A 113,698-nucleotide genomic window follows, 5' to 3' on the forward strand; every position below is an offset into this window, starting at 1 on the left:
CGTCGTCCTGGAGAACGGCAAGGTCATCGAGCACGGAGTGCACCAAGACCTCCTGAGGGCCGACGGCGTGTACGCCCGGCTCTTCCGTATCCAGGCTTCGGGCTACCTGACCGAAGCCGCGTCCCCCTGAAGGCCGAGTGATGCGCGTATCCGTCCTGTATCCCGCCATGCCGACGGACCCCCGGCACGTCGCCCCCTTCGCCGCGCTCGTCCGCGACGAAGGAGCGGCCCGCCTCTGGCAGGGCCAGTCCCTCTGCGCCGACACCCAGCAGGTCTTCGCCTACCTGGCCGGAATGGGCTACCGCGTCCCGGTCGGGACCAGTGTCGCCCTCATGCCGCTGCGGCATCCGCTGGACGCAGCGATCCAGGCCCGCTCCCTGTCCGTCCTCACCGGACACCGCACGACCCTCGGACTCGGTCCCGCGACCCCCGACGTCGTCGCCGGACTGCACGGAAAGCCGTACGACAGCCCACGCGACGCCTGTGTGGAATACCTGACCGAGGTGCGGCGCCTGATCGGGACCGAGGACGGAGTCGCCGGACCCGGCATCGGCGCCTCCATCGGTCTGCCGGGCCTGCCGCACCCGGGAGTGGAGACCGGGCTCGGTGTGCTCCGGCCGACGCTCGCGCGGGCCGCGGGCCGGGCGGCGGACGCGGCGATCAGCTGGATGACCCCGCCCGGCTACGTCCGCGACACCCTGCTGCCCGCCATGGCGAAGGGCGCGGCCGAGTCGGGCCGCCCGGTGCCCCGCATGGTCACCGTTGTGCATGCCGCCGTCGACCGCCCGGGACGCCACGCCTACCGGCTCGCCTTCGCAGCGGCCCACGTCCACCTCGCCGGGCCGCACTACTGCGACATGCTGCGCCGCGCCGGACTGCGCGTCCACCACAGCCGCCCGGGCCTCGGCGCCCGCGCCCTCGTCGACTCCGGAGTCTTCCTCTACGGCACGCCCGGGAACATCGCCGCACAGCTGGCCGAATTCGATCGGGCGGGGGTGGACGAAGTTGTCGTCAACGTCGCGGGAGTGTATTCCGAGCATGGCCGACCGGACGCCGTACAGGACCTCCAGGAGATCCTCGCGGCCTGCCGGGAGGCGACGAACTGACCCAGGAACGGGTGCGGAAGGCCGGGGCACGCCCGCGTGCCGCCCTCCCGCACCCGGTGAGGAGAGGCAAGACGGTGCCCGACGACATCGCCCGATGGCTGAACGAGCACGCCAACCCCTTGAGCACCCTGACCCCCGGCGCGCCGGTGGAGGACCTGAAACCCCTGGGCGAGGCACTGCGGGGAACACGGATCGTCGGTCTGGGGGAATCCACCCACGGCACGGGCGAGTTCTTCCGGCTGAAGCACCGCATCGTGGAGTTCCTGGTCCGTGAGGAGGGGTTCACCACCCTCGCCATGGAGGCCAGCCAGTCCGCGGCCCGCGCGCTCGACGCGTACGTCCGGTACGGCACGGGCGCCCCCGAACGGCTCGTCGCCCGGCTGGGCTTCTGGACCTGGCGCACCCGCGAGATGGTCGACCTCGTCGAGTGGCTGCGCGCCCACAACCGCGACCTGCCCGAAGGGCGCCGGGTCCGCTTCGTGGGAACCGACCCCCAACTCTGCGCCGACTCCGTCGAGGCCGTCGCCGCCCTTCTGAGCCGGGCGGCACCCGATCAGGCCGGACGCGTGGGCGCCTTGGACGTACTGGCCCTGGCCCGCCCGGGCTCGCGTCCGGACCCGGAGAAGGCCTTGATGCGGCAGGCCGAGGAGATCGTCCGCCTCGTCGCGGACCACGCCGGGCGGCCGGGTTCCGGCGACGACGCCGGCGAGGCGCTGGAACACGCGCGGATCCTGGTCCGCGCCGCCGACCTGGTGACGCGGCCCTTCGCAGCCTCGGCCGGCGAGGACGGCGTGCTCGCCGCGCGTGACCGCTACATGGCCGAGGCCGTCGCACGGCTCGTGGACGACGACCCCGGTGCGCGCGTCATGGTCTGGGCACACAACGGGCACATCGCGAAGGGCACGTACGGGGACCAGGTGCCGGCCCTCGGCAGCAGGCTCCGCGAACGGTACGGCCACGCCTACTACGCGCTGGCCCTCCTCTTCGGCAAGGGGTCCTTCCTGGCCCGCTGCGGCAACGACCTCCAGCGCCCGCCGGCCCGCCACCGCATCGGCACCGGCCTCCGCTCCCTGGAGGCCAGACTCACGCACGCCCTGCCCGGCGACTACTACGCGGACTTCCGCGCCGCGGGTTCCTCCTCCGACGCCGCGCCCTGGCTGCACGCCCCGCACGCGCAGCGCAGCTTCGGCGCCAACGTCCAACGGTTCCTCTACCGCTTGAACACCGCCCCGCTCGTCCCGGCCGAGGACTATGACGGCATCGCGTTCGTAGCCCGCTCGACCTGCTCCCACTTGCTACCCCTGGCGGAGGACTGAGATTCCCTCACGGCCACAGGTCGAGCGCGGCGTTCAGAGTGAGCTGCCACATCGGTTCGGCACCGGTGCCGAATGCCGCGGCGAGCCCGTACCCCACGGACGTGTCGTACGGGTCCCTGGCGCGCTCGGACTCGCCCGCCGCCTCCCAGTCGGCCGACACGCGCCCGTCGCCGCTCGAAGTGAAGACGCCGAGCAGCCGCTCGTCCCGCAGCAGCCGGCTGGTGCCGAGGGAGTCCGGAACCAGCAGATAGCTGCACTCGCGCGCCCCTGAGACGACCTCGACCCGGTACGAGCGCCGGGTCAGGAATCCCTTGGACGGCCGCAGGGTCTCCTCCGCGCCGTCGACGAGCAGAGTGAGGTGCTCGGGGTCGCGCGTCCCGATCGGCACATGGCTCTCCGGCACCGTGTGGGGGGCCCGCCGGATGTCGACCGGCGGCAGACCGTCCCCGCTCACGCCCAGCGTCCCGGCCTCGTGGTCGAGTTCGATCCGGACCGCGCCGAAGAGCGGATCGTCGTCGGGCACGTACGCGTACGGATTCATCGGGACCCTTGCCTCCTGTTCATCCTGGTGATCGTCTTCCCCCAGTCTCGTCCGGACGCGGTGGGCCGGTTCCCTTTCCAGCCAGAGGCGGGCCGGTGGGCGACGGCCACCGGCTCCCGCCTCGCTGCCACTACGTCGCGTAGCCGGTCACGCCAGGCGCTTCGCGGTCCCGACCAGCGGCGATCCGTCTTCAGAGGCAGCCGCGGCTGGGGAGAATCCGGGGAGAACGAAGCCTCGTTGGGGACCGGCTGGGGAGGATCGGCCGTACAAACGGGCAGCACGACGAAAGGGTCGGAAAGGCCGATCGTCGCAGGTCGGACCGTCTGTTCGGGCGATTTCCGCAGGTCAGCGGCGTGAGGGTGACGACTTCAAGAAGATCTCCTCGTGGGCGGCCATCCTCTTCGCACCCACACTCGTGGGAACCATCTACGGCATGAACTTCGAGTCCATGCCCGAGTTGGGCTGGACCTTCGGATACCCCCTTGCGATCTGCCTCATGGGGATGGTCTGCGTCAGTTTGTACGTAATTTTCAAGCGGCGGGACTGGCTCTAAGCCCCTCGCGTGACGCTCAGTCATCCTTCGCGCTTCGCTTTCGCATCACTCACAGGTCGGCCCAGGAGCGGCCGGGGGGGGGCTGCCCCTGACCAGGTCTTTTGTGGCATCGGCAGGCTCTGGGGGAATCTGGGGAGAAACGAACGGCAGTCGGCGCCGTCCCCGATGGGCCCCAGGGGCAGAAGGCCCTGACCTGTCGCAAGTATCATCCGTGCGAGCGACGCCAATCGCGAGGCTTCAGCGACTCGCCATACGCCGCACCGCGCCCACAGGTCGCGTCCTCTCAGCACACCCATGCCGCCCGGGAAGCCGGCGAGATGCGGAGGGGCACCGTCCACGAGGGCGAGCGTGCCCCGCCCTGCCCGCCTCGGCGGGTTCCCGAGAGCGCAGCCGTCGCGGGTACGCATACCGCGGGGCCCTGGTTTCGGGCATGCCGGTGAGCATGAGCAGCAGGTACGCACGGCTTCGGCCGTACACCCTGCCGGGCTGGCACGACCATGGGTGCTCCAAGGTCCGGACCACTCTTCCAGGGGCCCAACAGAAAGCGCCTGACACGGACGCCATCCGATCACCCACGCGCAAGGCAATCGCGTCAAGACCGGTGATGGTCCGGCCAGATGCCCGAAGGATGCGCCGTTTGACCGCACGCGCTCCGGCTCCTCTGTGCACGCCGTGCCGGGTGGTCGGCCGCCGCCTCCTCGTGGGAGACCACGGGATCTCCCACCAATGTCCGCTCCCCGTCGTACGCCGGCCCGTCGCGCGACAGGGTGTCCAGCAGCCGCTCGCGGGCGTACACCCGGGTCAGTTCGGGGAACGCGTAGTGGGCCCCGTCGTCCTCCCACTCAACGATGTTGATCAGGTGGCTGTCGACGAAGAGCTGGAGCAGGCGCTCCACGCTCCGGCTGTCGCTGCCGAGGAGTTCGACGACGGACTCGGCGGTGAACCGCCTCGGCGGGAGGATGCTCAGCAGCCGGAAGACGCTCTGCTCCACGCGTCCGAGCCCCTCGTAGCTGAGGTCGTACCGGGACCGTACGTCGAGTTCCCCCAGACTGAGCTCGTCCAGCAGCTTCTCGGAACAGGTCAGTTGCAGGGCTAAGCCTGATAAGGAAAGCCCCGGACTGCCGCCGAGGCGACCCCCGATGCACCGCACGGCCAGGGGATGACCACCGACCGTCTCCATCAGCTGGTTGGCGGCGCGCCCCTCCCGCTTGACCCGGGCGGATCCGATGATGCGCGAGAGCAGCTCCCTGCCCTCCGCGGTGTCCATGGCATCGAGGTTGACGTTCCAGGCACCGCCCAGGCCGTGCAGGCGCCTGCGGCTCGTGATGATGACGGAGCACTGCGGATCGCCGGGGAGCAGCAAGCGTACGTCGGCCAGCGACGACACGTCGTCCAGCAGTATCAGCAGGCGCCGGCCGACCGTGGTGGACCGGAACAGCTTGGACCGCTCCTCCAGGTCGGCGGGGATCTCCGATTCCGCGATCCCCAGGGCACGCAGGAATCCGTGGAGCGCTTCCGCCGGGTCCGGGCCCGTGCCGGCGGAGCCGCGCAGATCCGCGTAGAGCTGGCCGTCCTCGAAGAACGACCGGATGGTATGGGACATGTGCACCGCGAGCGCGCTCTTCCCCACCCCCGGCATGCCGCTGATGACCGCGACGGCGGTGGCGGTGCGGGGTGGCATGCCTTCCCCGCCGCCGGCCAGGGCCGCCAGGGCCTGGCCGGCGATGGACTCCCGTCCGGTGAAGTCGGCTATGTCCGGAGGGAGCTGCGCAGGAACAGGAATGCTCGAGGGAGCGGGGCGGGGCACAGCGGTCACCATCGCCACCGCCGTCTCCTCGACTTCGGGAGGCGTGGCCGCGGCCTGCCGGTGCTCGATCAGGACGGGCTGCCGGTGGCGCTCGTACGGCGCACCCACCGTGGCCTCCGACAACAGGGCCTGATGGAGCGCACGGAGCTCCTTGCCCGGTTCGAGACCGAGGTTGTCGATCATGCTGCGCCGCAGCACTTGATAGACCTCCAACGCCTCGTGCCGCCGCCCGGAGCGGTGGAGCGCGATCATCAGCGAGGCGTGCACGTTCTCGTGCAGCGGACGGCTGAGCACGAGCGACTTCAGCTCGCTGATCAGCTCCTGATGGCGCCCCAGTTGGAGATCGGCCTCGATCCGCAGGTCGAGGGTGCGCTCCCGGGACTCCTCCAGTCGCGTCACGTAGGAGGACAGCAGGCCACCCGGCACGACGTCGACCAGTGCGGAGCCCCGCCAGAGCGCCAGGGACCGCCGAAGCGCCTCGGCCGCCCCCGCCGGGTCTCCGTTCTTCAGTTGCAACTTACCCTCGTCGGCTTCCGCTTCGAATCGGTGGAGGTCGACACTCTGGTCGGGTATGGCCAGCGTGTATCCGCCGGGCCTGGTGAAGAGGATTTCCTCCGAATTGCGCGCGGTCAAGATCTTTCGGAGTTTGTAGATGTACGTCTGAAGCGTGGTCATCGCACTCGTAGGAGGATCGCTCTCCCACAGTTCGTCGATCAGTTCCGAGGTTTGCACCAGGGTATTCCTCCGCATCAGCAGAAGGGCAATGACCTGGCGAGGTTTGGGTGCGGTGGGCACGACATTTTGTGCCCCATCAAGAATTTCTAATGGGCCAAGCATCCGGAAGTCCATGTCAACGTCCCCCGTTCAACGATGCTGCGTCTTTGCAAGAGATTCTGCCGCCGCCGAACTGGAGTCAGGTCACGGAGCGACTTCTCCCGAAATTTTGCACTACGTTAACCCTTTCGTTACGACTAGACAAGGCCATATTTGCCCGTAGCAGTACGGGAAGGCGGAGGGAGTCCACGGGGCGTCCGCCCGAAGGCACCGCGGAGCTGTCCGGGATTCCGCTGCGAATTTCACGTCGACCACCCACGAAAATGAGCCGGTTCTTTTCGGCGCGCCGCCACACGCAGGCGCCCCCGCGCCCGCTTGAGCTCGGCACGATCCTGGCTCGACCGTGAGGGGCGGGGCGCTCTCCCTGCCGCCACCTCGGTCGGACCAGGCGTACGGTCCCGTCACTCTTTGCTCCGCCGTCGCATGACTGTGACCGCGCACGACGGGGCACCTGCGCGTGGGGGGCGTCATGAGGCAACCATCGGATCCCACCCTCGAAGAACGATCGAACGCATCTCCAGGTTCCACTGGGACGACATGCATTCCGTCACGCAGCACCGAGGGCGGCCCCAGCGGTGCGTGCACCGCGGCAACCCGGGCCGCCGAGGTACGGATCGACAACCTGGCCTCCTGCTACGGAGGTTCAGGGAGATTCGAGGTCCTTGCTGGCAGCCCGCACTGTACTGGGCCCTGCGCGCCGTCGAAGGCCCCGTCTCCACCGGAGTATCCGAGGACTCCGGTACGGCCACCCTTCTCGACGCCGCGGACGCGGAAGACCGCTGAGTACGCAGCACGGCCCTGTCCTTCCGGCGCAAAGGAGTCCCTGGTGAATCGAATCGCCCCTCCGCCCCCGTTCCCGCCCGCTCTCCGTACGCTCCAGGACCGGCTCGCGAGGTCGGCCCTCACGGAGGAGAGCAGGGTCCATCAACCGGGCTCGTTCGCCTCGTGGTTCGCCGATGCCCGCGAACGGTCCGACCTCCGGGTCGACCGTGTGGGCCTCGACGACCTGCGGGGCTGGGACCGGAACCCCCGCACGGGAGCGCTGCGGCACAGCAGCGGCGGCTTCTTCGCCATCGATGGGCTGGACGTCCGCTCCCCCTCCGGTCCGGTGACCCACTGGCAGCAGCCGATCATTCATCAACCGGAGGTCGGCGTCCTCGGCCTGCTGGCCAAGGAGTTCGACGGAGTGCTGCACTTCCTCATGCAGGCCAAGGTCGAACCGGGAAACAGGAACCATCTGCAGCTCTCCCCCACCGTGCAGGCCACCCGCAGCAACTACCTGCGGCTGCACAAGGGGCGCGCGGTGCCCTATTTGCAGTACTTCCAGGAAAGGACCCGGCACCATGTCATCGCCGACGTCCTCCAATCGGAACAGGGCGCGTGGTTCTTCCGCAAGCGCAACCGGAACATCGTCATCGAGGTCACCGAGGACATCACCGTCCAGGAGGACTTCCGCTGGCTGACGCTCGGTCAGATCTACCGGCTGCTGGCGGTAGAGGACGTCGTCAACATGGACACGCGCACCACACTGTCCTGTCTCCCCCTGGCCGGCGGCGGCCTCGACGGCCTATTGGACACCGGCGACGGCTTCCGGGAGGCCCTGGCCCGCTCGTGCGCCGGGGATCCGGGCGGCGTTCACAGCATCGACGAGCTCCAGAGCTGGATCACCGAGCACCGCGCCCAGGGCGACCTCACCACCCGCCCGGTGCCGTTGCAAGAACTGCGCGACTGGCACAGCTCGCCGGAGCGGATCTCCCACGCCAGCGGCCGCTTCTTCTCCGTGATCGGGGTGCGCGTCTCGGCCGGCACGCGCGAGGTCGGCGGCTGGTCCCAGCCCATGCTCGAACCGCACGGCACCGGGGTGATCGCCGTGCTGGTCAAGGAGATCGACGGCGTGCTCCACGTCCTGCTGCGAGCCAGCGTGGAGCCCGGCTACCTGGACGGGGTCGAGCTCTCCCCCACCGTCCAGTTCACCCCCGAGAGCGTTCCGCCCGGCGCGGCCTGGCCCCGCTTCGTCGACGACGTGCTGTCCGCGCCGCCGGAACGCATCAGGTTCGCCTGCCTGCTGTCCGAGGAGGGCGGCCGTTTCCACCACGCCCTGAACCGCTACCTCGTCGTCGAGGCCGACGGCGAGGCCGGCCTCATGGAGGACCGGGACTACCGCTGGCTGACACTGCACCAGCTCAGCACCCTCCTCCGGCACAGCCACTACCTCAACGTCCAGGCCCGTAGCCTGGTGGCCTGCCTGCACAGTCTGCTGGCACCGCAGCCCGGTGAGACGCCGAGACTGTGAGCCGGTGAGACGGTCGGACACGGACGAGTGGTGGCGGCCCACCGGATTCCCCGGTGGGCCGCCACCACTCGTCGCACCGCCGTGGATCAGGCGGACCGCAGGGCTCGATCGATCGCCAGGCACTCGGCGTAGTCGGGCAGCAGGCCGTCCGACGCCGCCTTCTCCAAGGTGGGTGCCGCGAGGTCGCGCTCGGACAGGATCGGCTCGATGTCAGCGGGAATGGGCAGGGCCAGTTCCGGGTCGAGAATCGATAGCGCCAGTTCGTTCTCCGGAACGTACTCCCCGGAGAGCAGATAGGAAACGACGGTGTCGTCCTCGAGCGCGACGAAGCCATGGGCCACGCCGACCGGGAAGTACACGGCGCGAAATGCCTCGGTGTCCAGCAGCACGGCATCCCAGCGACCGAAGGTCGGCGACCCGACCCGGATGTCCACCGCGATGTCGAGCGTCTTCCCGCGCGCGCAGTACACGTACTTGCCACAGCCCGGCGGTGTCAGGGTGTAGTGCAGTCCGCGCACCACACCCCGCCGTGACCTGCTGTGATTGGTCTGGGCAACCCGGAACAGCGAATGCCCGGTGACTTCCGAGAACGCTGACTCCTGGTAAGGCGACACGAAGATGCCACGTCCATCGTCGAAAACCCGTGGGGTGAATTCAAGTGCGCCCTCGACGGTCAGTTCCCGCGACTGCATGGAGGAAACCATGACGGACTCCCATTCAAAGCCGTATTTTTCGGTCTGCGGCCCGTGAGCGCCTGGGTCCCGTGTCCGGCGTACCAGGATTCGGTATTCTCCACTGGGCCCGCGTGCTGCTGCCGATGATGGTGGCCCCGGGCTCTCGCACGAGCCTCAACAACGGCTGGACGGTGCCTAGGCGTCGGGCTTGGCGACGTACTCGCGCAGGTGCCGGGCGGTGAGGGTGTCGCCGTGGGCCACGAGATCGGCCGGAGTGCCGGTGAACACGATCCGGCCGCCGTCGTGGCCAGCGCCCGGTCCGAGGTCGATGAGCCAGTCGGCGTGGGCCATCACGGCCTGGTGGTGCTCGATGGCGATGACCGTGTTGCCGGCGTCCACGAGCCGGTCGAGCAGGCTCAGCAGCTGGTCCACGTCGGCGAGATGCAGTCCGCTCGTCGGCTCGTCCAGGACGTAGACGGCGGCCTTCTCCGCCATGTGGATGGCCAGCTTCAGGCGCTGGCGCTCGCCGCCGGACAGAGTGGTGAGGGGCTGGCCCAGGCCCACGTATCCGAGGCCGACGTCGGCGAGCCGGTCGAGGATGACCCGGGCCCGGCCGGTGGTGAAGAAGTCGCGGGCCTCGTTCACCGTCATGGCGAGCACCCCGCTGATGTCCTTGCCCCGCAGCGTGTAGGTGAGCACCTTGGGGATGAACCGCTTGCCCCCGCACTCCTCGCAGACCGTGGCGACCCCCGCCATCATGGCGAGGTCCGTGTAGACCAGGCCGATCCCCTTGCAGTTCCGGCAGGCGCCTTCGGAGTTCGGGCTGAACAGGGCCGACTTGACGCCGTTGGCCTTGGCGAAGGCGGTTCGGATCGGGTCGAGCAGACCGGTGTACGTGGCCGTGTTGCTGCGCCGGGATCCGCGGATCGCGGACTGGTCGACCACGATCACACCGTCCCGGCCGGACAGCGATCCGTGGACCAGTGAACTCTTGCCCGATCCGGCGACACCGGTGACGACGGTCAGTACGCCGAGGGGCACCTCGACGCTGACGTCCTTGAGGTTGTGCAGCGCGGCGCCGGTGATGCGGAGGTGTCCGGCGGGCTGCCGCGTCTGTTCCCTCGTCCGTACGCGGTGGTCCAGGTACCGTCCCGTCAGCGTGCCGGAACGGCGCAGCCCGGCGACGTCGCCGGTGAAACAGACTTCGCCGCCGGACGGTCCCGCGCCCGGGCCCAGGTCGACCACGTGGTCGGCGATCTGGATCGTCTCCGGTTTGTGTTCCACGACGAGGACCGTGTTCCCCTTGTCGCGCAGCCGGAGCAGGACGGAGTTCATGCGCTGGATGTCGTGGGGGTGCAGTCCGACGGTGGGCTCGTCGAAGACGTAGGTGACGTCGGTGAGGCTCGATCCGAGGTGGCGCACCATCTTGACCCGCTGGGCCTCGCCCCCGGACAGGGTGCCCGACTCCCGGTCCAGGCTCAGATAGCCGAGGCCGATCTCCGCCAGGGATTCGAGCAGTTCACACAGGCTCGCCAGCAGCGGCGCCACCGATGGAGCGTCGATGCCCCGGACGAACCGGGCCAGTTCGGTGATCTGCAGGGCGCAGCACTCGGCGATGTTGAGGCCGTTGATCCGACAGGACAGTGCGGCGGGGTTCAGCCTGGCGCCGCCGCACGCCCCACAGCGGGTGAAGGCCACCGCCCGGTCGACGAAGGCCCGGATGTGGGGCTGCATGGCTTCCCGGTCCTTGCCCAGGTAGAGGCGGCGCACCTTGACCATGAGGCCCTCGTACGTGGTGCCGGTGCCACTGTGCAGGAGCTTGACCTTGGTGGCGGTCCTGTGCAGCAGGTCGTCCCACTCAGTGGGGCTGTAGTCCTTCACCTTGACGTCGGGGTCGAAGTAGCCGGCGTGGGCGATCGACTTCCAGTACCAGGAGTCGACGTTGAAGTTCGGCACGGTGATCGCGCCCTCGTTGAGGGAGCGTTCGACGTCCAGCAGTTCGCCGACGTCGAGCGTGGAGACCCGGCCGATGCCCTGGCAGTCGGGGCACATGCCCTCGGGCACGTTGAAGCTGAACGCTCCCGAGGTGCCGATGTGCGGGGTCCCCAACTGGCTGAAGACGATCCGCAGCATCGTGTGCGCGTCGGTGGCGGTGCCGACGGTGGAGCGGGAGTTGACGCCCATGCGTTCCTGGTCGAGGACGATGGCCGCGCTCAGATTGCGCAGGGCGTCGACATCGGGCCGGCCGAAGTTCGGCATGAACGACTGGATGAACGCCGTATAGGTCTCGTTGATCAGGCGCCGGGACTCGGCGGCGATCGTGCCGAAGACCAGCGACGACTTACCGGAGCCGGAAACACCGGTGAAGACGGTGAGGCGGCGTTTGGGGATGTCGAGGGAAACATCGGCCAGGTTGTTCTCCCTGGCGCCCCGGACCTCGATCACGTCATGGCTGTCAGCCGCGGGCCGTTGAGTGTCGGTCTGACCTAAGGAAGTCATCGGATCACCCTATTTTACTTGCTCAAGACGTGTAAACACGGTGGGAAACCCCCACAGGGTCGACGAGATACCCGTCTGGCCTGGTGAAACCGGGGATACCGAATCGACAGCCGGCCTTCGTCCAGTCGCGCTCCATCTGTTCTCGAGCGCTTTCGAAGGTGACGGCCGGACGATGGCGGGCCGGACACCGGTTCCCTTCGCCCCTGCGGCGTCGGGCACCCGTCCGTCTCGTCAGTCTTTCTCGGTCCGTAGGACTTCCTGGGAGCACACGTGGACAAGACAACGTACAAGGCCCATGTCACGGCCGCCTTCGACCGCGCCGCCGGGTCCTACGACCGGCTGGGGGTCACCTTCTTCACCCCCATGGGGCAACGCCTCGTCGAACGAGCCGCCCCGCAACCCGGGGAACGCGTGCTGGACGTGGGCTGCGGACGGGGGGCGTGCCTCTTCCACGCCGCGTCGCTCGTCGGCGACTCGGGCCACGTCCTCGGCATCGACATCGCACCGGCCATGATCGAGGAGGCGCGCAAGGAGGCGGCCTCCACGGGTGTGGGCAATGTCGAACTCCGGGTGATGGACGGAGAGTTCCCCGATCTGCCGGCCCGCTCCTTCGACGTCGTGACCGGCAGCTACAGCCTCATCTTCTTCCCGGACGCACGCGCCGCCCTGCCGCGCTACGCGGAACTGCTCGCCGACGGCGGGCGCATCGCCTTCACCAGTCCGGTGTTCGACGACGACACCTTCCCGTTCCTCCCCCCGGTCTTCACCGAGCTCATCCCGCGCTCGCTGCTGGAGAACCTGCCGCCGCAGTGGCGGCCGGAGGAGCTCCAGCAGCGCTTCAACAGCTGGCTGGCGAAGGAGGCGGACCTGCGCCGGACCCTGGAGTCCGCAGGGTTCCGCGAGGTGGAGATCACCGACGAACCGGTCGACCTCGTGGCCCCGTCCGGCGAGGCGTGGGTGACGTGGTCCCACACCCAGGGCATGCGTCTGCTGTGGGAGCACCTGCCCGACGACGACCGGGAGCGGCTGCGGATCCGGCTCACCGAGGCGCTGAACGAGATGCGTACGGACGGCGGGCCCCTGTCGATCGAGACACCCGTGCGCTACGTCACGGCGAGCGTGGCCCGTTGACCTCCCGTACGTTGACCTCCCGTACGTTGGCCTCCCGTCGGACGGCCCGACGGGTCGCCTTGCGCAGCAGCGCTTCGGCGGGCCCTTCCCTGTCCCTTCGGCGCAGCAGTTCGGCGATCAGCACACCACCGCACCAGGTACCCAGGGCGACGAGCGCCGATCCGAGGACGCCGACGCGGTCACCGAACCCGAAGGCGTACGGGGCGAACAGCACCAGCCAGACGACCGACTGCCCCACGTAGCAGCTCATCGACCGCCGGCCGCACGCGGCGACCGCGGTCACGGTCCTGCTCCGCCGGCCCTCCAGGCGCAGCGCGAGCAGGGCGACCGCCGCGGCCAGTCCGCAGCCGCCCGCGTACCCCGTCAGGACGTGCAGGGCGCTGATCCCGAACGTCACGTCCGAGGGGGCGGTGGTCCACAGCCCGGAGGTGATCAGCGCCAGGGGAAGACCACCGACGACGCTGATGGCGGTGCCCGTCACCGCCACCCGCCGCAGCAGGGCCCGGTGGCGGCCCGGCTCCTCCAGGATCCGGAGCCGGGCCGCACGCTCACCGATCAGGAACGGGCCGAGCGATATGAGGGCGAACAGCGGCGTGGTGAACACCCAGGTGCCGACCCGGTACGCGGCGTCGGACGCCGGGTCGGCGGCCAGGAACATCGCCGCCGCGGTGTCGCCCGGGTCGCCGGAGGCGCTCGCGGACAGCACCCTCCCGTACAGCACCGCCCCCATGACGACACCGGCGCCCACCACCGTGAACAGCGTGCGGTCACGGGCGCTGGTCAGGCCGACCGCGACCAGCCCGAGCAGCCCGTAGGCGCCGAGCACGTCCCCGGCGAACAGCAGCAGCGCATGGACGAACCCGAACAGCAACAGCCATCGGGCGCGCCGCCGCAGCACCGCGCGGGCCCCGGGTTCGTCCCGCCCGCGCTCCCTCTCGCGGGCGAGGATCCGGCCCGTGCCGTAGCCGAACAGCAGGGCGAACATGGGAAAGCTGCGGCTGTCGGCCAGTACGGTGAGCAGCCCCGCCGTCAGCGCGTCCGGTGGCGAGCCGGCGACCGGCGGATACCCGCGGATCACGGCGGCGCTCCCCTTGACGAACATGTGGGCGTGGACCAGGGCGACGATCAGCAGCATGAGGCCCCGGGCGAGATCCGGGGCGAGAGCACGGTGCGGCGTGGCCCCGGATCCGGACGGACCCCAAGCGCCCTCGCTCATCGGTCCTCCCTCCCGAGGTGTCAGTCCCGCTCCGCGAGCACCAGGTGGACGCTGCCTCCGACGTAGACCCCCCACTGGGAGACCGTGGCCCGGAAGCCGAGGCCGGTCAGCCTCGACACGACCTGGCCGAGCCTGCCGTCGATGTCGTGGACTTCGAGGAGGACCCTGCGGATACGGGGCCAGCAGGCGGGATCGATGCCGTCGAGGACGGAGAGTTCACCACGTTCGACATCGATCTTGAGGAGGCCCACGCGGTCCACGGCGTGCTCCGCCATGACGGCGGTCAGCGTGGTCACCTCGACCGTCACCCGCTGGGTCACGTTGAAGGTCCGCCGCACGACCTCTCGGGTCTGTTCGTCCGCTCCGATGTTGTCGAGATGCGCTTCGAGGTTGCGGGCATCGTCCTCGGCGTCGTCGTACAGGGTCGAGGCCGAGGCCACGTAGGGGCGGTAGGTCAGCTCGGACTTCCCGGGCGCGGCTCCGAGCGCCTGCCGGACCGCGGTCGCACCGGGAAGGTGACGGGCGAGGTTCTCGTCGAGACAGGTGTAGGCCTTGGGGGCGGGCTCGAAGGCGATCAGGCGGCTTTCGGGTGCCAGCCGGGCGAAGAGCAGGGACGCCAGCCCGACGTGCGCGCCGACGTCGATGACGGCCTCGTCGGGGCGCAGGCCCTCGGCGGCCCTGCGGTAGGGGGCGGCGTTGCTGATCTCCTCCCAGAGGGTGTGCGCTTCCGCTTCCTGAACCACCGACACCGTCCGGCCGTCGGGCAGTTCGCAGTGGGTGACCGGAAGGTCGGTGGGCAGTGCGTCGGGGAGATCCCAGGGATTCGGCATGGCGACGAATGTGCGGCACCGGTCTCGAAGAGCGCACGAAGAGCTCTGGTTCACCGGTGACCGGGCCGATGGGCCCGGTCACCGGCCCGGTCACGTGCCGTGCCGGTGCTCCCTGGTCATTCTCTCGAGGACCGGCACGACCTCGTTGGGCGTCGGCATGGCGCGGATCTCCTCCCGGAGATCCCTGGCCCGCTCGGCGTACGAAGGCTCGTCGAGCAATTGGAGGATCTTCTCCCGCAGCACCTCGGCGGTCAGGTCACGGGCGGAGACGGCCAGGGTGGTGCCGGACTTCTCGTACTCCTCCCCCATGTCCTCGCTCACCCACTCGTAGCCGACGATGACGACCTGGGGCACGCCGTGCAGGTCCGCGGTGGCCTTCGTCTGGTAGCCGGCGTGGTGCACGATCACCGAGCACGACGGGGCCAGTTCGTTGAGCGGGACGAAGTCGGTGGTGCGGATGTTCTCCGGCAAGTCGGGCAGGGCGCCGCGCTGTGCCGGGTCGAGGGCGGCGATGATCTCGACGTCCAGTCCGGCCAGGCTCTGGAAGAGGGCAGCGAGGGTGTCATTGAGCCGGAACCGCTCGGACTCCTCGCTGGTGATGGACGTGCCGAGGGTGACGCACACGCGCCGGCGCTCCGCCGGTTGGTAGAGCCACTTGGGCACCGCACAGCGCCCGTTGTACGGGACGTAGCGCATCGGGACCGTGGGCAGATCGAGCTCCTGGCGCAGGCTCCCGGGCCGGGTATCGACGACCCACTGACCCGTCAGCATCGTTTCGTCGAACCGCCGCTCGCTGCCGAGGCGTTCGAGCGTCCAGTTGAGCCACTCGGCCGTCGGGTCCTCGCGCAGCGGTTCGGGCTGCTGGTCGCGGTGGCGTACGAAGTGTCCGCGGGTGACCATCTGGAGGGCCAGCTCGGGACCGGACACCAGGCGCGCGTGGGCGGCGCCGGTCACCGCGGCGACGACCGCCCCCGCGATCGAGAAGCTCTCCCAGATCACCAGGTCCGGCTGCCAGCTGCGGGCCACCTCCACGAGCTGGTCGATCTGCGCGTCGTTGTTGAGCGGCTGGTAGAGCGCGGGGACCACCATGTTCTCGTAGGCGAGATGGTCCTCCCAGGTCGCCTTGGAGGGGTCCTGCTTGCTGGTGCCGATCTCGTTGAAGAGGGAGATCGCCTCCTTCTGGAAGCCGTCGAGCTGCTCCCAAAGGGTCGGCGACTCGATCGGCACCGCGGTCAGGCCCGTCTGGGTGACGGTGTCGACGAGCCGTTCGTTGCAGGCCGCCTGCACTTCGTGGCCCGCGGTACGCAGGGCCCAGGCCAACGGGACCATCTGGTGGAAGTGATTGCCCTCGATCGATGTGAACAGGACTCGCATCGCCGGATTCCTTTCTGTGGGAGCCGGTCAGCCGGTGGCGAGCGGGCAGCTGAGCAGGTACCTGGTCACCGGCGATCGACGGCTGCGCAGGTGCGGGGCCGACCTTCGGGGCCGCGGGCCCGCGGCCACCAGTGCGCGGACGACCGCTTCGGCCTGGGCGCGGGCGAACGGCAGCGTCACCCGGTGGTACAGCGCGGGGACCAGCGTGCCGCTCTGGCGGCCGGTGACGAACCGGTCGGGGTCGGGAAAGACGTCGGGATCGCGGTTCGCCGCCGCGACGAGCACCACCACCCGCTCCCCCGCCGACACGCGCTGCCCGGCGAACTCGACGTCGGCGCGGGCGACCATCGGATGGAGCTGCACCGGGGAGTCGTACCGCATGACCTCGCTCACGACCAGAGCCGCGTGCTCGGGGTCATCGGCCACGCGCGCCCACTCCTCGGGGTGGTCCACCACCGCCAGCACGGCGCCGGCGACGAGCCGCGCCGCGGTGCGTACCCCGGCGGTGGCCAGCAGCACCGCCGCCTCCCGCGGGTCGGCGGCCGGATCGTCGTCCGGCCCCACGAGGAGCGCGCGCAGCCGGCCGACGGCGGCCACCGCATGCCGGGTGGCGTCCAGGCGCTGGGGGCACATCAGGCCGTCGAGGACGACCCCGGCGGCGGCGCAGGCCCCCGCGAAGTCCCGGTGGCCGCGCGCGGACAGCCCGAAGGCCTCGGCGAGCAGGTCCACGGGAACCCGCTCCGCGAGGTCCGTGACGAGGTCGAAGTTCCCCTCCAGGCCGCCGACCACCCGCTCGCACACCGCCGTAACGGCGGAGGCGGTGACGACGCTGCGCGCGGACTCGCGCAGCCGCTCGTAGTACGCGCTGTCGCCACCGAGCCCCGCATCCTGCGCCGGCACGTGGGCGTCCTCGTCCTTCACGGGGCCGTGCGGCCACGTCTCGCCCAGCAGCATCCCGGCGAGGCCGTGATCCGCCGTCACCCAGGCGCCGGTGGTGCTGCGCCACAGCGGACCGAGCGCGCGGATCCGTTCGTAGCCCGGATGGGGGTCCTCTGCGTGGCCGCGGAGCACATCGGCGTACGGATCGCCCTTGACCTGGTGCAGCCACACCTCCCCGTGCGCCCTCTGCAGCCGCCTGCCCAGCTCGCCGATCTCCATGCGGTTCCATGTCCCGTGAATGACGCTCACCTTTGACGGTCTCCTCTAGACGAGGGGGAACTTCTCGTTGTTCAACGGATCTCCGGGCGCCATGTGAGAGATGTGGGCGTCCTCGGTCCCGGGCCAGTAAGTGGTGTCGGCGTCCATGTAGACGATGCCGTGGCCCATCCGGGGGCTGTCAGTCAGGTTCGCCCCGGCCATGTGCACGGTGCGGCAGTGGTGGAAGGCGACGTCACCGGCCCTCAGCGGGACGGTGATCCGGGGCTGCCAGTCGTAGTCCGGCCAGATGTCTGAGATGGCCCGGTGCTCCGCGAAGCTGGTCATGTGGACCTGCCGGTGGGCGGCGTCGCGCAGATGGGAACCGGGCACGTAGCTGAGGCAGCCGCTCTCGACCGGTACGTCGACCAGTGCGACCCACGCGGTGAGCGTCCGGTCGAGCCCGTGGAGCGGGAGGCCCGTCTCGTCGTCGTGCACGAGCGTGGGCAGCGTGGTCAAGGTCTTCTGGCCGGCTTTGAGGAGGATGTCGGTGCTGTAGAGGCGCAGCGGGGCGGCGGCGAGCCGCTTGGCGATCGCGGTGATCGCCGGGTGCAGCGCCAGGTCGCGCAGCGCCTCGTGCTTGAGCCAGGCCTGGGCGACGAAGTGCACCTGCACCTCGTCCTCGCCCGCGCCCCAGATCTCCGGGCCTTGCTGGGCGACCACGTCCTCGGAGGCGGCCCTGAACCGCTCCACCTCGGAGCCGGAGAGGACCTGGGGGATGCGGACGAAGCCGTTCTCCTGGTAGTAGCGGTGGGCCTCGTCGTCAAGGACGTCAGCCGTGATCGGGTCGGTCGTTCGGGCCGTCATGGCGGATCCACTCCTTCGTCGTGGTGGTACGGACGTGGGACGGGCCGGAGCCGGGTGGGCCCCGGCCAGGGCCGCGTTCAGCGGGACAGCACCTGGGCCAGAACCGCGCGCAGGGTCGCGGCGGGGTCGTCCGGCCGGGTGGCGGTGCGCCAGGCGACGATGCCGTCGGGCCGGATCAGGCTGGCGCCGCCCGTACCGATGCCGAAGCGGCAGGCCAGTTCGCCGTCGGGGTCGCTCAGATCGGTGGCCAGGCCGTGGACCGCGATGGGCACGCCGAGTTCCTTGCTCGCGGCGAGGGCCCACTCGGTCCAGCCGGCGCCGTCCGTACCGGTCATCAGTAGCCAGCCGGAGCCGAAGAGGTCCACGGTGGAGATCCGCTCACCCGCCCGCCGCACCCACACGTGCGGCATCCGGAATCCGGGCCGGCCGGTGGGCCGGGACGGGGACTCGAACCGGGAGGTGTCGTCGTCGATGACGACGGCGTCGGAGCGGTACCGGAACCCGAGGATCACCTCGGCGTAGCCGACGGGCTCCGCCGTCCGGTCCTGGAGGTGCGGGGCGAGCCGGGAGGCGTAGAGGTGCATGGACTCGTCCATGACGAGCTGGGCCACGAGCCTGCGCTCGGGTTCGTAGCTGTCCAGCAGCCGCGGACCGGCCTGGCCGGTCAGTACCGAGAACAGCTTCCAGGCCAGGTCGTATCCGTCGCCGATGGCCGTGTTGCCGCCGAGGCCGCCGGTGGGCGGTACGACCTTGGCCGAGTCGCCGACCAGGAACACCCGGTCGGCGCGCCATCGTTCGGCGATGCGGGCCGCCATCTCCCAGCGCTGGATGTCCAGCACCTCGGGGTCCAGGTCGGGTGCGTCCAGGCCGATGCGGATCAGCTCGACGCAACGGGCGGGGGTGAAGTCGTCGGCGGATTCGCCGCGTTCGGGGTGGTACTCGACCAGGAAGGTGTGCCGCTCGGGCCGGTCGCTGCCGATGAAGATGCCGCTGAACTGAGGGTTGCGCAGGTAGTACAGCCCGGACGCGTCCGACGTGAGCACCCCGGACAGATCGGCTTCGAAGATCATGCCGACCACGTGGGACAGCGAGCCGTGGCCGTGGCGGGCGATGCCGAGCCCTTCCCTGATGGGGCTGCGGTCGCCGTCGGCGGCTACGAGGTAGCGCGCCCGTACGGTGGTCTCCACGTCGCTCTCGCGGTCGCGGAGCAGCGCGGTGACCCCGTCGGCGTCCTGTGCGTAGGAGACCAGCTCGGTGCCGAACCGAATCAGCGCTCCGTCCTCGAGCGCCCGGGCCAGCATCAGGGGCTCCAGCTGGTCCTGCCAGGCCAGCGCCCACGGCATCGGGGAACAGGACGCGGTGGTGGCGACCAAGTGGTCGAAGTCCTCCTCAAAGGTACCGAGCACCTCGCCCCGCACGGTCTCGGCGACCCGGGTCGTGAAATGGCCCTTGGCGCCGCGGTGGTCGGTGGCCTGCTGCACCTGCTCGGCGATCCCACCGATCCGCAGCAGTTCCATGGTGCGCGGGTTCTGGCCGATCGCCCTGGGGTGGATCGATGTCGTCGGATGCTTCTCGGCCATGAGCACCCGTACACCGAGCCGGGCGAGGAACATCGTCGTGGCGAGCCCGCCCAGGCCCGCGCCCACGACCAGGACGTCGACTTCCGTGTCAGCTGTGGCCATTGTCATCTCCCCGATTCGTGCGGCGCCCGGTCGGACATCCGTTGACCGAGGCCGAGACTCGCCCGTGGGCTTCGAAGTTCGCTGGAGGCCCGACGACGGAGCCTCGTGCGGCGCTGCGGGATTCCTCGAGCGCCGTGCGAAGGCGCACCGGCAGGGTGAGGTCCATGCGAGTGCTGTTCACGCCGTTCCCGGCGAGCACCCACGTCCACACCCAGGTACCTCTGGCGTGGGCGATGCGGGCCGCGGGACACGAGGTCCGTGTCGCCACCCGGCCGGACGTGCTCGAGGACATCAACAACGCCGGCCTGACCGCGGTCGCGGTCGGCGGGATCCTCGACGTTCCGGCCACGATGAACCCGGAGTACACAGACGAGCCCGACGAGATCCGTGACGAAGCCTGGCTGGACGTCCTCGACATCACCGAGACCCGGCCGGAGAAGCTGACCTATCCCTATGTGCACGGGGTGCTCACCGCGTGGACGTCGTTCGTCTACCAGAACACCCTGCCGGACGATACGACCGAGGAGCTGATCGACTTCGCCCGCTCCTGGCGGCCCGACCTGGTCGTCTGGGACACCATGTACTACCCCGGCGCGCTCGCGGCGCGGATCAGCGGCGCGGCGCACGCCCGGCTGATGTTCGGGCTGGACCTGGTCGGGCTGATGCGCCGGCACTACCTGCGCGGGATGGCCGAACTGCCACCCGCGCTGCGGGAGGATCCGCTGGAGGAGTGGATGAGCCGGATCCTGCGGCGGCACGGCCGGACGTTCACCGAGGACCTGGCCGTGGGTCAGTGGACCATCGATCCCGTTCCGCCGTCGCTGCGGCTGCCCGTCGACCTGCCGTCCGTGCCGGTGCGTTACGTGCCGTACAACGGCGAGGCGAAGGTCCCCGGATGGCTGCGAGAGCCTCCTCTGCGGCCCCGCGTGTGTCTGACCCTCGGCAGGTCGTTCCGCGAGGTGGTCGGCGCCGACCGGACGTCCGTCGGCGATCTGCTGGCCGCGGTGGCGGAGCTGGACGTGGACGTCGTCGCCACCTTCACCACGGACCAGCTCGATCCGGGCCAGGCCGTACCGGACAATGTGCGGGTCGTCGACTTCGCCCCGCTGGACGCGCTGCTGCCCACCTGTGCGGCGATCGTCCACCACGGCGGTTCGGGGACGCTCCAGACCGCGCTGGCGCACGGCGTCCCCCAGGTGATGGTGCCGGCCAAGATGTGGTGCAACGTCCCCAAGGCGCAGCGGGTACGCGACGCGGGCGCCGGGCTGTGCATCGATCCGCGGGAATTGACGCCGGACGGACTGCGTGCCGCGCTGGTCCGGGTACTGGAGGAGCCGTCGTTCCGCACGAGCGCGGACCGGCTTCGCCGGGAGATCGTCGGCACTCCGGCGCCCGCCGACATCGTCCCGTTGCTGGAGAAGCTCACAGCCGAACACCGGGCGCGATAGAGAGCCCGGTGTGTCGGTACGCCGCGGCCGTGGGGGAAACGACGTCCCCACGGCCGCGGCGTCTTCATGCGGATGCGGGCGGACTGCTCCCGATCCGGGGGAACGGGGTGGTCGAGAAGATCACCTCGACCGGGACCTCGAAGTACTCCGCGATCCGCAGGGCCAGGTGCAGGCTGGGGCTGTACTCGCCGCGCTCCAGATAGCCCACCGTCTGGTAGTGCACTCCGAGGGCATCGGCGAGCTGCCTGCGGGTGATGGCGCGCTCGACCCGGAGCACGGCGATGCGGTTGTGGACCGTCTCGGTCCCGGCACCACCCCGGGAACGCCCTTGCTCACCGGTTGCCCGCCAGCCCGCCGCGGACGCGTCGGTGCCGGCGGCGGGCCGGGGGGCCGCCGTCCCGGTCTCCGGCTCCGACGTGCCCCGGCGCGTCATTCCACGCTTACTGCCGGATTCCTTGTCACCCAACTCGCTTCAATGCCTCCTGCTGCCGTGCCTCGACCTTCGATCCCGTCTCGCCTCGCACCGTACGGCTCAGGACCTTCGGCGCGATCACCAGAGCGAAGACGGCCCAGGCGAGCAGCACGACCGCGGTCATGGGCCTGCGCCAGGAGTCGCCGAGCTCGACCGCGACCGCCGCGTCGGGCAGCAGCGCGGCGCGGGTGCCCAGCCCGACCCAGTACACGGGGAAGACCTGCGCGATGCCCTGGAGCCATCCCGCCAGCGAGGTGATCGGGTAGAAAATACCCGAGATCGCCATCAGACCCATCGTCGGGAAGATGCCCCACGTGTTCGCGCCACGCGGGTTCTTCACCATCGCGCCGATGATCAGGCCGATCGGCAGCGTGGCGAGCAGTCCGAGGGCCAGCACCCACAGCAGGTTCAGCCACTTGGCGAGGTCCCCGGTCATCAGGTCGTCGAAGAGGAACACGCTGGGCACCAGGATGATGACCAGCGTGAGCAGGGTGCTCAGCGCGATTCCCAGCACCCGGCCGGCGATGTAGCCGACGAGGCCCTGCGGTACGGTCCTGGCCCGCAGCAGCGTGCCGTCCTCCCGCTCGGCCGCCAGCGCGAACGCCGCACCGCCCAGGGCCTGGAAGGCCAGCAGTCCGCCGATCATGCTCGGCATGGACAGCGTCGCCAGCGAGAGCTCGGTGCCCTCCACGGTCGAGTTCCGCATGAAGAACAGCACCCCGAGGAAGACGCCCCCGAGGAAGAGGTAGTAGATGATGTCGCCGGGCGTGGTCAGGCTCTGCCTGAACTCGGTCCAGCCGCGGCGCAGACCGAGCCGTACGGCGTACAGGGTGGGATTCACCGGCCTGCCTCCCGGAACGCGGCGATCGCCTCTTCGGACCGGCCGGCCTCGTACTGCCGGACCATGGCCATATAGGTGTCCTCCAGGCTGGCCCGGCGCACTTCGAGGTCACGGACCCGGTCCCCGTGCTGCTTGAACAGCTCGTGGACGAACATGCTGGCGTCGGGGGTGGCGTGGACGAACTGCTCGCCGTTCAGGCTCCAGCGGACCTCGGCCTTGCCCGAGGTCTGCCTGGCGAGTTGGTCGGCGCTGCCGTCCGCGACGATTTGGCCCCCGGCCAGAATCAGAATGCGGTCGGACAGTTTCTCGGCCTCGTCCAAGTCGTGCGTGGTGAGCAGGATCGTGGTGTCCTCCAGGTCGGAGAGCCGGTGCACCACGTCGTGGAAGTCCCGGCGCGCCTTGGGGTCGAACCCGACCGTGGGCTCGTCCAGGAACAGCACCTCCGGCCGTCCCACGATGCCGATCGCGACGTCGAGGCGACGGCGCTGCCCGCCGGACAGGGACCCGATCTTCTGGTCCGCCTGCTCCTCCAGGCTGACCATGGAGATCAGCTCGTCCACGTTCCGCGGACGGATCCGCTCGGCCGTGGAGTAGGGCCGGTAGAAGTCGCCCAGCTGGGCCAGCAGCTCCCGGACCTTCCACTTCCCGTGGTCGCGCCATGACTGGAGCACGATGCCCAGCCTGGCGCGCCACTGCTCGTCGCCCTTGGCCGGATCGACTCCGAGCACACTGACCTCACCCGCCGAACGGGTGCGGAACCCCTCCATGATCTCGATGGTCGTGGTCTTTCCGGCGCCGTTCGGCCCCAGCAGAGCGAGGACCTCACCCCGGCGGACGCTGAAGTCAACTCCGTTCAGCACGTCCTTGGACCCGTACCGCATGCGCAGTCCGCGGATGTCGATCACCCGTTCACCTGCCGAGCCGTCCGACGGTCCCTCTGCCTGACTCGACTCGCGCAGATCGCTTAACCCTGCCATAGGCCCCTACCTTTCGATCAGACCTCTTAGATCAAAGATAGTATCTCTACTATGACCTGTACAAGTCGCACGGCTTGAGAGCCGCATGGCTTGAGGGACACCTGGCACCGCAAGGAAGTCGGCTCAGAGGGTGAGGGGCAGCTCGAGGACGGCTCCGGTGACCCCGGACCGCAAGCGCCGCAGCACGGGTCCGTCGCGCCGCACTGCCGGCACGTCCGCCGCCAGGACGCGGAGCCCGGCCTCGGCCTGGAACCGCACCAGCGGGGCGAGCAGCGACGTGGGCAGGCCCTCGGGGAGCGCCAGCTGCTCGCCGCTCCGCTCCCTGGCCGGGTCGAAGGCGGACGGATCCGCATGGACCGCGGAGTCCCGGTTGGCCGCCTCGACCGCCACCACGACCTGGCTGCCGGCCGCGACGGCCGTCCCGGCAAGTTCGAGGTCCTCGTGCGCGTACAGGGGCACGAGCCGGACGGGCGGGGCGTACCGCAGCGTCTCCTCGACCACCGCCGGTGCGAGATCCAGGTCCTCGCACAACGACCGCCACAGTGCGGGGTGGTCGAGCAGGGCCGCCACCGCGTCGCAGAGCAAGGTCGCGGACAGCTCGGACCCGACGAGGGCCAGCAGCATGCACACCGACCGCACTTCCTCCTCGTGCGTCACCGAAAGCAAGGCGGTGACGAGATCGTCCCCGGGCTTCTCGCGCCGCCGCGCGATCAGGTCGTTGAGCAGGGACCGCATGCCCTCGACGGAGGCGATCAGCTCGTGTGCCGTGCGCAGGTGCGGCGAGCACACCGTGGCGTCCAAGGCGCCCGCCGCACCCCGGCACAACGCGGCGAAACGGTCGCGGTCCTCCTCCGGTACGCCGAGGATCTCGCGCACGACGTCGGCGGCGAACGGGTCCGCGATGTCCGCCCGGAGATCGAACCCGGTGCCCGCGGCCGCGAGGGCACGGCGCAGCGCCCGCTCCGCCGCGGGCCGCCACCGCTCCAGGGCCTTCGCGCCGAGCAGCGGCTCCAGCAGCTCGCGCACGCGCTCACAGTCGGCCCGGCCGGCCGTCAGGAAGACCTCGCCGAAGGGGAGGATCTCACGCAGCGCGGGCACTTCCCACGGCATGGGCTCACGCTGCTCGCCCTCGTCGTCCGCGGCGGGTGCGTCCGCGTCGGGGTGCCGGACGCTCAGCCGCCGGTCACCGAGCGCGGCCGCGGCGACTTCGTGACGGGCCGTCACCCACGCCTCGGCGCTGCTCCAGTACAGCGGACCCCGTTCCCGGATCAGTTCGCCGAGCCGGTGCGGATCGTCGTCGGCCGCCCGCACCAGCAGGGCGTACGGGTCGTCCTTCGTGCCGATGATCCACTGGACGCCGCGGTGCGTGAGCAGCACACGGCCCAGTTCGCTCTCGGTCATGCTCACCATGTGCGCAACTCCGCTTCTCCGGGGGCCTGCTGTGGTCGGACCCGATGTCGGGTCATGTCAGGGAGAGCCCGCCGTCGACCGGCAGTACGGCGCCGGTCAGGTAGCGCGCTTCCGGCCGGGTGAGGTGCGTGACCCACCAGGCGATCTCCTCGGGGGTGCCGACGCGGCCCTGGGGTGTCAGGGCGCCGACGTGGTGGAGCATGCCGTCGTACTGCTCCGGCGACATGCCCGCCCGTTGCGCGAACCCGGAGTCGACCAGCCCGGGGGCGACGCCGACGACCCGGATGCCGCGCGGTGCGAGTTCGACCGCCCAGCTCCGGGTGAGGAAGTCGAGCGCGGCCTTGGCGGCGCCGTACACGCTGTTGCCCGGCCAGGCCCGGGACCCGCGCGCACCGGACGAGCTGATGTTCAGCACGGTGCCGCCGCCGTCGGCGGCGAGGGCGTCGAGCGCGCACCGGGTGAGGAGCACGGGCACCGCGAGGTTCGTGGCGAGCTGGCTGGTCACCTGCTGCGGGTCGACGTCGGCGAGGGCGCGGTGGCCCAGGGCCGCCGCGTTGTTCACCAGGATGTCGATGCCACCCAGTTCGCGCACCGCGGTGTCCACGACCTTCTGGGGCGCGTCGGCCTCGGTGAGGTCGACGGCGAGCGTCCTGATCGTGTCGTACCCCTTCGCGGTGTCGGCGAGGTCGGCGGCCGTGCGGCCGACGACGAGTACGGCCACGCCCTCGTCGGCGAAGGCGTGCGCGGTGGCCCTGCCTATGCCGGAGCCGCCTCCGGTCACCACGACCGACCGCGGGGCGGGGGGCAGGGGGGCTGTGTCAGACATCGTTCCTCGCAGGGTCGTCGTGTCGCGTGGCTCCGTGGCGCCGGTGTTCGGCGGTGAGCGACTCCAGTACCGGGACGATGTCCCGGGGAGAGGGAGTTGCCAGCGTCTCCCGGCGCAGCCGGCCGGCCGCTGCCGCGAACGACGGCTCCGTCAGTACGCGGGTGAGCGCGTCGCGCAGGGCGTCGGCGGTCAGGGTCTGCGCGTCCAGGCGCAGACCGGCGCCCGACCGTTCCACGAGGTCCGCGCGGATTCCGTTGTCCCACATGGTGCCGGGCACCAGGATCTGCGGGACGCCGTACAGGAACGCCGTGTGGACCGTGCCGGACCCGCCGTGACTGATGATGGCCGAGCAGCTCGGCAGCAGCGCGTCCATCGGGACGAAGTCGACGGTGCGGACATTGGCGGGAAGGCTGGTGACCTCCCGCAGCTGGCGGGCGTTCAGGGTGGCGACCACTTCGACGTCCAGTCCGGCGACCGCCTCGATCAGCTCGCCGATGGACGCCTGGTCGCCGCCCATCACCTCACGGTGCGACACCCCGAGCGTCAGGCACACCCGGGGGCGCCGGGGCGCCTCGTGCAGCCAGGGCGGGATGCCTCCCCTGCCGTTGTAGGCGACGCAGCGGACGGGGACGTACGGCAGATCCACCGGGAGCCGCAGGGAGGTCGGCACCGGGTCGACGGTCCACTGGCCGGTCACCAGGTCCTCGGAGAACGCGCCGCCGTATCGCTCCATCACCCAGCCCAGCCACTCCCGCATGGGGTCCTCGCGCAGCGCGGCGGGCCGCCCGCCCACCTCCGCCAGATAGCTCTCGCGCATACGGCCGACCAGGTCCAGGCCGAACATCAGCCGGGCGTGCGCCGCGCCGGTGACCCGGGCGGCGACGGCTCCGGCGAAGGTCAGCGGGTCCCAGATCACCAGGTCGGGCCGCCAGCCGCGGGCGAAGTCCACCAGGTCGTCGATCATCTCGGTCGACGAGTAGTTCTGGAACACCGCCGAAGTCATCGCGGTGAACACGCCGTGCATGTGGTCGTAGCTCAACTTCTCCGGGCGCAGTTCGTCCATGGCCAGCAGCAGCTGGGCGTCCGGTGCATCCTCGTCGTACGTGTCGCGGGAGGCGTCCTCGCGTTCCCGCAACTCCTCCATCACCTGGTCCTCATTGAGTTCCCGGCCGACCGGGACCGCGGTCAGGCCGGTGCGGGCGATCACGTCCCCGAGGTCGGGATGGCTGGCCACGCAGACCTCGTGCCCGGCGGCCCGTAGCGCCCAGGCCAGCGCCACCTGGGCGTGGACGTGGTTACGGGCGCCGAAGGTGGTGAACAGGACCCGCATCAGCGCTCACGTACCGCTCGCTCGGCGTACTCCTTGGCGAGCAGCATCGTCGCCGTGCTGTTGCGGCCGAGCGCGTCGCGGACGAAGGAGCGCGCGTCCTCGACCGTGGCGCCCTCGCCGAGGACCGGGACGACCGCGTCGGGGTTGAGCACGACGGTGTGCGTCGAGGTGACGGTGCACCCGGACGGACTCTTCTCGATCCGCCAGCGGCCGTTGTGGACGGTCATCAGCGCGGGTGTCTTCAGCTGCTTGTAGACGATGGTGTCGGCGGGGAAGCAGACCCGTACCGACTTCGTCGTGTGGACGGCGCCGTTCGGGGTGAGCGTGTCCATCTCCAGCAGCTGCAGATTCGGGGTGCTCTCTTCCAGCTCGACCCGCTTGACGTGTGGCAGCCGCTCCTCCCACTGCCGCGCGTCGTAGAGGAAGTCGTAGACCTCGGCAGGGTCGCCGGCCACCTCCACCACGTCGTCGAACCGCAACGACAGATCGCCGGCACCGGCCCCGGGGACCTGTTCCGCGGCCCGCCGGAGCGCGCCCAGTTCCGCGTCGCTGTTGCGGTCGATGGCCCGGGTGATCCACTCCACGCCCTCCGGGTCGTCGTCAACGGCCCGGAACTCGTGGGTCAGGCGGACCAGGGTCCGGGAATCCGACAGCGGCTCGACGATCCATTCGCCGCCCATGGCGGCGACCGGCGGCTGGGACACCTCCTGGCGGAAGCTCACGCGCAGCCCCCCGGAGTCGAGGACGCGGCGCGAGGTCCACGTCTTGACGGAGTCGTTGGCGGTCGCCCAGATCCGGATGCGCTCCTCGCCGGCGGTCCGCTCGAGGACGTCCACGTGCACGGTCGGGGGAAAGACCCGCGGCCACGCGTCGACGTCCGCGATCAGGCCGAAGACGGTGCGCGCGGGTGCCTCCACGATGATGCTGTGCTCGGCTCGGTGGTTGTTCGTCATGGTGCGGGTCTCCTGGTCCTCGGACGGGCCGTCAGTAGTTGCCCAGTCCGCCGCAGACGTTGATCGCCTGCGCCGTGACCGGGGCGGCCTGGTCGGTGATGAGGTAGCCGACGAGCCCGGCGACCTCCTCCGGGGTGGTGTACCTGCCGAGCGGGATCTTCGCCTCGAACCGTTCCAGCACGTCCTCTTCCGTGATGTCCCAGGCCGCGGCGTACCCCTGCCGCACCCGCTGCGCCATCGGCGTCTCCACGTAGCCCGGGCAGACCGCGTTCACGGTGATGCCGGTCTTCGCCAGCTCCAGGCCCAGCGCCTTGGTGAATCCGACGACGCCGTGCTTCGACGCCGAGTACGGGGCACCCAACACCACGCCCTGCTTGCCGCCGGTCGACGCGATGTTGATGACCCGGCCCGTGCTCCGGTCGAGCATGCCGCCCGTGGTGAGCGCCTCACGGGTCATCCTGAGAACGCTGTTGAGGTTGGTGTCGATGACGTCGAGCCACAGCTCGTCGGTGATCTGCGCGGTCGGACCTCCCCCGCTGCGGCCGGCGTTGTTCACCAGCACGTCCACCGGGCCGTACCGGTCGACGGCGGCCCGGACGAAGGCGCCGACCTGTTCGGTGGAGCGGACGTCGCACGCCTGGCCCGAGACGTCGTACCCCTTGTCGCGCAGCCGCTCGACGGTGAGTTCTACGTTCTCGGGGTCACGGGCGCAGATGAACACGCGCTGCCCGAGTTGGCACAGCATCGTCGTGACGGCGAGCCCGATGCCGCTGGTGGCACCGGTGACCACCGCGTGGCGGTCGTCTGGAGTGGACATGTCTCTCCTCATCGTTGTCGGGTCACGACCGCGGCCGCGTTGAAGCCTCCGTGGCCCCTGGCCAGCACGAGCGCGGCGGACACCGGTACGGTGCGGGGGACCCGGACGAGGTCGATCCCGTACTCGGTCACCGGCTGCCGTACGTTCGCCGTCGGCGGGATCACCCCGTCACGGATGGACAGCACGGCCGTCGCCAGGTCCAGTGCCGCGCCGCCGGCGCCGAGCCGTCCGGTCATCGTCTTGGGCGCCGTCACCGGTACGCCGTGCGGGCCGAAGACCTCGCGGATGGCCTCCGCTTCGGCGCGGTCGAGTTCAGGGGTGCCCGCGGCGTCGGCGAACACCACGTCGATGTCGCCGGGTTCCAGTCCGGCCTCGTCGAGGGCGAGTTCGGCGGCGCGCCGCAGGTTGGAGGGCCGGCCCGTCCCGGGCGCCGGGTCGAACGTGGACGCCTGTCCGGCGATCTCCGCGTACCAGGACCGTACGCCCCGGGCGCGTGCCGACTCCGGAGACTCGAGGACGAACAGCGCACCGCCCTCACCCGGTACGTAGCCGGAGGCGTCCACGTCGAAGGGCAGGTACGCCCGCCCCGGGTCGTTCACGGTGCTGATCCGGCCACTCGCCAGCTGCGCGACCCAGCCCCAGGGCGACGGTGAGCCGTCAACGCCGCCCGCGATCACCATCTGGACGCCGTCGCGCAGCTGTCGCCGGGCCTTGTCCAGTGCGTCCAGCCCGCCGGCCTGCTCGGTGACGACCACGCCGCCCGGTCCGCGCAGTCCGTGCCGGATGGAGATCTGCCCGGTGTTGACCGCGTAGAACCAGGCGAACGACTGGTAGGCGCTGACGTGCTCCGGGCCTTTGCTCCAGAGGTTGTGCAGTTCCCGGTGGCCGAAGGCGAATCCGCCGGCCGAGCTGGCGGTGACGACGCCGATGCCGTACTCCGGCAGTGCGCCGGGCTCCACCCCGGCGTCCTTGATCGCCCATTCGGCGGCCACCAGCGCCAGCCGGGTCATGTGGTCGGTCTGTGGGAGCAGCCGGTTCGCGATGCCGTGTTCCTGCGGATCGAAGTCCGCGATCTCACCGGCCAGCCGGCTGGGGTAGCGCTCCGGGTCGAAGCGAGTGATCGGGCCGATCGCGGCCCGCCCGGCCAGGGTGCTGCTCCAGTGGGAGGAGATGCCCAGGCCGGTCGGCGCGATCACGCCCATGCCCGTGATCACAGCGGTGGGTGTCATGACGCCGCCCTCTCCGGGCTCCGCAGCACCATCGCGCTCTGGAAGCCCCCGAACCCGCTGCCCACGGTGAGCACGGTGTCCACGCGCTGCTCACGCGCCGTCAACGGCACGTAGTCCAGGTCGCACTCGGGGTCGGGCTCGTGCAGATTGGCGGTGGGCGCGATGGTGTCGTGCTCGATGGTGAGCGCGCAGGCCGCGATCTCCAGCGAGCCGATCGCGCCCAGGGAGTGCCCGATCATCGATTTGATGCCGCTGACGGGCACCCGGTAGGCGTGCTCGCCCAGAGCACTCTTGAAGGCCGCCGTCTCGTGCCGGTCGTTCTGGAGGGTGCCCGAGCCGTGTGCGTTGACGTAGTCGATGTCGTGCGGCGAGACCGCGGCCCGCCGCATCGCCACGCGGATGGCCTCGGCCATCTCCCGGCCGTCCGGGCGCAGTCCGGTCATGTGGAAGGCGTTGGAGCGGGAGGCGAACCCGCTGATCTCCGCGTACACGTGCGCACCGCGGCGGCGGGCCTTCTCGAGCTCCTCGAGGACGAGGACCGCCGCGCCCTCGCCGAGGACGAACCCGTTCCTGGTGCGGTCGAAGGGCCGCGACGCGTGACCGGGGTCGTCGTTGCGCGGCGTGGTCGCCTTGATCGCGTCGAAGCAGGCCACGGTGATCGGCGAGATCGGGGCGTCGGTGGCGCCGGCCACCATCACGTCCACCGAGCCGTCCCGTATCAGCTCCACCGCGTGTCCGACCGAGTCCAGTCCGGAGGTGCAGCCGGTCGAGATCAGCGACACGGGGCCCTCGGCACCGACGTCGCGGGCGACCTCAGCGGCGATCGAGCTCGGAACGAAGTAGTCGAAGAGGTGCCGCCCGGCATAGGAGCCGTCCACGTGCCAGTGCTGACCGCCGTCGCTGACGACGGAGTACTCGTCCTCGAGGCTCATGGTGCAGCCCACGGCGCTGCCGACGGCGACGCCGGTCCGAGCGGGGTCCAGTTCCGCGAGGTCCAGCCCGCTGTCGGCGACGCTCTCCCGGGCGCTGACCACGGCGAACTGCGCGGCGCGGTCCATCCGCCGGATCTGCTGCGGAGTCAACCCCTCGCCCAGCGGGTCGAAGTCGACCTCGGCAGCGATCTGCGAGCGGTACGGGCTGGGGTCGAAGAAGCTGATTCTCCTGGTGGCCGTGCGCCCGGCGGTCAGGGCGTCCCAGAAGGGCTTGCGCCCCACGGCGTTGGGAGCGACGACACCGATGCCTGTGATGACGACTCGGCGGCCCGCGGGCATGGCCATCAGCGGGCCTCCGTCGCTGCCCGCTCCGCCGACACGTACTGCCGCGGAACGTACAGGCCGGGCTCACTGGTGCTCATTTCCCGCAACCGCGCGACGTGCTGCGGGAAGGACGCGGCGCCCACCGCCGCGCGGAAGGCGTGCGCGTCGCGCCAATGAGCGATGTTGACCCAGCGGGTCGGGTCCTCGGCGTGCTGGTGCAGGGTGTACCGCAGGAACCCGTCCCGGTCGGCCAGGTGCCGTCCCGCCTCGGCGAAGGCCTTCTCGAACTCCTCCGGCGACGCGCGCACAGTAAATCTGTTGATGAAGGCGACCACCCCGCTTCCAGTGGGATCAAGGTCGTTCGGCTGCATCTCACGCCTCTTTTCAGGTCCGCCGTCGGGCTCTGACGATGTGGCGTCGTCCAACGTGGGCGTCGGCTCTCGCAGCGCGCTCAACAGCCTCTGAACCCCGCGCCGTTCACGGCCCGGCGGGGGATCGAGCGGCCCTGGAGCAGGGGGTCGAGCGATCGTCGATCCGCTGCCGATCGTGGTGTTGGGATGCTCGTCGGCAACGAGCACACCGAGAGCCGGAGGCACACCGTGAGTCAGAACCTCGAAGCCGTGCGGCGGATGATCAAGGCGTACAACACGGGCAGGACAGACGACGTCCACGAGTTCATCCACCCGGAGTATCTGAATCCGGCCACGATCGAGCACGGGATCGGTGAGGGCCCCCAGGCGTTCGCGATGGCGGTAGCCTGGGTGCGGATGACCTTCTCCGAAGACGCACACCTGGAGGAGGTCAAGATCGAGGAGCGGGGCGACTGGGTGCGTGCGTACCTGGTCCTCTACGGCCGGCAGGTCGGTCCGATGGTGGGCTTCGCGCCGACCGGGCGCCGCTTCTCCGGGGAGCAGATCCACTTGCTGCGCATCGTCGACGGCAAGATCAGGGACCATCGGGACTGGCCGGAGTACCAGAGCACGTACCGCCAGCTCGGCGAGCCGTGGCCCGAGCCGGACGGCTGGCGCCGCTAGAGCGAGACCGTATGAGGAGCCGATCAGATGACCGAACAGCGGACCGTCGACTTCTGGTTCGACCCCGTCTGCCCGTACACGTGGATCACCTCGCGGTGGATGGTGGAGGTCACCAAGGTGCGGCCGGTGACCGTCCACTGGCGGGTGATGAGTCTGTCGGTGCTCAACGAGCACCGGGACGACAACCCCGAGGGCGAGTGGGAGGACTACATGTGGGCGCCGGTGCGCGTGTGTGCCGCGGTGGAGGAGCGGTTCGGTCAGCAGGCGCTCGGTGACCTGTTCACGGCCATGGGCAACCGCTTCCACCTCCAGGGCGACTGGGGGAACCTGACGGCGGCCCTCGCGGATGCCGGGCTGCCGGAGGAGATCGCGGAGGTCGCCGAGTCCACCGCGTACGACGAGGCCATCCGCTCCTCGCACGCGCAGGCCGTCGCCCTGGCCGGCGGCGACATCGGCACCCCGGTGGTGTCGGTCGGCCGGCCCGGTGGCGAACGGGTCGGCTTCTTCGGGCCCGTCGTCTCCCCCGCACCCACCGGGGAGACGGCCGGGCAACTGTGGGACGGTCTTCTGCTGGTGGCCGCTGTTCCGGGCTTCTACGAGATCAAGCGCACCCGGACCGACGAGCCCCGGTTCGATCTGGCCGACTGACGCGGCACATCGGGCCGGGGCTCGCGCCGGTCACCGGCGCCCGTGCACGTGCTGGAGCACGGCTTCGGCGAGCGGCCGGTGCACCGAGCTCGGCAGCGCGTGTCCCATGCCCTCGATCTCCACCAGATCCGCGCCCGGGATCAGATCGGCGAGGTGGCGTCCGTGCGGCGGCGGGGCGATCGGGTCCCGCATCGCCTGGATCACCCGGGTGGGGACACGGACGTCTCCCAGCTCGGGGGCGCGCTCGCGCGGCGGCGGCTGCACCGCGTAGTGCACGTGCGGCTCGGTGAGGGAGCCCGCGTGGTCGATGGCCTGCCGTTCCCACCGCCGGAAGTCGGCCTCGTCGAAGGCGACCTCGTCCCCGGAGAACAGCTTCCACCGGCGCACCCGCCGCTCCAGTTCCGCCTCCAGGCCGTCCACGTCCTCGTTCATGACGGCGAGCGCCTTCAGGAATCGTTCCTGCGGCAGCGGGAGGCCGTCGGCGGACGGCTCCCCTGCGAGGGCGCGGCGGATGCTGCCGGGGAAGTCCACGTCGAGTGCTCCGCCGAGCATCATCGACATGCTCAGCATCCGCTGCGGGTGGTCGAGCGCGACCAGCTGGCACAGGACCGTGCCCATCGACATGCCGACGAAGTGGGCCCGTTCGACGTCCCAGCCGTCGAGCACCGCGACGGCGTCGGCGGCCAGCCGGAGATAGCCGTACGGACGCTCTGCCGGGTCCCAGACCGAGGAGCGGCCCACCCCCCAGTGGTCGTAGCGGATCACGTGCAGCCCGCCGGCGACCAGCCGTTCGACGAACTCGGCGGGCCAGCTCATCGCGGTCAGGTTCCCGCCGGCGACCAGCAGCAGGGCGGGGTCGGCGGGATCGCCGAAGTCCTCGCTCCACAGCTCCGCTTCCCTCGACGTGACGATACGTTGTGCCACTTCGGCATTCCTCTCGGCTCGGGGAGCCCCGGGAACCCTGGTCCCGTGGCTCGACGGTTGTGGGAGACGGGCGGGCTCAGCGCACGGCGAGCTCCCAGAGACAGGAGTCCAGCGGCACGCTGGGCGACACCAGGGGCCCGGTCCTGGAGACGATGTCGAGACCGGCGGCGTCGGCCAGATCGGCCCATTCGCGGTCGGTGCGGACCCGGCCGCCGAGGAACACCAGCATGCGCATGTCGAGCACGCTGAAGTACAGGTCCGATGTCCGCGTCCCACCGGACGGTGCCTCGGCCCTCTCGAGCAGAACGATCCGGCCTCCCGGCCGCAGGGCGTCACGGCAGCGCCCCAGGATCCGCAGCGCGTCCGTGTCCGACCAGTTGAGGAGGACGAACGACAGGACGACGACATCGGCGGACACCGGCAGTTCGTCGAAGAAGTCGCCGACGACGACGTCGATGCGGCCGTCCAGTCCGGCCGCCGCAATGCGCTCGCGCGCCCTCCGGGCTGCTCCCGGCAGGTCCAGCAGCGTGCCGCGCGCCTTGGGCGCGGCCCGCACGATCGCGCTGAGGAGGCCGCCGGGCGCGCCGCCGACGTCGAGCACGTGCCGTGCCCGGCTCCAGTCGTACGCGGCGACGGGCACGGCGAACGCCGCGTCCTCCCGTGTCGTCATCAGGGTGTCGAACGACGCCCCGAGCTCTTCGTGCTCGGACAGGTCCGTCCAGAACGGCTTGCCGTACTGGTTCTCGTACTGCGGCCGCCCGGTACGGACCGCCTCGCGCAGATCGAGGAACGTCAGGTCCGCGCGCCCGACGGCCAGGTCCAGGTCGAGCCAGGAACGCTGCCGTGACGGATCGTCGTCGGCGAGCAGGTCACCGATGCGGGTCGGCGCGTAGCGGCCGGGTCCGGTCTCCTCCAGCACCCCGGCGGCGGCCAGGTGCCGCATCAGCCGCGACAGCGCGTCCGCGTCCGCTCCGGTGACCTCGGCGAGGGCCTCGGGGCTCGTGGCGCCCCCGCGCATGTGGTCGACCAGCCGCAGGGTGGCCGCGACCCGCAGCGCCATGGGGGTCACCAGGTTCGACATCCGCACCAAGGTGTCGACGGGCCGTTCGTCCTCACCGGCGCCGCCGTCGGCTCCGCCGTTCGCACCGCTCACGACGCGTTGCCTTCCAGGTCGGTGCCGAGCGCGCGTGCGCTCAGGTGGTCGACGGCATCGGCGTAGGTGAAGGGCTGCATGAACCAGCCCGCGCGGACGTCGCGGTAGTGGCGGGACAGGGGGTGGTTCGTGGTGAACGACGCCCCGCCCACCAGGGTCATGCAGTCCTCGACGATGCTCGACGCGGTGCGGTTGACGATGAGCTTCGCGTACTGGAAGGGGGCCATCATCAGCCGGCCGCGCTCCTGGGGGTCGACCGTCGCCCGGTGCGCGTAGTGGTCGGCGTTGGTCAGTGCCGCGGCGAGTGCCGTGCGGAGCGCGTACAGCTTCACATCCAGCTCGGCCACCAGGGTGCGGACCGCGGCCGCCGGCTGTCCGCCGCGCCGGGTGATGTCCGCGACGGTGAAGTCGCGTGCCGCCTGCGCGATCCCCGCGTACACCCCGAGCAGTCCGATCGAGCTGACGGTCTGGCCCGCCATCGCGGCGTCGTTGCGGACGCCGACCGGTCCGCGCAGGAAGACGTCGGTCTCGGGAACGGGACAGTCCTGGAAGACGACCTCGGTGCTGGCGGAGGCCCGCATGCCCATGCCGTTCCAGTTGTCCGGCGCCTTCAGGCCGGGGGTGTCGGCGGGGAGGAAGGCGGAAGCCAGCAGCGGGGGCCCGGAGGCGGGGCGGGTCTGCGCCGCGACGACGACGTGCGTGGCGAACGGGGCCATGCTGACCAGGATCTTCCGGCCGGTCAGCCGCCAGCCGCCGTCGGCCGCGGGCACCAGCTCGGTGGTGACGCCGGCGTCCTTGAGGGCGCCGCTGATCAGCGCCCCGTCCGTGCCCATCAGCCGCAGCAGCCGCTCGGCCAGGGCGCGCCCGGTGCCGTTGCCGTGCTCCCGCTCGTACGACATGGTGATCCCGCGGCTGAACTGCATGTGCAGCGACAGCGCGACGGACGCGTCGGCCTCGGCGATCCGTTTCACGGCGAGGCACACGTCGTGGACGCTGCTCACGCCCAGTCCGCCGAACTCACGCGGCACGGTCGCGCCGAGTACGCCGTCGGCGCCCATGCGGTGGACGGCGTCCAGCGGGAACGCGCCGTCGCGGTCGTGCTCGCTCGCACTGGCCGCCAAGCGCGGCAGATGTCTGCTCAGTATCTCCAGCAGTGCGTGGCCCTCGGGTGTGAGCGGCTCGGTGAGGTCCCCCGCCTTCGCCGCGGCCGTGCCGGTGGCGTGCTCCGTCATGACCTTTCCGTCCTTTCCTTCCGGATGACGTCCGCGGGATGCGTCGCCGCCAGATATCGGTCGATGGCGGACCGGTGATAGCCCGGTCCGAATCCCAGCCGGTCGACCTCGGGCACCAGCCGCCGCAGTTTCCGTACCGACGGGCAGTGTTCGATGCTGTCGTCGGTGACCTGCCAGTGGGCCGTGACGCCGAGCCGCTGTTCGAGGTACCGCACGACCGTGGCCACCTCCACGCAGTCTCCGGAGGCGACGTTCACCGTCTCGTCGCACACCCCGGTACGGAGCAGGCCGTCGACGACGGCGGTGAAGTCCGCCACGTGGATCATGTCCCGGCGCGCCCCGCGCTGGACGCGCACCCGGCCGTCCAGCACCTGGGTGATCAGCGCCGCGAGAAGGCGGAAGCCGGGTTCGTCCGGGCCCAGCACATAGCCGAGCCGCAGGATGAGGTGGCGTACCCCGGAGGCTTTGATCACCTGCTCTAGGTCCAGCTTGTGCTGGCCGTAGCGGGTGGAGGCGACCTGCGGGCCGTCCTCGTCGCCCCGGCCGCCGGGCCCGCCGTACATGCTGACGGTGGAGAAGAACACGAGCATCCGGTCGCGCCGCAGGCACCCCCGGATCGTGTCGCCGACGAGCCTGGTCTCACGCTGGTGTTCCGCGTCGGACAGCGGGTGCGTGGGAACGCCCGCGGCCAGCACCGTCACTCCGGGGTGCTCGGCCGAGAGCGGTGCGAGATGCCGTGCGAGGAACCCGTTTCCGATGATCTCCATCTGACAGGACAGCCCTTCGACTCGCTGGGGGCACCGACCCTGGCAGCCGTATGTCGCAAGATGCTCGAAAGGTCTCGGACGGCGGACCGAGGCCCGGTCCGCACGTCCGTTCAACAAGGCTCCGTGCGCCTTCAAGGACACCGGTCGAAGGTGACACCACCACCCCATCCCTCTCATGAGGCGAGGAGTCCCCATGCGCGTACTGTTCGTCAACTCCCCAGGGCTGGGGCACATCTTCCCCTGCGTGCCCCTGGCGCACGCGCTGACCGCAGCGGGTCACGATGTGCTGTATGCCCAGGGCGGTGACGTCGGCGCGGTGGCTGCCGCGGGCGTCAACGTCGTCGATGTGACCCCCGGGCTCGACTACGCGACGGTGTTCCGGCCCGAGGAGATCGACTTCAGCGTCGACGGCGGGGACGAGTTCGTCGCCGCGCTCTTCGCCAGGGTCTCGGGCGTCACCGTCGACCGGGTGGTGGAGGTCGCCCGTGGCTGGTCCCCGGATCTGATCGTCCACTCACCGCTCCAGGGCGCCGGCCCGCTGGTGGCGCGAGCGATCGGCGTGCCCGCCGTGTCCGTGGTCACCGGGCCGGCCGACAGCGCGCCCCGCATCGCCGGTCTGATGCGCGATCACATGAAGGAGGACTATCTGCGGCACGGCGTCACGCCGGCGCCGGCGCCCGGCCTCCGGCTCAACTCCATGCCGCCGAGCCTGCTGAAGCTGCTTCCGGAACGGGTGCGCGCGGACGACGACGTACCGGTCCGCTACGTGCCCTTCAACGGCAACGGCGAGCTGCCCGGCTGGCTGCTGGAGGCGCCGAGGCGGCCGAGGATCGCCGTCACGCTCGGGTCGATCGCCGGTCTGTGGGGTGGCCTCGCCGTGCTGGCGCCGCTCATCGCCGCGGCGGCGGACACCGACGCGGAGTTCGTCGTCACGCTCGGCGGCGGCGATCCGGCGCTGCTGGGTGAACTGCCGCCCAACGTGAGGACGGTGGACTGGCTGTCCCTCGGGCCACTGCTGAGAACCTGTCACGGGCTGATCCACCACGGCGGGTCGGGCACCTCGGCGGTCGCGATGGCCGCGGGCGTGCCCCAGTGCGTGATGCCGCTCAGCCCGGACCAGAAGGACAACGAGCGGGCGGTCGTCGAGCGGGGCATCGCCATCGGGGCATCGGCCGAGACGATCGGTGCGGCGGAGTTCCAGGCCCTGCTGCAGGACGAGGGGCTACGGACGGCCGCGGCCGAAGTGCGCGACGAGGCGGCGGCGATGCCGTCTCCCGCCGCGCTCGTCGGGCGCCTGGAGTCCCTGGTGTGAGGGGTCGGCCGGTGGGTCGCGGGCGCCGGTGGCGCGTCAGCGGCCCGGCGGCCGGACGGACATCGCGTGGCGGAACACGTTCCCCGGGTCCCACCGCGCCTTGACCTGCTGGAGCCTGGGGTAGTTGTCCCGGTAGTAGAAGGTGTGCCAGGGGACCCCGGAGGTGTTCCACTGAGGGTCGGCGAGGTCGGCGTCCGGGTAGTTGATGTAGGCGCCGCCGTTGGCCGCGTCGGGTACGGGGACGCCGCCGGTGTCCGCGTACACGTCCCGGTACAGACCGCGCACCCAGGCCAGTTGCGCGTCGCCGGGAACGCCGGGCCACCAGGAGGTCTCGTACGAAGCGCTGAAGAGGGAGTCGCGGTGCGGGATCGCCGTCGCGGCCGCGGGCACCGAATTGATCCTGCCACCGAGGGTGGAGAGGTACACGGCCGATGCCTGGTGCTCGCCATCGGCCTGGGTCAGATAGCGGTGGAGGGTCCGGACCTGCGCCTCCGTCCAGGCCTTACGCAGGAGCGCGGCCTTGGACTTGAACGGGTACCTGCCGCCGGCGTAGGGGTCGACGGTCAGCGTGGACTTCATCCACAACGCGGTCGACTCTTCGGTCTCGTGGCGCACCCCGGTGTTCGCCGTGATCGCCTTGACGTACTCGTCGAGCAGCTTCGTGCCGTGCGGCAAGGAGCCGTCCACGTTGGCCACGAGGGTGAAGCGTCCGGACGCCTGGTGGTTGAGGATGAGCCAGCTGCTGAGCGGTGCGTAGCGGGAGCCGGTGCCGGACTCCTTCTCGTGCCAGGTGCCGTGGTTGCGGAGGATCCGTACGAACGCGGACTCGGTCATGTCCGCCCACGACCAGCCGATGGTGACGGAACGTATCGTCGCCGGGGGTTTGGGCAGCAGGGTCGTGGGATCGCCGCCCGGGCGCGCGCCGGGCGAGCGCATCAGATAGCGGGTGACGATGCCGAAGTTCCCGCCTCCTCCGCCGGTGTGAGCCCACCAGAGGTCGTGGTGGGGGTCGGCTGGGTCACGGGTGGCCAGCACCAGGCGGGCCCGGCCGCCGCGGTCGGCGACGGCCACCTCGACGCCGTAGAGGTGGTCCGCGACGAAGCCGTGGTGGCGCGACAGCCCGCCGTATCCGCCGCCCACGATGTGCCCGCCGGCGCCGACCGAGGGGCAAGCACCCGCCGGTATCGTCACCCCCCAGCCCAGGTAGAGGGTGCGGTACACCTCGCCGAGCGTCGCGCCGGACTCGATGGCGAAGGCGTTGTGCTTGGAGTCGAAGTAGACGGACTTCATCTCGGAGACGTCGACGACGACCTGGACGGCCGGGTCGTCGACGAAGTTCTCGAAGCAGTGTCCGCCGCTGCGGACGACGATCCGCCTGCCGGTCCGCAGGGCGTCGTCCACCGCGGCGACCACCTGGTCGGCGCGGTGGACGAGGCGTACGGACTCCGGCCGGGCGGAGAAGCGCCCGTTGTATCCCCTGGCGATCAGCTCCTCGTACCGAGGATCGCCCGGGCCTATGGTCTTGGCCGGGGGCGGCGGAAAGCAGCCACCGGCCCCGGTGTCCGCCGCCGCCGCGACCCCCGTACCGGCCCCTGTCAGTACGGCGGCACCGCCCGCCACGACGCTGCCCGCGATGAAACCACGGCGCGAGAAATCCTTCACTGCCACTCCCCGTTTTCGTTGCGGCCACTCGGTCACTCGTCACTCGGTCACTTGGTCTGTTCGGGTCGTCAGGGCCGTACGGGCTCCGCTCCGGCGCCGCGCCGGTTCGCCTCGGCAAGCTGTTCGAGGACGGGTACGACGGCGCTGGGCGCAGGCATGTCCCTCGACTCCTGGCGCAGCCGGGCGGCGGCACGCGCGAAGGAGGGTTCCTCCAGCAGCCGGCTGAGGAGGCCGCGCAGCATGGCGGCATCGGCCCGCTCCGGTTCCGCGACCCGGATCCCGGCTCCGCTCTCCTCCAGCAGGCGCGCCTTGTGATCGGTGTCCCACACCCCGTCGGGCAGGATCAGCTGCGGCACCCCGCAGCTGAGCGCGGTGTTGAACGTGCCCGCACCGCCGTGGTGGATCACTGCGGAGCAGCTGGGGAGCAGGGCTTCCAGTGGGACGAAGTCCACGACGCGGACGTTGTCCGGCACCTCGGTGACGGACGCGAGCTGGGCCTTGTTCAGGGTGGCCACCACCTCGACGTCCGCTCCGGCCACGGCCGCGAGCACCTCCCCGAGCGGCACCCGGTCGGCGCCGAGCAGCTCACGGTGCGAGACCCCGAGTGTCAGGCAGATCCGCCTGCGCTTCGGCGGCTCACGCAGCCAGTCCGGGAGGACGGAGCTGCCGTTGTGGGTCACGAGCCGCATCGGTACGCGGTCCGGCCCGTCCAGGAAGCGCAACGAGGGCGGCAGCGGATCGATGGTGCGCTGCCCGACGACCAGGTCCTCGCCGAACTCCCCGCCGTACCGTCGCATCGTCCAGCCCAGCCACTCCTCCATCGGGTCCTCCCGCTGCCCCGGGGGCAGCCGGCGCACCGCGTCGAGGTAGGACTCGCGCATCCGGCCGATGAGGTCCAGGCCGAACAGCAGCCGGACGTGGGCCGCGCCGCTGGCCCGGGCGGCGATGGGGCCCGCGAAGGTGAGCGGGTCCCAGACGACCAGGTCAGGCCGCCACCACCGGGCGTGGCGCACCAGGTCGTCGACCATCGCCGGCGCGGAGTACTGCTGGAAGACCTGGGTGGTCACGGCGGTGAAGACCCCGTGCATGTACTCGTACGACAGCTTCTCGGGACGGATCTCGGTCATGTCCGTCCAGTACTCGAACCGCTCGGCCATCGCACGGTAGTCGTCCGCGCCCCCGGTCTCGTCCCAGGTTCCCGGGTCCTGTGCCGCAGGCTCTCCGGACGCGGTCCCACCGGACCCGCCTGAGCCGTCGTGCTGTTCGTACGACTCCATGTGTGCCGCCAGGTCGAGCGCGGCACCGGCCGATACGGCGATCAGGCCGGTGCCCGTGATGTCGTCGGCGAGATCGGGCTGGCCGGCCACATGGACCTCGTGGCCGGCGGCCCGCAGTGCCCATGCCAGCGAGACCTGCGCGTACAGATGGGACTTCGCTGTGTGTGTGGTGAACAGGACCCGCATCGGGCACCCTTCCTCGGCTGGCGTGATCGAAGCGGGAGCGCGGGCGCTCAGACCACACGGACGTCCGGGACGTAGAGGATCCATTTGCCGCCCGAGGCGCGGAACTGCTGTTCCTTGGCGATGATCTCCTCGGCGTGGTTCCAGGCGAACAGCACGGCGTAGTCGGGGTACGGGTTCTCGAAGTCCGCCCGCGACCGCACCGGGATGTGCGAGCCCGGCGTCAGCCGTCCCTGCTTGTTCGGGGTGGTGTCGGAGATGAACGAGATGAGTTCGGGCCCGATGCCGCAGTAGTTGGCGACAGTGGCGCTCTTGGCCGTGGCCCCGTACCCGACGACCGTACGGCCCTCGTCCCGCAGCCCGCGGAGCAGCGCGACCAGATCGTCCCGGGCCCGCTCCACACGGCCTACGAAGCCCTGGAGGGTCTTGAGCTCCGACAGGCCGCGCTGCCGCTCCTCCTCCAGCAGCTCGGCGACCGCGGGCGCGGGGGTCCGCCGCCCCGCGCGGGCAATGGTGTAGCGGACCTCGCCGCCGTGCACGGAGAGCCGTTCCACGTCGACCAGTTCAAAGCCGAACCGCTCGACCATGGCGCTCACGGAGGAGACAGAGAAGAAGTAGTAGTGCTCGTCGTAGATCTGGTCGAAGGAGGCGAGGTCGACGATGTCGGCGAGGTACGGGTCCTCGAAGACGAACACCCCGTCCGGCGCGAGCAGCGCGTCCACTCCGCGGAAGATCGAGTCCAGGTAGGGGATGTGGCAGATCGTGTTGGCCGCGAAGATGACCTGCGCGTGCCCCTCCGCCTTGCGGATGTCGGCCGCCGTCGACTCCTGGAAGAACTCGGTGGACACCCGGATGCCCTGGCGCCGCGCGATGTCGGCCACGCTCTGCGACGGTTCGACGCCCAGGTGCCGGACTCCGGCCTCGGCCAGGACGCGGAGCATGACGCCGTCGTTGCAGCCCAGCTCGACCAGGAAGGCGTCCTTTCCGGTGAGTTCGGTCTCCAGGAAGTGCTGCGCGGTCGCCTCGAAGTGCCCGCGCATGACGGAGGATCCGGACGACAGGTACGGATAGTGGCTGTTGAACATCAGATGGCGCGGTACTTCGTCGGTGAGCTGGACCATGGAGCACTCACCGCAGACGCCGACGGCCAGCCGGAAGAAGAACTCGTCGCCGAGGTACTCGGGCTCGAGGAGCCCGCTGGAGAGCGGTTGCTGTCCGAAGTCCATGAACTCGTGCAGCCGACCGCCGCAGATCCGACAACTGGGCACGGTGATGTCCTCTTCCTTGAGTAGCGGATGAGCGAAGTGGCGATCGTCATGGCGTGCGAGGGCGGATGGGCCCGGCCCGGGTGCTCACAGCCCTCCCGGCCAGTCGCCGTCGCCGCGCAGCAGGGCCCTGGCCAGGTTCTGGTAGAAGGCCACGACGCCCGGTTCCTTGGGGCTGAGATGGCCGCGCGCGGCGAAGCGGGACCCCACCGCGCGCTGGACGGCCTCCAGTCCGTTGCGGTCCTCGCTGTTGATCATGCCCGCGTACGACTCGGCTTGTCGGCGCATCTCGTCGAGGTCGGCGCCCTCCAGCGCCGCGCGCGGCACGAGGATCCCGCCGCGGACCAGCGTCCGGTCGATCGTCTGCGGGATGAGGCTGAGCCAGATGACCATCTCGCCGGCCGCGGCCAGGCTCGCCGCGGGGAAGACGAAGATGCCGTACAGATGGGCCTTCTCCTCGTCGGTCAGCGGCAGGGCGTAGGTCTCCTGCGGCTCCGTGAACGGGACGAGCAGGCGCAGCGCCCATGGAGAGTCGACCCGTACGTCCGTGGGGGACCCGCCGGGCGTCGACGATTGGAGGGTCTCCGGGTGGAAGCCCATCACGTGATAGTTCTCGTGGGCGTTCTCGACGGCGACCTTCCAGTTGCAGGCCCATTCCTCGCTCCAGGACCCGAGCTGCGCCATGCCGTCGAATTGATAGTTGGTCAGGTCATTCGAGATCCGCCTCAGTTCGGGGGCCAGGGGCGCTGCGGCCGCGTCGAGGTTCACGTACACGAAGCCGTGCCACTCCTCCACCGCGAAGGCGGGCAGCCGGCAGTTCTCGGGGTCGAAGTCCGGGTTCTTGCGCATGTGGGTCGCGCCGATGAGCCGGCCGTCGACTCCGTACCTCCACAGGTGGTACGGACAGGTGAAGGAGTCGGCTCGGCCGGCGGCGCCGGGTTCGACGAGCGGCATCATCCGGTGCCGGCAGATCGGTGACATGCCGTGGAGCACACCGTCCGCGTCGCGGGTGACCAACACCTGCTCGCCGGCGATGTCGACCGAGACGTAGCTGTTCGGCTCGGCGAGTTCGTCGCGGTGGGAGATGAGCACCCAGGAGCGCCCGAAGACGCGGGTGCGTTCCAGCTCGTACAGCTCGGGCGAGGTGAACGCGCGCGGCGGCAGGCTGAGCTGGGGCGCCAGGTCCAGGTAGCGGCGTAGTTCCTCCAGTAGCGCGGCGACCTCACTCGTCGGCGACCAAGCGCCCTCGCCAGTGCCGTTGACCGCGCCACCGTGACCGGCGCGCGCCGTGCCCGGGTGTTTCTCGCCGGGGGTCCGGCCTGTGCTCACTCCTGTGCTCACGGTGGGACTCCAACCTGTGCCGCGGGTCCGTGGTGCTCTCACCGTGGCAGGACGGATTCGAACCCTGCTCGACAGCACGGCCCGTGGCCACGAAGGCCCCCGGGGCCCCACGCGTCCAGCCGCTCTCCGCTGTTCTTCTAGCACCCCGCCCGACGATCGGTGCTCCCGGACCCATGTCCCCTTCAGGTGCGCAACGAATGAGGTCGCCGTGTACGGAGCCGAACTCGCCGAGATCTACGAGCTGATCCACTGCAGCCGTGGCAAGGACTATCTCCAGGAGGCGGCCGCGGTGGAGCGGCAGGTGCGGAAGCGAAAGCCGGATGCCGCCACCCTGCTCGACGTGGCCTGCGGCACCGGGGCTCATCTGCGCCGCTTCGACGAGCTGTTCGACGAGGTGGCCGGGCTGGAGCTGTCCGAGCCGATGGCCCGGTTCGCGCGGGCGGCGCTGCCGCACGTCCCCGTACACGTGGGCGACATGCGGGACTTCGACCTCGGCCGCACCTACGACGTCATCACGTGCATGTTCGGCTCGATCGGCTATCTGTTGACGGAGTCCGCGCTGGTCGACGCGCTGCGCCGGTTCGCCCGGCATCTGACGCCCGGCGGAGTGCTGGCCGTCGACCCGTGGTGGTTCCCCGAGACGTACCGGCACGGTCATGTCACCGGCAGCACGGCGACCGTCGGGGAACGGACCGTGTCCCGGGTCTCCCACTCCGCACGGGAGGGGGCCGCGTCCCGGATGAACGTGCACTATCTGGTCGCCGACGGTGCGTCGGGCGTACGGCACTTCGATGAGACGCACCTGATCGGCCTGTTCTCCCGGGAGCAGTACGAGGCTGCGTTCAAGGCCGCCGGTTTCGGCGTCGACTACATCCCCGTCGAGCCCGCCGGCCGGGGCCTCTTCGTCGGCGTGCCGTCCGCCGGCTGACCGGCGAACGGGTGCGCGCGACGGTTCAGGACCTCCGGATCAGCTGCTCGTTGGCCTGATCGAGGAACTCGTTCAGCGTCCGTATCCGGGTCTCCGCGTCCGGCATGCCGATCGAGTACCTCCGCTCGACCTGGCTGATCGCCTCCAGCAGGGCGAGGGAGTCGTACCCGAGGACCTTCAGCTCGACCTCACCGACATCCTCGGCGTTCAGGTCGACTTCCTCCGCCTCGCCGGCGCACTCCCGGAAGATCTCGACCAGCACCGGCAGCGTCAGTTCACTCATCACACATACCTCTCTGCTTGTGGGGAAGGATGCGCTCGCCGCCGAGCGGTGGGGGCGGCCGGGCCATCAGCCCGCCGCCTCCCACATGTCACGCAGGGAATCGCGCAGCGCGATGACCGGCCGCCAGCCCAGCACCCGTTCCGCGTGCCGGGTGTCGGCCTTGGTCCAGCCACCGCCCTTGCTCTCCACCGGCCCGCCGGTCTCCTTGATCGTCTCGGGCGGGAATCCGGCGACCTCGATCAGGGTCGTCACCAGCTCGCGCATCGTCGGCGCCTGGCCGCGCCCGATGTTGAACACCGTGCCGGGGGCCGCCGCGTCGGCGGCCCGCAGGACCGCCGAGGCGACGTCGCGTACGTCGATGTAGTCGCGTGCGGCATCCGCGATCATCAGTTCCAGCCGCTCCCCCGGCGTCACGGCGCGCAGCCGGTGCAGCACGGTGCCCAGGAAGCTCGCCTCCGACGGGTGGGGCCCGCACACATTGACCGCGCGCAGCACGACCCCGTCGACGTCCCCGGCGCGGGCCGCCTCCAGCACGGCCTGCGAGCCGGCCAGTTTCGTACGGGCGTACGGGGTGCTCGGATCCGGCGCCACCGACTCGTCGATGCTGGTACCGGGCGGTACGAAACCGTACTCGTGGATGCTGCCGACCTGGACGAAGCGCGGGCGCGTGGGCAGCGCGGCGACGCCCGCGAGCACGCGGTCCACCAGCCGCACATGGGCGTGGTGCATCGCCTCCTCGGTCACCGCCCATCCGCCCGTGGCGTTGACCACGACCTCCACCTTCCGCGAGGCGAGGAGTTCGGCGATCTCCCGAGGAGCCGCCGATGCGAGGTCCAGCGGGACGAAGGGGTGGTCGGAGGTGTGCGGCGCGGGCCGCCGGGCCACACCCAGCACCTCGTGTCCCGCGCGCGAGAACACCGCGCTCACCTGTCGTCCGATGCTGCCGGTCGCGCCCAGCACGGCCACCGTGCCGGGCCGGCTCGCGTCACGCGAGGTCACCACACCGTCCACCCTTCCTCGCTGTCCTCGATCGCCGTGGCTCTTGCCCGCGCCGGTGTCACGGGTGCCGGTCGTCACGTGTGACCCGGCGTTCGCGCACCTTCAGCTCGCCGTCCACCCGCACCAGCACGTCGTCGCACACGCACATCAGATGGAGCCTGGGGCTGCCGCCCTGGGGCGTGGCGATGATCTGCGCGTACGAACGGACGCTCAGCTCGCCGTCCTCGCGCGGCTGGACCGACACCATGCCGAGCAGATGCCTGTGCACCTCGCCGGCCTCGGCCAGCGCGGCGGCGGCCTTGTTGACCCCCGCGGCCAGGGCGACCCGGCCGACGACGGGTTCCGGCAGCGAGGGCGGCGCGAACGATCCGCCCTCGGTGAAGGTGAGCGCCCAGCCCTCGCCGTCCCCGGCGTCCAGCAGATGCATGTGGTGGGCGTAGAACTGTTGCACTTCGGCATAGAGGGACTCGACCGACGACGAGGTTCCCATCGGTACTGCCACCGCGTCCTCCTCACGCTAGCCCCGTTCGGGTCCGAACGGGCGGTACCTGCGAACGATTCCCGACGCCCTTCGACATCGGCTCGAACGCGACGTGCGGGAGCCGAGTGAGGCTTGAGCGCTTCTCCGTTCGGGCGGAGCACGATCTGGCTCGTCGGCGCGAGCGGTTCGGTACGGAGGAGGTCCGTGTGCGGTTGATCGACCTGTCATCGGCGGTGGATGCCACGGCATACGAGCCGGATCCCGTGGTGCACGAGGTACTGACCCCTCGCCAGGGGGCGGAGCACATGAGCGCGGAGATGCGGACGCACTTCGGGCTCGGGTTCGATCCGGACGAGCTGCCCGACGGGGAGTTCCTCTCGCTCGATCGGATCACCCTGACCTCGCACACCGGCACGCACGTCGACGCGCCGTCGCACTACGGCTCCCGGGCCGGGTACGGCGACGGCGTGCCGAAGCACATCGACCGGATGCCGCTGGAGTGGTTCTGCAACCCGGGGATCGTGCTCGACCTCACCGACGCGCCGACCGGTGTCGTCGGCGCGGAGCGGCTGGAGAAGGAGTTCGAGCGGATCGGCCGCACCCCGGCTCCGATGGACATCGTCCTGCTGCACACCGGTGCTTCGGCGCGGGCGGGCACCCCGGAGTACTTCACCGAGTTCGCCGGGCTGGACGGGCCGGCCGTGCATCTGCTGCTGGACCTGGGGGTGCGGGTGGTCGGGACGGACGCGTTCAGCCTGGACGCCCCGTTCACCGACATCATCGAACGGTACCGGCGCACGGGTGACCGTTCGGTGCTGTGGCCGGCCCACTTCGCCGGCCGCGACCGGGAGTACTGCCAGATCGAGCGCCTGGCGAACCTCGACGCCCTGCCCGCGCCGTACGGGTTCACCGTCGTGTGCTTCCCCGTGAAGATCGCGGGCGCGGGCGCGGGCTGGACCAGGGCGGTCGCCATGGTCGACGAGTGACCGGGCCTGACCGGGCCTGACCGGGCCCCCTTCGACCGACACCGACAGGAGAGCAGATGTACGGACAGGAGCTGGCGGAGGTCTACGAGATCTTCTACCGCAGCCGGGGCAAGGACTGGCCGTCGGAGGCCACCGCCGTCGCGGAACTGGTGCGGTCGCGGTGTCCGGAGGCGGATTCCCTGCTCGACGTGGCGTGCGGCACCGGGGCGCATCTGGAGACCTTCGGGAGGCTGTTCAAGCACACCGAGGGCCTGGAGATCGCAGAGCCCATGCGGGAGCTGGCACATCAGCGGCTGCCGGAGGTGACGGTGCACCCCGGCGACATGCGCGCCTTCGACCTCGGCCGCACCTTCGACGCGGTCGTGTGCATGTTCTGCGCCATCGGCTACCTGGGCACCGTGTCCGACATGCGGGACGCGGTGCGGTCGATGGCCCGGCACCTGCGCCCCGGTGGTGTGCTCGTCATCGAGCCGTGGTGGTTCCCCGAGGACCACGTCGAGGGCTACGTCGCGGGTGACCTCGGCCGGGAGAACGGCCGTACCGTGGCCCGGATCTCGCACTCCACCCTCCAGGGCCGCGCGACCAGGATGGAGGTGCGTTTCCTGGTCGGCGACCGCGACGGCATCAGGGAGTTCACCGAGGTCGACGTCCTCACCCTCTTCACCAAGGACGAGTACCTCGCGGCGTTCACCGACACGGGATGCACCGTCGAGTTCCTCCCCGGCGACCCGACCGGCCGCGGTCTGTTCGTCGGTGTACGGCAGTAGGACCCAGCCAGGCGCGTGCCGGAGACGAGCGGAGAGAAGTGACTCAGCCATGACCACTTACGTATGGGACTACCTGCGCGAGTACGAGAACGAGCGGGACGACATCCACGACGCGATCGAGACCGTGCTTCGGTCCGGACAGCTCGTGCTCGGCGCCAGCGGACGCGGCTTCGAGGAAGAGTTCGCCGCCTACCACGGGGTCGGGCACGCGGTGGGCGTCGACAACGGCACCAACGCGATCAAGCTCGGGCTCCAGGCGCTCGGCGTGGGCCCCGGCGACGAGGTGATCACCGTCTCGAACACCGCGGCACCGACCGTGGTGGCCATCGACTCCGTGGGGGCGACGCCCGTCTTCGTCGACGTCCACCCGGACACGTACCTCATGGACATCGAGCAGGTGGCCGCAGCCGTCACTCCGCGCACCAAGTGCCTGCTCCCGGTGCACCTGTACGGCCAGTGCGTCGACATGACGGCGTTGCAGGCCGTGGCGGACGAGCACGGCCTGCTGGTCTTCGAGGACTGCGCGCAGGCCCACGGCTCCCGCCGGGGCGGACGGCTCGCCGGTACGTGGGGGGCCGCGGCGGGGTTCTCCTTCTACCCCACCAAGGTGCTCGGGGCCTACGGCGACGGTGGTGCCGTCATCACCTCGGACCCGAAGGTGGACGCCGGTCTTCGGCGGCTCCGGTACTACGGCATGGAGGAGCGCTACTACGTCGTCCAGACGCCGGGGCACAACAGCCGCTTGGACGAGCTGCACGCGGAGATCCTGCGCCGCAAGCTGCGCAGGCTCGACGCGTACGTCGAGGGCCGGCGTGCGGTGGCGCGCAGGTACGCCGAGGGACTCGCCGACACCGATCTGGTGCTGCCGTCGCTCGCGCCGGGCAACGACCACGTCTACTACGTCTACGTCGTGCGCCATCCGCGACGCGACGCCATCATCGAGGCGCTGAAGAGCTACGACATCTTGCTGAACATCAGCTACCCGTGGCCGGTCCACACCATGACGGGCTTCTCCCACCTCGGATACGCCAAGGGGTCCCTGCCGGTCACCGAGTCGGTGGCCGACGAGATCTTCTCTCTGCCCATGTACCCCTCGCTGGACCCGGCGGTGCAGGACAAGGTGATCGGCGCACTCCACGACGTCCTGGCGACGCTGTGATTTCTGTCCCCACCGGACGGGACGGCGCCGGGGGCCGCCGGGTCCGCATGGGCGTGCTCGGCTGCGCGGACATCGCGCTGCGCCGGATGCTCCCGGCCATCGCGGCGGCCGATTCGGCCGAGCTGGTCGCGGTGGCCAGCCGGGACGCCGCGAAGGCGGAGCGGGCGGCGGCCCGGTTCGGATGCGTCGGCGTCAAGGGCTACCGGACGCTGCTGGAGCGGGACGACATCGACGCGGTGTACGTCCCCCTCCCGCCTGCGCTCCACTTCGAGCTGGTGGCCGAGGCGCTGCGGGCGGGCAAGCACGTGCTGTGCGAGAAGCCCCTGTGCACGACCCACGCGGAGGCCGCCGAGCTGATGGAGCTGGCGCGGCGGCACCGCAGGATCCTCGCCGAGAACTTCATGTTCCTGCACCACTCCCAGCACGCCGGGGTCCGGTCGCTCATCGACGCGGGTGCCATCGGCGAGCTGGAGGTGCTGTCCGGTTCGTTCGGCGTACCGCCGCTGGATCCCACGGGATTCCGGTACGCCTCCTCGCTCGGCGGCGGCGCGCTGCTGGACGTCGGTGTCTACCCACTGCGGACGGCGCAGATGTACCTGTCCGGCGAGCCGGAAGTGCTGGCGGCCACCCTCCGGGTGGACGCCGCGACCGGCGTGGACGTGGCAGGTACGGCCCTGCTGTGCGCCCCCGACGGCGTCGCGGCGCAGCTCGACTTCGGCTTCCGGCACTCGTACCGGTCGCGCTACGCGCTGTGGGGCCGTGAGGGTCGGATCTCGGTGGAGCGGGCGTACACCCCGCCGGAGGTGCTGAGGCCTGTGGTCCGGCTCCAGCAGCAGGACCGGCTGACCGAGCTGGCGATGCCCCCGGACGACCAGGTGCGCAATGCGCTGGCCGCGTTCACCGCCGCCGTCCTCTCCGGCGGGGACGGTCCGGTCGGCGAAGCCGCATCGCTTCTCCAGGCACGGCTGGTCGAGGACGTCCGGAAGGCGGCCCGGATCGTCACCGTCTGATCAGCCCCCCCCGGCCCCTGCGCGAGGGAGAGGCGTCGTACGTAATTTTCAAGCGGCGGGACTGGCTCGGCGCCTTGCGCCTCTGTACGAGCGGGTGATCCGGGAGGCGTAGATGCCCGAGGACCTGCACGCTCCTCAATACCGACGTGCTGCGGAGCCACCGGCCGGCCCTCTGCCTGCCCGGCCCGGCGAGGGCCGCCCGGGAGTCCCGCTTCCCCTGGCTCGCCAGCGCTTCGGCTAGCGACTCCCGGGCGGATACGCCGTCCAGGCCCGGCACCCCCGGCCGAGGCCGCTTCGCCTCAGCCGTGGGAGATCGTCGTTGTCGGTGGTTGCGCATGGAACGCCGTCCGTACGACGCGGGCTGCGACGAAGCCGGTCAGGGCTGTGGCTGCCGCCAGGCCGATGCCGGTCGCATCGAGCGGTTCGGTCTCCAGGATCGACCGGAGCGCGGGGAGGTAGAGCGCGGCGGCCGCGAGGAGTGCCGAGGCGAGGACCGCCAGGGGGAGGAAGAGGTTCTCCTTGGTCAGCAGGCGGGCTCGCAGGCCCAGTACCACTCCGAGCTGGCCGGCGAGCAGGGCGAGGAAGAGCACGCTCTGCCAGGGCAGGTCCCAGGCGCGTGCGGTGAGGGCGGCCGCGAGGCAGGAGGCGGTGACGACGACGGCGAGCAGGAGGAGTCGCTGCCAGGCGCCGGCGCCGAGGATGTGCTGTCCGGGCGGGCGGGGCGGCCTGTTCATGGCGCCTGGTGAGACGGGTTCGGCGCCCATGGCGACACCGGTGAGCCCGTGGGTGAGGAGGTTGATCCAGAGGATCTGTCCGGCCCGCAGGGGCAGGGGGAGGCCGATGAGGGGGCCGGTGAGCATGACGAGGATCTCGGCCGCTCCGCCGGCCAGGCCGTATACGAGGAAGCGCCGGATGTTGTCGTAGACGCGACGGCCTTCCTCGACCGCCGCGACGACGGTCGACAGTTCGTCGTTGGTGAGCACGAGGTCGGCGGCCTGCCGTGCGACCTCCGTACCGCGTGCGCCCATCGCGACGCCGATGTCGGCCTGGCGCAGGGCGGGTCCGTCGTTCACGCCGTCGCCGGTCATCGCGGTGACGGCGCCGTGGGAGCGCCAGGCTTCCACGATGTCCAGCTTCTGCTGCGGAGTCGTACGCGCGAATACGCGGACGGTGGTGAGGTCCGCGACCCGACCGGCGGCGAGGTCCGTACCCGTGACCACGTTCTCGTGCGAGCCGTCGGCGGACAGCAGGCCGACCTCGGTTGCCACGGCGCGCGCGGTGGCGGGGTGGTCTCCGGTGATGAGGATGGGGGTGATACCGGCGGCCCGGCAGGCGGCGATCGTGGCCGCGGCCTCCGTTTTGGGCGGGTCGCTGATGGCGACCAGGCCGAGCAGGTGGAGGCCGGACTCGGCGTCGGCCGGGTGGTGGGGGACGTCGTCCCGCGTACCGGAAGCGACGGCGAGGACGCGGAAGCCATGGGCGGCCAGCAGCGCGGCCTGCTGTTCCGCTGTGTGGAGCAGGTCCGTGGGGTCGGCGAGGACGGCGGGGTCGAGGATCGCTTCGGGCGCGCCCTTCAGGCACACGAGCACCCGGTCCTCGGGCGTGGTGTGCAGGGTGGTCATGCGTTTGCGCAGGCTGTCGAAAGGGGCTTCGTCCGCGCGCGGATGGCTCTCGTGGAGGTCGGCCTGATCGGCACAGCCCGCTTTGGCCGCGGCCGTCAGGAGGGCCGCCTCGGTGGGATCGCCCATGGGGGTCCAGCGGTCGTCGGGCGGGGTGAGTCCCGTCGGTGGCCGGATCGAGGCGTCGTTGCAGAGCGCTGCCGCGGTCAGCAGTTCGCGTAGAGGATCCACCTCCACCGGCGTCGGGCGTCGGCCGGCGATCAGGACGTCACCTTCCGGCTCGTAGCCGACGCCGGAGAAGTCGGCCGTGGCATGGGGCATCCAGACCTGCTGGACCACCATGCGGCCTTCGGTGAGGGTGCCGGTCTTGTCCGTGGCGAGGACCGATACGGAGCCGAGGGTCTCGACGGCGGGAAGGCGGCGTACGAGCGCGTGCCGGGTGGCCATGCGGCGGGCGCCGAGGGCGAGGGCGAGGGTGACGACGGCGGGCAGGGATTCCGGTACCGCGGCGACCGCGAGGCTGATGGCGGTCACTGCCATGATCCCGACGGGTAGGCCTTGCAGGAGGCCCAGTACGAAGACGACCAGGCAGAGTCCGAGTGTGGCGGCGGCCAGGATCCGTCCGAGGGAGGCGAGGCGGTGCTGCAGCGGGGTCGGTTCCCGCCCGCCTTCGAGGAGGGCGGCGATCCGGCCGAGTGCGCTGGCCGCGCCGGTAGCCGCCACGGTGGCCACGCCCCTCCCCCGAACGACGACGGTTCCGGCGCTCAAGGTCGTACCCGGTTCCTTGTCCACCGCGACGGACTCGCCGGTGAGCATGGACTCGTCGACGAGGAGGGCCGATGCTTCGGTGAGTTCGGCGTCGGCGGCGACGATGTCGCCTTCGCCGAGGAGGAGCACGTCACCGGGTACGACGGCGGTGGCGGGGACTTCGCGCGGTGTGCCTTCCCTCAGTACGCGTGCTCCCGGGGCCGACATGGCCGAGAGGGCGGCCACCGCGTTGTCGGCGCGGATCTCCTGGGTCACGCCGACGGTGGTGTTGAAGAGGATCACCAGACCGATGACGATGGAGTCGGCGTGGTCGCCGATGGCGATCGTGAGCAGGACCGCGCCGATCAGGACCATGACCAGGGGGTCTCGGAGCTGTGCCAGCACCCGCGCGTACAGGGGTGTCGGCGACTGGGCGGCGATTTCGTTGCGGCCGTGCTCGACGAGGCGGCGCTCGGCCTCCCGTTCGGTGAGTCCGCGGGGCTTCCGTGGGGCGGCGGGTGCCTGGCTGGCCGCGGGCGCGGACATCAGGTCCCTTGCGCGACGGGGACCGTGATGACGGGGCAGTGGGCCCGGTGCAGCAGTCCGTGGACGACGGAGCCGAGCCGCATGCCCGTGTAGCCCCCGTTACCGCGGCGGCCCAGCACCAGGGCCAGGGCGTGTTCGGCTGCCTTCGCCAGCTCCTCGACCGGGTGGCCTGCGAGCACTTCGTGGGTGAGCGCGACGTCCGGGTACTTCTCCGACCAGCCGGCGACGGTCTCGGACAGCATGCGGCGCTGCGCCTGAAGACCGGCGTTCTTGTCCTGGAACGAGAGCAGGGGTTGGTGCCACACCGAGATCGCCCGCAGGGTGCATCCGCGTACGCTCGCTTCCTCGAAGGCCACTGCCAGCGCCGCCTTCGACGATTCGCTGCCGTCGACCGCGACGACCATGTACGGCGACTGTTGGCTGACGTGCTCCGCATCACCGACGACCACGACCGGACAGTGCGCCTGCGCGACGACGGGCACCACCAGCGAACCGGCGCTGAGGAATTCCTCGGTGCGGCTGAGGTGTCGCGAGCCGAGCACGAGCATGGGGGCCTTCAGGGAAAGCCGGCCGAGTACGGGGGCCGGAAGCCCGTCGAGCAGGTGGGCGGACGGTTCGAGATCCGGGTGACGCGAGCGCGTCCACACGGCGGCCGCTTCGAGGGTTTCCGATCCGGTCCGGCGCAGGTCGATGCGGTGCGTGCTCCCGTCGGCGTGCTGGGTGTCGTGTTGCGGTGGCACCACCAGTGCGAGACCCAGTCCGAGCGCCCGGCGGTGCGCCTCGTCGGCTGCCCAGGCCAGGGCCATGTGCCAGTCCCTGACCGGGTCGATGCCGACGACGATCTCTCGGCCTGTCATGTTCTCCCTCACGACTCGCTCCCCTGATCGTTGCCGTGCCGCGGGATGAGCAGAACGGGACAGCGCGCGTGGTGCAGGAGGCTGTGGGTCACGTGCCCCAGCGTCCGGCCGATGTAGCCTGGCGAGCGCCTCCCGCCGACGACCAGCAGGTCCGCGTCCTGCGAGGCCTCGGCCAGTACACCGGCCGCCGAGAAGCTCTTCTCCAGGTCGGCGTGCACGGTCAGATCCGGGAATTCCTCGCGGATCAGGCCTGCCATTGCCGTCAGACGCTCCGCGTGCCGGCCGCTGATCTCCTCGACGTCGTCGAGCATGCTCACGACGTTGCCGACGGATCCCAGCAAGTTCCATACGTGCAGCAGCCTCAGCGACGACTTGCGCAGCCCGGCTTCGCACGCGGCGTACCGGACGCAGTCGAGGTCGTGTTCGTCACGGACACCGGCCAGCACGCTGCCCGTCTCGACACGCGGGTCCGTCCCCCGCACCACCGCCAAGGGGGTGGTGGCACTCGCGGCGGCCTTGAGTCCGACGGAGCCGAGCATCAGCGAGGTGAACCCGCCGAGACCGCGGTTGCCGACGACGATCGTGTCGTGGACGCCGGCGGCCCGGTGGAGGCTGGGTACGGGTGCGTTCCGGCTGAACTCCGTGGTGACGTGCAGATCGGGATGGAGTTCCGCGACGGCCGCGGCGGTGTCATCGAGTAGTTCGCGGCCCGCTGCGCGGACCCGTTCAAGGGTTTCCACCGATGCGTATACGGCTCTGCTGTCCGTGTCGGCGGCGTGGAGGACGTGCAGGGTGCTCCCCCGCCGTGCGGCTTCGGCCGCGGCCCACAGGACTGCCCCGCGTGCGGGATCCGACCCGTCGACGCCGACGATGACCGTCCCGAGTTGCGGACCGGCAGTGATGCCTTCCATGGTTTCTCCTGATCGAGGGCCATCGTGCTGTGCCGTCTCACGCTGGCATCACGGGAGCGTCGCCGGCGAGGGCCATAGGGGCCAGAGCAAGGGCCGACTGGTCCCTCCCCGGCTCCGGGAACCTGCACAAGCCTCCGCGGACGGACCCGGTCGGCCCTCGTACAGGACCGTTCGGCCCTCGATACGGGCGTCGGCCGGGCGGATGGTGGCCCTGTACGGGCGTTGCACACCAACCCTCAGCTCCCCTGCATGACGACGTACTGGAGGCCCGCTCGTGAAGCACACCCAGGTCGGCGAGGTGATGACGGCAGATGTCGTCTCGGTGGACCGTTCGGCGACGTTCAGGGAGATCGCCAAGCTCCTCGCCGACTACGACATCACCGGACTGCCCGTCGTGGACGAGGACGACCGGGTGGTCGGCGTCGTCTCCGAGAGCGATCTGCTCGCCCGCAAGGCCCTGACGGCCGCGGACATCATGTCGGCTCCCGCTGTCACGGTCCACGCTCAGGAGAGCGTCTCGGAGGCCGGGCAGCTCATGACGCGCCTGGGCCTGCACCGCCTTCCGGTCACCGACGAGGAAGAACGTCTCGTCGGCATCGTCACCCGGCGTGACCTCCTGCGCGTCTTCCTTCGCCCCGATGCCGAGATACGGCGGCAGGTGAGCGAGGACGTATTGTCCGGCAGCATCGGGGCGCCCACCGGGGCGGTGGACATCCACGTCCTGGACGGTGTCGTGACCCTCGCGGGCCGGCTGGAACGGCAGAGCCAGGTCCCCCTCGCCCTGCGGCTCACCGCACGACTGGACGGTGTCGTCGCCGTGGTGGACGAGCTCACCGCCCGCACGGACGACTCCCGTCTGATCCCGCCGGAGCGCGGAGCGCAACCCATCACCTGGTGACCGCGAAACACCCCGCGCAGCCTGAGGAGGCCACCGTCATGAACCACCACGTGACCGTCGGCGTCGACGGCACCCCCCAGAGCCTCTCGGCAGCCCGGTTGGCAGCCCGTCCTCAATCCCTCGGTCGCACGCGAGGTCGTCCGCACCGTCGCCCAGATGCTCGACGACGTGCTCGTGCCGTGGCGGCTGAAGTTCCCGGACGTGCGACTCGAGGAGAGGACGCTCATCGGATCGGCGGGACGGGAGCTCGTCCAGGCCACCACGGGCACGGACCTCGTCGTCATCGGACGCCGCATCCGCCGCTCCCCCATGGGCACGCACCTCGGCCCGATCGCCCACGCCGTGCTCCACCACACGCCGCGCCGGTCGCCGTACTCGCTCACCACTGACCGCGGGCCCCTCGGCCCCGGCGACGGCTGCCGAGGGCGGCGGTACCGACGGCCCGATCGTGGCGGGAGTGGACATCGGGCGATCCAGCTCGTGGACGCCTCCAGAACCGCCTAGTCCACGGGAAGCCGGAACCAATGCTCGTCTCCGGCCGCCACCACGACGGCCTGTTCGCCGGGCAGCATGAGGGCCAGAGGACCGTGGCGGGATTCCGGCACGGTGATGCCGAACCTGCCGTGGAGCAGTCGGACGCGGACACCGCGGTGCCCCCGGTGGCAGAGCGTGAAGGAGACGGGCTCGATCTTCCGTAGGGGGACGGGATCGATGTACAGGCCTTCGGGGCCGGTCTCCAGGCCCGTGACTCCCCGCTCCGCGAGGTCGAGGGTGCCGGCCATGGCGCCCAGGTGGATCCCCTCCCCGGTGGTCCCGCCCTGGATGTCCGTGACGTCGCCGAGGAGTGCCTCCTCGCAGTACTTCCAGGCGTCCGGATCCTTCTGGCGGGCCAGCACCCACCCGTGGACGAGGCTGCTGAGCGTCGATCCGTGGCTGGTGCGCGGCAGGTAGTACGAGACGGTCTCCCGCCACACCGCATCGTCGAGCCGGTAACCGAGCCGGGCGAACAGGCCGTACAGCTCGGCGGGCCGGAAGAGGTAACCGAGCATGATCACATCGGCCTGTTTCGACGCCTGATAGCGGTTGACCGTATCCCCTTCGGCTTCCAGGATCCGGTCGAGCCGGCGCACGTCGCCGTAGCGGGCGCGGTAGGCCGCCCAGTCCAGCTCGGCCAGGTCTCCGTATCCCTCGAACTGGCTGATGACGCCCCGGTGGAACGGGACGTACAGGCGGCGGGACACCTCTTCCCAGTGCTCCAGCGCGCCGCGGTCCAGGGCGAGCCTCTCGGTCAGTTCCGTCCGTCGAGCGGGGGGCAGTTCGTCGAGCAGTTCGAGCCCCTGGTGGATCACCCAGGCGGCCATCACGTTGGTGTAGGCGTTGTCGTCGATTCCGGGTTCCGCGGCCGCGGGATAGGCGTCGTGGTACTCGTCCGGGCCCAGCACACCGCGGATGCGGTAGCGCCCCCGTTCCGTGTCGTAGACGGCGGCGCCGGCCCAGAAGCGGGCGATCTCGAGGAGGAGTTCCGCGCCGGGGCCGTGCAGGAAGCCGGTGTCCCCCGTGGCCCGCCCGTAACGGCAGACGTTCAGGGCTATGGCGGAGCCGACATGACGCTGCAGGTGCGAGTGGTCGGGCAGCCAGCGGCCCGAGCGGGGATTGAGGTGCAGGGCCTGGCTCTCCTCCTGTCCCGAACTTCCGCTCTGCCAGGGGAACATCGCTCCGCTCTGCCCTGCCAGCCGGGCAGCCTCGCGGGCGGCCGGCAGCCGTCGGTGGCGGTACATGAGCAGGGCCCGCGCCACTTCCGGGAAGTGCAGCGTGATGTAGGGCAGGACGAAGAGTTCGTCCCAGAAGACGTGGCCCCGGTAGGCCTCACCGTGCAGGCCCCGCGCGGGGACACCCACGTCCAGCTCGGCGGTGTGCGGGGAGAGCGTCTGGAGCACGTGGAAGAGGTGGAGGCGCAGGATCCGGCCCGTCTCCCCCGACACGGTCAACTCACCTTGCTCCCATAGCCGTTCCCAGGCCGAGCGCTGGGCCGTGAGCAGTGCCGGGAATCCGGGTGCCCGCGAAGCGTGTTCGATCGCGCGCGGCAGGAGATCTCCGGCCGGCCTGTCGAGGGAGGTGTACAGGGCTGCGGTCTTCACCACCGTCGCGGACCGTCTGGGAGCCACGGGCAGTCGATACGTCTGCACCGTCCCGACTGCGGTGTGGCTCGTCATCATGGGTGCGCGAGGTCGGGTGACCGTCCTGACGGCGAGTCCGATTTCGGTGCGGGAAGTGGTGGTGCGGCAGGCGATCCATGCGACGCCGTGCGGCGCGAAGCCCGTCCGGTGGTCCGTGAGGTGGTGGCCGTCGAGCCCGCCGTAGCGTTCCACTCCCGCGTTGGCCACGTCCCCGTCCAGCCCTGATTCCACTTCGATCAGGCCGCTCCATCCGTACGCGTGGAAGGTGGTCCGCTGGGCCGCGAGGTAGGGGTCTCCCATGTGCACGACGCGGACGTGCGTGACACCGAGGCGGCGGCCGCGGCCGTCCTGGAAGAGCATGTGCCGGGTGAGCGTCCCTCGGCGCAGGTCGAGCACCACCTCGTAGTGCAGCATCCCGGGATCGTCGGGGGTCAGCCAGTCTCCCGGGAGTCCGCCGTCGGCGATGCAGCGGTACCGCAGCGCCGTCCAGTTCGGCAGGTTGACCATGTCCTCGTTGTCGACCTGCTGTCCGGCCACCTGCGAGGTGAGCCGGTTGGAGCAGCCGGCGGCGTACGTGGCGGGATAGTGCACGGGGCCCGCCGGGGTCTCGGGGGCCGCGCCGCGCGTGGCGAACCTTCCGTTGCCCAGTGTGCACAGGGCTTCGACCAGACGCTCCGTTCGGGGGTCGTAGTGGTCGTACTCCCAGGTCCACGAGGCGGTCACGGTCGTGCCCCGCAGACGAGGTCGGCGACCGTGAGGAGTTCTGCGGTGACCAGGTCCGCGCCGCGTTCCCGTAGTGCCCGTGCCGTGTCGGGGTTCTTCGTCCGGTCGAGGCCGATGACGAGGCCGAAGTGGCCGCGTCGGCCTGCTTCGACACCTGCGAGGGCGTCTTCCACCACCGCGCAGCGGGCGGGGTCCATCCCGAGCCGTACGGCCGCTTCGAGGAACAGAGCGGGGTCCGGCTTGCCCGCGAGCCCCAGGTCGGCAGCGTCCGTACCGTCCACCACGGCGTCGAAGCAGCCCAGAAGCGAGGCTGATCCGAGAAGCGGCCGGGCATGCCGGGAGGCCGATACGGCGGCACAGCACACGCCGTGCGCCCGCAGCCGGGCGAGCGCCGGAGCGACGTCGGTGAAGGCATGGACGGCCCCGGACCGCAGGGTGCTTACGAACGCCGCCTCCTTGCGCGCGGCCACCGCCCAGACCGTGTCGTCGCCCGGTGCGCCGTCGGGGCTGCCGGTCGGCAGATCGATCCCACGGGAGTCCAGGAAGGAACTCGCCCCGTCCAGCCGGGGCTTGCCGTCGACCCACTGGCGGTATTCACGGTCCGCGTCGAAGGGAGGCTGCCGCCCGTTCCCGGACGCGGCCCAGGCATCCAGACAGCTGTCGAAGGCAGTCTTCCAGGCCGCGGCGTGCAGCCGCGCCGAGTCGAGCAGTACCCCGTCCGTGTCGAACACGACGGCGTGCGGGGCGCTCACCCGGATCCCACACGACGGCCGGTCATCCTGGTGGGGGTAATGGACATCCAGTGCGTACGGGGTCCGCCGGCCCAGGGCAGCGAGCGGGCGACCGAGAACAGGTGGCTGACCCGCGCCCCGTCCGTGATACCGGACACCTCGCCGACGGCCATGACGCTCCAGCCCTCTCGCATCACGTCGTCGATGTGGTCCACCTCGAAGGCGACCTCGGTCCCGGATGCCTCGGCGAGCCGCGAGTCGGCCGCCGTGCGGAACGCGATCTCGTCTCCCACAACGACGTAGTTGACGGGGAAGACGGCAAGTCCTTCCATGCCGGAGAACCCGACCCGGCCGATGCCGTGGGTGGAGAGCAGGCGGAGGCACTCGGTCTCGCTCAGCACCCTCGACTCGGAATCGCGCATCGCGGTCCCCATGCCCGGGGGACTGTCGGTCGTTCTCCCGGTCAGCTCGGCAACTGTGGTCCCCAGCCCGTCCGCGAGACCCACGAGCATGCCCATGCTGGGCGCCGCCGCCCGCTCCTCCACGTAGGCGATGTACGACGCGGCGGCCCCGCAGCGCTCCCCGAGTTCCTCACGCGTGAGTCCCAGCTCTTCGCGGCGGGCGCTCACGCGTCGTCCGAGGTCACCACGGGCAGCCGGAACCTTGATCGGGGACGCGTCTGCTGTGGTCTCTCCCATGATCGTCACACCCTTGCGGTTCGTAGCCGGTACAGGAACTTGGCGACGCGCTGGGCGTCAACCTCAGGCTGCACCCGCTACAGGTGCACGGACAGGGGCCGGACGGTCCCCTACCGGGGCCTGTCGGGCCCATGCGGCCCTCTCCTCGGGGTGTGACGGTGGAGGCCGGTTTCCCCTGCCGGAGGAAGGCCTGTCATGTCCGAGGCAGCTTCGATTCCGCCCCGCACACCGCTGTCCGATTCCGGAACCAGCCGGCGGTGAAGTTCCATGGTCATCGCGTGGATGGCACGGGTCAGTTCCGTATTGGTCTTGAGTTCCAGCTCCTGCTCGACGAAATCGTGGTCGGCCTTCGCCTGCTGGAACGCTGCCTGCCGGTTCTGTCCGATCATCACGAACGTCGACAGGAAGATCGCCTCCAGGGAGACGACGAGCGTCAGCATCGGCCAGGGATTCGCCTCCACGAACAGCATCCAGAGGGCGAAGCCGATCGCGTGGAGATGGACGAACGGCATGGAGCCGGCGAACTTCGTGATCGCGTCAGCGACGCGCGACTGGACATCGGCGGCCTGACTCGTGCGGTGTGCGACGACAACCGGATGGTGCCGCGCCTCGTCCTCGGTTGCGTTCACCTGCCTGCCTCCTCGGGACGAGCACCCGTGACACGGCTCCGTGTCCCGCATCGTCTCGAAACCATCGACCCTTCTCGGCGAACCGCCAGAGCCCGCCGTCGGCCGGGGCGACGTGACCCGGCAGAGGCCCAGCCGCCCACGCTTCACCCCCCGCCGACGGCACAGAAGGGGCCGACCGGCCCCATGTGGGGGCCGCTCCTGCCCTTCCCGCCTCCGGCCCCGTAGGAGCACGGTTCACGCATCGACTCAACCGGCGCATGCCCCGGCCTGCGGTTCGAAGGAGCTCTCATGACCACCACGTACCGGATCCCGGAGCTGGACGCGCACTGGCGTGCCGCGAACTACCTGGCCGTCGGCCAGATCTACCTCATGGACAACCCGCTGCTCGCCGAGCCGCTGCGGCCGGAGCACATCAAGCCGCGGCTGCTCGGCCACTGGGGCACCGCCCCCGGCCTGAACCTCGTCCACACCCACCTGAACCGGGTGATCAAGGAGCGTTCCCTGGAGGCCCTGTGCATCTGGGGACCCGGCCACGGCGGGGCGGCCGTCCTCGCCAATTCCTGGCTGGAGGGCACGTACAGCGAGACCTATCCGGACATCGGCCGGGATGCGGACGGGATGCGCAGGCTGTTCCGCCAGTTCTCCTTCCCCGGCGGCGTGCCGAGTCACGTCGCGCCGGAAACGCCGGGCTCCGTCCACGAGGGCGGTGAGCTCGGCTACTCGCTCGCCCACGCGTACGGGGCCGCCTTCGATCATCCCGGCCTGCTGGTGGCCTGCGTCATCGGCGACGGCGAGGCGGAGACGGGGCCGCTGGCCGCCTCCTGGCACTCGAACAAGTTCCTGGACCCGGTCCACGACGGCGCCGTCCTGCCGATCCTGCACCTCAACGGATACAAGATCGCCAACCCGACCGTGCTGTCGCGGATACCGGAGCGGGAGCTCGACGCACTGCTGCGCGGCTACGGGCACGAGCCCCTCTACGTCTCCGGCAGCGACCCCGCCCTCGTCCACCCGGCCATGGCCGGAGCCATGGACCGGGCCCTCGACCGTATCCACGCCATCCAGCGGGAAGCCCGGGCCGCGGGCACGGATCCGGGCGCCGGGCGTGCGCCCTGGCCGGTGATCGTCCTGCGGACCCCCAAGGGCTGGACGGGTCCCGCGGCCGTCGACGGGCAACCCGTCGAGGGCACCTGGCGCGCGCACCAGGTGCCGCTCGCGGGGGTGCGCGAGAACCCCGAACACCTGAGGCAGTTGGAGAGCTGGATGCGTTCCTACCGGCCGGAGGATCTCTTCGACGCCGAGGGCCGCCCCGTCTCCTCCGTACTGGCCTGCGTACCGAAGGGCTCTCGCCGCCTGGGCGCGAGCCCGTACGCCAACGGCGGCAGGCTGCTGCGCTCGCTCCCGCTCCCCGCCCTCGACGCGTGGGCCGTCCCCGTGGAGAAGCCCGGAAGCACCCTGCACGAGCCGACCCGCGTCCTGGGCCGCTACCTCGCGCAGGTCATGAGGGCCACCGCCGAACGGCGGGACTTCCGGGTCGTGGGGCCGGACGAGACGGCGAGCAACCGCCTCGACGACCTGTACGACGTCACCGGCAAGGCCTGGCAGGACATGACGGAACCCACCGACCAGAACCTGTCCCGTGACGGCCGGGTCATGGAGATCCTCTCCGAGCACGTGTGCCAGGGCTGGCTGGAGGGGTACCTCCTCACCGGCCGCCACGGACTGTTCTCCACGTACGAGGCCTTCGCCCACATCGTCGACTCCATGGTCGGCCAGCACATCAAATGGCTGGGGAGCGCCCGCGAGCTGAGCTGGCGCGCGCCCGTCGCCTCACTCAACTACCTGCTCACCTCGCACGTCTGGCGCCAGGACAGCAACGGCTTCTCCCACCAGGACCCCGGATTCGTCGACCACGTACTCAACAAGAGCCCCGAAGTCGTACGGGTCTACCTGCCGCCGGACGCCAACACCCTCCTCGCGGTGGCCGATCACGCGCTGCGCAGCCGTGACCAGGTGAACGTGATCGTCGCGGGCAAGCAGCCCTGCTTCGACTGGCTGCCCATCGGGGAGGCCCGCGCGCACGTGGCGCGCGGCGCCGGAGTCTGGGAGTGGGCGGGGACCGACCACGGCTCCCGCGAGCCGGACGTCGTGCTCGCCTGCGCCGGCGACGTGCCCACCATGGAGGTCCTGGCCGCCGCGGCCCTGCTCCGCGAGCACCTCCCCTCGCTGGCCGTCCGGGTCGTCAACGTCGTCGACATCGCCCGGCTGATGCCCCACGAGGAACACCCGCACGGCATGACCGACACCGAGTACAACGCCCTCTTCACCACCGACAAGCCTGTGGTCTTCGCCTACCACGGCTATCCGTGGCTCATCCACCGGCTCGCCTACCGCCGGACCGGCCACGCCCAGCTGCACGTCCGCGGCTACAAGGAGTCCGGAACCACGACCACCCCCTTCGACATGGTCGTACGCAACGACCTCGACCGGTACCGGCTCGTCATGGACGTCATCGACCGCGTCCCCGGACTCGCCGGTCGCGCGGCGGCCCTGCGCCAGACCATGTGCGACGAGCGGATCCGCCACCACGACTGGATCCGCGCCCATGGAACCGACCTGCCGGAGGTCGCCGACTGGTCCTGGCCCTACTGATCGTCCCGCCCGGGGCGGTACGGGTGGGCCGCCCGGGTCGGGGAAGGTACCGAACGGCCCTTCCCGGACGGGCCGAAGGCGGCGGAGGGTGGAAGCGGACCCGAACGGAGAACCGCCATGAGCACCTCTTCCCCCCACCGGCTCACCTCCTCCCCCATCCGCTTCGACCACGCCCTCTCCCCGGAGCACTGCGTCAGTCTGCTGGCCCTGGCCCACGAGGCGAACTTCGACGCCGGCGCGCGACTGTTCAACCAGGGCGGGCACGCCGGCCGGTTCTGGGTCGTCCGGTCGGGCAGCGTCGGCATGGACGTGCACGTACCCGGCAGGCAGGCCGCGGTGGTCGAGACGGCCGGTCCGGGCGAGCTCGTCGGCTGGTCCTGGCTGTTCCGTCCCTACACCTGGCACTTCGGCGCCGAGGCCATGACGCCGGTTCGCACCGACGAGTTCGACGCCGCCGCCGTCCGGGCGCTGATGGACTCCGACCCCGCACTCACCTCCGCCATGTGGCAATGGGTGGGGCAGGTGCTCGCCCACCGGCTCGTCTCCGCCCGGGTCCGGCTCCTCGACCTGTACGCGCCCCACGGCAGCGGAAGCCGTATCTGAGACAATTGTCCCCAGACGTATCCGACCCGAGGGTGTGGCGTGGATGTCCGATGCACCAGCTGCCGCCCCGGCGCCCATCCGGGTGTTCCTCCTCGACGATCACGAGGTCGTCCGGCGCGGACTGCACGACCTGCTGGACTCCGAGCCGGACATCGAGGTGGTGGGTGAGGCGGCGACGGCCGCGCAGGCCCTGGCCCGGGGGCCGGCGCTGCGGCCCGACGTCGCGGTGCTCGACGTACGGCTGCCCGACAGCGACGGCATCAGCGTCTGCCGCGAGCTGCGCTCGCGCATGCCGGATCTCGCCTGCCTCATGCTGACGTCCTTCGACGACGAGGACGCCCTGCTCGACGCCATCATGGCGGGCGCGGCCGGGTACGTACTGAAGCAGATCAAGGGTTCGGACCTGGTCGCCGCCATTCGGACGGTGGCGACGGGCCAGTCGATGCTCGACCCCGCGACGACGGCCCGTCTGATGAGTTCACTCCGGGACCCGACCGCCGGGAAGCCGCCCGGGGACAAGCGGCTGACGGTGCTCTCCGAGCGCGAGCGAGCCGTACTCGAACTGATCGGCGAGGGCCTCACCAACCGTCAGATCGGAAAAAGGCTCTTCCTGTCCGAGAAGACGGTCAAGAACCACATCTCGCGGCTGCTCGCCAAGCTGGGCGTCGAACGCCGCGTGCAGGCCGCCGTCATCGCCGCCGAGGTGCGCGAGCACGACGAGACCGGCCGCTGAGGCCCGCACTCACCGGGTGGGTCCGATCGGGATCCGCCAGTCCAGACGGGTTCCACCACCATCCGGGCCCGGCGAGACGGACAGCCCTCCCCCGCGGGCCTCGGCGCGCTCCGCGAGGTTGCGCAGACCGCTCCGACGGCCACCGTCCGTGACGCCCACACCGTCGTCACTCACCGTCACGTCCAGCATGCCGTCCGCCAGGACGATCCCGACCGCCGCCCGCGCCGCTCCCGCATGGCGGGCCACGTTGGTCAGGGCCTCTCCGAGCACGGCTACCACGTCGTCGGCGACCGGCACCGGAACATCGGTGTCGATCAGCCCCTCCATCCGCAGGGCGGGCGCGAAACCGAGCAGCGCCGCCGCCTCACCCACGGCCCGAACCGCACGGACCCGGAGTCTCGGGGTGCTGCCCGCCCCTTCGTGGTCGCGGAGTCCGAAGATCGTCGACCGGATGATCTTGATCGTCTCGTCCAGGTCGTCGATCGACCGGCTCAGCCTCTCGGAAGCCTCTGGGTGCTCCACGAAGCGCTGGGCGCTCTGCAAGGTCATTCCCGTGGCGAAGAGCCGCTGGATCGCGAGATCGTGCAGATCCCGGGCGATCCGGTCACGGTCCGCCAACAGGCTCACCTGCTCGGTGTCCCGGCGCCGGTCGGCCAGCTCCAGTGCGAGGGCTGCCTGCCCCGCGAAGCCGGGCAGGGGCGCGACCTCGGCCGCGGCGAACGCCGGCCGCCCCGTACGCCGTGCCAGCATCAGCACGCCCCGCAGCTTCGCCCTCGTGCCCACCGTGACCGCCACGGCCGGCCCGAAGCCCGTCCACGTGTCCGGCTGCGCCGCGGCCCGGGCGTCGGTGGCTATATCACCCAAGGTGACCAGCCCGTCCCGTGCCAGGACGACGGCGGCCAGGATCCCCTCGCTGCCGGGCAGCACGATCCCGCGGTGCGCTTCGGCGCCCTCGCCCAGGGCGAGCGAGCCGCGCAGCTCGCCGCCGGGCCCCACCTGGTAGAAGACGCACATCTCGGCCGAGATGATGTCCCGGGCCCGCTCCAGCATGCCTTCCAGCACCTCGATCTCGGAGGAGCCGGACAGCAGCGCGCTCGTGAAATCTGAGCTGGCCGCCAGCCAGCGCTCCCGGAGCCGGACCTCCTCGTACAGACGGGCGTTGTCCACGGCGACGCCGGCGGCAACCGCGAGGGTGGACAAGACCCCCTCGTCCTCCGCGTCGAAGCCCTTCCCGCCCCGCTTCTCCGTCAGGTAGAGGTTGCCGAACACCTCGTCCCGGACCCGGATCGGTACGCCGAGGAAGGAACGCATCGGCGGGTGGTGCTCCGGAAACCCGGCGGAGGCCGCGTGCTCCGAGAGGTCTCCCAGACGCAGTGGCCGCGGGTGCCTGATCAGCTCGCCCAGCAGTCCGTGTCCGGTGGGCAGGGCCCCGATCCGCGCCCGGAGCTGGTCGCTGATGCCCACCGGGAGGAACTCGGCGAGTTTCTCGTCGTCCCCCACCACGCCCAGCGCACCGTACTCCGCGTCCACGAGGACCACTGCGGCCTCCACGATGCCGCGCAGCACCTGGGCCAGGTCCAGCCCCTGCCCCAGCGACATGACCGCCTCCAGCAGGCCCGTCAGCCGGTCACGGGTGTCCCGCGCGTCAGTGATCTGCGCCTGGAGCGCGTCCAGCCTCGGCTGCGGAATCCGGCTCGCCGACGCGTCTCGATCGTCCCCGGCCATGGACACCTCCGGCGGCGTCGAAGGGCTGCGCTTACCCGCCCGGTCTTCAGCCTAGTCCTCCTGCGCCCGGCCTGCGGCCGTCTCGATCAGCATGCGGGGCTGGGGAGGCGATGCCCTCGGAGCGATGTCCGTCATGCCGCGTCGCTCCCCCGCTCCTCGTCGTGCCGTGGAACGAGCTCCACGGGGCAGTGCGCGTGGTGCAGGAGACTGTGCGTCGTACGTCCCAGGGTGGGCCCGAAGTACCCGGGCGATCGCCGTCCTCCCATGACGAGCAGGTCCGCATGGCGCGATGCCTCGACCAGGACCGAAGCCACCGACACGCTCTTTTCCGCGTCGGTGTTCACCGTCAACGCGGGAAACTCCTCGCCTACGCGGTCGGCGACGGACTTCAGACCGCGGACATGGCGGCCGGCGAACTCGTTGACGTCGTCGAGCATGGTGACGGCGGTTCCGGCGTGCTGGAGTACGTTCCACACGGTCAGCAGGTGCAGCGTTGCTTTGCGCAGCTCTGCTTCGCGGGCGGCGCGGCGCGCGCATTCGAGGTCGTACTCGTCGCGAACCGCAGCCAGCACCACGCCGCTCTCGGCGAGGTCGTCGCCGCGCACCACGATGACGGGGGTCGTGGCGGCTGCCGCGATCCTCAGACCGACCGAACCCAGCATCAGCGACTCGAAGCCGCCCAGCCCGCGGTGACCGACCACCGTCATGCCGTACTTCGCCCCCACTCGGTGCAGACCGGAGACGGGGTCCCTGCGGCTGTACTCCGTGGTGACGTGGAGGGTCGGGAACCGCTCCGAGACCGTAGCGGCCGTGAGCTCCAACAGGTCACGGCCCTCTGTGTGGACACGTTCGATGATCTCCGCCGACAGGTAGAAGACCCCGTCGGCGGTGTCTGCCGCGTAGAAGATGTGAAGGGTGCTGTTGCGTCGGGCTGCCTCGGCGGCGGCCCAGAGCGCCGCTGTCAGCGCGGTCTCCGATCCGTCGACACCGACGACGACCGAGCCGAGGTCCGGACGGTGCTGGGTGGATCCTTCCATGGCTTCCTCCTCTGTCGAACAGCGACGGGGGTGTCTTCACACTGCCACCCTGACCCGTGCGAGGAATGGGCCGCAGGGGCCGGGCAAGGGACCGAAGGTCCCTTGCCCGTTGCACACCGCCTCATCGCCCCCTCACCGCTGGGGACCGGTCAGTCCTGGCACAGGACCCGTTCGGCCCTCGCTCTGCGGGCGGACGCGGCGGATGGTGGCTGGTGAGGGCGCTCCGCACGATGCGCTCACTGGCCGAAGCCGACAGGAGGGCCGCAGATGAAGCACGCCAAGGTCGGCTTCCTGATGACCGACGAGGTCGTCTCGGTCCTCGGGAGGACTCCGTCCGCGGACGTGGCCGCGCTGCTCGTCGAACACGACATCAGCGGCATGCCGGTCCTGGACGCGGACGAGCGCGTCCTCGGGGTCATCTCGCGGACCGATCTGCTCGTCCAAGACCACCTCGCCGCCGAAGACTTGATGACCGCGCCGGCTGTGACGATCCACGCCGAACAGACCGTCACCGAGGCCGCCCGCCTCATTACCCGACGCGGGGTGACGCGGCTGCCGGTCATCGACGAGGAGGACCGCCTGGTCGGCATCGTGACGCGACGGGACCTGCTCCGCGTGTTTCTGCGCCCGGACCACGAGATACGCCGGGTGCTGGTCGAGGACGTGCTGGCGGACACGATGGGCATCGGTGCCGATGCCGTGAGCGTGGGTGTCGTGGACGGGGTCGTCACCTTGGACGGCCGACTGCCCAGGAGCAGCCAGATTCCCGTCGCGCTCCGGCTCGCCGGACAGTTGGACGGCGTGGTGGCGGTCATCGACCGGCTCACGGCCCACTCCCACGACACCCGCACCCGCACCGCTCCGCCGGACCGCGGTGCCGAAGACGTCCGCCACTGATGCGGGATGTGGACCGTTCGGCCCCTGCCCGTCCCATCCGCACCGCGCGAGCATGGAAGCGAGGCAGGCCCGACGCACCCGGTCACACCCGAGCGGCGCCCTGCAGACGGACCCGGGTCATCCCCTTGCTCCGCCACCGCACTTCGTGAGGAGCACCTTCATGGAAGTCCTGATCTTCGCCCTGATCGCCCTGGCCGTGGTCGTCCTGATAGGGCTGACCATGGCCCTGAAGATCGTCAAGCAGTACGAGCAGGGCGTGCTGTTCCGCTTCGGCCGGCTCATCGGAACCCGTGCGCCGGGCCTGCGGGTCATCGTGCCGTTCGCGGACGTCCTGCACCGGGTGTCCCTGCGGATCGTCACCATGCCCATCCAGTCCCAGGGCATCATCACCCGGGACAACGTGAGCGTCGACGTCTCCGCGGTCGCCTACTTCCGCGTCGTCGACGCCGTGAAGTCGGTCATCGCCATCGAGAACGTGGGCGCGGCCATCAATCAGATCGCCCAGACCACCCTGCGCAAAGTCGTCGGCCAGCACACCCTCGACGAGACCCTCTCGGAAACCGACCGCATCAACCTCGACATCCGCGAGATCCTCGACGTCACCACCGCCGAATGGGGCGTTGAGGTCACCCTGGTCGAACTGAAGGACATCCAGCTGCCCGACAGCATGAAGCGCGCGATGGCCCGCCAGGCCGAGGCCGAACGGGAGAAGAGGGCCAAGATCATCAACGCGGAGGGCGAGTCGCTGGCCGCCGCCGCACTCGGCGACGCCTCCGACACCATGATGGCCCATCCCCTCGCCCTGCAACTGCGCAACCTGCAGAGCCTCGTGGAGATCGGCGTCGACAAGAACACCACCGTGGTCTTCCCCGCACCGCTCATGAGCACCATCGGAGAACTCGGCGCCTTCCTCGCCCGCGAGACCGCGGCCGCGACCGCGACCGTCCAGACACCGCGCACGGCGGAGACCACCACGCCGCTCGCCAGCCCGTCCCCGCCGAACGGAGCGCGAGCGGTCAAGACCGTGTGACCGAAAGTCGGCGCCGCCGTGCGGAGGACGTTCTCCGCACGGCGGCGCCGACTGCTGTGCTGTGGGGTGCGTTCAGTTCCAGCGGCCGGCGTACAGCGAACCGCCCAGGACCACGCCGTCGTAACCGCGGACGTCGTCCACGTCCTGGGCGGGCGCGACGACCACCTCGAAGCCGTCGTCGCGCAGTGACCTGCCGATCTCCTCCGCGATGCCGGCGGTCGCACCGTGCTTGCTGCCGTAGGCGACCAGTACCCGCTGTGCGCTCATGGGCCTGTCTCCCTTCCTGCATTCTCAGTACGGCAGGACGCGCCCCGACGGCGTGCGCAAGTCAAGGGGCGGGGGGCGGTGCGGCCGTGGCCGGGGTGCCGAGATCTGGATCCGAGGCATGGTGGATCACCTCTTCGGGAGCGAGACCCGGAACAGGTCCGCACTCCAGAATCACCCGGTGGGAAGATCGCTTGGCAGGGCCGACAGGGACAGAGGAGGGGGCCGACCGGCCCCAGCGTCAGCACCTGGGCCATCACGCCTTCTGGACGCGCGACGGGTTCGATACCGCCAGGTCGTCGTGGCGCGGCCCGCCCAGCACGACCTTCAGCGCGCCCGTCTCGCCGGCGCGGGAGAACACCTCGTACGCCTCTTCCATCTGCCCCAGCTCGAAACGATGGCTGATGAGCGAGGAGGTCGGCAGGCGGCCCGCCGCCAGCATGCGCAGCAGCATCGGTGTGGAGCTGGTGTCCACGAGCCCGGTGGTGATGGTGACGTCCTTGATCCACAGGTCTTCGAGGTGCAGGGTCGCGGGCTTGCCGTGGACGCCGATGTTCGCGACCCGGCCGCCGGGGCGGACCATCCGGGTGCACATCTCGAAGGTCTCGGGCACGCCGACGGCCTCCATGACCACGTCCGCGCCGAGACCGTCGGTCAGGTCACCCACGAGCATTTCCGGTTCCTCGGCGGCGTTCACGACCGCGTCCGCCCCCAGCTCGCGCGCCTTCGCCAGCCGGGACGGCGCGAGATCGACGGCGATGACGCGGGCCGGCGAGTACAACCGTGCCGTGGCGATGGCCGCGAGACCTACGGGGCCGGCGCCGACCACGACGACGGTGTCCCCGGGCCGGACGTCGCCGTTCAGCACCCCCACCTCGTAGGAGGTGGGGAAGATGTCCGCGAGCAGGACGGCATCGGCGCTGTCGACCGTGCTCGGCAGCGGATGCACGGAAAGGTCGGCGAACGGCACGCGGACGTACTCGGCCTGCGTGCCGTCGATGGTGTGCCCGAGCACCCAGCCACCGCCCCCGCGGCACTGCCCGTAGCGGCTCTCACGGCAGAACCGGCACCGGCCGCACGAGGAGATGCAAGAGACCAGGACCCGGTCGCCGGGGCGCACCGAGCGGACATCACCTCCGCACTCCACCACCGTGCCCACGGCCTCGTGACCGAGCACACGGCCTGGAGTCACCTCCGGCAGATCACCCTTGACGATATGCAGGTCCGTACCGCAGATCGTCACGGCGTCGACGCGCACGATCACGTCGGCGGGATCCTTGATCGCCGGATCCGGCACCTCCTGCCACACGGTGCTTCCCGGTCCCTGGAAGACGAGTGCCTTCATGACGCCACCTCTCCATGTCTCCCGTGCTCCGGCAAAGGTCACCTCAGGCTCTCCCCGCCGCCCGGTTCCCGGACAGGGCCGGACGGTCCCGCACCGGGGCCCGACAGGCCCCTCCGGCCCGTGGCGTGGACGTGTGATGGTGGATGGCGGGGTCTCCTTCACCGGGGGACGCCACCGATCTCCGGGACGGCCCCGGGAACCCTTCGCCTTCTCATTGAGGACCACCACTCCATGACCTCCAGTCCACGTCTCGTCCGCGACGTGATGACGAGAACCGTCGTCAGCGTCACCCCCCTCGCCGAGTTCAAGGAGATCGTCGCCGTCATGAAGCAGTGGCGAGTGACGGCAGTACCGGTCATCGAAGGCGAGGGCGAAGGCGAGGGCGAGGGCGAGGGCGCGGCCAGGGTCATCGGTGTGGTCTCGGAAGCCGACCTGCTTCCGAAAGAGGAGTTCCGCGATCACGACCCCGGTCTCATCGAGCAGATGCGGCGGCTCGGTGACACGCTGAAGGCCGGCTCGACCCTCGCCAAGGACCTGATGACGACCCCCGCCGTCACCGTTCGGCCCGACACCACCCTGGCCCAGGCGGCGCGGCTCATGGCGGAACGGAACATCAAACGACTCCTGGTCGTCGACCCGGCCGGCACCCTCCAGGGCATCGTCAGCCGCACCGACCTGCTCAGGGTGTTCCTGCGCCCGGACAGTGAACTCGCGGACGAGGTACGGCGCGAGGTGGTCGGCCGACTGTTCCCCCTTGCACAGCACAGGGTGCGGGTCGACGTCCACCACGGCGTGGTCACCCTCTCCGGCGGCATCCTCGACGCATCGCTCATTCCGGTGGCAGCACGTCTCGCGCGCGCCGTGGAAGGCGTGGTCGACGTCAACTGCGCGCTGACCACGTCGGTCGCGCAGACGGCCGGGGCGTAAACGCTCCGCCTCAGCGGAAGTACCTGATCAGAACCCCTTTCGATCTCCGTACCGGAGTAGAATGGAGCTACCGGGAGTATTTCGCGCATCGGATGCAACTCAGGTGTCATTTCCGGCGATCAATACGCTGGGCCGTCGAACTGCGGGCGGCCCGGGGACAGGTCTCCACCATGACCGTCATCCTGGAACGCACCACGCCTGCCGCGGCACCCGCGCCTCCCGCTGCCGCGCCTCCTCGCCCCGCTCGCCTCGTGCTCACGCCGAAGACCACCCTCTCCGGGCAGCTGGACGGCGCCTGGTGGCCCCGCTCCCGTGACCTCGCAGCCGAACTCCCCGTTCTCGTCGCCGCCTTGGCAGAGCCCTGGGGGCGCATCACCCGCGTCACCGTTAACCCCACCCGCTGGCCCGTCATCCCGCACAAGGTGCCCGTCGCCGGACACACCCTGCACGTGGGCTGGTTCACCGAACAGGACCCCGACAAGCTGATCCTGTTCTCCTACACGGTCGGCCGCTGGGACCTCCTCGTCGTCCCGCCCCAGACCGCCCCCGCCGCCGCGGCCCGCCTGATGGCTGCCGCCGCCGTCCCCGGCAGCGTCCTGACCTGCCGCGCGCTGATCGCCGCCGAAGGAGTCATCGGCCGACTTCCCGACCTCCGGAACCGCGAAGACGCCTGGGAGAGCGAAGGCGGGGCGCGCGCATCCGACATCGGCTCCCTCGCCAGGCTGCCGGTCGGCCCGCTGTCCGCAGGCGCCTGGTGGTGAGCCCCGTCCGCTGCTGAGCCTCCCTCAGGCCGGCACGGCGGCACGTCGACGTTCTGCTCAGGTCCTCCCCGGTACCGGAGGTCTTCAGGACTAGCCTTCGCATCATGCTGCGCATTGCCGACATCCGGACCGGCCGCTTCGTGGAGATTCCTTCCGGACGCCGCCACCTGCTCCGCATCTGTGTCCACCTGTCGGCCATCGGCGCCCGGGTCGGCGCGGTGGACCTGCGGGCACCCCTGGTCGGTGACGTGCTGGCACGTACCGCGGAGCTGCGTGGTCTGCAGGCCCTCACGGTCCTCGTCACACCGGACCTGCCGCATGAGCAAGGCCAGGCGCTCGATCGCGCCATGGCCGTTCTCGGCATCCACCCGCCCGCCACCGTCGGTGCACACCAGGTGACCGAGACGCTCTGCGCCGCTGCCGACGTGCACCTTCTCGCGTACGGCGCTGCCACTCAGGACGAGGTCGGCGGAGTCCGGGTCGACGTGGGCCGGGTCAGCCCGGCACCACAGGACGGAGACATCCCGGACGGAGCCGCTCTCCCCGCCCTGGGTCTTCTGGACGAGTTCGCCCTGGCGGGGACCGATCCGCTGGCCGTAAGGCTGCTGTTGCTCGGGCACGCCCACCGCACGCCGGTCACGGTCGCCGACTCCGGGCTCACCGAGGCCCGGCGGACGCTGCGGCGCTGGCGGCAGCAGGTGGCCGACTGGGCGCAGGAGCCCTCCAGATCGATCCCCGCCGACGCGCTGCGACAGGCCCAAGCCGCGCTCGCCGACGACCTCGGCGTCCCAGTCGTCCTGGACGTGCTGCGCAGCGTGGCCGGGCGCGCCGATGTGCCGGCCGGTGCCAAATTCGAAACGTTCGCCTTCCTCGACCGGATCCTCGGGCTGGACCTCGCGCGCGAGGTGGGGCACCAGCGCCCGGCGACGCCATGACGTCAGGCAACTCCCGGCGCCCGGTCGTCCTGCGGCCCTGCCTGGCCGCTGCCGGCCCACCACGAACGACGCTGATGCTGATCGGGCAAGCCCCCGGCGTGCAGGAGCTGTTGCTGATGCTTGCCGGTGAGGCTGACGGCTACGCGCTGGAGCAGAGGGGCGAGCCGCGTGGCCATTGGCATCCAGGCACACACCACCTCCTGCTGCAGCGCGGCCCTTGGGGGCTGCCACTCCTCACGGGAACGGGACCCCACGCTTCGTTCGTACGGTGACGGCGAGAGGCCGGCGGGTCAGCTCATCGGGGAGGACGGGCCGTCCCCGCCGGCTGTCAGGGGCCGATCGGAACAGGGACGCTCACATGCGCAGCAGCCGCAAGGTGATCTCCCGGTACTGGCGCATGGCGAGCCGCAGGTCTTCCGTCTCGGCTTCGGTGCCGCGGTCCCGGTGGGTGGAGCCGATGGCGCGCCGCCGCTCCACGAGCGCGGCCGTCACGCGGGTGGTGGCGTCGGCCAAGGCTCTGTCGGCTTCCTCGACCGCCTCGCGCGGGCTCTGGACGAAGGTGCCGAGGGCGTGTTGGAGGTGCAGGGTCAGCCTGTCCCGGTCGCTCTGCGCGAGCAGTGACACGGGGACCGGGGTGTCCGTGCGGGCCTCGGTCGAACCCTCGACGGGCACCGTAAGAGGAGCCGGGCCCCCGCGAGGGGGGAGCGGGCTCCGGACCGGGGATTGCCGTGCGCGTTCCTGGTCGTAGGTCATCGCGTGCTACTTCCCTCGGCGTGGGGACGCTGCGGACGGTGCCGGCCCGAGTCGGCCGGATGCTGTGCGACCAAGGCGTCGAAGAGGTCCCGGGCCCCGGTCATGGCCCTGCGGCTCTGCTCCGTGCTGCCTCGGCCGTGGACGGCCCCGTGCAGGCCGCGATAGCCGTCGACGTGCTTCGCGTGGTGGACGGAGAGCGCGGCGAGCTGCTCTTCGAACGGCCCGCCGACCGGAAAGCCCCGGTCCGACGTCAGCCGTGCCAACAGCGCGTCGGCCTCGGCGACCGCCTCCTGCGGGGAGTCGACGAACCGCTTCTGGATCACGGCCCATTGGGCCGCGTACTGCTCCCGGGAAGCCGATGAAAGCGGCCGTTCCCTGACGGAACCGTGCCGCTTCAGGCGTTCGCCGAGTTCTCGGTCCGCGGCCTTGGTGTCCCCTTCGTGGCGGGTCACGAGGCGTTCGTACTCGGGGCCGAAGCGCCGTTTCAGACCGCGCCCGATCCGGCGGTGGCCGAGCGTGGCCAAGAGGACGGCCGTCACGGCGACGAGGGCCGCGGCAACGAGGGCCGCGATGATGATCACGGACCTGGACATGGCGGCCCCCCGCTGTTCCGGGCTCGTAAGTCGTTGTGCTGCATACCCGTCGACTCTCCTCGTTCTATGTCGCGTCGGTGCCGGCAGGAGGAGAAGAGTCCGGCAAGGGCACGGCCGGGACCTGCACAGCGGTCACAGGGGGGTGCTACCTGCGTTCCGCGGGGTCCGGGCGAAGCGAAGGGTGGAAGGCCTGGCTCCGGAGCTTTCCCGGATGGTACGGCCCAACACCGTCTGCGTCAGTCAACGCCGGGCGGTGTCGCCTGTCAATGGGCCCGACGACTGTCGCCGGGCGCCTCGGGGGACTACGCTGCTGGATGAAGCCCCGGTCCCCGGCAGCGATGATCTGTTCCGCTGTGGAAGGGACCGCTCGTGTCCGTCGTGCTTCTCGTGCTCCTGGTGGCCCTGATCCTCTTCGGCTACTCCAACCACCTGCTGTGGGTGGCCACTGCCGTACTGCTCTTCGCACTCGTGCGCCGCCGACGGCGGGGCGGCTCGGGCCATCAGGGCGACCGCCGCGGCTACGACGACCACCACGGCTACGACGACTACGGCGACTACCGGGACCACCGTGACCAGCAGCACCGCTGGGACCGCCGCTATGCCCGACAGCACCGTGGCCGCCGGAACCGTGAGGACCGCCGCGACCGCGACCGCGAAGAACCGCACTGACGGTCAGGTGACCAGGTCGGCGAGGGGCTCGGTTCCGTCGATGAAGGCGCCGGCCAGGTCGGACAGGCGCCGGTTGTGCGCGCGGGCGTAGCTGCGAAGTGCCGTGAAGGCCTCCTCCATGCCGATGCCCTGGCGTTCGGCGAGCTTGCCCTTGGCCTGCTCGATCAGCACACGGCTGCTCAGCGCGGTCTGCAACTGCTCGTTGAGCACTGTGCTCTGCTGGGAGGAGCGCTGCTGCAGGAGGCTGATGGTGGCAACGTCGGCCAGGGCCTGGGCGATGGGCGTGGCCGCCGGATCGAAGGGCCCCGGGAGGGTGCGGAACAGGTTCAGCGCTCCTACGACCTCGTCCCGCAGGCGCATCGGCAGGGCCTGGACCGCCGAGTACCCGCTGTGGCGGGCCTGCGCGGTGAAGCGCGGCCAGCGGGCGGCTTCCGTGCTCAGGTCCGGGATGGTGACGGGTACGCCGGTGTGGAAGCACTCGAGGCACGGGCCTTCGTCGTTCTGGAGCTGGAACAGTTCGAGCAGGCGCACCCGCTCGTCGGAGGCGGCCATCACGCGGAGTTCACCATTGCGGTCCGCGAGGAGTACGCCGGCCGCGTTCACATCGAGCATGCCGACACATCTGTCGGTCAGCATGCGGAGGAAGTCGATCAGGTCGAAGTCCGCGACCAAGTTGTCCGCAAGTTCGACGAATGCCTTGGCGAGGAGCTGCTCATTCATCGTGTACACCTTCTGTTGTCAGGCATCGTCGGGGGCGCTCCGTTCCTCGTACACGTCCCGGTCCGGCGAGAACCGCAGCCTGCGGGCCACCACGTCGGCTGCCACCTCGGCGAGCCGCCGTCCGTGGGCATAGGCGTAGGCGCGCAGGCGGACGAACGCCTCCTCGATGTCCACACCGAGCTGGACGGTGAGCATGCCGGTGGCCTGGTCGACCTCGGCCCGGTAGCCGCCGAGCTCCTCGAGCGGCCCATCCGCCGAGTCGATCCGGGCACCGAGGAGCACGAGCGTGGCGGTGTCGGCGAACACCATGGCATCGGCCAGTTCTGCGGAGTCCAGCTCGACCGGCACCTCGGAGTAGAGGTCCAGCACTCCGGGACTGATCCCACCGATCCGCAAGGGGAACGCGAACACCGCCACCGCACCGGCGGTGACGGCTTCCAGGGCGAACACGGGCCATCGGAGCCGTTCCCCGTAGGCCCGCAGATCGGGAGCCAGGACGGCCGCCCCAAGGGCGAAGGCATCCACACCGGGGCCCTCGCCCAGCGTGAGCTGAAGTTCTTCGACCCGCTCGCTCACCGGGTCGGTGGCGTACAGGGGATGGCCGGCCGAGGCCTTGGACATGGCCGACACCCCTGCTCCGTCGATCGGAAGCGCGGCCACCGCGGCCGTGCACACGTCCACCACCGCGATCCGTTCGCCTCGCCGAGCCGCCTCCTCGGCCACCAGTACCCGGATCCTGGCCAACCGGCCACCCGTCACCGCTCCGGCCGCCGGGTGCCGGCGGGGAGCCCCTGGCCGGACGCGGCTGCCGGCGCCCTCCCGAGGGGCAGCACCAGCGCCCGGTGCAGCGCTGTGCCGGGCGGCCTGTGGACCTCGCCGACCTCGCGCCATCCCCAGGACCGGAAGGCCGCCAGGCCCCTGACGTCGGACTCGGGCACCAGGGTGGCGCCGAGCGACGCACGATGGTCGTCCAGCAGCCGCTCCTGCAGCCGCCTGCCGAGGATGAGGGCCTGTCCGTGCGGGGCGACCACGACTTCGGTGACGGCGAAGACGTGTCCGGAGGCAGTGAGTTGTTCGATGTCACGGGGAAGGGGCCCGAGAAACCCCCTCCACCAAGAGCCGTCGCGCCGCAGGGGGAAGCCGAAGACGCATCCGAGCAAGGTGGCCCGCTCCGCGACCAGCATGGCGAATCCGGGTCGCCTGACATCGCCCGTGAGGCGGTGCAGGAAGGCTTCCCGGCTGCTGTGGGCCGTACCCGCCAACGGGTGGGAGGATTCCACGTACAGGTCCGCCACGTCCTCTTTCAGTCCCTCGGCCTGCCATCGGTTCAGCCGCCGCAGGCGGATCGCGGACATGTCGTCGGGACCGTACGGAACCCCGCGGCGGCCCCTCTGAGAACGCCCCAGCGGCGACGTGTCCGTCACAGCACACCGCCCAGGGCGGTGGGGAACGCAGGGGCGGGACGGTCGCCGAGCAGGAAACCTGAACGGGTGATGTCGATGATCCGGACCAGTACGGGCGGCGGGTGGTGCAGCCTCAGGGTTCCTCCCGCCGCTGTGATGCGCCACCACGCGGAGAGGAGGACGCCCAGGCCACTGCAGTCGCAGAAGGTGACGGCGGACAGGTCGATGTCGACGGTGCGGACGCCGTCGTGCAGGCATCGCTCCAGTGCCGCGCGCAGCGAGTGGACGGTGCATATGTCGAGCTCACCGGCCGGAGCGATCAGCACCCGGCCGTTCTCGTCGTACCTGTGGGCGTTCGGATCGGGGACACGCATGATGGGGCGCCTCGGTTCGGGACCAGCCGGGCAGGACCGGTCGGCGCCGGACTCCCCGGCTCCTCCGGTCACTTCCCGGTGCGGATGTGCGCGCGGCGGGCAAGGCCGGTCCGGCAACCTGCTTTCCAGGATGGGGACGAACCACGCCCTCGGATGCGCCGGGGCCGGCGGATCGTGAGTCCGGGCCACGACACGAGATCTGGCAGGCAACGCGCCGTCAGGGTCTGGAACGGGGACGTTCTGTTCGCAGCATAGCCCGGTGCCGGTCTGGGCGGAGGGGCGTAGGCAGGCCTCTTCTGGCTGGTTGCCGACCGGCGTGGGGGGCGCACCGCCGTGCGCCCCCCTGCGAGCCGCAGGCGCAGAAACGATCGCGCCTGCGGCTTTGGCGTATCCGGGCAGTGCCGAATAGCGGTGGTTTGTTGACGGCGGGGAGGAGAGGTCAAGTGGGTGGCGCACCCCCAGGGCCTTGAAGCCGGGCTCGCACAGCAGGTGGACGGTCTCCGTGCCGAGGCCCTTGCCCCACTGGGCCCTGGTTCAGGGCGAAGCCGATGTCGGCCGCCGGCTGCGGTTCGGTCACCAGGCGCGCGTAGCCGATCAGCCTGTGTTCACCGAGCGGGGTGATGACAAGGCAGTACTCGGTTCGCGGGGTGTCCTTCGCGGAGGCGATGGACCGGTCGACGATCCCCTGGGCCTGGTCGCGGGTGCGGGGCTCGAAGCCGAGGCGCCGGGTGGCCTCGGGGTCCCCGTAGATGGCCAGGAGGTCAGCGGTGTCCTCGGGTTCGACTTCGCGCAGCGTCAGGCGGCTACCCCTTCGCAATCCTCCTGATGGCGGTCGTCTGCGTGAGCCTGTACGTCATCTTCAGCAAGCGCGTGATCGTCGTGCCGGAGTACTCACGTGGCCCCACGGCGTCCTGGCCCGGGTGGGTGGCGGGCCAGGAGGCGGCCGTCTGGTTGCCCGCTCCGTCGTAGGCGTACCTCTCGGTCCAACCCTCCGCCCGGACGGCGGCCACCCGGCCGGCCGCATCGTAGGCGAACGCGATGGGGAGGCCGGCCGCGGTCAGTGCGGTGAGGGAGCCGACCGCGTCGTAGGTCCAGGTGCTGACCGCCCCCGTCGGGGTCGTGCGGCCGGTGCGACGGCCGAGCTCGTCGTGCGCGCACCCCGTCGTCCGGCCGTTCACCGTCTCGGACTTGAGGCGGCCGTACCGGTCGCGCAAGCGCGTGAGCGTTGCATCCGGGCCGACCGCTTCCGCGAGCTGATCGCCGGAGTCGTACGCGAAGATCGTCACGGCGCCGGCGGCGTCCTTGCGGACGACCCGGTCCAGCTCGTCCCGCTCGTCCCGCCCGTAGCGGATGGTCTGGCCGAGCACGTCCGTCCGGGACACGAGCCGCCCAGCCGCATCCCTTCCGTACGTCAGCGTCCGGTCGCCGAAGTCGGTCTCGGCCGTGACCCGGCCGACCGGGTCGTACGCGTAGTCCAGGTCAATCCCTGGGGGTTGGTGACCTGGGTGAGGTGGGGGTCGGTGTCGTAGCGGAACGCGTAGCGGAACGCGAAGCGGAAGCCGTCCGGCCCCGTGCGGGCCGTCAGGACATCGAAGTCCGCATACTCGAAGGTCGTGACCCCGCCGAGAACGTCCACGTGGGCAACGCAGTTGCCCTCCCCGTCGCATGTCCACGACTGCTCGCTGAACCGGGTGGTCGCTCCGGACGGCTCCGTGACCGACGTCCGGATGCCGTTGGTGTCGAACTCCTGGCGCCTGGCGTTGCCGTCAGTACCGACCGTGCGTGTCGGGAGCCCGATCTCGTTGTACTCGGCCCGCGCCTGCCGTCCGTCCGGGCGCTCCACCACGGTCGTGCGGCCCCGCTCGTCGAAGACGCGGCGGCTCACGCGGCCCAGCGGATCGGTCCGGGACAGCAGTCGGTTGCGGTCGTACTCGAACCGGGTGACCGCGCCCATGGGCCCTCACCGGCACGGACAAGGGCCACAAGGTCAAGTACCGCTACCGCCCGCAGGACTTCGCCGATGTCTGGCGCCCCGGCGAGCCGCATCACACGGCAGCGGAGTGCAGGGTCGCCTCCCCCATCACCTCGATGCCCGTGCGCTCCCCGGGGCGGGCGGCGGCCGGGCTGGGGACCCGGACGTCGATGGGCTCGTCGATGCCTTCGACGGCGACGGTGACCATGGCGTCGTGGCCGTAGAAGCGAACGTCGGTCACCGTGCCACTGGCTTCGGCCGCGTCCGGGTCGGTCAGCCGGAGCTGCTCCGGCCGCAACAGTACGACGCCCTCGCGGAGCCCGCCGGGCGGGTCCGCCAGGGGGATGCGGCCGAGCGCGGTGGCCGCCGTGTCCCGGTCCGCGGTGCCGGTGACGAGGACCGCGTCACCGACGAAGGCGGCGACCCAGGGGTCCGCGGGACGGCTGTACACCTCGTGCGGCGTGGCGCACTGGGCCACGCGGCCCTCCCGGACGACCGCGACGAGGTCGGCCGTGGAGAGTGCTTCCTGCTGGTCGTGGGTGACGAGCAGGGCGGTGGCCCCGGTGGCGCGCAGGGCCGCGCGCACGTCGGCCCGTACGCCGGTGCGCAGGGCGGCGTCGAGGGCGTTGAACGGCTCGTCGAGCAGGACCAGGGCGGGCTTCGGTGCCAGGGCCCGGGCCAGCGCGATGCGCTGCTGCTGGCCGCCGGACAGCTCGTGCGGCATGCGGTCGCCGTAGCCGGCGAGGCCGACGAGTTCGAGCATTTCCTGCGTACGAGATCGGCAGGCGGACCGGTCGAGGCCGGTCAGGCCGAAGGCTACGTTGCGGGCCACGCTCAAGTGCGGGAAGAGCGCGCCCTCCTGGGGCACGATGCCGATGCGGCGGCGTTCGGGCGGGAGGTGGACTCCGGGGCCGGTCAGCGTACGTCCGTCGAGGGTGACGGTGCCCGCGTCGGCGCGCAGGAAGCCCGCGATGATGCGCAGCAGCGTGGTCTTGCCGCAGCCGGAGGGGCCGAGGACGGCGGTCAGCGCGCCGCCGGGGACGGTGAGGTCGAGGCCGTCGAGGACCGGCGCCGCACCGGGACCGTACGCCTTGGCCAGTCCGGCGATCTGCAGATCGGTCATGTGCGGTGCCTTCCGAGGAGGTAGGACGGGATGGCGGCCAGCAGGATCAGCGCGGCGGCGTAGGGCGCGGCGGCGGCGAAGGATCCGGTGCCGGTCTCGGTCCAGAGGCGGGTGGCCAGGGTGTCCATTCCCGTGGGGCGCAGCAGGAGGGTGGCGGGGAGTTCCTTCATGCAGACGACGAAGGTGAGCGCGGCTCCGGCGGCGACCCCGGGGGCGGCCAGCGGCACGGTCACCTCGCGCAGCACGCGCAGCGGGGAGCGGCCCAGCGAGCGGGCCACGTCCTCCAGGACGGGCGGGGACTGGAGCACGGCGGCGCGGGTCCCGGCGACGGCGACGGGCAGGAAGAGCACGGCGTACGCGCAGACCAGCAGCGGGAGTTCCTGGTAGATCGGCTCGGCGTAGCGGACCGCGAAGAAGACCAGCGACAGGGCGACGGTGATGCCCGGGAGCGCATGGCCGGCGTAGGCCGACTGCTCCAGCAGCCCGGCCGTCCGGCCTCGGTACCGTGCGGCGATGACGCCGACCGGCAGGGCGAGCAGGGTGGTGAGCGCGGCTCCCGCGGCGGCGACGCCAAGGGTGGTGGCAGCCGTGTCGAAGAGTGTCGCCGGGTCCCAGGTCGCGGAGTTCCCGACGGCCAGCCAGTACCCGAGGGTCGCCAGCGGGGTGAGGACGGCGACGCCGGTGACCGTCGCGCACCAGGCCAGCGCGGGCAGCCGCCAGTGGCCCAGCAGTGCGGGGACGGCGGGGCGCGCGGTGCCGCCGCCCGTTCGCGCGTGGCCGGCCCGGCCGCGGGTCCGTGCCTCGGCGGCGACCAGGGCGATCGTCATCACGACGAGTACGAGACTGAGGGCGGCCGCCGGGGTGCGATCGAAGCTGGCCCGGTATGAGGTGTAGATGCCGCGGGTGAACGTGTCGTACCGCATCAGGGACACGGCGCCGAAGTCGGAGAGCACGTACAGCGCGACGAGTACGGCTCCCCCGGCAGCCGCAGGCCGCAACTGCGGCAGTGTCACCCGCAGGAAGGTCTTGAGCGGGCCGTGGCCCAGCGAGCGGGCGACCTCCTCCTGCGCCGGGTCGGTGCCGCGCAGGGCGGCGGTGACGGGCAGGTAGACGTACGGGAAGCTCACCAGCGTGAGGGCGAGCGCCGCCCCCGTGAAGCCGGCCAGCTCCGGGAAGGCGGACAGCCAGGCGAACGCGGCGACGTAGCTCGGCACGGCCAGGGGCAGGGTGACCAGCACCGACCAGGCCCGGGCGCCGGGCAGATCGGTGCGTACGGTCAGCCAGGCCAGTGACACGCCGATGATCAGGCAGGCCGAGACGACCACGCCGGCAAGTCCGAGGCTGCGGCCGAGCAATTGGGCGGTGCGTTCGTTGGCGATGACGTCCCAGGCGAAGGCGGGGCCGCGCTCCAGCGAGCGGACCGCGAGGTAGCCGAGGGGCAGCAGTGCGAACACCGCGGCGACGGTCGCCGGGACCAGGAGGACGGCGGGCGGACGGCGCCCGGCACGCGATCGCCCGGCCGGCGGGGTGACGCCGGTCGGGCGGGCGGCCGGATCCGTCTGCGTGCCGGGATCCGTTGAATGCATGCGGGTCAGACCATCCCGGCTTCCTGGAGCAGCTTCAGGGTCTCCTGAAGCGAGTCCAGCTTGCCCAGGTCGATCTTGGGCGATTCGAGGGACGACAACGGCGGCAGGCCCTTGACCGAGCTGGTCACACCAGCAGCCAGCGGGTATTCCTTGGTGTCGTCGGCGAAGTACTTCTGCGCCTTCTCCGAGAGCAGGAAGTCAACGGCCTTCTGCGCGGCCGGGGTCTGGTCGCTGCCCTTGATGACACCGACACCGGCGACGTTGACGAGGGCGCCGGGGTCTCCTCCGGAAAGGAAGTGGATCTTCGCCTTGACCTTGCCTTCACCCTTCTCGGCGACGCGCTCGTACCAGTAGTAGTGGTTGATCAGTCCGAGGGAGACCTCGCCCTTGCCGACCGCGTCGAGGACCTTGAGGTTGTTGTCGTACACCTTCGGCTCGTTGACCTTCAGGCCCTTGAGCCAGGCGCGGGTGGCGTCGTCGCCCTCCAGGACGCGCATGCCGGTGACGAAGGCCTGGAAGGAGGCGTTGGTCGGGACGTAGCCGATCCTGCCCTTCCACTCCGGCTTGACCAGGTCGTGGACGGTGTCCGGGGCCTTGGCGACCTTGTCGGGGTCGTAGGCGAGGACGCGGGAGCGTCCGGAGGTGCCCACCCAGTCGCCCGCGCCGCCACGGAACGCCGGGTCCACCTTGTCGAGCGACTCCTGGGGCAGCTTGTCCAGCAGGCCCTTGCTGGACAGGGCCCCGAGGGCGCCGGCGTCCTGGGAGAAGAACAGGCCGGCCTTGGTCTTGCCGCCCTCTTCCTGGATCTGGGCGGCGAGTTCGGCGCTCTCGCCATAACGGACGGCGACCGTGGTGCCGACGGCCTTCTCCAGCTCGTCGAGGAGCGGCTTGACCAGCTTCTCGTTGCGGCCCGAGTAGATGACAAGGCCCGCGTCGTCCTCGTCGACGCCGCAGGCCGCGACGGCGGGGAGGAGGAGTGCCGCCGCGAAGAGCGCGGTCAAGCGTCGGACCAAGGGGCGTCGCATGGGAAGCCTTCCTACAAGGGCAGCGGAGAACGGGTACCGCCCCATAAGTAAGGTAAAGCTAACCTAAAGGTCAAGGGTGACGCACGCAACAATCCGGCCGCACTCATCCATCGGCGGAGCCGACTCTACCGCTTATTTTCCTGTGGATCTTCCATGAGCCATCTGTGACTTTCCTGTGACTATCGGGCGAGGTAAGGGTTTCCTAAGATTCGCCCGTGACCGTCCTTCCCGACCTGTTCCCAGGCACCGCGTCCGTCCCGTTCGCCCTCGGCCTCGCCGCCCACGGCGACCGGACCGCCGTCATCACGGCCGACGGTCGGGTCAGCTACGCCGAGCTGGCCGTACGCGTGGCCGAGACGGCCCAGCGTCTCGGCCGGGAACGCCGTCTGGTTCTGCTGGTCGGCGCCAACACCGTCGAAGCCCTCGTCGTCCACCTCGCCGCCCTCACGGCCGGACACCCTGTGCTCCTGGTGCCGGGCGACCATCCCGAAGCCGTCCAGTCGCTGATCGACGCGTACGACCCGGATGTCGTGGCCCATGCCGAGGGCGGGCAATGGCGGCTCGACGAGCGGCGCGAGGTCTCGGCGCACGAGCTCCACCCGGACCTCGCCCTGCTGCTGAGCACCTCGGGCTCGACCGGATCGCCGAAGCTCGTCCGGCTGTCACACGAGAACCTCCAGGCAAACGCGGAGTCCATCGCGCAGTACCTGGACATCCGGGACACCGACCGCGCCGCGACCACCCTGCCCCTGCACTACTGCTACGGCCTGTCCGTCGTCCACAGCCACCTGCTGCGTGGCGCCGGGCTGATCCTGACCGACCTTTCGGTCGCGGACACCTGCTTCTGGGACCTCTTCAAGGCCGCGCGGGGGACGGCATTCGCCGGGGTTCCGTACACCTTCGACCTGCTCGACCGGGTCGGCTTCGCCGCCATGGCACTGCCCCACCTGCGCTACGTCACCCAGGCCGGCGGCCGCCTGGCACCCGACCGGGTCCGGCGGTACGCCGCACTCGGCCGCGCCGCCGGCTGGAAGCTCTTCGTCATGTACGGCCAGACCGAGGCGACGGCCCGCATGGCCTACCTGCCGCCTCGCCTCGCGGAAACCCGCCCCGAGGCGGCGGGAATCCCCATCCCCGGCGGCTCCTTCCGCCTTCAGCCACTACCCGACCGCCGTGATGACACCACCGGTGAACTGGTCTACTCGGGCCCCAACGTCATGCTCGGCTACGCCCGTTCCCCCGGCGACCTCGCGCTGGGCCGGACCGTGCACGAACTCCACACCGGCGACATCGCGCGGCGCACTTCCGATGGGCTGTACGAGATCGTCGGCCGGAGTAGCCGGTTCGCGAAGATCCTCGGCCTGCGCATCGACCCCGGGCAGGTCGAGGCGATGCTCTCCCGGCACGGCGTCACCGCCCTGTGCGCCGGTGACGACGAGGCCCTCCGGGTCGTGGCCGTAGGCGCCCGCGACTCCGAAGCCCGCAGGATAGGCAGGCTCGTGGCCGACGAATGCGGTCTGCCGGCCCGTGCGGTCCGCGTCCGCATCCTCCCGGACCTCCCCCGTCTGCCCACGGGCAAGCCCGATTACCGGGCTGTCCGCGAACTGAGCCGCCACGCGCCTGATACCGCCACCGGCCCCGAGCCCGCCCCGGATGACGTCCCGGAAAGCCTCTGCCTGCTCTATGCGCGGATCCTCGACCGCACGGAGGTGACCGACGACAGCTCGTTCGTCAGCCTGGGCGGAGACTCCCTCTCGTACGTCGAGATGTCGATCCACCTCGAAGAGCGACTCGGCCACCTGCCGGCCAACTGGCACACGACACCGATCCGGGACCTCTGGCAGCCCGAACAGCCGGTTCCCTCCTCCCGCAAGCGGGTGCTGGAGACCAGCGTCGCGCTCCGCGCCCTGGCGATCTTCTGCATCGTCGGATCCCACATCCATGTCTTCGGCATCAAGGGCGGCGCGCACATCCTGCTGGCCGTCGCCGGCTACAACTTCGCCCGCTTCCACCTCACCGCCGCCGAACGGCGCGTACGCATACGCCGGGTCGGGACCAGCATCGCTCGCGTCGCGCTGCCGAGCATGGCCTGGATCGGCCTGATCATGCTCCTCAACGACGACTACACGCTCGCCAACCTCTTCCTGCTCGACAGTGTCTTCGGGCCGGAAGACCTACAGACCGGGATGCAGTTCTGGTTCGTCGAGGCCCTGGTCTACATCCTGATCGCCGCCGTCGCGATCATCAGCCTCCCGGTCGTGGACCGGGCGGAGCGCCGCTTCCCGTACGCCCTGCCCCTGGCCCTCGCCGGCCTGGGACTACTCACCCGATACGACCTCGTCGGTCTGCCGGACCACGAGCAGATCCCTGACGCCATCACCGTCTTCTGGCTCTTCGCCCTCGGCTGGGCAGCGGCGAAGGCCACTACCGTGCGGCAGCGCCTCCTGGTCACCGCTACGGCCCTGGCCACCGTGCCGGGCTTCTTCCCCGGAGACCCCGGCCGCGAGGCGATCATCATGGCCGGCTTCGCGCTGCTGGTCTGGGTTCCCACCGTCCCCAGCCGCGAGCGCCTCAACCAACTGGCCGGCCTCCTAGCGACCAGCTCCCTGTACATCTACCTGACCCACTGGCAGGTCTTCCCGCTCATCGACGGATTCTCCCGGCACCTGGCGTTCCTCGCCGCGCTCCTCTTCGGCGTCGCCTACGCCGCCGGCGCCGCCCGTCTGATGAGAGGACTGTCGGCGCGCACGAAGGCCGGCTGATACGCAGGGGGACCCCGTGTGGGCGGGGGAATCGGCCGCATATACGGGCAGCAGCGCGAAAGACTCGGAAGGCTTCGCGAGCCTGCTGATGGCGGTCGTCTGCGTCAGCCTGTACGTCGTCTTCGACCACCCGTTTCATCAGGCCGTCGCCAGGTCTTGCTTCGAGAGGCTCCTCGTCGCTCAAGGAGCCCAGCGGGGAGCCTCGTCGTCAGGCGTGTCCGGACTCGCGAAGTGGAAGGGAACTGAGAGCTGAGCAGCCAGGGCGCGGCCGGCCCGGTCGGCGGCGGCCGCCGACGGGTGACGCGGACCATCGTCTGTTCCGAGATACAGGCAGGCTGCTGAGCGAAAGATCGTGGCCAACGGGTGTTCACCTACGGGGTCGACGGTGACAGCCGTCAGGTGCACGAACCAGCCGTGGACGGTGTCGCCGTCCCACACCGCCTCGATTGCCACGATGCGGCCGTCGCTCCCGGCAGCGCGGTAGGCCAGGGACTCAAGGTCAAGGGGACTGTCCGGCGTACGGGCGACTCTGTCGCCGTAGTGGAGATAGCGGTCACCGACTATGAGCTGTGCGGTACCAACCCCTATGCCGTGGGCGGCGAGGCCGACGTCGACGACGATTCTGATCGCTCCCAAGTAGGAGTCCTGAAGAACGTACCCATCGATCTCATCGCGGATCCCAGCGGGCAGCATCTCCCACCACTCGCTCCTGGCCGTCTTGTTCATCTGGTCAGCGCCTCCTCCACGCGACCCGCTGCAGGGCGCGCGACATGGTAGTCCCGGCGCCGAGTCGCCTGCCTGCCGGGTGTGCCGGCGATCCCCCTCGAAGATCCGGAAGAGGGTCCTGACCTGGTGCGGCCCCTGCGACAGGGACATCGCAGGCCCCTCGCCGGCGCCGCTCTCCGATCCGCTGCCAAGCATCGCTGTAGCCCCCGGCCATGAATCATGGGCCGGAAGGCGCTCAGCTCATCGGCAACGGCACTGAGCCAGCTGCCCGGGGAGTGGTCTCCCGGCGGTTCGAGCTCCATTCCCTGTTCTGCCACGGCGACTGCGTGGTCGGCCTCGTCCAGTCCGAGTGCGGCGCATCGCCTCAGCGAGCAGCTTCGTGGTCCCCCTGATCCTTACGGCGTCCTCCGCCGCCGCGCGATGCCGGGCCCGGTACGTCATCGCCGCCGGCCCCCGCCACCGTGCCTCGATGGCGTCCATGCGCAGCAGTTGAGTCAACGGTCGACCAGCCGTGGACTCGGGGTCCTACCCGTGGACTTCCGCGTCGGTGCCGACCGGGCCGCGGGGAAGGATTCGGTCCAGCCATTTCGGCAGCCACCAGTTGGCCCGGCCGAGGAGGGTCATGGTCGCCGGTACCAGCACCATGCGTACGACCGTGGCGTCGATGAAGATCGCGGTGGCCAGGCCGAGCCCGAACATCTTGATGGAGGGGTCGTCGGCGACGGCGAAGGACAGGAAGACCGCCACCATGATGAGGGCGGCCGAGGTGATGATCCGGGCCGTGCCCGAGACGCCCTCGACGATCGCCGTGCCGTTGTCGCCGGTGCGCAGGTACTCCTCGCGTACGCGGGAGAGGAGGAACACCTCGTAGTCCATCGACAGGCCGAACAGGATGGCGAAGAGGAACATCGGGATGAACGACACGATCGGAACCGTCGCTTCCAGCCCGATGAGTGCGCCTCCCCAGCCCCACTGGAAGACCGCGACCATGATGCCGTAGGCCGCGCCGATGCTCAGCAGGTTCAGCAGTACCGCCTTCAGCGGTACGAGTATCGAGCGGAAGACCAGCATCAGCAGCAGGAACGACATCGCCAGCACGGCGGCGACGAGCGCCGGCAGGCGTTGGCTGGTGCGTTGGCCCACATCGGACAGGCTCGCGGCGGCGCCGCCGACGTGGACCCTGGCCGGGCCGTCAGCGATCGCCGTGGGCAGCACGTCGGTGCGCAGCCGGGCGATGGTGTCGGTCGTGGCCTTGTCCTGAGGGCTGGTGGTCGGGAACACCACGAGGGTCGCGATGCCGGTGGCCCGATCGATGTGCGTCGGCGCGACGGACGCGATGCCAGGATCCGCCGCGACCGCCTCGACGAGTCGGTCCAGCGCTCCCGGATCACCGGTGAGGTCCGCGGCAATGACGAGGGGACCGTTGGTGCCCGGGCCGAAGCCCTCGGCGACGAGGTCGTAGGCCCGGCGCTCGGTACGGCTCTGGGGCAGTGAGCCGTCGTCGGGCAGGCCGACGCGCAGGCCGAGCACGGGCAGCGTCGCCGTCAGCAGCAGCGCCGCGGCGCCGACCGCGTACGGCACCGGGTGGCGGCTGACGTGCCCGATCCAGCGACGCCACCCGGCGGCGTGGGCGGCGCCTTCCGCCGGGTCCCGGCGCCGTGCGAGTCGGCCCGGCTTCCTGGTCCGCAGGGCCCGGCCGATCCGGCCGACCCGGGCCAGGCGCGGGCCCGCCGCGCCGAGGAAGGCCGGCAGCAGCGTCACCGACGCGAGCACCATCGTCAGGACGACGATCGAGACGGCAACCCCGCCCACCGTCATGAACGGCACGTTCGCGACCGCCAGGCCGAGGATCGACACGACGACGGTGCCGCCGGCGAAGACCACCGGCCGCCCCGCCGTTGCCACCGCCCGTCCGGCCGCCACCTGCGGATCGAGCCCGCACGCGAGGTACTCCCGGTGCCTGGCGAGCACGAACAGCGCGTAGTCGATGCCCACTCCGAGCCCGACCATGCTGCCCAGGACCGGTGCGAAGGTGGGGACCTCCGTCACCCCCGCCAGTACCGTCATCGTGGCGACCCCGACGGTCAGCCCGAAGACCGCCATGCCGATCGGCAGCGCGGCGGCGACGAGCGACCCGAACGCCAGGAACAGGATCGCGGCCGCGGCGAGGAGGCCGATCAGCTCGCTCACGCCGCCGTCGGGGTCGGAGAAGGCGTAGAAGAGGTTCCCGCCCATCTCGATGCGCAGCGGCAGCTCGGCGCGCAGCCGGTCGCCGAGATCGACGAGGGCGTCGAGGTCCTCGGCCGACAGCCGGTTCTGGTCGGGGTACTGCACCCGGACGACCGCGATCCGCCCGTCGGCCGAAACGAGGCCGCCACGCACGGCGGTGTCCCCGCCGGCGTCGAGCGCCCCCGCCGGGTCGCTCGTGCCGAGCACGTGCGGCAGCCGGTTCACCTCGGCCCGCAGCCGCGTGAGAGCGGTGCGCGCGCCGTCGTCGTCGAAGAACGTCGCAGCGCCGTCGAGGGGGGTGACGACCACTTGGGCGGTCATCCCCTCCTGGCCGGTGCCGGCCCGCTCGATCAGTTCCGCGGCCCGCTGGGAGTCCAGTCCCGGAGCGGTCATCGAGTCCGCGGTCCGCCCGCCGAAAGCGACGGCGGCGAGGACGGCGAGCGTGGCGGCGATCAGCCATGCCGTGATCACCCGCCAGGGATGGCGGGCGGCGCTTGCGCCCAGGCGCAACAGGGCTTTCGAGAGCATCGGGTCCTCCAACCACCTCGTCTGCCGTCCTTGTACGGCCGACCATGCCGAGGCTCGTCGCCACGGCGCTCCGCGGCATCGGCCCGCGGGCCGCGCATCCGTCGTCCCCGGGGTGGAGTGACGACCCGTCCTTTCGGCCGATGCGCGGGACGCCGCGGTCCCTAGGCTGAGAACCGTGCTCCGAGACGACTTGCGAACCCTGTGGACCGAACCCCGGCCGCCCGACGCGCCCGCCCGGGTGTGGCGGGACTGGGCGCTGGTCGCCGCGGGCCTTGCCGGTGTGGCGCTGGAGGCCACCCTGCGCGAGAACGTCGTGTGGCGGCCGGTGGCGGTGGTGCTCACCGTATGGCTGTGCCTGCTGCCCCTGTGGCGCCGGACCCGCCCGCTGGCGATGGTGACGCTGGCGTTCGGCTCGGTGAGCCTGCTTGCGGTGGCCTCGCTCGTCGCCGCACCGCGCGAGCCCGTCGGCCTGTACACCGGCGGGGTCGTGCTCGTGCTGGTGTACGCGCTGCCCCGGTGGGGATCGGGACGCGAGATCATGCTGGGCGACGCGGTGATCCTCTCGGTCGGCGCGCTGTGTGTCGTCACGGACGGGACCTCGGTCGTCGAAAAGGTCGCGGCCTTCGTCGTCCTCCTGCTGCCCGGCGTGGTCGGGGCCGCCGTGCGGTTCCGGGTGACCGCTCGCGAGCGGCAGTTGGAGCAGGTGCGCTCCCGCGAGCGCGAGCAGCTCGCCCGGGAACTGCACGACACGGTGGCCCACCACGTGTCGGCCATGGTGATCATCGCCCAGGCGGGCCGGGTGCTCGCGGGCACCGACCCGTACGCCGCCGTCGAGGCCCTGGAGGGGGTCGAGGAGGAAGGGGCGCGCACGCTGGAGGAAATGCGCGCCATGGTCGCCGCGCTGCGCGACCGCGGGGTCGGCGCCGAGCTGGCGCCCCCTGCCGGAGTCGCCGATCTGGAGCGCCTGATGCGCACCCCGAGTGGTCGCCTCAGGGTCGACCTGGGGCTCGCCGGCGAACTGGACGCGCTGCCCCCGGCCGTGGACGCGGCCGTCTACCGGATCGTGCAGGAGTCGGTGACCAACGTGCTGCGCCATGCGGTCGACGCGACCGAGCTCGTCGTTCGGGTCGCCGCGGAACGGCACACGGTACGGGTGAGCGTGCGCGACAACGGCCGGCGCACCGGCCGGGGTCGCGACGGATACGGACTTACCGGACTGCGCGAGCGCGCGACGCTGCTTGGCGGCACACTACGAGCCGGGCCGGGTACCGACCGGGGCTGGCACGTCCAAGCCGAACTGCCGAGAGCGAGGAGCGAGAACGGTGTCCATTCGCGTCCTCGTCGCTGACGACCAGACGATCATCCGCACCGGGTTGCGGATCATGCTGAACGCCCAGCCCGGCATCGAGGTGGTCGGCGAGGCCGCCGACGGGCGGGAAGCGGTGCGTCTCGCCCGTGAACTACGCCCCGATGTCTGCCTGTTCGACATCCGCATGCCCGTACTCGACGGGCTCGAGGCCACCCGGCTGGTCGCCGGCCCGGGCGTCGCCGACCCGCTGGCCGTGGTCGTCATCACCACGTTCGACCTCGACGAGTACGTCTACGGCTCACTGCGTGCCGGCGCCCGCGGATTCCTCCTCAAGGACACGGGACCGGACCTTCTGGCGCAGGCCGTACGGTCGGCGTCCGACGGCGAGGCGCTCATCGCGCCCAGCGTCACCGTCCGTCTGCTCCAGACCTTCGCGGACCTGCCCGTCGGCCGGCCCGTGGCCCAGCCGGTCTCCCCCGTCACCGCCCGCGAGGAGCAGGTGCTCCTCGCCGTCGCTCGCGGGCTCACCAACACCGAGATCGCCGATGCACTGCACATCAGCCTCAGCACGGTGAAGACGCACCTGGCCAGCCTGATGGCCAAACTCGGCGCCCGCAACCGGGTCGAGATCGCGATGTGGGCCTACGAAACGCGCCGCATCCTCCCCGGAACCTGAGCCGGGTGCCGGACCGGCCATGTCCCATGAGTCCCCGCCCGGACTCCCGACGGCGGAGCGCATCGCCCATCCGTGCCGGTGCGGGCCAGGGTCTGCTCGGCTGGCTATGGAGCGGCTTTAGCGCCCGCCCCTAGCATGCGAGCCATGACGGTCCTGCCTGATGACGGGCTCTCCCTGGCCGCCGAATTCCCTGACGCGACGCATGAGCAGTGGCAGCGCCTGGTAGAGGGCGTACTGCGCAAGTCGGGCAAGGAAGTTTCCGGCGAGGCAGCGGAAGACGCGTTGTCCACGAAGCTTGAAGACGGGCTCACCACCCGCCCGCTGTACACCGCGCCCGACGCCGCGGCCGACACCGGTTTCCCCGGTTTCGCGCCGTTCGTGCGGGGCGGCCGCGCCGAGGGCAGCGCCGCCTCGGGCTGGGACGTGCGCCAGCGGATCGCGGGCACCGACCCCGTACGGGTGAACGACGCGGCCCTGGCCGATCTGGAGAACGGCACCACCTCGCTGTGGCTGGCCGTCGGCGACGCCGGTCTCCCCGCGGAGGGCCTGGGCCGTGCGCTGGAGGGGGTCTACCTCGACCTCGCGCCCGTCTCCCTGGACCCCGGAGCCCAATTCACCGAAGCCGCCCGGGCGTTCCTCTCCCTGTGCGCCGAGCGCAAGATGCGGCCATCGGCCGTCCACGCGAGCCTGGGCGCAGACCCATTGGGGCACGAGGCCCGGACGGGCGAGGCACTCGACATGTCAGCAGCCGTCGAGCTGGCCCAGGCGACCAGCTCCGACTATCCCCATGTACGCGCTCTGACCGTTGATGCCCTGCCCTACCACGAGGCGGGCGGCAGCGCCGCGGAGGAGCTGGGGCTTTCCCTGGCCACCGGGGTCACCTACCTCCGCGCCCTCACCGAAGCCGGTCTGAGCACCGAAGCGGCCCTCAGCGAGCTGGAGTTCCGCTACGCCGCCACCGCCGACCAGTTCCTCACCATCGCCAAACTCCGCGCCGCCCGCCGCCTGTGGGCCCGGATCGCCGAAGCCTGCGCAGCCCCGGCAGCCGGCGCCCAGCGCCAGCACGCCGTGACCTCGCCGGTGATGATGACCCGCCGCGACCCGTGGGTGAACATGCTGCGCACCACCGTCGCCTGCATGGCCGCCGGCGTGGGCGGCGCCGACGCCGTCACCGTGCTCCCCTTCGACCAGGACCTCGGCCTGCCCGACGCCTTCGCCCGCCGCATCTCCCGCAACACCTCCACGATCCTGCTGGAGGAGTCCCACCTGGCCCGCGTCATCGACCCGGCCGGCGGCTCCTACTACGTCGAGCAGCTCACCGACGAACTCGCCCACGCCGCCTGGGAGTTCTTCCAGACCATCGAGAAGGCCGGCGGCCAGGCCGCCGCCCTGCGCTCCGGCCTGGTCGCCGACCGCCTCGCCACCACCTGGGCCACACGCTCGAAGAAACTCGCCACCCGACGCGAACCCATCACCGGAGTCAGCGAGTTCCCACACCTGTCCGAAAAGCCCGTCATACGGGAACCCGCCCCGGCACCCCTCACCGGCGGACTCCCCCGCGTCCGGCGCGACGAGGCGTACGAGGCCCTGCGCACCCGCAGCGACGCACACCTCGCGGCAACCGGCACCCGACCCACCATCTTCCTGGCGGCCCTGGGCCCGGCGGCCGCACACACCGCCCGCGCCACCTTCGCCTCCAACCTGTTCCAAGCAGGCGGCATCACCCCGATCCACGACCCCGTATCAGTAACCCCGGAGACAGCAGCAGCGGCCTACGCGGCAAGCGGCGCGGATGCGGTCTGCGTGTGTTCGAGCGACGCGCTCTACGCGGAGCAAGCCGAGGCCGTCGCCGAGGCACTGAAGGCGGCAGGTGTGCGGCTGGTGTTCCTGGCCGGCCGGCCCGGGGCGTACCCCAGCGTGGACGAGTACGTCTTCGCGGGCTGCGACGCGGTCGCCGTGCTGTCCTCCACCCTCGACCGGATGGGAGTCTCGTCGTGAGCATCCCCGATTTCTCCGAACTCCCCCTGGACGGCGCCGCCCCGGCCGCCGGCTCCGAGGACCAGTGGCGCACCGCGCTGAAGGAGTCCACCGGCTCCGACGCCACCGAACTCCTGTGGGAAACCCCCGAGGGCATCGGCGTACAGCCCCTGTACACGGGCCGCGACCTGGAGGGCCTGGACTTCCTCCACACCTACCCCGGTGTCGCCCCGTACCTGCGCGGACCGTACCCGACCATGTACGTCAACCAGCCCTGGACGATCCGGCAGTACGCGGGTTTCTCCACCGCCGAGGAGTCCAACGCCTTCTACCGGCGCAACCTGGCGTCCGGCCAGAAGGGCCTGTCGATCGCCTTCGACCTGCCCACCCACCGCGGCTACGACAGCGACCACCCCCGCGTGACCGGCGACGTCGGCATGGCGGGCGTGGCCATCGACTCGATCTACGACATGCGCCAGCTCTTCGACGGCATCCCGCTGGACAAGATGACCGTGTCGATGACGATGAACGGCGCCGTACTACCCATCCTCGCCCTCTACATCGTGGCGGCCGAGGAGCAGGGCGTCTCGCCCGACAAGCTCGCCGGGACCATCCAGAACGACATCCTCAAAGAGTTCATGGTCCGCAACACCTACATCTATCCGCCGAAGCCCTCCATGCGGATCATCTCCGACATCTTCGCCTTCACCTCGCAGAAGATGCCCCGCTACAACTCCATCTCCATCTCCGGCTACCACATCCAGGAAGCCGGAGCCACCGCCGACCTCGAACTCGCCTACACCCTCGCGGACGGCGTGGAATACCTGCGCGCCGGGCAGGCCGTCGGCCTGGACGTGGACGCCTTCGCACCACGCCTGTCCTTCTTCTGGGCGATCGGCATGAACTTCTTCATGGAAGTCGCCAAGCTCCGCGCGGCCCGCCTCCTGTGGGCGCGCCTGGTCAAGCAGTTCGACCCGAAGAACGCCAAATCCCTCTCCCTGCGCACCCATTCACAGACATCGGGCTGGTCCCTCACCGCACAGGACGTCTTCAACAACGTCACCCGCACCTGCATCGAAGCAATGGCCGCGACCCAGGGCCACACCCAGTCCCTGCACACCAACGCCCTCGACGAAGCCCTCGCCCTCCCCACCGACTTCTCCGCCCGCATCGCCCGCAACACCCAGCTCCTCCTCCAGCAGGAATCCGGCACCTGCCGCTCCATCGACCCCTGGGGCGGCAGCGCCTACGTCGAGAAACTGACCTACGACCTGGCACGCCGGGCCTGGCAGCACATCCAGGAGGTCGAGGCGGCCGGCGGCATGGCACAAGCCATCGACGCCGGCATCCCCAAACTCCGCGTCGAAGAAGCCGCAGCCCGCACGCAGGCCCGCATCGACTCCGGCCGCCAACCGGTCATCGGCGTCAACAAGTACCGCGTCGCGACCGACGAGCAAATCGACGTCCTCAAGGTCGACAACTCCTCCGTCCGCACCCAACAGATCGTCAAACTCCGGCAGTTGAAGGCTGAGCGCAACGAGCCCGACTGTCGAGCCGCATTGGAGGCGCTGACCCGCGCCGCCGGCGGCGAAGGCAACCTGCTGGAACTGGCCGTGCGCGCCGCCAGGGCCAAGGCCACCGTCGGGGAGATCTCCGAAGCGCTGGAGAAGGTGTACGGGCGTCATACGAGCCAGATCCGTACGCTGTCCGGCGTGTACCGGGATGAAGCGGGCCGGTCCCCCTCCGTGGACCGTACCCGCACCTTGGTGGATGCCTTCGAGGAGGCGGAGGGCCGCCGGCCGCGCATCCTGGTCTGCAAGATGGGCCAGGACGGACACGACCGCGGCCAGAAGGTCATCGCGACCGCCTTCGCCGACCTCGGCTTCGACGTCGACGTCGGCCCCCTCTTCCAGACCCCCGAGGAAGTCGCCCGCCAGGCCGTCGAGGCCGACGTGCACGTGGTCGGCGTCTCCTCCCTCGCCGCCGGCCACCTCACCCTCGTACCCGCACTGCGCGAAGCCCTCGCCACCGAGGGCCGCGAGGACATCATGATCGTCGTGGGCGGCGTCATCCCTCCCGCGGACGTACCCACCCTCCTCGAAATGGGAGCGACGGCGGTGTTCCCGCCCGGCACCGTCATCCCCGACGCCGCACACGACCTGGTCACGCGGCTCGCCGCCGACCTGGGCCACGAGCTGTAGGGGCCGCCGTGCCACCGCGGATCGACATCACCACCTACACCAAGGGCGTACTCGACGGGAAACGCGCATACATCGCACGCGCCATCACCCTCGTCGAATCCACCCTGCCCGCACACCGGACCCTGGCCCAGCAGCTGTTGACGGAACTCCTCCCCCACGCGGGACGAGCCCGCCGCATCGGCATCAGCGGAGTCCCAGGCGTCGGGAAATCCACCTTCATCGACGCCTTCGGCACCCTCCTGACAGGCCTCGGCCACCGCGTGGCGGTCCTGGCCGTCGACCCCTCCTCCACCCGCACAGGCGGCTCCATCCTCGGCGACAAAACCCGCATGGAACGCCTCTCCGTCGACCCCGCAGCCTTCGTCCGCCCATCCCCCTCCGCAGGAACACTGGGCGGAGTGGCAAAAGCAACCCGCGAATCGATCATCGTGATGGAGGCCGCGGGCTACGACGTCGTCCTCGTCGAAACAGTGGGCGTCGGCCAATCCGAAACCACCGTCGCCGGAATGGTCGACTCCTTCCTCCTCCTCTCCCTCGCCCGCACCGGCGACGGCCTCCAAGGCATCAAGAAAGGCGTCCTGGAACTCGCCGACGTCCTCGCCGTCAACAAAGCCGACGGCCCACACGAACGCGACGCAAAGTCCGCGGCACGCGAACTCTCCAGCGCACTGCGCCTGATGCACCCCGCCGACGCCGCCTGGACCCCACCCGTCCTCACGTGCAGCGCCCGCGAATCCACCGGCCTGGAGGAGGTCTGGAACCGCCTGGAACAACACCGCCTACTCCTCGAAGCAGGCGGCCGCCTGGCATCAAAGCGCGCAGCCCAACAAGTCGAATGGACCTGGTCAATGGTCCACGACGAACTCCTCGAACGCCTCCGCTCCAACCCGGCAGTACGGGACCTGGCCCCGACCCTGGAATCCCAAGTCCGGGCGGGCACCCTGACCCCCACCCTGGCAGCCGACCGCCTCCTGGCAGCCTTCACCCACTCCTGACCGTACCCACAAGGCCTGCGCGCGGTGTGCTCAGCGATGACTCCGCAGTTGGCTTCGCCCATGACTTCGCCCTTGACTTCCTACTCATGACGCACGAGGAGCACCTTTCATGACCGTCAGCGATGAGCGGGTGGCCCACCCGACGGACGCCCGTGGGCGCGTGGCCGAGCTGCACGAGCTGCGTGAGCAGGCGCGGCGTGGCCCGAGTGACCGGGCGACCGAAGCGCAGCACGCCAAGGGCAAGCTCACCGCCCGTGAGCGGATCGCTTTGCTGCTCGATGAGGGTTCCTTCAAGGAGGTCGAGCAGCTGCGTCGGCACCGGGCGACGGGGTTCGGTCTGGAGGCCAAGAAGCCCTACACCGATGGTGTGATCACCGGCTGGGGCACGGTCGAGGGCCGTACGGTCTTCGTGTACGCGCACGATTTCCGGATCTTCGGCGGTGCTCTGGGCGAGGCCCACGCCACGAAGATCCACAAGATCATGGACATGGCCATCGCGGCCGGTGCCCCGCTGGTCTCCCTCAACGACGGTGCCGGCGCCCGTATCCAGGAGGGCGTTTCCGCGCTCGCCGGGTACGGCGGGATCTTCCAGCGCAACACCAAGGCCTCGGGTGTCATCCCGCAGATCTCGGTGATGCTCGGGCCGTGCGCCGGCGGCGCCGCGTACTCCCCGGCGCTCACGGACTTCGTGTTCATGGTCCGGGAGACCTCGCAGATGTTCATCACCGGCCCGGACGTGGTCCGCGCGGTGACCGGCGAGGAGATCACCCAGAACGGCCTCGGCGGCGCGGACGTGCACGCCGAGACCTCGGGCGTGGCGCACTTCGCGTACGACGACGAGGAGACCTGCATCTCCGAGGTCCGCTACCTCATCACGATGCTGCCCTCCAACAACCGCGAGAACCCCCCGGTCCACGAGACCACCGACCCCGCCGACCGCCGCTCCGAGGTCCTGCTGGACCTGGTGCCCGCCGACGGCAACCGCCCCTACGACATGCTCAAGGTCATCGAGGAACTCGTCGACGAAGGCGACGTCCTGGAGATCCACGAGCGCTGGGCCCGCAACATCATCTGCGCCCTGGCCCGGATGGACGGCCAGGTCGTCGGCATCGTCGCCAACCAGCCCGGCCACCTCGCCGGAGTCCTGGACATCCACGCCTCCGAGAAGGCGGCACGCTTCGTCCAGCTCTGCGACGCCTTCAACATCCCGATCATCACCCTCCTGGACGTCCCCGGCTTCCTGCCGGGCGTCGACCAGGAACACGGCGGCATCATCCGCCACGGCGCGAAGCTGCTGTACGCGTACTGCAACGCGACCGTGCCGCGGATCTCGCTGATCCTGCGCAAGGCCTACGGCGGCGCCTACATCGTCATGGACTCCCAGTCCATCGGCGCCGACCTCACCTACGCCTGGCCCACCAACGAGATCGCCGTCATGGGCGCCGAAGGCGCCGCGAACGTCATCTTCCGCAAGCAGATCGCGGACGCCGAAGACCCCGAGGCCATGCGTGCGCGCATGGTCAAGGAGTACAAGGCCGAGCTGATGCACCCTTACTACGCGGCCGAGCGAGGCCTCGTCGACGACGTCATCGACCCCGCCGAAACCCGTGAAGTCCTCGTCGCCGCACTCGCGATGCTCCGCAACAAGCACGCGGACCTGCCGTCCCGCAAGCACGGCAACCCGCCCCAGTAGACGCCCCGAACCAGGCTGATCCTTAGTTCCCCTTAAGCCCGGTGGCCCATCATGGCGACGACTGTCACAAGAGGTGATCATGAGCCGTGAAGATCGCGGAAGAGGCGCCCCGCACGACGACGACGTCGCCGCAGCCGCAGCCGGCCCACGGTTGGTCGCGATCAGCGATCTGCACGTGCGGCATACCGAGAACAAGGCGTTCACCGAGGGCCTGCGTCCCGGCTCGGACGAGGACTGGCTCATCGTGGCCGGCGACGTCGGCGAGTTGGTCGAGGACATCGAGTGGGCGCTCGGCCTGCTGAGCGACCGGTTCGCCAAGGTCATCTGGGCCCCGGGCAACCACGAGCTGTGGACCCCGCGCGAGGATCCGGTGCAGCTGCGCGGCGAGCAACGGTACCGACACCTGGTGGAGATCTGCCGGAGCCTCGGCGTGGTCACCCCGGAGGACCCGTATCCGGTCTGGCGGGGCGCGGGCGGTCCGGTCGCCGTGGCGCCGCTGTTCGTGCTCTACGACTACTCCTTCAGGCCGGCCGGGGTCACCTCGAAGGCGCACGCGCTGCGGATCGCCGAGGAAGCCGGCATCGTCTGCACCGACGAGTTCCTGCTGCACCCCGACCCCCACCCGAGCCGAGAGGCCTGGTGCCGGGAGCGGCTGGGGGTCACCGAGGCGCGGCTGGCGGAGCTCGACCCCGGGATGCGCACCGTTCTGGTGAACCACTTCCCCTTGGTCCGCGACCCCACCCGGGTGCTCTGGCACCCGGAGTTCGCGCTGTGGTGCGGCACCGAGGCCACGGCGGACTGGCACCGGCGTTTCCGCGCCGAGGCCGTGGTCTACGGACACCTGCACATCCCCCGGACCACCTGGGCCGACGGCGTCCCCTTCCAGGAGGTCTCGCTGGGGTACCCCCGGGAATGGGGCAAACGCCCGACCGCGCCCGCCGGCTTGGTGCAGATCCTGCCGCGCGGCACCCTACCGGGCGGCCCCTCGTGATCGACGACCTGCTGCCCTCGGCCGTCTCGGTGGTGGAGGCCTTCGAGGACGTACCCGGGCGCTCCGAGTTCCCCGAGGAGGAGGCGGTCATCGCTCGGTCGACGCCGGAGCGGCAACGGGAGTTCCGCACGGTGCGCGCCCTGGCACGGTCGGCGCTCGCGGACCTGGGCGTGGCCCCGGCGCCGCTCCTCCCGGGAACGCGCGGCGCCCCCGGCTGGCCGAGCGGCGTCGTCGGCGCCATGACGCACTGCACCGGCTACCGGGCGGCAGCCGTCGCGCACGCAGGGCGGGTGTCGGCGATCGGCCTCGACGCCGAACCGAACGCGCCGCTCCCGAACCAGGGCGTGTGGGAACTGGTCGCCGGCCCCGGCGAGCGGGCGGCCGCCGCCCGCCTGACGGCCCGTCTGCCTCACGTGTGCTGGGACCGGCTGGTGTTCAGCGCGAAGGAGAGCACGTACAAGGCGTGGTTCCCGTTGACCGGCCGGTGGCTCGACTTCGAGGAGGCCGAGATCGAGCTCCGCCCGGACGGGACCTTCGTGTCACGGCTGCTGATCCCCCCTCCGTACGTGAACGGAGTGCGGCTGGACGGCTTCCGGGGCCGCTGGATGGTGCGCCGGGGTCTGCTGGTCACGGCCATCACCGTCGCGGCGGCCGGCGCTTGACGCTTGGCGCTTGGCGGTCGGTGGTCGGCGCCCCCCACTCGGCTCCCAGTCGGCGCCCCCAGTCGGCGCTTAGCGCGGATTTAGGGTCGGGCGCCATGCTCGCGGAAGGCGATGTCGCCCCCACGACACCACAAGGAGCTGGGATGAGCCAGAGCTATGTCCGCGCCTGCGCGCTGGCCGATGTGCCCGAGGAAGGGGTACTCGCTGTCAACGTCGACGGGACTCAGGTGGCCGTCGTGCGCAGCGCCGGCGAGGTGCACGCGCTCGAGGACCGCTGCTCGCACTCGGACGTACCGCTGTCGGAGGGCGAGGTGTACGACGGCGTGATCGAGTGCTGGCTGCACGGCTCGTGCTTCGACCTGCGCACCGGCAACGCCGACAGCAACCCCGCCACCAAGGCCGTTCCGGTGTACAGCACGAAGGTGGAGGGCGACTCGGTCTTCGTCAGCCTGCCGACCGACAACCAGGGAGTACCGCGATGACCCTTGCCACGACCGACGCCCAGGTGTGGATCCGGCGCTTCCACCAGGCGCCGGCCTCTGCCCCACGGCTGGTCTGCCTGCCGCACGCGGGCGGCAGCGCCAGCTACTACTTTCCGTTCTCCGCCGCGCTCTCGCCCGCGGCCCAGGTTCTGGCCGTGCAGTACCCGGGCCGCCAGGACCGCCGGAACGACCCCACCCTGAGCAGCGTGCCCGAGCTCGCCGAGGCCGTCTTCGGGGCTCTGGCCGACGTGCCCGACCTGGGCGAGTTCGCGATGTTCGGCCACAGCATGGGCGCGGTGCTCGCCTTCGAGGTGACCCGCCTGCTCGAGCAGCGGCTGGGCATCCAGCCGGTACGGCTCTTCGTCTCCGGCCGCCGGGCACCGTCCAGGGTTCGGCACGAACGCGCCCACACCCTGAACGATGACGGTTTGGTGGCCGAGCTGACCACCCTCGACGGCACGGACTCCCGGCTGCTGGCCGATCCGGAGATGCGCGAACTCCTGCTCCCCATGATCCGGAGCGACTACCGCGCCATCGAGACCTACCGGTGCGATCCCGCCGCGACGGTGTCCTGCCCGGTCTCCGTGCTCACGGGCGACAGCGATCCCCGCACCAGCGTCGAGGAGGCGCGGGACTGGCGTCGGCACACCAGCGCCGACTGCACGGTCCGCGAATTCAGCGGCGGCCACTTCTTCCTCAATGACCACCAGCCGGAAATAACGAAATTCATCACCCGTGCAACCGGGTGGTAATTTCTAGATTAAATCCCGCACCTCGCGGGGAGCGGTGACCCACAGGACGACACTGGCCTGAGGGTCACCTCTCAGGAGGCGAAAGCCGCCAATTCTCGATCATCGCGAACGTCGCCGACGAGAATTGCATGCTGCAGATCACGCAACGCCCGGCAGGGCTCCACCCCGAGCTCGTTGTTCAGGGTGATTCGCGCGGATTGGTAGACACGCAGGGCATCGGCCTGGCGGTCCCCCTGATAGAGGGCCAGCATCAATTGGCGGTAGAACGTCTCCCGCATCGGGATCTCGGAAATCAGCTGGAACAGCGGGCCGACCAGCTGCCGGTGCCGGCCCATCGCCAGCCGTGTCTCCATCTGGAGCTCGAGGCACTCCAGCCGGGCTTCCTCGGCCCACGCCACGAAGCCCTGGATGATCGGGCCGTCGCCGCTCAGCTCGCCGAGCGCCCGCCCCCGCCACAGCCCGAGGGCGGCGCTGAGCTCGCGATCCGCCTGCTCCAGCCGGCCCATCAGCAGGTGATCGCGTCCCGAGGTCATGCGCTGCTGGAACTCGTGGACGTCGAGCGTGTTCTCGCCGAGCGAGAGCAGGTACCCCGGCACCCGGGTCACCAGCCCGCTCCCGGCGGAGCCGGGGCGCGCCAGGAACTTGCGCACCTGCGATACGTAGACGTGCAGGGAGGCATTGGCCCGGCGCGGCGGGTCCTCGTGCCAGATTTCGGTGATCAGCTGATCGACGCTGACGATCTGGTTGGCCCGGATCAGTAACGCCGCGAGCAACCCCTGTACCTTTCGTGCGTTCAGATACGTTTCGCGACCCTCGTCCAGGACTCGGATCGGGCCCAGTATTCGATACTCCATGTTTCGTTATCCCCCATGCTTATGCCGAGCAGTTCCGGGCAGCAGGCATGTCAGCCGTACGGCCCGAACCACACACTGCCAGAGAATCACTCAGGCCCGCATCAGGGAAACTACGTAGACGTCCCGCACGCCCGATTGACAAGCGGATCGCTTGATATCATCATCACCCGGGGCTCGGATTACGCTGCCGTCAGCGGCACGAGGATGTCGTCCACGATGGAGACCAGGTAGTCGTCCGGAACCTTCGGGCCCTGGTGCACGACATAGTGGACGATCATGGCCGGACCGACGGTCGCGACCATCTCGGAGTCGGCTCCCGTGCGGAGCCGGCCCCGGCCGACGCCGGCCCGGAGCACCTCGAGGATCATCTCGTGACACGGGTCCATGACCCGCTGGCCGACGACGACGTGCATCATCCCGCCGGCCGCTTCGGCGGCCTCGCTCCGGACGACCTGGAAGACGGTGCCGTGCGTGACGGCGATGGCGTCGCGCACGCACCCCAGGAGTGCGAGGAAGTCCTCGCGCTCGTCACCGGACAGCACGATCGCGGAGGGGCTCGGCAGAACACTGCTGAGCGCCGAGGTGACCAGTTCCTCGCGGTTGGACCATCTGCGGTACAGCGCGGCCTTGCCCGTGCCCGCACCGGCCGCGACGCCTTCCATGCTGAGACCGGCGTAGCCGACGGTCCGCAGCTGCTCGAGGGTCGCGGCCAGGATGGCATCCTCCAACACCTTGCCACGCCTGCGCGTTCCCGAACTCCCCACGGCCGCCTGCCCGTTGGCCTCTGTCATGAACTCAACACCTCCGACTGAACGCCGCGCGCCGCCACTTGCGAGCCAACCCCCACCCACCTATAGTGAACGCCACCGTCTACTTTTTAAATCGAACTTTCGAATCATCACCCATCGGAGGGGACTGTGTCCACCACATCCACGCGCGCTGGAACGACCGGCGCCACCAGCGGCGCCGGCCGCCAGCGCAAGCCCGGAATCGCTCTCCTGGTGATCGTGCTGAGCCAGTTCATGGTCGGGCTCGATGCCACGGTCGTGAACATCGCGCTGCCCGACATCCGCCACGATCTCGGGTTCTCCGCAACCGGCCTGGCCTGGGTGAGCAGTTCCTACACCCTCGCCTTCGGCGGTCTGCTCCTGCTCGGCGGACGCATCGGTGACATCCTCGGCCGCCGCCGCGTCTTCATCGCCGGTCTGGTCCTCTTCGGTGTCGCCTCGCTGCTCGGCGGCCTCGCCAACTCGGACGAGCTGCTTCTCGTGTGGCGTGTCGTCCAGGGCATCGGCGCCGCTCTGGCCGCGCCCAACTCGCTGGCGCTGATCGCCAGCAACTTCGAGGACGGTCCGGAGAAGAACAAGGCCTACGGTGCGGTCGCCGGCTCCTACGCCGCGAGCCTGGCGCTCGGCCTGCTCCTCGGTGGACTCCTCACCTCGACGGTCTCCTGGCGCTGGGTCATGTTCATCAACGTCCCGTTCGCGCTGCTGGTCCTCGTGCTCGCCCCGAAGTACGTCGTCGAGGCGGAGCGCCACCCGGGCAAGTTCGACCTCGGCGGCACGATCCTGTCCGCCGGTTTCATGACCTCGCTCGTCTGGGGTCTGCTGCACGCCGCGGAGAGCGGCTGGGACAACACCGAGACGCTGGTCGCGCTCGGCGCGGCGCTGGTCCTGCTGCTCGCCTTCTTCGCCGTGGAGAGCAAGGTCGAACAGCCGCTCCTGCCGCTGGACCTGTTCCGCAGCCGCAACCGGGCCGGTGGCTACTTCAGCCTGGTCGGCCTCGTCGCCACCATGGGCGCGATGAACTTCTTCGTCAGCCAGTACCTCCAGGACGGCCTGGACTTCAGTCCGCTGACCGCCGGCTTCGCGTTCCTGCCGATGGCGGTGGCCATCCTGGGCGCCGGCGCCCAGGCCGCCAAGCTCCTCGGCAAGACGGGCCCCAAGCCGGTCATCCTGATCGGTGCGCTGCTGATCGGCGGCGGCATGCTGTGGATGTCGTTCGTCTCCGACTCGACCACGTACCTCAGTGGCGTGCTCGGTCCGATCCTGCTCTTCGGTGCGGGCGCCGGCCTGGCCATGACCGCGCTGTCCGGGGTCATCCTCTCCGACGTGTCGGGCAAGAACGCCGGATCCGCGGCGAGCGTCCTCGAGGTCATGCAGTGGATCGGCTTCACGCTGGGCATCAGCATCCTCTCCACGGTCTTCGGTTCGGCCAGCCGTGACGCCGCCGCCGCGGTTCCGGGTGACGCCCAGCACGCACTGGTCGAGGGTCTGGGCTCCGCCTTCACCATCTCCCTGGCCTTCGTCGTCTTCTCCATCCTGGTCGCGATGATCGCCATCAAGCCGGCCGCCCCGCAGCCCGAGGCTGCCGCGGCTCCCGCCGACGGGGCGGAGGCCTCGGCCTGACCCGGCCGCGCACTCCGTCTCCCCACCGACACCTCCGGAACCCCCGCCGGAGGTGTCGGTGTCTGCGTTGCGCGCAGGGCCGCGGCGCGGCCTTAAACACTCCTTCAGGGCCGGTTTAGCGGCGCGGTCGAGGCTAGGTCCAAACACCCCTGCCTGGCTTCAAGCCGCGAAGGAGTACGTCGTGAGTCGAACCGTCGTGATTGCGGGTGGTGGGCCCGTTGGCCTCATGCTCGCAAGCGAGTTGAGCCTGTCGGGTGTCGAAGCCGTCGTCATCGAGCGCTTCACCGAACCGAGCGACTACTCGCGCTCGTTGACCTTGCACGCCCGGACCGCGGAGGTCCTGGAACAACGCGGGCTGAACCGGTTCAGCGAGTACCCGCGGGTCGCCTCCTACAATTTCGGGCTCGTCGAGCTCCAGGACTACATCGACGACGAGACCCTGCTCCCGCTGCTCGTACCGCAGCGGGACATCGAACACCTGCTGGAGGAGCGGGCGGTCGAACTGGGCGCCGACGTCCGGCGCGGTCAGGAGGTCGTCGGTTTCGAACAGGACGAGGCCGGAGTCACCGTCACCGTGCGCCCCGCCGACGGCCCCGAGTACCGGATCTCCGGCGCCTACCTGGTCGGCTGTGACGGCGGCAGCAGCATCGTCCGCAAGCTCGCCGGGATCGACTTCCCCGGCACCACGTCCACCGCCGACGGCCTGACCGCCGACGTGATCACCCCGGAAGACGTGGAGGAGTTCATCCACCCCACGATCTGCCAGCCCGGCATGTACGCGTCGATTCCGCTGAGCCCCGGTCTGCACCGGGTGACCGCCTTCGAGTTCGGTGTGCCGAAGACGAGCAAGCACATCCCGCCCACCGTCGAGGAGTTCCAGGCGAAGTTCCGCAAGTGCGCGGGACGGGACCTGGGCATCCTGGCCACGGGTGAGGTCCGCCACCTCTCCCGCGTCGGGAACGCCACCCGGCTCGCCGCCCAGTACCGCAAGGGCCGCGTCTTCCTCGCCGGCGACGCCTGCCACATCCACCTGCCGATCAGCGGCCAGGGTCTGAACACCGGCGTGCAGGACGCGCTCAATCTCGGCTGGAAGCTCGCCGCCGAACTGAACGGCTGGGCGCCGGCCGGACTGCTGGACACCTACCACGCCGAGCGGTGGCCGGTCGGCGAGCGGCTCTGCTGGAGCACGAGCGCCCAGGACGGCCTGCTGTTCCCGCTGGACCAGGTCGCTCCGCTCCGGGAGCTGTTCACCGAGCTGGTGAAGATGGACGCGGTGAACAAGTTCCTGATGAACACCCTCAACGGGCTGGGCATCACGTACGAGATGAGCCCGAACGGCAGGGGCGACGAGCCGGTGCACCCGCTGGTCGGCAGCCGCGTACCGGTCGGCAAGCTGTCCACGGCCGAAGGCGAGATCACCTTCTCCGAGACACTGCACACCGGCCGCGGGGTCCTGTTCCTGATGGGCGGCGACGAGCTGCCCGAGGATCTGGCCACCCGGTGGGCGGACCGCGTCGACGTGATCCGGGCCGAACCGAGCCCCGAAGTCGGCGCGGCCACCCTGCTGATCCGGCCCGACGGATACGTCGCCCACGCGGATGACGCCGGCGCGGACCGCGATGCCCTGCGCGGCGCGCTGCTGACCTGGTTCGGCCGGCCTTCCTGACCCTGCGCACCGGTGTCCCCCCGAGGCCTCGCCCCGGGGGCACCCGTCGTCCCCGCACCATCGAGAAGGAGTCTGTTGTGAGTCAAACCGTTGTGATCGCGGGAGGCGGCCCGACCGGGCTGATGCTCGCCGGCGAACTGGGTCTGGCGGGCGTTCGCGCCGTCGTCCTGGAACCGCGCACCGAGATCGTCGAGCACTCCCGCGGAATGGCGGTTCACGGGCGCACCCTGGAGCTCCTGGAGCAGCGCGGGCTGGCCGACGACCTGCGCGCCCAGGGCATCTTCGCCTGGCCCCGCACGCCCTTCGCCTTCCTCTGGCTCGACCTGGACGGCGTGGGGCCCGAGGACTTCACCTACGGCATGCCGCAGTGGCGGACCGAGCGGCTGCTCGAGAAGCGGGCGGCCGAGCTGGGCGCGGACGTCCGGCGCGGCCACGAGCTGGTCGGATTCACCCAGTACGCGGACGGGGCCACCGTGACCGTGCGCTCCCCCGACGGCGAGTACGAGCTGGACGCGGCCTACCTCGTGGGCTGCGACGGGGCCGGGAGCGCGGTCCGCCGACTGGCCGGGATAGCCCAGCAGGACCACGGGTCGTCCTCTTACTACGGCGTTCTGGGAGACGTGGAGGTCGCCGAGGGCGAGGAGTTCGATGCCGGGCTCCACGCGGCCGGCGTGTTCGGCGCGATCCCCATCGGGCCCGGCACCCTGCGGCTCATGACCATCGAGTTCGACGCGGAGCCGGTCGCCGCGGACGTGCCCGTCACCGAGGCGGAGCTGAAGGCGAGCATCGAGCGGATCGTGGGCACGTCCCCGGACATCAAGGAGACCCGGTACCTCGCCCGGTTCGGCGAGCAGAGCACGGTGGCCGAAAGGTTCCGCGAGGGCCGGGTCCTGCTCGCCGGGGACGCCGCCCACGTGTCCTTCATATCGGGGACCCAGGGGCTGAACGCGGGCCTTCAGGACGCCGTGAACCTGGGCTGGAAGCTGGCCGCCGAGGTCCGGGGGGACGCCTCCCCCGGCCTGCTCGACTCGTATCACGAGGAGCGGTACCCGGCGGCGGTCCAGGCGTGCGCGCACGCCCGGGCCCAGATGGCTCTCATGCACCCGCTGTCCAAGGTCACTCCGCTGCGGAGGCTGTTCGAAGAACTGCTGAAGTTCGAGGAGGTCAACCGCTACCTGCTGGAGCTGCCCACACGGGTGCGGTACCCGGCGCCCGCGCCGCAGGACCACGCCCTGGTCGGCCGGCGGATCGGCGGCACCGCGCTGTTCACCGCCGAAGGGGAGACCACCGTCGCGGCGACGCTGCGCGGTGGCCGGGGCGTGCTGCTCCGGCTCACCGACGACGACGGCGGGGCCCCGGTCGAGGGCTGGCAGGGCCGGGTGGAGAGCGTGACGGCCAAGCCGGTCGCCGAGATCGACGCGGCCCTCGTGCTGCTGCGGCCGGACGGGCACGTCGCCTACGCCGGTTCGGACGCCGGGGCCCTTGAAGGGGCCCTGCGGACCTGGTTCGGCGAGCCCGGCCGCTGATCCGCTGCCGAGCCGAAAAGCCGTGTGCCCCGGGCTTCCCGCCCGGGGCACACGGCTTTTCCTCGGGGCCGGGGCCGCGGGAGACCGCAGCCGGCGGTTCGATCCGCAGCGGGGCGGCCGGTGACGCGGGCGGTGCGGCCCTCCCATACGGAAGGGACCGGCCCGTCGGCTGATGGCAGCCGACGGGCCGGTCCCTCGGGTCGTGCGGCCCGATCGGCCCGTTCCCTACCAGGTGACGGGGAGCTCCGGCATCGTCACGCCGTAGCCGCCCTCCGACCAGGGCAGGTCCTCCGGCGCCTTGGCCAGCCGGAGGTCCGGGAAGCGGTCCAGCAGGGCGGTCAGCATGAGTTCCAGCTCGGTGCGGGCGAGGTGCACCCCGACGCAGTAGTGGCGGCCGGCGCCGAACTGCATCGTGCTGGGCTGCCTCGGCCGGTCGAACCGTACGGTCTCCGGGTCCGGGAAGGCCTCCGGGTCGTAGGCCGCCGCCACCAGCGGGGTGAAGACCGCCTGGCCGGCCTTGATGGTGCCCGCGCCGGAGACCAGCTCCACGTCCTCGGTGGCCAGGCGCATCAGCCCGGTGGCACCGCCGCCGGGCGGGTTGTGCCGGAGCAGCTCCTCGATCGCCGTGGGGATGAGCGACCGGTCCGCCTGCAGGGCCTCCCAGAGGTGCCGCTGGCGGAGCAGGGTGAAGGTCATCCGGCTGATCGAGTTGGCGATGGTCTCGTTGCCGCCGATGATCAGCGTGCGGATCGTCGAGACCAGCTCCTCCTCGGACAGCCGGTCGTCGCGGTCGCGGGCACTGATCAAGTGGTCGATGAGCGCGTCGCCAGGCTCTTCGCGCCGACGCCGGGCCAGGGCCACGACGTAGTCGTTGAAGTCGGCGGCCGCCTTGTCGAGCTCTTCGCGGGGCATCGCGAAGGAAAGCCAGGCGGAGACCCACTTCAGCAGCTGCTCGCCGTCCTCTTCCGGGATGGCCAGCATCTTGCAGGTGAGCTTGGTCGGCAGCTTGTAGGCGAAGGACATCAGGTCGGCGGGCCGGCCGGCCTTCTCCATCTCGTCGAGGAGGAGGTCGATGCTCTCCTGGACCTGCGGGCGCCATGCGTCGGCGCGGCGCGGGGTGAAGGCCGAGGCCAGGATCCGGCGCAGCCGCAGGTGGTCCTCGCCGTGCATGTTGAGCATGATCGTGGGGTCTTCGAGCATGAGCAGGTTGTGGAACAGCCGCGGCGCCTCCGGGTCGGAGAAGTCGCGGGTGAACCGCCGGTCGTCGCTCATGATCTGCTGGATGTCGGCGTGCTTGAGGGCGAGCATCGCCCGGTCGCCGGTGGGCAGGGTGACTTCGCTCAGGGGGCAGACGGCCCGCCTGCGCTCGAATTCGGGCGGCGGGGACGACATCGGCCCGTCCTGGAACGGGAAGGGCGCGGGTGCGTCGGTGCTCTGGGGTGTCTCGGTCATGAGGTGACCCTCCTCGGGTATCGGACTACCAGGCCGCGGGAAGGCAGGGCATCCCGACGTTGAAGTTGCTGTGGTCCCAGGGAAGTTCCTCGGGCTTGATGGTCATGTGCAGGGTCGGGAACCGGTCCATCAGCGCGCTGAGGGCGATCTCGATCTCGGCCTTCGCCAGGTGCGCGGCGGGGCAGTAGTGCCGGCCGGCGCCGAACATCAGGGTCGACGTCGACTTCGGGCGGTCCAGCTTGAACTTCGTCGGCTCGGGGAAGGCCTCCGGGTCGTGCGCGGCGCCGATGATCGGCGTGGAGATCCACTGGCCCTTGCGGACGAGGGTGCCGGAGGGCAGCTCCACGTCCTCGGCGGCCATGCGCAGGATGCCCACGGAACCGCCGCCGGGCGGGTTGACGCGGAGCAGCTCCTCGACCGAGCCGACCAGCAGCGAGCGGTCCTCGACCAGCATCTCCCAGTGCCCGCGCTCGGAGAGGAGGGTGAGCAGCGCCCGGCTGATGCCGTTGCCGATCGACTCGATGCCCGCGACGACCATGGAGCGGATCATCGACTCCAGCTCGGCGTTCGACATCCGCTCGCCCTCGTCGTGGGCGTTGACCAGGACGTCGACCAGGGCCGTGCCCGGGTTGGTCCGCGCCCGCTCGACGGTCGCGTCGACCCATGCGCTGAACTCGGCCTGCACCGCCGCCATCGTCTCCTGCTCGGCCACGGAGACCCAGGTGCCGACCCAGCGGATGAGCCGCTCGCTGTCCGAGTCGGGCAGGCCGAACTGGCGGAGGATGAACTTGACCGGCAGCAGGTTCGCGAACTGGGTCATCAGGTCGGCCGGCGAGCCCTTGGCCTCCATCTCGTCGATCACCCCGTCGACGATCTCCCGGATCTCCTCGCGCCAGCCCTCGACGCGGCGCGGGGTCATCGTGGGGTTGATGATCCGGCGTAGCCGCAGGTGGTCCTCACCGTGCATGTTCATGAGGAGCGTGGGGTCCTCGAGGACCTCCATGTTGGGGAACAGCTTCGGAGTGTCGTCCTCGGAGAGGTCCCTGATGAACCGGCGGTCGTCGCTCATGATCGCGAGGATGTCGGCGTGCGTCACCGCCAGCAGCACCTCGTCGTCGAGCGGCAGGGTGACCTTGCTGACGGGACACTCCTTGCGGCGGCGGGCGAACTCGGGCGACGGCGTGCCCTGAGGTCCCTCCGGGAACGGGTACCGGTCGGGCCCCTGGGGGAACGGGAAGGCACTGGGACTGGCTTCGGGCGCGACGGTTTCGGACACAGAAGACCCCTTCAACGGGCGGAGCTCGGTCAGCGTTCGGCACGATGCTCGACCCGCGCCCTAAGGCACCGCTAAAGCGATTCCTGCGGCCCCGCGGCAGGTGCGCGGCGGGAATCCACGCCTCCACTGGTAGGGAACGGTCCCGTACCGTATCGTGAATTTGCGACTCAACTACCTGCGAGAGCAAGGATTTTGTACTGATGAATGACGCCAGGCTGGATGTCGGCCGTCTCGGATTGTGGACCAACCAGTTCGACAACGTGCCGATCTCGCAAGCGGTGGAGGCGACCAGGGAAATCGAGGAGCTCGGCTACAGCGCGCTCTGGCTCGGTGAGCTCTCCGGCCGTGAGGCCATGACCCAGGCCACGCTGCTGCTGTCGGCGACGTCCCGGCTGAAGGTGGCCACCGGCGTCGCCACCGTCTACGGGCGCGACCCCGTGACCACGGCCCAGGCGCAGCGAACGCTGCACGAGTGTTTCGGCGATCGGTTCGTGCTCGGCCTCGGGATCAGCCACCCCTGGTTCGTGGAGAAGGTTCGCGGGCTGTCCTTCGGCCCGCGCGTGTCCACCATGCACGACTATCTCGACCGGATGGACGCCGCCCCGTTCGGTCCCCCCGGGGCGCCGAAGCAGCTCCCGCGGGTGATCGGCGCCGTCGGCACCCGGATGCTGGAGCTGGCCGCCAAACGGGCCTCCGGCGCCGTCCCCTTCGGCATGCCGGTCGAGCACACCGCGCGCACCCGGGCCCTGATGGGCCCGGATGCGTTCCTGGGGGTGTTCCAGGCCGTGCTGCTCGGCCCCGAGGACGGGACGACCCGGGAAACGGCCTGGAACCACGTGGCGGAGTCGCTGCCGAACCGGGCGGACATGCTGCGCGGGCTCGGGTACTCGGTCGACCTGGCGGGCCCCGACGCCGAGCGGCTGGTCCGCTCCCTGGTCGTCTGGGGCGGCCGGGACGCGATCGCCACCCGGGTCAGGGAGCACCTGGACGCGGGTGCCGACCACGTCTCCCTGTCCGTGATCGGCACCCATGACGTACTGCCGCGCCGGCAGTGGCGCGACCTGGCCGGCCTGCTCGACTGACGGGCCGGCCGGCCCGCCGGCCCCGCCGTCGTCAGACGGCGAGGCCGGCGGAGAGCTCGTCGAGCAGGTGCCGCACCAGCGAACGGGGCGTCGGCCGGTCGATGACGACCACCGGCGCCAGTTCCACGCCCGTGGCCTCGACCAGGGCGTTGCGCAGTTCCAGTGCCGCGAACGAGGACATCCCGAGCTCCAGGAAACTCAGCTCGATGTCGACCTCGGCCACCGAGTCGAAGCCGAGGACCATGGCCGCCTGGGTGCGGACCAGTTCCAGCAGCAGTTCCTCGGCCTCGGCGTCCCCGAGACCCGAGAGCTTCGCACGGAGTTCCGCCCCGCCGTCACCCCTCGGGCCCGCCTCCGCCGAGGTGTGTTCCACGGTCTGCGACGGCAGTGCGGCGCTGCGTTCCGCGCGCCAGGCGGCCAGCGCCGGGAGTACCGCCCTGAGCGGTTCGAGGAGTTCCTCGTCCGCTCCGAGGAGGCCCGCGAGCCTGCCCGGGTCGGAGTCCGCCACCGCCGCCCACAGTTCGGCGTCGAACCCGGTGGGTTCCCCGCTGTCGTGCAACCAGTACCGGTTGCGGGCGAAGGCGTACGGGGGCAGCTCGGCGTGCGAGCCGCTGCCGCCGAGCAGCGCCTTCCAGTCGACCTCGACGCCCTGGACGTGGGCGGCGGCGAGCGCCGTGGTCACCGTGGCGAGCTCCGGACGTCCGCCGCGCAGTACGGGGGCCACCACCGCGGGCGCGGTGGCCAGGCACTCCTGGACCATGCCGGAGAGCACGGCGTCCGGTCCCAGCTCCACGAAGCGGTCCACACCGTTGCGCTCCAGCCAGCGCACGCCCTCCAGGAAGCGGACGGTCTGGCGGACGTGGCGGACCCAGTAGTCGGGCGAGCACAGCTCTTCCGCGGTGGCGAGCTCGCCGGTCACGTTGGAGACGACCGGGATGCTCGGAGGCGAGTAGCTCAGGCC

Annotated in this window: 101 protein-coding genes and 2 pseudogenes (2 of these 103 running past the window's edge); 41 read left to right on the top strand and 62 right to left on the bottom strand. The window is 70.6% G+C overall.

Going from position 1 to position 113,698, the window contains the following annotated elements:
* From AC3IX6_RS06445 to AC3IX6_RS06455, 3 genes are all read left to right on the top strand, one after another.
* Positions 1–130, top strand: the 3' portion of a protein-coding gene (locus tag AC3IX6_RS06445; protein WP_489369262.1) for an ABC transporter ATP-binding protein. It extends 1,655 nt beyond the left edge of the window; only the last 130 of its 1,785 coding nucleotides appear in the window; its start codon lies beyond the left edge, outside the window; the stop codon is at positions 128–130.
* A gap of 10 nt (positions 131–140) precedes the next feature.
* A complete protein-coding gene (locus tag AC3IX6_RS06450) occupies positions 141–1,106 on the top strand; it encodes an LLM class flavin-dependent oxidoreductase (RefSeq protein WP_489369263.1) in 966 nt (321 codons plus the stop codon).
* 74 nt (positions 1,107–1,180) lie between these two features.
* The gene (locus AC3IX6_RS06455) at positions 1,181–2,422 is read left to right on the top strand and encodes an erythromycin esterase family protein (protein WP_267827407.1); all 1,242 of its coding nucleotides are present in this window, start codon (positions 1,181–1,183) and stop codon (positions 2,420–2,422) included.
* Positions 2,423–2,429: 7 nt separating this feature from the next.
* Here AC3IX6_RS06455 and AC3IX6_RS06460 read toward each other — a convergent pair whose 3' ends face one another.
* Entirely contained in the window at positions 2,430–2,963 is a 534-nt protein-coding gene (locus tag AC3IX6_RS06460; RefSeq protein ID WP_489369264.1) for a hypothetical protein, read from the bottom strand.
* Positions 2,964–3,330: 367 nt separating this feature from the next.
* Between AC3IX6_RS06460 and AC3IX6_RS06465 the strand changes: the two are divergent.
* Positions 3,331–3,516: pseudogene (locus AC3IX6_RS06465) on the top strand (CorA family divalent cation transporter); the annotation flags it as partial.
* A gap of 592 nt (positions 3,517–4,108) precedes the next feature.
* Here AC3IX6_RS06465 and AC3IX6_RS06470 read toward each other — a convergent pair.
* Positions 4,109–6,172 (bottom strand): AfsR/SARP family transcriptional regulator, encoded by a 2,064-nt coding sequence (locus AC3IX6_RS06470; protein WP_489369265.1) that lies wholly within the window; start codon positions 6,170–6,172, stop codon positions 4,109–4,111.
* Positions 6,173–6,983: 811 nt separating this feature from the next.
* Here AC3IX6_RS06470 and AC3IX6_RS06475 point away from each other — a divergent pair.
* Positions 6,984–8,450, top strand: coding sequence for an NDP-hexose 2,3-dehydratase family protein (locus AC3IX6_RS06475; protein ID WP_489369266.1), 1,467 nt, complete (start codon positions 6,984–6,986; stop codon positions 8,448–8,450).
* 86 nt (positions 8,451–8,536) lie between these two features.
* On the opposite strand, the gene AC3IX6_RS06480 is transcribed toward AC3IX6_RS06475, so the two are convergent.
* Together AC3IX6_RS06480 and AC3IX6_RS06485 are read right to left on the bottom strand one after the other, a co-directional pair.
* Complete coding sequence (locus AC3IX6_RS06480; protein WP_489369267.1) at positions 8,537–9,154, bottom strand: dTDP-4-dehydrorhamnose 3,5-epimerase family protein; 618 nt, start codon at positions 9,152–9,154, stop codon at positions 8,537–8,539.
* A 165-nt stretch (positions 9,155–9,319) separates the two neighbouring features.
* On the bottom strand, positions 9,320–11,623 hold the full coding sequence (locus AC3IX6_RS06485) for an ATP-binding cassette domain-containing protein (RefSeq protein WP_489369268.1): 2,304 nt from the start codon (positions 11,621–11,623) through the stop codon (positions 9,320–9,322).
* A 270-nt stretch (positions 11,624–11,893) separates the two neighbouring features.
* Between AC3IX6_RS06485 and AC3IX6_RS06490 the strand changes: the two genes are divergently transcribed.
* Positions 11,894–12,754 (top strand): class I SAM-dependent methyltransferase, encoded by an 861-nt coding sequence (locus tag AC3IX6_RS06490; RefSeq protein ID WP_489369269.1) that lies wholly within the window; start codon positions 11,894–11,896, stop codon positions 12,752–12,754.
* On the opposite strand, the gene AC3IX6_RS06495 is transcribed toward AC3IX6_RS06490, so the two are convergent.
* The 6 genes from AC3IX6_RS06495 to rdmE all read right to left on the bottom strand — a co-directional run bounded on the left by AC3IX6_RS06495 (position 12,732) and on the right by rdmE (position 19,857).
* Positions 12,732–13,970: a DUF418 domain-containing protein gene (locus AC3IX6_RS06495; protein WP_489369270.1), complete on the bottom strand. Its 1,239-nt coding sequence runs from the start codon at positions 13,968–13,970 to the stop codon at positions 12,732–12,734. The genes AC3IX6_RS06490 and AC3IX6_RS06495 overlap by 23 nt on opposite strands.
* 20 nt (positions 13,971–13,990) lie before the next feature.
* Positions 13,991–14,800: an FkbM family methyltransferase gene (locus tag AC3IX6_RS06500; RefSeq protein WP_489369271.1), complete on the bottom strand. Its 810-nt coding sequence runs from the start codon at positions 14,798–14,800 to the stop codon at positions 13,991–13,993.
* A 90-nt stretch (positions 14,801–14,890) separates the two neighbouring features.
* Positions 14,891–16,174, bottom strand: a complete 1,284-nt coding sequence (locus AC3IX6_RS06505) for an activator-dependent family glycosyltransferase (RefSeq protein WP_489369272.1) — start codon at positions 16,172–16,174, stop codon at positions 14,891–14,893.
* Between the two features lie 27 nt (positions 16,175–16,201).
* Positions 16,202–17,362 (bottom strand): cytochrome P450 family protein, encoded by a 1,161-nt coding sequence (locus AC3IX6_RS06510; protein ID WP_489369273.1) that lies wholly within the window; start codon positions 17,360–17,362, stop codon positions 16,202–16,204.
* A gap of 15 nt (positions 17,363–17,377) precedes the next feature.
* Positions 17,378–18,175: a phytanoyl-CoA dioxygenase family protein gene (locus tag AC3IX6_RS06515; RefSeq protein ID WP_489369274.1), complete on the bottom strand. Its 798-nt coding sequence runs from the start codon at positions 18,173–18,175 to the stop codon at positions 17,378–17,380.
* Between the two features lie 77 nt (positions 18,176–18,252).
* Positions 18,253–19,857, bottom strand: coding sequence for an aklavinone 12-hydroxylase RdmE (gene rdmE, locus AC3IX6_RS06520; RefSeq protein ID WP_489369275.1), 1,605 nt, complete (start codon positions 19,855–19,857; stop codon positions 18,253–18,255).
* Between the two features lie 164 nt (positions 19,858–20,021).
* Here rdmE and AC3IX6_RS06525 point away from each other — a divergent pair, with 164 nt between their 5' ends.
* Positions 20,022–21,305, top strand: coding sequence for an activator-dependent family glycosyltransferase (locus tag AC3IX6_RS06525; RefSeq protein WP_489369276.1), 1,284 nt, complete (start codon positions 20,022–20,024; stop codon positions 21,303–21,305).
* A 64-nt stretch (positions 21,306–21,369) separates the two neighbouring features.
* Here the strand turns inward: AC3IX6_RS06525 and AC3IX6_RS06530 are convergent, their stop codons facing one another.
* From AC3IX6_RS06530 to AC3IX6_RS06580, 11 genes are all read right to left on the bottom strand, one after another.
* Complete coding sequence (locus AC3IX6_RS06530) at positions 21,370–21,738, bottom strand: helix-turn-helix transcriptional regulator (RefSeq protein WP_489369277.1); 369 nt, start codon at positions 21,736–21,738, stop codon at positions 21,370–21,372.
* Positions 21,739–21,763: 25 nt separating this feature from the next.
* Positions 21,764–22,618, bottom strand: coding sequence for an ABC transporter permease (locus tag AC3IX6_RS06535; RefSeq protein ID WP_489369278.1), 855 nt, complete (start codon positions 22,616–22,618; stop codon positions 21,764–21,766).
* A complete protein-coding gene (locus tag AC3IX6_RS06540) occupies positions 22,615–23,499 on the bottom strand; it encodes an ABC transporter ATP-binding protein (protein WP_489371357.1) in 885 nt (294 codons plus the stop codon). The genes AC3IX6_RS06535 and AC3IX6_RS06540 overlap by 4 nt, the downstream gene beginning before the upstream one ends.
* A 219-nt stretch (positions 23,500–23,718) precedes the next feature.
* On the bottom strand, positions 23,719–25,005 hold the full coding sequence (locus AC3IX6_RS06545) for a cytochrome P450 family protein (RefSeq protein WP_489369279.1): 1,287 nt from the start codon (positions 25,003–25,005) through the stop codon (positions 23,719–23,721).
* A 52-nt stretch (positions 25,006–25,057) separates the two neighbouring features.
* Entirely contained in the window at positions 25,058–25,831 is a 774-nt protein-coding gene (locus AC3IX6_RS06550) for an SDR family NAD(P)-dependent oxidoreductase (RefSeq protein WP_489369280.1), read from the bottom strand.
* Positions 25,824–27,161: an activator-dependent family glycosyltransferase gene (locus tag AC3IX6_RS06555; RefSeq protein ID WP_489369281.1), complete on the bottom strand. Its 1,338-nt coding sequence runs from the start codon at positions 27,159–27,161 to the stop codon at positions 25,824–25,826. Before AC3IX6_RS06555 ends, AC3IX6_RS06550 begins: the two co-directional genes overlap by 8 nt.
* Entirely contained in the window at positions 27,161–28,114 is a 954-nt protein-coding gene (locus AC3IX6_RS06560) for an aromatase/cyclase (protein ID WP_489369282.1), read from the bottom strand. The genes AC3IX6_RS06555 and AC3IX6_RS06560 overlap by 1 nt, the downstream gene beginning before the upstream one ends.
* A gap of 31 nt (positions 28,115–28,145) precedes the next feature.
* Positions 28,146–28,931 (bottom strand): SDR family NAD(P)-dependent oxidoreductase, encoded by a 786-nt coding sequence (locus tag AC3IX6_RS06565; protein ID WP_489369283.1) that lies wholly within the window; start codon positions 28,929–28,931, stop codon positions 28,146–28,148.
* A gap of 8 nt (positions 28,932–28,939) precedes the next feature.
* Positions 28,940–30,160, bottom strand: coding sequence for a ketosynthase chain-length factor (locus tag AC3IX6_RS06570; protein WP_489369284.1), 1,221 nt, complete (start codon positions 30,158–30,160; stop codon positions 28,940–28,942).
* Positions 30,157–31,437 carry a beta-ketoacyl-[acyl-carrier-protein] synthase family protein gene (locus AC3IX6_RS06575; protein ID WP_489369285.1) on the bottom strand — a complete coding sequence of 427 codons (1,281 nt, stop codon included), beginning with the start codon at positions 31,435–31,437 and terminating at the stop codon, positions 30,157–30,159. Before AC3IX6_RS06575 ends, AC3IX6_RS06570 begins: the two co-directional genes overlap by 4 nt.
* On the bottom strand, positions 31,437–31,787 hold the full coding sequence (locus AC3IX6_RS06580) for an antibiotic biosynthesis monooxygenase family protein (RefSeq protein WP_489369286.1): 351 nt from the start codon (positions 31,785–31,787) through the stop codon (positions 31,437–31,439). The genes AC3IX6_RS06575 and AC3IX6_RS06580 overlap by 1 nt, the downstream gene beginning before the upstream one ends.
* Positions 31,788–32,015: 228 nt before the next feature.
* Between AC3IX6_RS06580 and AC3IX6_RS06585 the strand changes: the two genes are divergently transcribed.
* Both AC3IX6_RS06585 and AC3IX6_RS06590 read left to right on the top strand, forming a co-directional pair.
* The gene (locus AC3IX6_RS06585) at positions 32,016–32,450 is read left to right on the top strand and encodes a SnoaL/DnrD family polyketide biosynthesis methyl ester cyclase (RefSeq protein ID WP_489369287.1); all 435 of its coding nucleotides are present in this window, start codon (positions 32,016–32,018) and stop codon (positions 32,448–32,450) included.
* A gap of 27 nt (positions 32,451–32,477) precedes the next feature.
* Positions 32,478–33,098 carry a mycothiol-dependent nitroreductase Rv2466c family protein gene (locus tag AC3IX6_RS06590; RefSeq protein WP_489369288.1) on the top strand — a complete coding sequence of 207 codons (621 nt, stop codon included), beginning with the start codon at positions 32,478–32,480 and terminating at the stop codon, positions 33,096–33,098.
* Between the two features lie 30 nt (positions 33,099–33,128).
* Here the strand turns inward: AC3IX6_RS06590 and AC3IX6_RS06595 are convergent, their stop codons facing one another.
* The 4 genes from AC3IX6_RS06595 to AC3IX6_RS06610 form a co-directional block, all read right to left on the bottom strand.
* The gene (locus AC3IX6_RS06595) at positions 33,129–34,022 is read right to left on the bottom strand and encodes an alpha/beta fold hydrolase (RefSeq protein ID WP_489369289.1); all 894 of its coding nucleotides are present in this window, start codon (positions 34,020–34,022) and stop codon (positions 33,129–33,131) included.
* A 76-nt stretch (positions 34,023–34,098) separates the two neighbouring features.
* Complete coding sequence (locus AC3IX6_RS06600; protein WP_489369290.1) at positions 34,099–35,175, bottom strand: methyltransferase; 1,077 nt, start codon at positions 35,173–35,175, stop codon at positions 34,099–34,101.
* Positions 35,172–36,407, bottom strand: a complete 1,236-nt coding sequence (locus AC3IX6_RS06605; RefSeq protein ID WP_489369291.1) for an acyl-CoA dehydrogenase family protein — start codon at positions 36,405–36,407, stop codon at positions 35,172–35,174. The genes AC3IX6_RS06600 and AC3IX6_RS06605 overlap by 4 nt, the downstream gene beginning before the upstream one ends.
* Positions 36,404–37,174, bottom strand: a complete 771-nt coding sequence (locus tag AC3IX6_RS06610; protein ID WP_489369292.1) for an NAD-dependent epimerase/dehydratase family protein — start codon at positions 37,172–37,174, stop codon at positions 36,404–36,406. The genes AC3IX6_RS06605 and AC3IX6_RS06610 overlap by 4 nt, the downstream gene beginning before the upstream one ends.
* A gap of 193 nt (positions 37,175–37,367) precedes the next feature.
* Here AC3IX6_RS06610 and AC3IX6_RS06615 point away from each other — a divergent pair, with 193 nt between their 5' ends.
* On the top strand, positions 37,368–38,486 hold the full coding sequence (locus AC3IX6_RS06615) for a nucleotide disphospho-sugar-binding domain-containing protein (protein WP_489369293.1): 1,119 nt from the start codon (positions 37,368–37,370) through the stop codon (positions 38,484–38,486).
* A gap of 36 nt (positions 38,487–38,522) precedes the next feature.
* Here AC3IX6_RS06615 and AC3IX6_RS06620 read toward each other — a convergent pair whose 3' ends face one another.
* The 4 genes from AC3IX6_RS06620 to AC3IX6_RS06635 form a co-directional block, all read right to left on the bottom strand.
* Positions 38,523–40,148 (bottom strand): FAD-binding oxidoreductase, encoded by a 1,626-nt coding sequence (locus tag AC3IX6_RS06620; RefSeq protein ID WP_489369294.1) that lies wholly within the window; start codon positions 40,146–40,148, stop codon positions 38,523–38,525.
* Between the two features lie 68 nt (positions 40,149–40,216).
* Positions 40,217–41,611, bottom strand: coding sequence for an activator-dependent family glycosyltransferase (locus AC3IX6_RS06625; RefSeq protein ID WP_489369295.1), 1,395 nt, complete (start codon positions 41,609–41,611; stop codon positions 40,217–40,219).
* A gap of 47 nt (positions 41,612–41,658) precedes the next feature.
* Positions 41,659–42,876 (bottom strand): methyltransferase domain-containing protein, encoded by a 1,218-nt coding sequence (locus AC3IX6_RS06630; protein WP_489369296.1) that lies wholly within the window; start codon positions 42,874–42,876, stop codon positions 41,659–41,661.
* 84 nt (positions 42,877–42,960) lie between these two features.
* Positions 42,961–44,214 (bottom strand): aromatic ring-hydroxylating oxygenase subunit alpha, encoded by a 1,254-nt coding sequence (locus tag AC3IX6_RS06635; protein ID WP_489369297.1) that lies wholly within the window; start codon positions 44,212–44,214, stop codon positions 42,961–42,963.
* 208 nt (positions 44,215–44,422) lie between these two features.
* Between AC3IX6_RS06635 and AC3IX6_RS06640 the strand changes: the two genes are divergently transcribed.
* Positions 44,423–45,142: a class I SAM-dependent methyltransferase gene (locus tag AC3IX6_RS06640; RefSeq protein ID WP_489369298.1), complete on the top strand. Its 720-nt coding sequence runs from the start codon at positions 44,423–44,425 to the stop codon at positions 45,140–45,142.
* Between the two features lie 25 nt (positions 45,143–45,167).
* Here AC3IX6_RS06640 and AC3IX6_RS06645 read toward each other — a convergent pair whose 3' ends face one another.
* From AC3IX6_RS06645 to AC3IX6_RS06655, 3 genes are all read right to left on the bottom strand, one after another.
* On the bottom strand, positions 45,168–45,425 hold the full coding sequence (locus AC3IX6_RS06645; RefSeq protein WP_489369299.1) for a phosphopantetheine-binding protein: 258 nt from the start codon (positions 45,423–45,425) through the stop codon (positions 45,168–45,170).
* Between the two features lie 66 nt (positions 45,426–45,491).
* Positions 45,492–46,427: an NAD-dependent epimerase/dehydratase family protein gene (locus AC3IX6_RS06650; RefSeq protein WP_489369300.1), complete on the bottom strand. Its 936-nt coding sequence runs from the start codon at positions 46,425–46,427 to the stop codon at positions 45,492–45,494.
* Between the two features lie 55 nt (positions 46,428–46,482).
* The gene (locus tag AC3IX6_RS06655; RefSeq protein ID WP_489369301.1) at positions 46,483–46,926 is read right to left on the bottom strand and encodes a nuclear transport factor 2 family protein; all 444 of its coding nucleotides are present in this window, start codon (positions 46,924–46,926) and stop codon (positions 46,483–46,485) included.
* A gap of 185 nt (positions 46,927–47,111) precedes the next feature.
* On the opposite strand from AC3IX6_RS06655, the gene AC3IX6_RS06660 reads away from it, so the two are divergent.
* From AC3IX6_RS06660 to AC3IX6_RS06675, 4 genes are read left to right on the top strand one after another with little or no spacing between them, the layout of a single operon-like run.
* A complete protein-coding gene (locus AC3IX6_RS06660; RefSeq protein ID WP_489369302.1) occupies positions 47,112–47,891 on the top strand; it encodes a cyclase family protein in 780 nt (259 codons plus the stop codon).
* A 56-nt stretch (positions 47,892–47,947) separates the two neighbouring features.
* Positions 47,948–48,658, top strand: a complete 711-nt coding sequence (locus AC3IX6_RS06665; RefSeq protein ID WP_489369303.1) for a class I SAM-dependent methyltransferase — start codon at positions 47,948–47,950, stop codon at positions 48,656–48,658.
* 49 nt (positions 48,659–48,707) lie between these two features.
* A complete protein-coding gene (locus tag AC3IX6_RS06670; protein ID WP_489369304.1) occupies positions 48,708–49,817 on the top strand; it encodes a DegT/DnrJ/EryC1/StrS family aminotransferase in 1,110 nt (369 codons plus the stop codon).
* A gap of 47 nt (positions 49,818–49,864) precedes the next feature.
* A complete protein-coding gene (locus AC3IX6_RS06675; protein WP_489371358.1) occupies positions 49,865–50,827 on the top strand; it encodes a Gfo/Idh/MocA family protein in 963 nt (320 codons plus the stop codon).
* A 299-nt stretch (positions 50,828–51,126) separates the two neighbouring features.
* Here the strand turns inward: AC3IX6_RS06675 and AC3IX6_RS06680 are convergent, their stop codons facing one another.
* Genes AC3IX6_RS06680 through AC3IX6_RS06690 form a run of 3 tightly spaced genes read right to left on the bottom strand, consistent with a single transcriptional unit; the run spans position 51,127 to position 55,507 of the window.
* Complete coding sequence (locus AC3IX6_RS06680) at positions 51,127–53,739, bottom strand: cation-translocating P-type ATPase (RefSeq protein ID WP_489369305.1); 2,613 nt, start codon at positions 53,737–53,739, stop codon at positions 51,127–51,129.
* Positions 53,739–54,596, bottom strand: a complete 858-nt coding sequence (locus AC3IX6_RS06685; RefSeq protein WP_489369306.1) for a universal stress protein — start codon at positions 54,594–54,596, stop codon at positions 53,739–53,741. Before AC3IX6_RS06685 ends, AC3IX6_RS06680 begins: the two co-directional genes overlap by 1 nt.
* A gap of 8 nt (positions 54,597–54,604) precedes the next feature.
* Positions 54,605–55,507: a universal stress protein gene (locus AC3IX6_RS06690; RefSeq protein ID WP_489369307.1), complete on the bottom strand. Its 903-nt coding sequence runs from the start codon at positions 55,505–55,507 to the stop codon at positions 54,605–54,607.
* Positions 55,508–55,781: 274 nt separating this feature from the next.
* Here AC3IX6_RS06690 and AC3IX6_RS06695 point away from each other — a divergent pair, with 274 nt between their 5' ends.
* Positions 55,782–56,405 (top strand): CBS domain-containing protein, encoded by a 624-nt coding sequence (locus AC3IX6_RS06695; RefSeq protein ID WP_489369308.1) that lies wholly within the window; start codon positions 55,782–55,784, stop codon positions 56,403–56,405.
* A gap of 156 nt (positions 56,406–56,561) precedes the next feature.
* Positions 56,562–56,909 carry an adenine nucleotide alpha hydrolase family protein gene (locus tag AC3IX6_RS06700; RefSeq protein WP_489369309.1) on the top strand — a complete coding sequence of 116 codons (348 nt, stop codon included), beginning with the start codon at positions 56,562–56,564 and terminating at the stop codon, positions 56,907–56,909.
* Here the strand turns inward: AC3IX6_RS06700 and AC3IX6_RS06705 are convergent.
* The 4 genes from AC3IX6_RS06705 to AC3IX6_RS06720 all read right to left on the bottom strand — a co-directional run bounded on the left by AC3IX6_RS06705 (position 56,906) and on the right by AC3IX6_RS06720 (position 61,363).
* Positions 56,906–59,305 carry a glycoside hydrolase family 65 protein gene (locus AC3IX6_RS06705; RefSeq protein WP_489369310.1) on the bottom strand — a complete coding sequence of 800 codons (2,400 nt, stop codon included), beginning with the start codon at positions 59,303–59,305 and terminating at the stop codon, positions 56,906–56,908. The two genes, AC3IX6_RS06700 and AC3IX6_RS06705, sit on opposite strands and share 4 nt — an antisense overlap.
* Positions 59,302–60,057: an HAD family hydrolase gene (locus tag AC3IX6_RS06710; RefSeq protein WP_489369311.1), complete on the bottom strand. Its 756-nt coding sequence runs from the start codon at positions 60,055–60,057 to the stop codon at positions 59,302–59,304. Before AC3IX6_RS06710 ends, AC3IX6_RS06705 begins: the two co-directional genes overlap by 4 nt.
* Positions 60,054–60,734: a helix-turn-helix domain-containing protein gene (locus AC3IX6_RS06715; protein ID WP_489369312.1), complete on the bottom strand. Its 681-nt coding sequence runs from the start codon at positions 60,732–60,734 to the stop codon at positions 60,054–60,056. The genes AC3IX6_RS06710 and AC3IX6_RS06715 overlap by 4 nt, the downstream gene beginning before the upstream one ends.
* A gap of 110 nt (positions 60,735–60,844) precedes the next feature.
* The gene (locus tag AC3IX6_RS06720; RefSeq protein ID WP_489369313.1) at positions 60,845–61,363 is read right to left on the bottom strand and encodes a DUF1003 domain-containing protein; all 519 of its coding nucleotides are present in this window, start codon (positions 61,361–61,363) and stop codon (positions 60,845–60,847) included.
* A gap of 288 nt (positions 61,364–61,651) precedes the next feature.
* Here AC3IX6_RS06720 and AC3IX6_RS06725 point away from each other — a divergent pair, with 288 nt between their 5' ends.
* The 3 genes from AC3IX6_RS06725 to AC3IX6_RS06735 all read left to right on the top strand — a co-directional run bounded on the left by AC3IX6_RS06725 (position 61,652) and on the right by AC3IX6_RS06735 (position 65,351).
* Positions 61,652–64,015, top strand: a complete 2,364-nt coding sequence (locus tag AC3IX6_RS06725) for a phosphoketolase family protein (RefSeq protein WP_489369314.1) — start codon at positions 61,652–61,654, stop codon at positions 64,013–64,015.
* Between the two features lie 117 nt (positions 64,016–64,132).
* Positions 64,133–64,618 carry a Crp/Fnr family transcriptional regulator gene (locus tag AC3IX6_RS06730; RefSeq protein ID WP_489369315.1) on the top strand — a complete coding sequence of 162 codons (486 nt, stop codon included), beginning with the start codon at positions 64,133–64,135 and terminating at the stop codon, positions 64,616–64,618.
* A 43-nt stretch (positions 64,619–64,661) separates the two neighbouring features.
* Positions 64,662–65,351, top strand: coding sequence for a response regulator (locus tag AC3IX6_RS06735; RefSeq protein WP_489369316.1), 690 nt, complete (start codon positions 64,662–64,664; stop codon positions 65,349–65,351).
* Positions 65,352–65,360: 9 nt separating this feature from the next.
* Here AC3IX6_RS06735 and AC3IX6_RS06740 read toward each other — a convergent pair whose 3' ends face one another.
* The gene (locus AC3IX6_RS06740; protein ID WP_489369317.1) at positions 65,361–67,076 is read right to left on the bottom strand and encodes a sensor histidine kinase; all 1,716 of its coding nucleotides are present in this window, start codon (positions 67,074–67,076) and stop codon (positions 65,361–65,363) included.
* A gap of 131 nt (positions 67,077–67,207) precedes the next feature.
* The gene (locus AC3IX6_RS06745; RefSeq protein ID WP_489369318.1) at positions 67,208–68,113 is read right to left on the bottom strand and encodes a universal stress protein; all 906 of its coding nucleotides are present in this window, start codon (positions 68,111–68,113) and stop codon (positions 67,208–67,210) included.
* A gap of 267 nt (positions 68,114–68,380) precedes the next feature.
* Between AC3IX6_RS06745 and AC3IX6_RS06750 the strand changes: the two genes are divergently transcribed.
* Entirely contained in the window at positions 68,381–69,010 is a 630-nt protein-coding gene (locus tag AC3IX6_RS06750; RefSeq protein WP_489369319.1) for a CBS domain-containing protein, read from the top strand.
* 160 nt (positions 69,011–69,170) lie between these two features.
* The gene (locus tag AC3IX6_RS06755) at positions 69,171–70,040 is read left to right on the top strand and encodes a slipin family protein (protein ID WP_489369320.1); all 870 of its coding nucleotides are present in this window, start codon (positions 69,171–69,173) and stop codon (positions 70,038–70,040) included.
* A gap of 72 nt (positions 70,041–70,112) precedes the next feature.
* Here AC3IX6_RS06755 and AC3IX6_RS06760 read toward each other — a convergent pair whose 3' ends face one another.
* On the bottom strand, positions 70,113–70,307 hold the full coding sequence (locus AC3IX6_RS06760) for a flavodoxin domain-containing protein (protein ID WP_489369321.1): 195 nt from the start codon (positions 70,305–70,307) through the stop codon (positions 70,113–70,115).
* A 253-nt stretch (positions 70,308–70,560) separates the two neighbouring features.
* On the bottom strand, positions 70,561–71,649 hold the full coding sequence (locus AC3IX6_RS06765; RefSeq protein WP_489369322.1) for a zinc-dependent alcohol dehydrogenase family protein: 1,089 nt from the start codon (positions 71,647–71,649) through the stop codon (positions 70,561–70,563).
* A 231-nt stretch (positions 71,650–71,880) separates the two neighbouring features.
* Between AC3IX6_RS06765 and AC3IX6_RS06770 the strand changes: the two genes are divergently transcribed.
* The 3 genes from AC3IX6_RS06770 to AC3IX6_RS06780 all read left to right on the top strand — a co-directional run bounded on the left by AC3IX6_RS06770 (position 71,881) and on the right by AC3IX6_RS06780 (position 74,272).
* The gene (locus AC3IX6_RS06770; protein WP_489369323.1) at positions 71,881–72,576 is read left to right on the top strand and encodes a CBS domain-containing protein; all 696 of its coding nucleotides are present in this window, start codon (positions 71,881–71,883) and stop codon (positions 72,574–72,576) included.
* Positions 72,577–72,746: 170 nt separating this feature from the next.
* Complete coding sequence (locus AC3IX6_RS06775; protein WP_489369324.1) at positions 72,747–73,337, top strand: DUF5994 family protein; 591 nt, start codon at positions 72,747–72,749, stop codon at positions 73,335–73,337.
* Positions 73,338–73,441: 104 nt separating this feature from the next.
* Positions 73,442–74,272 carry a hypothetical protein gene (locus AC3IX6_RS06780; RefSeq protein WP_489369325.1) on the top strand — a complete coding sequence of 277 codons (831 nt, stop codon included), beginning with the start codon at positions 73,442–73,444 and terminating at the stop codon, positions 74,270–74,272.
* 354 nt (positions 74,273–74,626) lie between these two features.
* Here the strand turns inward: AC3IX6_RS06780 and AC3IX6_RS06785 are convergent, their stop codons facing one another.
* On the bottom strand, positions 74,627–74,944 hold the full coding sequence (locus AC3IX6_RS06785) for a hypothetical protein (RefSeq protein WP_489369326.1): 318 nt from the start codon (positions 74,942–74,944) through the stop codon (positions 74,627–74,629).
* Positions 74,945–75,021: 77 nt separating this feature from the next.
* The gene (locus AC3IX6_RS06790; RefSeq protein ID WP_489369327.1) at positions 75,022–75,618 is read right to left on the bottom strand and encodes a hypothetical protein; all 597 of its coding nucleotides are present in this window, start codon (positions 75,616–75,618) and stop codon (positions 75,022–75,024) included.
* A gap of 369 nt (positions 75,619–75,987) precedes the next feature.
* Here AC3IX6_RS06790 and AC3IX6_RS06795 point away from each other — a divergent pair, with 369 nt between their 5' ends.
* The gene (locus AC3IX6_RS06795) at positions 75,988–76,287 is read left to right on the top strand and encodes a hypothetical protein (RefSeq protein WP_489369328.1); all 300 of its coding nucleotides are present in this window, start codon (positions 75,988–75,990) and stop codon (positions 76,285–76,287) included.
* Between the two features lie 3 nt (positions 76,288–76,290).
* On the opposite strand, the gene AC3IX6_RS06800 is transcribed toward AC3IX6_RS06795, so the two are convergent.
* The 10 genes from AC3IX6_RS06800 to AC3IX6_RS06845 all read right to left on the bottom strand — a co-directional run bounded on the left by AC3IX6_RS06800 (position 76,291) and on the right by AC3IX6_RS06845 (position 84,490).
* Positions 76,291–77,007, bottom strand: a complete 717-nt coding sequence (locus AC3IX6_RS06800) for a GAF and ANTAR domain-containing protein (protein ID WP_489369329.1) — start codon at positions 77,005–77,007, stop codon at positions 76,291–76,293.
* 18 nt (positions 77,008–77,025) lie between these two features.
* Positions 77,026–77,751, bottom strand: a complete 726-nt coding sequence (locus AC3IX6_RS06805; RefSeq protein WP_489369330.1) for a GAF and ANTAR domain-containing protein — start codon at positions 77,749–77,751, stop codon at positions 77,026–77,028.
* 11 nt (positions 77,752–77,762) lie between these two features.
* Complete coding sequence (locus AC3IX6_RS06810; RefSeq protein WP_489369331.1) at positions 77,763–78,362, bottom strand: hypothetical protein; 600 nt, start codon at positions 78,360–78,362, stop codon at positions 77,763–77,765.
* Positions 78,363–78,427: 65 nt separating this feature from the next.
* Positions 78,428–78,784: an STAS domain-containing protein gene (locus tag AC3IX6_RS06815; RefSeq protein ID WP_489369332.1), complete on the bottom strand. Its 357-nt coding sequence runs from the start codon at positions 78,782–78,784 to the stop codon at positions 78,428–78,430.
* 439 nt (positions 78,785–79,223) lie between these two features.
* Positions 79,224–79,601: a GNAT family N-acetyltransferase gene (locus tag AC3IX6_RS06820; RefSeq protein ID WP_489369333.1), complete on the bottom strand. Its 378-nt coding sequence runs from the start codon at positions 79,599–79,601 to the stop codon at positions 79,224–79,226.
* Positions 79,588–80,166, bottom strand: coding sequence for a hypothetical protein (locus AC3IX6_RS06825; protein WP_489369334.1), 579 nt, complete (start codon positions 80,164–80,166; stop codon positions 79,588–79,590). Before AC3IX6_RS06825 ends, AC3IX6_RS06820 begins: the two co-directional genes overlap by 14 nt.
* A 29-nt stretch (positions 80,167–80,195) precedes the next feature.
* Positions 80,196–80,738, bottom strand: coding sequence for a hypothetical protein (locus AC3IX6_RS06830; protein ID WP_489369335.1), 543 nt, complete (start codon positions 80,736–80,738; stop codon positions 80,196–80,198).
* Between the two features lie 91 nt (positions 80,739–80,829).
* Positions 80,830–81,879, bottom strand: a complete 1,050-nt coding sequence (locus tag AC3IX6_RS06835; protein ID WP_489369336.1) for an ABC transporter ATP-binding protein — start codon at positions 81,877–81,879, stop codon at positions 80,830–80,832.
* Positions 81,876–83,465, bottom strand: coding sequence for an ABC transporter permease (locus tag AC3IX6_RS06840; protein ID WP_489369337.1), 1,590 nt, complete (start codon positions 83,463–83,465; stop codon positions 81,876–81,878). The genes AC3IX6_RS06835 and AC3IX6_RS06840 overlap by 4 nt, the downstream gene beginning before the upstream one ends.
* Positions 83,466–83,470: 5 nt before the next feature.
* On the bottom strand, positions 83,471–84,490 hold the full coding sequence (locus AC3IX6_RS06845) for an iron ABC transporter substrate-binding protein (protein WP_489369338.1): 1,020 nt from the start codon (positions 84,488–84,490) through the stop codon (positions 83,471–83,473).
* 215 nt (positions 84,491–84,705) lie between these two features.
* Between AC3IX6_RS06845 and AC3IX6_RS06850 the strand changes: the two genes are divergently transcribed.
* Positions 84,706–87,252, top strand: a complete 2,547-nt coding sequence (locus tag AC3IX6_RS06850; protein WP_489369339.1) for an AMP-binding protein — start codon at positions 84,706–84,708, stop codon at positions 87,250–87,252.
* A gap of 180 nt (positions 87,253–87,432) precedes the next feature.
* Here the strand turns inward: AC3IX6_RS06850 and AC3IX6_RS06855 are convergent, their stop codons facing one another.
* A complete protein-coding gene (locus AC3IX6_RS06855; RefSeq protein ID WP_489369340.1) occupies positions 87,433–87,978 on the bottom strand; it encodes a hypothetical protein in 546 nt (181 codons plus the stop codon).
* A 525-nt stretch (positions 87,979–88,503) separates the two neighbouring features.
* The gene (locus AC3IX6_RS06860; RefSeq protein ID WP_489369341.1) at positions 88,504–90,735 is read right to left on the bottom strand and encodes an MMPL family transporter; all 2,232 of its coding nucleotides are present in this window, start codon (positions 90,733–90,735) and stop codon (positions 88,504–88,506) included.
* A gap of 175 nt (positions 90,736–90,910) precedes the next feature.
* Between AC3IX6_RS06860 and AC3IX6_RS06865 the strand changes: the two genes are divergently transcribed.
* From AC3IX6_RS06865 to AC3IX6_RS06910, 10 genes are all read left to right on the top strand, one after another.
* Entirely contained in the window at positions 90,911–92,083 is a 1,173-nt protein-coding gene (locus AC3IX6_RS06865; protein WP_489369342.1) for a sensor histidine kinase, read from the top strand.
* Positions 92,058–92,720 (top strand): response regulator, encoded by a 663-nt coding sequence (locus AC3IX6_RS06870; RefSeq protein ID WP_489369343.1) that lies wholly within the window; start codon positions 92,058–92,060, stop codon positions 92,718–92,720. The genes AC3IX6_RS06865 and AC3IX6_RS06870 overlap by 26 nt, the downstream gene beginning before the upstream one ends.
* 144 nt (positions 92,721–92,864) lie before the next feature.
* Positions 92,865–94,718 carry a methylmalonyl-CoA mutase family protein gene (locus AC3IX6_RS06875; RefSeq protein WP_489369344.1) on the top strand — a complete coding sequence of 618 codons (1,854 nt, stop codon included), beginning with the start codon at positions 92,865–92,867 and terminating at the stop codon, positions 94,716–94,718.
* Positions 94,715–96,898, top strand: a complete 2,184-nt coding sequence (scpA, locus tag AC3IX6_RS06880) for a methylmalonyl-CoA mutase (RefSeq protein WP_489369345.1) — start codon at positions 94,715–94,717, stop codon at positions 96,896–96,898. Before AC3IX6_RS06875 ends, scpA begins: the two co-directional genes overlap by 4 nt.
* 8 nt (positions 96,899–96,906) lie before the next feature.
* Complete coding sequence (meaB, locus tag AC3IX6_RS06885) at positions 96,907–97,893, top strand: methylmalonyl Co-A mutase-associated GTPase MeaB (protein ID WP_489369346.1); 987 nt, start codon at positions 96,907–96,909, stop codon at positions 97,891–97,893.
* A gap of 109 nt (positions 97,894–98,002) precedes the next feature.
* Positions 98,003–99,586: an acyl-CoA carboxylase subunit beta gene (locus tag AC3IX6_RS06890; RefSeq protein ID WP_489369347.1), complete on the top strand. Its 1,584-nt coding sequence runs from the start codon at positions 98,003–98,005 to the stop codon at positions 99,584–99,586.
* Between the two features lie 79 nt (positions 99,587–99,665).
* Positions 99,666–100,577 (top strand): metallophosphoesterase family protein, encoded by a 912-nt coding sequence (locus tag AC3IX6_RS06895; RefSeq protein WP_489369348.1) that lies wholly within the window; start codon positions 99,666–99,668, stop codon positions 100,575–100,577.
* Positions 100,574–101,239: a 4'-phosphopantetheinyl transferase family protein gene (locus AC3IX6_RS06900; RefSeq protein WP_489369349.1), complete on the top strand. Its 666-nt coding sequence runs from the start codon at positions 100,574–100,576 to the stop codon at positions 101,237–101,239. Before AC3IX6_RS06895 ends, AC3IX6_RS06900 begins: the two co-directional genes overlap by 4 nt.
* A 143-nt stretch (positions 101,240–101,382) precedes the next feature.
* A complete protein-coding gene (locus AC3IX6_RS06905; RefSeq protein ID WP_489369350.1) occupies positions 101,383–101,721 on the top strand; it encodes a non-heme iron oxygenase ferredoxin subunit in 339 nt (112 codons plus the stop codon).
* A complete protein-coding gene (locus tag AC3IX6_RS06910) occupies positions 101,718–102,473 on the top strand; it encodes a thioesterase II family protein (protein ID WP_489369351.1) in 756 nt (251 codons plus the stop codon). Before AC3IX6_RS06905 ends, AC3IX6_RS06910 begins: the two co-directional genes overlap by 4 nt.
* A gap of 71 nt (positions 102,474–102,544) precedes the next feature.
* On the opposite strand, the gene AC3IX6_RS06915 is transcribed toward AC3IX6_RS06910, so the two are convergent.
* Positions 102,545–103,327, bottom strand: a complete 783-nt coding sequence (locus AC3IX6_RS06915) for an AfsR/SARP family transcriptional regulator (RefSeq protein WP_489369352.1) — start codon at positions 103,325–103,327, stop codon at positions 102,545–102,547.
* Between the two features lie 179 nt (positions 103,328–103,506).
* Entirely contained in the window at positions 103,507–104,118 is a 612-nt protein-coding gene (locus AC3IX6_RS06920) for a TetR-like C-terminal domain-containing protein (RefSeq protein ID WP_489369353.1), read from the bottom strand.
* Positions 104,119–104,244: 126 nt separating this feature from the next.
* Between AC3IX6_RS06920 and AC3IX6_RS06925 the strand changes: the two genes are divergently transcribed.
* The 3 genes from AC3IX6_RS06925 to AC3IX6_RS06935 all read left to right on the top strand — a co-directional run bounded on the left by AC3IX6_RS06925 (position 104,245) and on the right by AC3IX6_RS06935 (position 108,927).
* Positions 104,245–105,735 (top strand): MFS transporter, encoded by a 1,491-nt coding sequence (locus AC3IX6_RS06925; RefSeq protein WP_489369354.1) that lies wholly within the window; start codon positions 104,245–104,247, stop codon positions 105,733–105,735.
* Between the two features lie 196 nt (positions 105,736–105,931).
* Positions 105,932–107,401 (top strand): FAD-dependent monooxygenase, encoded by a 1,470-nt coding sequence (locus AC3IX6_RS06930; RefSeq protein ID WP_489371359.1) that lies wholly within the window; start codon positions 105,932–105,934, stop codon positions 107,399–107,401.
* Between the two features lie 77 nt (positions 107,402–107,478).
* Positions 107,479–108,927, top strand: coding sequence for an FAD-dependent monooxygenase (locus AC3IX6_RS06935; protein ID WP_489369355.1), 1,449 nt, complete (start codon positions 107,479–107,481; stop codon positions 108,925–108,927).
* Positions 108,928–109,152: 225 nt separating this feature from the next.
* Here the strand turns inward: AC3IX6_RS06935 and AC3IX6_RS06940 are convergent, their stop codons facing one another.
* Together AC3IX6_RS06940 and AC3IX6_RS06945 are read right to left on the bottom strand one after the other, a co-directional pair.
* Positions 109,153–110,379, bottom strand: coding sequence for a cytochrome P450 (locus tag AC3IX6_RS06940; protein ID WP_489369356.1), 1,227 nt, complete (start codon positions 110,377–110,379; stop codon positions 109,153–109,155).
* Between the two features lie 25 nt (positions 110,380–110,404).
* Entirely contained in the window at positions 110,405–111,655 is a 1,251-nt protein-coding gene (locus AC3IX6_RS06945; protein ID WP_489369357.1) for a cytochrome P450, read from the bottom strand.
* Between the two features lie 200 nt (positions 111,656–111,855).
* On the opposite strand from AC3IX6_RS06945, the gene AC3IX6_RS06950 reads away from it, so the two are divergent.
* Entirely contained in the window at positions 111,856–112,737 is an 882-nt protein-coding gene (locus AC3IX6_RS06950) for a TIGR03620 family F420-dependent LLM class oxidoreductase (RefSeq protein ID WP_489369358.1), read from the top strand.
* Positions 112,738–112,768: 31 nt separating this feature from the next.
* Here AC3IX6_RS06950 and AC3IX6_RS06955 read toward each other — a convergent pair.
* A pseudogene (locus AC3IX6_RS06955) lies at positions 112,769–113,698 on the bottom strand (type I polyketide synthase); its annotated part runs 2,292 nt beyond the window's last position; the annotation flags it as partial.

It is taken from the genome of Streptomyces sp. GL_141, assembly GCF_057834385.1.

What these genes read in the sequence shown, in the direction of transcription:
- AC3IX6_RS06855 (WP_489369340.1), bottom strand. Translation starts at nt 87,978, where the DNA reads ATGAACAAGACGGCCAGGAGCGAGTGGTGGGAGATGCTGCCCGCTGGG.
- AC3IX6_RS06570 (WP_489369284.1), bottom strand. Translation starts at nt 30,160, where the DNA reads ATGACACCCACCGCTGTGATCACGGGCATGGGCGTGATCGCGCCGACC.
- AC3IX6_RS06920 (WP_489369353.1), bottom strand. Translation starts at nt 104,118, where the DNA reads ATGACAGAGGCCAACGGGCAGGCGGCCGTGGGGAGTTCGGGAACGCGC.
- AC3IX6_RS06875 (WP_489369344.1), top strand. Translation starts at nt 92,865, where the DNA reads ATGACGGTCCTGCCTGATGACGGGCTCTCCCTGGCCGCCGAATTCCCT.
- AC3IX6_RS06800 (WP_489369329.1), bottom strand. Translation starts at nt 77,007, where the DNA reads ATGAATGAGCAGCTCCTCGCCAAGGCATTCGTCGAACTTGCGGACAAC.
- AC3IX6_RS06680 (WP_489369305.1), bottom strand. Translation starts at nt 53,739, where the DNA reads ATGTCCGCGCCCGCGGCCAGCCAGGCACCCGCCGCCCCACGGAAGCCC.
- AC3IX6_RS06735 (WP_489369316.1), top strand. Translation starts at nt 64,662, where the DNA reads ATGTCCGATGCACCAGCTGCCGCCCCGGCGCCCATCCGGGTGTTCCTC.
- AC3IX6_RS06675 (WP_489371358.1), top strand. Translation starts at nt 49,865, where the DNA reads ATGGGCGTGCTCGGCTGCGCGGACATCGCGCTGCGCCGGATGCTCCCG.
- AC3IX6_RS06670 (WP_489369304.1), top strand. Translation starts at nt 48,708, where the DNA reads ATGACCACTTACGTATGGGACTACCTGCGCGAGTACGAGAACGAGCGG.
- AC3IX6_RS06915 (WP_489369352.1), bottom strand. Translation starts at nt 103,327, where the DNA reads ATGGAGTATCGAATACTGGGCCCGATCCGAGTCCTGGACGAGGGTCGC.
- AC3IX6_RS06560 (WP_489369282.1), bottom strand. Translation starts at nt 28,114, where the DNA reads ATGACGAACAACCACCGAGCCGAGCACAGCATCATCGTGGAGGCACCC.
- AC3IX6_RS06725 (WP_489369314.1), top strand. Translation starts at nt 61,652, where the DNA reads ATGACCACCACGTACCGGATCCCGGAGCTGGACGCGCACTGGCGTGCC.
- AC3IX6_RS06460 (WP_489369264.1), bottom strand. Translation starts at nt 2,963, where the DNA reads ATGAATCCGTACGCGTACGTGCCCGACGACGATCCGCTCTTCGGCGCG.
- AC3IX6_RS06775 (WP_489369324.1), top strand. Translation starts at nt 72,747, where the DNA reads ATGACCGTCATCCTGGAACGCACCACGCCTGCCGCGGCACCCGCGCCT.
- AC3IX6_RS06835 (WP_489369336.1), bottom strand. Translation starts at nt 81,879, where the DNA reads ATGACCGATCTGCAGATCGCCGGACTGGCCAAGGCGTACGGTCCCGGT.
- AC3IX6_RS06505 (WP_489369272.1), bottom strand. Translation starts at nt 16,174, where the DNA reads ATGCGAGTCCTGTTCACATCGATCGAGGGCAATCACTTCCACCAGATG.
- AC3IX6_RS06860 (WP_489369341.1), bottom strand. Translation starts at nt 90,735, where the DNA reads ATGCTCTCGAAAGCCCTGTTGCGCCTGGGCGCAAGCGCCGCCCGCCAT.
- AC3IX6_RS06780 (WP_489369325.1), top strand. Translation starts at nt 73,442, where the DNA reads ATGCTGCGCATTGCCGACATCCGGACCGGCCGCTTCGTGGAGATTCCT.
- AC3IX6_RS06485 (WP_489369268.1), bottom strand. Translation starts at nt 11,623, where the DNA reads ATGACTTCCTTAGGTCAGACCGACACTCAACGGCCCGCGGCTGACAGC.
- AC3IX6_RS06700 (WP_489369309.1), top strand. Translation starts at nt 56,562, where the DNA reads ATGCTCGACGACGTGCTCGTGCCGTGGCGGCTGAAGTTCCCGGACGTG.
- AC3IX6_RS06740 (WP_489369317.1), bottom strand. Translation starts at nt 67,076, where the DNA reads ATGGCCGGGGACGATCGAGACGCGTCGGCGAGCCGGATTCCGCAGCCG.
- AC3IX6_RS06745 (WP_489369318.1), bottom strand. Translation starts at nt 68,113, where the DNA reads ATGGAAGGATCCACCCAGCACCGTCCGGACCTCGGCTCGGTCGTCGTC.
- rdmE (WP_489369275.1), bottom strand. Translation starts at nt 19,857, where the DNA reads ATGGCCACAGCTGACACGGAAGTCGACGTCCTGGTCGTGGGCGCGGGC.
- AC3IX6_RS06950 (WP_489369358.1), top strand. Translation starts at nt 111,856, where the DNA reads ATGAATGACGCCAGGCTGGATGTCGGCCGTCTCGGATTGTGGACCAAC.
- AC3IX6_RS06530 (WP_489369277.1), bottom strand. Translation starts at nt 21,738, where the DNA reads ATGACGCGCCGGGGCACGTCGGAGCCGGAGACCGGGACGGCGGCCCCC.
- AC3IX6_RS06500 (WP_489369271.1), bottom strand. Translation starts at nt 14,800, where the DNA reads ATGCCGAATCCCTGGGATCTCCCCGACGCACTGCCCACCGACCTTCCG.
- AC3IX6_RS06470 (WP_489369265.1), bottom strand. Translation starts at nt 6,172, where the DNA reads ATGGACTTCCGGATGCTTGGCCCATTAGAAATTCTTGATGGGGCACAA.
- AC3IX6_RS06690 (WP_489369307.1), bottom strand. Translation starts at nt 55,507, where the DNA reads ATGGAAGGCATCACTGCCGGTCCGCAACTCGGGACGGTCATCGTCGGC.
- AC3IX6_RS06840 (WP_489369337.1), bottom strand. Translation starts at nt 83,465, where the DNA reads ATGCATTCAACGGATCCCGGCACGCAGACGGATCCGGCCGCCCGCCCG.
- AC3IX6_RS06555 (WP_489369281.1), bottom strand. Translation starts at nt 27,161, where the DNA reads ATGCGGGTCCTGTTCACCACCTTCGGCGCCCGTAACCACGTCCACGCC.
- AC3IX6_RS06575 (WP_489369285.1), bottom strand. Translation starts at nt 31,437, where the DNA reads ATGGCCATGCCCGCGGGCCGCCGAGTCGTCATCACAGGCATCGGTGTC.
- AC3IX6_RS06525 (WP_489369276.1), top strand. Translation starts at nt 20,022, where the DNA reads ATGCGAGTGCTGTTCACGCCGTTCCCGGCGAGCACCCACGTCCACACC.
- AC3IX6_RS06940 (WP_489369356.1), bottom strand. Translation starts at nt 110,379, where the DNA reads ATGACCGAGACACCCCAGAGCACCGACGCACCCGCGCCCTTCCCGTTC.
- AC3IX6_RS06905 (WP_489369350.1), top strand. Translation starts at nt 101,383, where the DNA reads ATGAGCCAGAGCTATGTCCGCGCCTGCGCGCTGGCCGATGTGCCCGAG.
- AC3IX6_RS06645 (WP_489369299.1), bottom strand. Translation starts at nt 45,425, where the DNA reads ATGAGTGAACTGACGCTGCCGGTGCTGGTCGAGATCTTCCGGGAGTGC.
- AC3IX6_RS06815 (WP_489369332.1), bottom strand. Translation starts at nt 78,784, where the DNA reads ATGCGTGTCCCCGATCCGAACGCCCACAGGTACGACGAGAACGGCCGG.
- AC3IX6_RS06730 (WP_489369315.1), top strand. Translation starts at nt 64,133, where the DNA reads ATGAGCACCTCTTCCCCCCACCGGCTCACCTCCTCCCCCATCCGCTTC.
- AC3IX6_RS06605 (WP_489369291.1), bottom strand. Translation starts at nt 36,407, where the DNA reads ATGACGGAGCACGCCACCGGCACGGCCGCGGCGAAGGCGGGGGACCTC.
- AC3IX6_RS06715 (WP_489369312.1), bottom strand. Translation starts at nt 60,734, where the DNA reads ATGGGAGAGACCACAGCAGACGCGTCCCCGATCAAGGTTCCGGCTGCC.
- AC3IX6_RS06830 (WP_489369335.1), bottom strand. Translation starts at nt 80,738, where the DNA reads ATGGGCGCGGTCACCCGGTTCGAGTACGACCGCAACCGACTGCTGTCC.
- AC3IX6_RS06540 (WP_489371357.1), bottom strand. Translation starts at nt 23,499, where the DNA reads ATGCGGTACGGGTCCAAGGACGTGCTGAACGGAGTTGACTTCAGCGTC.
- AC3IX6_RS06895 (WP_489369348.1), top strand. Translation starts at nt 99,666, where the DNA reads ATGAGCCGTGAAGATCGCGGAAGAGGCGCCCCGCACGACGACGACGTC.
- AC3IX6_RS06750 (WP_489369319.1), top strand. Translation starts at nt 68,381, where the DNA reads ATGAAGCACGCCAAGGTCGGCTTCCTGATGACCGACGAGGTCGTCTCG.
- AC3IX6_RS06615 (WP_489369293.1), top strand. Translation starts at nt 37,368, where the DNA reads ATGCGCGTACTGTTCGTCAACTCCCCAGGGCTGGGGCACATCTTCCCC.
- AC3IX6_RS06760 (WP_489369321.1), bottom strand. Translation starts at nt 70,307, where the DNA reads ATGAGCGCACAGCGGGTACTGGTCGCCTACGGCAGCAAGCACGGTGCG.
- AC3IX6_RS06565 (WP_489369283.1), bottom strand. Translation starts at nt 28,931, where the DNA reads ATGTCCACTCCAGACGACCGCCACGCGGTGGTCACCGGTGCCACCAGC.
- AC3IX6_RS06625 (WP_489369295.1), bottom strand. Translation starts at nt 41,611, where the DNA reads ATGCGGGTCCTGTTCACCACACACACAGCGAAGTCCCATCTGTACGCG.
- AC3IX6_RS06845 (WP_489369338.1), bottom strand. Translation starts at nt 84,490, where the DNA reads ATGCGACGCCCCTTGGTCCGACGCTTGACCGCGCTCTTCGCGGCGGCA.
- AC3IX6_RS06770 (WP_489369323.1), top strand. Translation starts at nt 71,881, where the DNA reads ATGACCTCCAGTCCACGTCTCGTCCGCGACGTGATGACGAGAACCGTC.
- AC3IX6_RS06545 (WP_489369279.1), bottom strand. Translation starts at nt 25,005, where the DNA reads ATGGTGAGCATGACCGAGAGCGAACTGGGCCGTGTGCTGCTCACGCAC.
- AC3IX6_RS06580 (WP_489369286.1), bottom strand. Translation starts at nt 31,787, where the DNA reads ATGCAGCCGAACGACCTTGATCCCACTGGAAGCGGGGTGGTCGCCTTC.
- AC3IX6_RS06810 (WP_489369331.1), bottom strand. Translation starts at nt 78,362, where the DNA reads ATGTCCGCGATCCGCCTGCGGCGGCTGAACCGATGGCAGGCCGAGGGA.
- AC3IX6_RS06590 (WP_489369288.1), top strand. Translation starts at nt 32,478, where the DNA reads ATGACCGAACAGCGGACCGTCGACTTCTGGTTCGACCCCGTCTGCCCG.
- AC3IX6_RS06450 (WP_489369263.1), top strand. Translation starts at nt 141, where the DNA reads ATGCGCGTATCCGTCCTGTATCCCGCCATGCCGACGGACCCCCGGCAC.
- AC3IX6_RS06685 (WP_489369306.1), bottom strand. Translation starts at nt 54,596, where the DNA reads ATGACAGGCCGAGAGATCGTCGTCGGCATCGACCCGGTCAGGGACTGG.
- AC3IX6_RS06790 (WP_489369327.1), bottom strand. Translation starts at nt 75,618, where the DNA reads ATGTCCAGGTCCGTGATCATCATCGCGGCCCTCGTTGCCGCGGCCCTC.
- AC3IX6_RS06910 (WP_489369351.1), top strand. Translation starts at nt 101,718, where the DNA reads ATGACCCTTGCCACGACCGACGCCCAGGTGTGGATCCGGCGCTTCCAC.
- AC3IX6_RS06755 (WP_489369320.1), top strand. Translation starts at nt 69,171, where the DNA reads ATGGAAGTCCTGATCTTCGCCCTGATCGCCCTGGCCGTGGTCGTCCTG.
- AC3IX6_RS06610 (WP_489369292.1), bottom strand. Translation starts at nt 37,174, where the DNA reads ATGGAGATCATCGGAAACGGGTTCCTCGCACGGCATCTCGCACCGCTC.
- AC3IX6_RS06480 (WP_489369267.1), bottom strand. Translation starts at nt 9,154, where the DNA reads ATGGTTTCCTCCATGCAGTCGCGGGAACTGACCGTCGAGGGCGCACTT.
- AC3IX6_RS06495 (WP_489369270.1), bottom strand. Translation starts at nt 13,970, where the DNA reads ATGAGCGAGGGCGCTTGGGGTCCGTCCGGATCCGGGGCCACGCCGCAC.
- AC3IX6_RS06890 (WP_489369347.1), top strand. Translation starts at nt 98,003, where the DNA reads ATGACCGTCAGCGATGAGCGGGTGGCCCACCCGACGGACGCCCGTGGG.
- AC3IX6_RS06550 (WP_489369280.1), bottom strand. Translation starts at nt 25,831, where the DNA reads ATGTCTGACACAGCCCCCCTGCCCCCCGCCCCGCGGTCGGTCGTGGTG.
- AC3IX6_RS06765 (WP_489369322.1), bottom strand. Translation starts at nt 71,649, where the DNA reads ATGAAGGCACTCGTCTTCCAGGGACCGGGAAGCACCGTGTGGCAGGAG.
- AC3IX6_RS06515 (WP_489369274.1), bottom strand. Translation starts at nt 18,175, where the DNA reads ATGACGGCCCGAACGACCGACCCGATCACGGCTGACGTCCTTGACGAC.
- AC3IX6_RS06665 (WP_489369303.1), top strand. Translation starts at nt 47,948, where the DNA reads ATGTACGGACAGGAGCTGGCGGAGGTCTACGAGATCTTCTACCGCAGC.